This is a genomic window from Lacrimispora sp. (assembly GCF_047605665.1).
Taxonomy (GTDB): domain Bacteria; phylum Bacillota; class Clostridia; order Lachnospirales; family Lachnospiraceae; genus Lacrimispora.
The window spans coordinates 1-115343 of the sequence record NZ_JASGFH010000009.1 but is presented as its reverse complement, the minus strand read 5'-3'; the positions used below and the strand labels follow the sequence as shown (position 1 = coordinate 115343).

111 protein-coding genes, 2 other RNA genes and 2 pseudogenes (1 of these 115 running past the window's edge) are annotated in these 115343 nt (G+C 45.9%); 99 read left to right on the top strand and 16 right to left on the bottom strand.

From position 1 onward, the window contains the following. The 3 genes from QM657_RS09385 to ilvC form a co-directional block, all read left to right on the top strand. A protein-coding gene (locus tag QM657_RS09385) for a metallophosphoesterase family protein (RefSeq protein WP_415066374.1) crosses the window boundary here: on the top strand, positions 1-221 show its 3' portion. It extends 385 nt beyond the left edge of the window; the window shows 221 of its 606 coding nt (coding positions 386-606); its start codon lies off the left edge, out of view; it ends in the stop codon at positions 219-221. A gap of 118 nt (positions 222-339) precedes the next feature. After that, positions 340-840 carry an acetolactate synthase small subunit gene (gene ilvN / locus QM657_RS09380; protein ID WP_415066373.1) on the top strand — a complete coding sequence of 167 codons (501 nt, stop codon included), beginning with the start codon at positions 340-342 and terminating at the stop codon, positions 838-840. 67 nt (positions 841-907) lie between these two features. After that, a complete protein-coding gene (gene ilvC, locus QM657_RS09375; protein WP_415066372.1) occupies positions 908-1918 on the top strand; it encodes a ketol-acid reductoisomerase in 1011 nt (336 codons plus the stop codon). Positions 1919-1965: 47 nt separating this feature from the next. Here the strand turns inward: ilvC and QM657_RS09370 are convergent, their stop codons facing one another. Continuing rightward, a complete protein-coding gene (locus QM657_RS09370; protein WP_415066371.1) occupies positions 1966-2865 on the bottom strand; it encodes a LysR family transcriptional regulator in 900 nt (299 codons plus the stop codon). 252 nt (positions 2866-3117) lie between these two features. On the opposite strand from QM657_RS09370, the gene ybaK reads away from it, so the two are divergent. The 3 genes from ybaK (at position 3118) to QM657_RS09355 (ending at position 5288) form a co-directional block, all read left to right on the top strand. Then, the gene (gene ybaK, locus QM657_RS09365) at positions 3118-3585 is read left to right on the top strand and encodes a Cys-tRNA(Pro) deacylase (RefSeq protein WP_415066370.1); all 468 of its coding nucleotides are present in this window, start codon (positions 3118-3120) and stop codon (positions 3583-3585) included. A 314-nt stretch (positions 3586-3899) separates the two neighbouring features. Then, a complete protein-coding gene (locus QM657_RS09360) occupies positions 3900-4742 on the top strand; it encodes a cell wall hydrolase (protein ID WP_415066369.1) in 843 nt (280 codons plus the stop codon). 81 nt (positions 4743-4823) lie between these two features. After that, the gene (locus tag QM657_RS09355; RefSeq protein ID WP_415066368.1) at positions 4824-5288 is read left to right on the top strand and encodes a YhcH/YjgK/YiaL family protein; all 465 of its coding nucleotides are present in this window, start codon (positions 4824-4826) and stop codon (positions 5286-5288) included. Positions 5289-5333: 45 nt separating this feature from the next. Here QM657_RS09355 and QM657_RS09350 read toward each other — a convergent pair whose 3' ends face one another. After that, positions 5334-6299 carry a pectinesterase family protein gene (locus tag QM657_RS09350; RefSeq protein ID WP_415066367.1) on the bottom strand — a complete coding sequence of 322 codons (966 nt, stop codon included), beginning with the start codon at positions 6297-6299 and terminating at the stop codon, positions 5334-5336. A gap of 356 nt (positions 6300-6655) precedes the next feature. On the opposite strand from QM657_RS09350, the gene QM657_RS09345 reads away from it, so the two are divergent. From QM657_RS09345 to rnpB, 13 genes are all read left to right on the top strand, one after another. Next, the gene (locus tag QM657_RS09345) at positions 6656-9307 is read left to right on the top strand and encodes a cation-translocating P-type ATPase (protein WP_415066366.1); all 2652 of its coding nucleotides are present in this window, start codon (positions 6656-6658) and stop codon (positions 9305-9307) included. Between the two features lie 228 nt (positions 9308-9535). Next, the gene (locus QM657_RS09340) at positions 9536-11227 is read left to right on the top strand and encodes a phosphoenolpyruvate carboxykinase (ATP) (protein WP_415066365.1); all 1692 of its coding nucleotides are present in this window, start codon (positions 9536-9538) and stop codon (positions 11225-11227) included. A gap of 34 nt (positions 11228-11261) precedes the next feature. Next, positions 11262-11906: an HAD family hydrolase gene (locus QM657_RS09335; protein WP_415066364.1), complete on the top strand. Its 645-nt coding sequence runs from the start codon at positions 11262-11264 to the stop codon at positions 11904-11906. A gap of 105 nt (positions 11907-12011) precedes the next feature. Continuing rightward, positions 12012-12189: non-coding RNA, 6S RNA (ssrS, locus tag QM657_RS09330), on the top strand. Between the two features lie 71 nt (positions 12190-12260). Next, positions 12261-14537, top strand: coding sequence for a SpoIID/LytB domain-containing protein (locus QM657_RS09325; RefSeq protein WP_415066363.1), 2277 nt, complete (start codon positions 12261-12263; stop codon positions 14535-14537). A 46-nt stretch (positions 14538-14583) separates the two neighbouring features. Then, positions 14584-16287: a S8 family peptidase gene (locus QM657_RS09320; RefSeq protein ID WP_415066362.1), complete on the top strand. Its 1704-nt coding sequence runs from the start codon at positions 14584-14586 to the stop codon at positions 16285-16287. Positions 16288-16475: 188 nt separating this feature from the next. Continuing rightward, complete coding sequence (locus QM657_RS09315; RefSeq protein ID WP_415066361.1) at positions 16476-17486, top strand: deoxyguanosinetriphosphate triphosphohydrolase; 1011 nt, start codon at positions 16476-16478, stop codon at positions 17484-17486. A 36-nt stretch (positions 17487-17522) separates the two neighbouring features. Continuing rightward, the gene (gene dnaG / locus QM657_RS09310) at positions 17523-19295 is read left to right on the top strand and encodes a DNA primase (protein WP_415066360.1); all 1773 of its coding nucleotides are present in this window, start codon (positions 17523-17525) and stop codon (positions 19293-19295) included. Positions 19296-19367: 72 nt separating this feature from the next. Next, positions 19368-20537, top strand: a complete 1170-nt coding sequence (gene rpoD / locus QM657_RS09305; RefSeq protein ID WP_415066414.1) for an RNA polymerase sigma factor RpoD — start codon at positions 19368-19370, stop codon at positions 20535-20537. A gap of 21 nt (positions 20538-20558) precedes the next feature. Beyond that, the gene (locus tag QM657_RS09300) at positions 20559-21296 is read left to right on the top strand and encodes a tRNA (adenine(22)-N(1))-methyltransferase (RefSeq protein WP_415066359.1); all 738 of its coding nucleotides are present in this window, start codon (positions 20559-20561) and stop codon (positions 21294-21296) included. Further along, entirely contained in the window at positions 21247-22050 is an 804-nt protein-coding gene (locus QM657_RS09295) for a Nif3-like dinuclear metal center hexameric protein (protein ID WP_415066358.1), read from the top strand. Before QM657_RS09300 ends, QM657_RS09295 begins: the two co-directional genes overlap by 50 nt. 11 nt (positions 22051-22061) lie before the next feature. Further along, positions 22062-23723: a nucleoside kinase gene (locus tag QM657_RS09290; RefSeq protein WP_415066357.1), complete on the top strand. Its 1662-nt coding sequence runs from the start codon at positions 22062-22064 to the stop codon at positions 23721-23723. Positions 23724-23774: 51 nt separating this feature from the next. Further along, an RNA gene (gene rnpB / locus QM657_RS09285) (RNase P RNA component class A) lies at positions 23775-24120 on the top strand. Positions 24121-24328: 208 nt separating this feature from the next. Here rnpB and QM657_RS09280 read toward each other — a convergent pair. Both QM657_RS09280 and QM657_RS09275 read right to left on the bottom strand, forming a co-directional pair. Beyond that, complete coding sequence (locus tag QM657_RS09280) at positions 24329-24865, bottom strand: flavin reductase family protein (protein WP_415066356.1); 537 nt, start codon at positions 24863-24865, stop codon at positions 24329-24331. A gap of 107 nt (positions 24866-24972) precedes the next feature. Next, positions 24973-25227, bottom strand: coding sequence for a hypothetical protein (locus QM657_RS09275; RefSeq protein WP_415066355.1), 255 nt, complete (start codon positions 25225-25227; stop codon positions 24973-24975). A 240-nt stretch (positions 25228-25467) separates the two neighbouring features. Here QM657_RS09275 and QM657_RS09270 point away from each other — a divergent pair, with 240 nt between their 5' ends. The 9 genes from QM657_RS09270 to ilvA all read left to right on the top strand — a co-directional run bounded on the left by QM657_RS09270 (position 25468) and on the right by ilvA (position 36310). Next, complete coding sequence (locus QM657_RS09270; RefSeq protein WP_415066354.1) at positions 25468-25959, top strand: RNA polymerase sigma factor; 492 nt, start codon at positions 25468-25470, stop codon at positions 25957-25959. Next, a complete protein-coding gene (locus QM657_RS09265) occupies positions 25956-26843 on the top strand; it encodes an RsiV family protein (RefSeq protein WP_415066353.1) in 888 nt (295 codons plus the stop codon). Before QM657_RS09270 ends, QM657_RS09265 begins: the two co-directional genes overlap by 4 nt. A 148-nt stretch (positions 26844-26991) precedes the next feature. Continuing rightward, the gene (locus QM657_RS09260; protein ID WP_415066352.1) at positions 26992-28350 is read left to right on the top strand and encodes an MATE family efflux transporter; all 1359 of its coding nucleotides are present in this window, start codon (positions 26992-26994) and stop codon (positions 28348-28350) included. A gap of 105 nt (positions 28351-28455) precedes the next feature. After that, positions 28456-29487, top strand: a complete 1032-nt coding sequence (gene plsX, locus QM657_RS09255; protein ID WP_415066351.1) for a phosphate acyltransferase PlsX — start codon at positions 28456-28458, stop codon at positions 29485-29487. 34 nt (positions 29488-29521) lie between these two features. Further along, positions 29522-29752 carry an acyl carrier protein gene (acpP, locus tag QM657_RS09250; protein ID WP_158379215.1) on the top strand — a complete coding sequence of 77 codons (231 nt, stop codon included), beginning with the start codon at positions 29522-29524 and terminating at the stop codon, positions 29750-29752. 77 nt (positions 29753-29829) lie between these two features. Further along, positions 29830-30567, top strand: coding sequence for a ribonuclease III (rnc, locus tag QM657_RS09245; RefSeq protein ID WP_415066350.1), 738 nt, complete (start codon positions 29830-29832; stop codon positions 30565-30567). A 2-nt stretch (positions 30568-30569) separates the two neighbouring features. Then, on the top strand, positions 30570-34130 hold the full coding sequence (smc, locus tag QM657_RS09240) for a chromosome segregation protein SMC (protein ID WP_415066349.1): 3561 nt from the start codon (positions 30570-30572) through the stop codon (positions 34128-34130). Between the two features lie 11 nt (positions 34131-34141). Further along, positions 34142-35083, top strand: a complete 942-nt coding sequence (ftsY, locus tag QM657_RS09235; RefSeq protein WP_415066348.1) for a signal recognition particle-docking protein FtsY — start codon at positions 34142-34144, stop codon at positions 35081-35083. A 3-nt stretch (positions 35084-35086) separates the two neighbouring features. Next, positions 35087-36310 carry a threonine ammonia-lyase gene (ilvA, locus tag QM657_RS09230; protein ID WP_415066347.1) on the top strand — a complete coding sequence of 408 codons (1224 nt, stop codon included), beginning with the start codon at positions 35087-35089 and terminating at the stop codon, positions 36308-36310. 91 nt (positions 36311-36401) lie between these two features. Here the strand turns inward: ilvA and QM657_RS09225 are convergent, their stop codons facing one another. Beyond that, complete coding sequence (locus tag QM657_RS09225; RefSeq protein WP_415066346.1) at positions 36402-37142, bottom strand: LytR/AlgR family response regulator transcription factor; 741 nt, start codon at positions 37140-37142, stop codon at positions 36402-36404. 3 nt (positions 37143-37145) lie between these two features. Beyond that, positions 37146-37979, bottom strand: a complete 834-nt coding sequence (locus QM657_RS09220) for a sensor histidine kinase (protein ID WP_415066345.1) — start codon at positions 37977-37979, stop codon at positions 37146-37148. A gap of 666 nt (positions 37980-38645) precedes the next feature. On the opposite strand from QM657_RS09220, the gene QM657_RS09215 reads away from it, so the two are divergent. The 3 genes from QM657_RS09215 (at position 38646) to QM657_RS09205 (ending at position 39999) form a co-directional block, all read left to right on the top strand. Further along, positions 38646-39215 carry an accessory gene regulator B family protein gene (locus QM657_RS09215; RefSeq protein WP_415066344.1) on the top strand — a complete coding sequence of 190 codons (570 nt, stop codon included), beginning with the start codon at positions 38646-38648 and terminating at the stop codon, positions 39213-39215. Then, complete coding sequence (locus QM657_RS09210; RefSeq protein WP_415066343.1) at positions 39212-39358, top strand: exodeoxyribonuclease V subunit alpha; 147 nt, start codon at positions 39212-39214, stop codon at positions 39356-39358. Before QM657_RS09215 ends, QM657_RS09210 begins: the two co-directional genes overlap by 4 nt. Before the next feature lie 464 nt (positions 39359-39822). After that, on the top strand, positions 39823-39999 hold the full coding sequence (locus tag QM657_RS09205) for a hypothetical protein (RefSeq protein WP_415066342.1): 177 nt from the start codon (positions 39823-39825) through the stop codon (positions 39997-39999). A gap of 460 nt (positions 40000-40459) precedes the next feature. Here the strand turns inward: QM657_RS09205 and QM657_RS09200 are convergent, their stop codons facing one another. Further along, entirely contained in the window at positions 40460-42199 is a 1740-nt protein-coding gene (locus QM657_RS09200; RefSeq protein ID WP_415066341.1) for an Rqc2 family fibronectin-binding protein, read from the bottom strand. Positions 42200-42333: 134 nt separating this feature from the next. On the opposite strand from QM657_RS09200, the gene QM657_RS09195 reads away from it, so the two are divergent. The 10 genes from QM657_RS09195 (at position 42334) to QM657_RS09150 (ending at position 50386) form a co-directional block, all read left to right on the top strand. Next, positions 42334-43212 (top strand): YicC/YloC family endoribonuclease, encoded by an 879-nt coding sequence (locus tag QM657_RS09195; RefSeq protein ID WP_415066340.1) that lies wholly within the window; start codon positions 42334-42336, stop codon positions 43210-43212. Positions 43213-43227: 15 nt separating this feature from the next. Then, on the top strand, positions 43228-43854 hold the full coding sequence (gene gmk, locus QM657_RS09190) for a guanylate kinase (RefSeq protein ID WP_415066339.1): 627 nt from the start codon (positions 43228-43230) through the stop codon (positions 43852-43854). Positions 43855-43874: 20 nt separating this feature from the next. Beyond that, entirely contained in the window at positions 43875-44129 is a 255-nt protein-coding gene (gene rpoZ / locus QM657_RS09185) for a DNA-directed RNA polymerase subunit omega (RefSeq protein ID WP_415066337.1), read from the top strand. A 78-nt stretch (positions 44130-44207) separates the two neighbouring features. Next, the gene (gene rimO, locus QM657_RS09180) at positions 44208-45548 is read left to right on the top strand and encodes a 30S ribosomal protein S12 methylthiotransferase RimO (RefSeq protein WP_415066336.1); all 1341 of its coding nucleotides are present in this window, start codon (positions 44208-44210) and stop codon (positions 45546-45548) included. After that, positions 45532-46074 (top strand): CDP-diacylglycerol--glycerol-3-phosphate 3-phosphatidyltransferase, encoded by a 543-nt coding sequence (gene pgsA / locus QM657_RS09175; RefSeq protein ID WP_415066335.1) that lies wholly within the window; start codon positions 45532-45534, stop codon positions 46072-46074. The genes rimO and pgsA overlap by 17 nt, the downstream gene beginning before the upstream one ends. Positions 46075-46076: 2 nt before the next feature. Continuing rightward, on the top strand, positions 46077-47324 hold the full coding sequence (locus tag QM657_RS09170) for a competence/damage-inducible protein A (RefSeq protein WP_415066334.1): 1248 nt from the start codon (positions 46077-46079) through the stop codon (positions 47322-47324). Between the two features lie 36 nt (positions 47325-47360). Beyond that, the gene (locus QM657_RS09165) at positions 47361-48680 is read left to right on the top strand and encodes a hypothetical protein (RefSeq protein ID WP_415066333.1); all 1320 of its coding nucleotides are present in this window, start codon (positions 47361-47363) and stop codon (positions 48678-48680) included. After that, positions 48661-48990 carry a hypothetical protein gene (locus QM657_RS09160; RefSeq protein WP_415066332.1) on the top strand — a complete coding sequence of 110 codons (330 nt, stop codon included), beginning with the start codon at positions 48661-48663 and terminating at the stop codon, positions 48988-48990. The genes QM657_RS09165 and QM657_RS09160 overlap by 20 nt, the downstream gene beginning before the upstream one ends. 7 nt (positions 48991-48997) lie before the next feature. Then, positions 48998-49945, top strand: coding sequence for a DUF2953 domain-containing protein (locus QM657_RS09155; protein ID WP_415066331.1), 948 nt, complete (start codon positions 48998-49000; stop codon positions 49943-49945). Between the two features lie 33 nt (positions 49946-49978). Then, complete coding sequence (locus tag QM657_RS09150) at positions 49979-50386, top strand: GerW family sporulation protein (protein ID WP_415066330.1); 408 nt, start codon at positions 49979-49981, stop codon at positions 50384-50386. Between the two features lie 292 nt (positions 50387-50678). Here QM657_RS09150 and rpmB read toward each other — a convergent pair whose 3' ends face one another. Further along, complete coding sequence (rpmB, locus tag QM657_RS09145) at positions 50679-50864, bottom strand: 50S ribosomal protein L28 (protein ID WP_333652725.1); 186 nt, start codon at positions 50862-50864, stop codon at positions 50679-50681. 169 nt (positions 50865-51033) lie between these two features. Here rpmB and QM657_RS09140 point away from each other — a divergent pair, with 169 nt between their 5' ends. The 8 genes from QM657_RS09140 (at position 51034) to QM657_RS09105 (ending at position 58157) form a co-directional block, all read left to right on the top strand. Next, the gene (locus QM657_RS09140) at positions 51034-51390 is read left to right on the top strand and encodes an Asp23/Gls24 family envelope stress response protein (protein ID WP_158379236.1); all 357 of its coding nucleotides are present in this window, start codon (positions 51034-51036) and stop codon (positions 51388-51390) included. 14 nt (positions 51391-51404) lie between these two features. Then, positions 51405-53075 carry a DAK2 domain-containing protein gene (locus QM657_RS09135; RefSeq protein ID WP_415066329.1) on the top strand — a complete coding sequence of 557 codons (1671 nt, stop codon included), beginning with the start codon at positions 51405-51407 and terminating at the stop codon, positions 53073-53075. Between the two features lie 86 nt (positions 53076-53161). Next, positions 53162-55213 (top strand): ATP-dependent DNA helicase RecG, encoded by a 2052-nt coding sequence (gene recG / locus QM657_RS09130; protein ID WP_415066328.1) that lies wholly within the window; start codon positions 53162-53164, stop codon positions 55211-55213. Positions 55214-55290: 77 nt separating this feature from the next. Beyond that, entirely contained in the window at positions 55291-55986 is a 696-nt protein-coding gene (locus tag QM657_RS09125) for a DUF975 family protein (RefSeq protein ID WP_415066327.1), read from the top strand. 146 nt (positions 55987-56132) lie between these two features. Next, positions 56133-56336, top strand: a complete 204-nt coding sequence (locus QM657_RS09120) for an alpha/beta-type small acid-soluble spore protein (protein ID WP_158379240.1) — start codon at positions 56133-56135, stop codon at positions 56334-56336. Between the two features lie 158 nt (positions 56337-56494). Continuing rightward, positions 56495-57058, top strand: a complete 564-nt coding sequence (gene rsmD, locus QM657_RS09115) for a 16S rRNA (guanine(966)-N(2))-methyltransferase RsmD (protein WP_415066326.1) — start codon at positions 56495-56497, stop codon at positions 57056-57058. Then, the gene (gene coaD, locus QM657_RS09110; RefSeq protein ID WP_415066325.1) at positions 57055-57573 is read left to right on the top strand and encodes a pantetheine-phosphate adenylyltransferase; all 519 of its coding nucleotides are present in this window, start codon (positions 57055-57057) and stop codon (positions 57571-57573) included. Before rsmD ends, coaD begins: the two co-directional genes overlap by 4 nt. Before the next feature lie 2 nt (positions 57574-57575). Then, positions 57576-58157: a vacuolar family H+-ATPase subunit H gene (locus tag QM657_RS09105; RefSeq protein WP_415066324.1), complete on the top strand. Its 582-nt coding sequence runs from the start codon at positions 57576-57578 to the stop codon at positions 58155-58157. Here the strand turns inward: QM657_RS09105 and QM657_RS09100 are convergent. After that, positions 58114-59040 carry a nucleoside recognition protein gene (locus tag QM657_RS09100; RefSeq protein WP_415066323.1) on the bottom strand — a complete coding sequence of 309 codons (927 nt, stop codon included), beginning with the start codon at positions 59038-59040 and terminating at the stop codon, positions 58114-58116. The genes QM657_RS09105 and QM657_RS09100 overlap by 44 nt on opposite strands. 51 nt (positions 59041-59091) lie before the next feature. Here QM657_RS09100 and QM657_RS09095 point away from each other — a divergent pair, with 51 nt between their 5' ends. The 29 genes from QM657_RS09095 to QM657_RS08955 all read left to right on the top strand — a co-directional run bounded on the left by QM657_RS09095 (position 59092) and on the right by QM657_RS08955 (position 87675). Then, positions 59092-59901: a M23 family metallopeptidase gene (locus QM657_RS09095; protein ID WP_415066322.1), complete on the top strand. Its 810-nt coding sequence runs from the start codon at positions 59092-59094 to the stop codon at positions 59899-59901. 61 nt (positions 59902-59962) lie between these two features. After that, positions 59963-61294, top strand: coding sequence for an RsmB/NOP family class I SAM-dependent RNA methyltransferase (locus QM657_RS09090; RefSeq protein WP_415066413.1), 1332 nt, complete (start codon positions 59963-59965; stop codon positions 61292-61294). 12 nt (positions 61295-61306) lie between these two features. Beyond that, a complete protein-coding gene (locus QM657_RS09085; RefSeq protein WP_415066321.1) occupies positions 61307-62065 on the top strand; it encodes a pseudouridine synthase in 759 nt (252 codons plus the stop codon). Next, positions 62055-62720 (top strand): HAD family hydrolase, encoded by a 666-nt coding sequence (locus QM657_RS09080; protein ID WP_415066412.1) that lies wholly within the window; start codon positions 62055-62057, stop codon positions 62718-62720. Before QM657_RS09085 ends, QM657_RS09080 begins: the two co-directional genes overlap by 11 nt. Further along, entirely contained in the window at positions 62717-64657 is a 1941-nt protein-coding gene (locus QM657_RS09075) for a YgiQ family radical SAM protein (protein WP_415066320.1), read from the top strand. The genes QM657_RS09080 and QM657_RS09075 overlap by 4 nt, the downstream gene beginning before the upstream one ends. A 26-nt stretch (positions 64658-64683) precedes the next feature. Then, on the top strand, positions 64684-65454 hold the full coding sequence (locus QM657_RS09070; protein ID WP_415066319.1) for an SDR family NAD(P)-dependent oxidoreductase: 771 nt from the start codon (positions 64684-64686) through the stop codon (positions 65452-65454). A gap of 19 nt (positions 65455-65473) precedes the next feature. After that, the gene (locus tag QM657_RS09065) at positions 65474-66436 is read left to right on the top strand and encodes an RluA family pseudouridine synthase (RefSeq protein ID WP_415066318.1); all 963 of its coding nucleotides are present in this window, start codon (positions 65474-65476) and stop codon (positions 66434-66436) included. Between the two features lie 12 nt (positions 66437-66448). Continuing rightward, positions 66449-66982, top strand: a complete 534-nt coding sequence (locus QM657_RS09060; protein WP_415066317.1) for a Holliday junction resolvase RecU — start codon at positions 66449-66451, stop codon at positions 66980-66982. A gap of 125 nt (positions 66983-67107) precedes the next feature. Further along, on the top strand, positions 67108-68370 hold the full coding sequence (gene hisZ / locus QM657_RS09055; protein WP_415066316.1) for an ATP phosphoribosyltransferase regulatory subunit: 1263 nt from the start codon (positions 67108-67110) through the stop codon (positions 68368-68370). Positions 68371-68382: 12 nt separating this feature from the next. Then, positions 68383-69033 (top strand): ATP phosphoribosyltransferase, encoded by a 651-nt coding sequence (gene hisG, locus QM657_RS09050; RefSeq protein WP_415066315.1) that lies wholly within the window; start codon positions 68383-68385, stop codon positions 69031-69033. Beyond that, the gene (gene hisD / locus QM657_RS09045; RefSeq protein WP_415066314.1) at positions 69030-70322 is read left to right on the top strand and encodes a histidinol dehydrogenase; all 1293 of its coding nucleotides are present in this window, start codon (positions 69030-69032) and stop codon (positions 70320-70322) included. The genes hisG and hisD overlap by 4 nt, the downstream gene beginning before the upstream one ends. 10 nt (positions 70323-70332) lie before the next feature. Then, positions 70333-71076, top strand: a complete 744-nt coding sequence (hisA, locus tag QM657_RS09040) for a 1-(5-phosphoribosyl)-5-[(5-phosphoribosylamino)methylideneamino]imidazole-4-carboxamide isomerase (protein WP_415066313.1) — start codon at positions 70333-70335, stop codon at positions 71074-71076. Further along, on the top strand, positions 71073-72356 hold the full coding sequence (gene hisIE, locus QM657_RS09035) for a bifunctional phosphoribosyl-AMP cyclohydrolase/phosphoribosyl-ATP diphosphatase HisIE (RefSeq protein WP_415066312.1): 1284 nt from the start codon (positions 71073-71075) through the stop codon (positions 72354-72356). Before hisA ends, hisIE begins: the two co-directional genes overlap by 4 nt. 187 nt (positions 72357-72543) lie before the next feature. After that, complete coding sequence (locus QM657_RS09030; RefSeq protein WP_415066311.1) at positions 72544-73365, top strand: motility protein A; 822 nt, start codon at positions 72544-72546, stop codon at positions 73363-73365. 38 nt (positions 73366-73403) lie between these two features. Further along, entirely contained in the window at positions 73404-74102 is a 699-nt protein-coding gene (locus QM657_RS09025; RefSeq protein ID WP_415066310.1) for an OmpA family protein, read from the top strand. Positions 74103-74255: 153 nt separating this feature from the next. Then, positions 74256-75758: a hypothetical protein gene (locus QM657_RS09020; protein ID WP_415066309.1), complete on the top strand. Its 1503-nt coding sequence runs from the start codon at positions 74256-74258 to the stop codon at positions 75756-75758. A gap of 26 nt (positions 75759-75784) precedes the next feature. After that, the gene (gene pepT, locus QM657_RS09015) at positions 75785-77011 is read left to right on the top strand and encodes a peptidase T (protein ID WP_415066308.1); all 1227 of its coding nucleotides are present in this window, start codon (positions 75785-75787) and stop codon (positions 77009-77011) included. A 180-nt stretch (positions 77012-77191) separates the two neighbouring features. Then, positions 77192-77614 carry a flavodoxin gene (locus QM657_RS09010; RefSeq protein ID WP_415066307.1) on the top strand — a complete coding sequence of 141 codons (423 nt, stop codon included), beginning with the start codon at positions 77192-77194 and terminating at the stop codon, positions 77612-77614. A 37-nt stretch (positions 77615-77651) separates the two neighbouring features. Then, positions 77652-77936 (top strand): DUF2325 domain-containing protein, encoded by a 285-nt coding sequence (locus tag QM657_RS09005; protein ID WP_415066306.1) that lies wholly within the window; start codon positions 77652-77654, stop codon positions 77934-77936. Between the two features lie 231 nt (positions 77937-78167). Then, positions 78168-78785 (top strand): GntR family transcriptional regulator, encoded by a 618-nt coding sequence (locus tag QM657_RS09000; RefSeq protein ID WP_415066305.1) that lies wholly within the window; start codon positions 78168-78170, stop codon positions 78783-78785. Continuing rightward, positions 78782-79426, top strand: coding sequence for a GntR family transcriptional regulator (locus tag QM657_RS08995; RefSeq protein WP_415066304.1), 645 nt, complete (start codon positions 78782-78784; stop codon positions 79424-79426). Before QM657_RS09000 ends, QM657_RS08995 begins: the two co-directional genes overlap by 4 nt. Before the next feature lie 191 nt (positions 79427-79617). Continuing rightward, positions 79618-80988: a carboxyl transferase domain-containing protein gene (locus tag QM657_RS08990; protein ID WP_415066303.1), complete on the top strand. Its 1371-nt coding sequence runs from the start codon at positions 79618-79620 to the stop codon at positions 80986-80988. Positions 80989-81011: 23 nt separating this feature from the next. Next, positions 81012-81305 carry an OadG family protein gene (locus tag QM657_RS08985; protein ID WP_415066302.1) on the top strand — a complete coding sequence of 98 codons (294 nt, stop codon included), beginning with the start codon at positions 81012-81014 and terminating at the stop codon, positions 81303-81305. Positions 81306-81414: 109 nt separating this feature from the next. Further along, entirely contained in the window at positions 81415-81834 is a 420-nt protein-coding gene (locus tag QM657_RS08980; RefSeq protein WP_415066301.1) for a biotin/lipoyl-containing protein, read from the top strand. Positions 81835-81848: 14 nt separating this feature from the next. After that, positions 81849-83237, top strand: a complete 1389-nt coding sequence (locus QM657_RS08975) for an oxaloacetate decarboxylase subunit alpha (RefSeq protein ID WP_415066300.1) — start codon at positions 81849-81851, stop codon at positions 83235-83237. A 70-nt stretch (positions 83238-83307) separates the two neighbouring features. After that, complete coding sequence (locus QM657_RS08970; RefSeq protein ID WP_415066299.1) at positions 83308-84447, top strand: sodium ion-translocating decarboxylase subunit beta; 1140 nt, start codon at positions 83308-83310, stop codon at positions 84445-84447. A gap of 299 nt (positions 84448-84746) precedes the next feature. After that, complete coding sequence (gene ttdA / locus QM657_RS08965; RefSeq protein ID WP_415066298.1) at positions 84747-85646, top strand: L(+)-tartrate dehydratase subunit alpha; 900 nt, start codon at positions 84747-84749, stop codon at positions 85644-85646. Then, positions 85643-86257, top strand: coding sequence for a L(+)-tartrate dehydratase subunit beta (gene ttdB, locus QM657_RS08960; RefSeq protein WP_415066297.1), 615 nt, complete (start codon positions 85643-85645; stop codon positions 86255-86257). The genes ttdA and ttdB overlap by 4 nt, the downstream gene beginning before the upstream one ends. A gap of 53 nt (positions 86258-86310) precedes the next feature. After that, positions 86311-87675, top strand: a complete 1365-nt coding sequence (locus QM657_RS08955) for a CitMHS family transporter (protein WP_415066296.1) — start codon at positions 86311-86313, stop codon at positions 87673-87675. Positions 87676-87864: 189 nt separating this feature from the next. Here QM657_RS08955 and QM657_RS08950 read toward each other — a convergent pair whose 3' ends face one another. Then, complete coding sequence (locus QM657_RS08950) at positions 87865-89478, bottom strand: PucR family transcriptional regulator (RefSeq protein ID WP_415066295.1); 1614 nt, start codon at positions 89476-89478, stop codon at positions 87865-87867. 176 nt (positions 89479-89654) lie between these two features. On the opposite strand from QM657_RS08950, the gene QM657_RS08945 reads away from it, so the two are divergent. The 18 genes from QM657_RS08945 to rsfS all read left to right on the top strand — a co-directional run bounded on the left by QM657_RS08945 (position 89655) and on the right by rsfS (position 106671). Further along, positions 89655-90923: a DUF1116 domain-containing protein gene (locus tag QM657_RS08945; RefSeq protein WP_415066294.1), complete on the top strand. Its 1269-nt coding sequence runs from the start codon at positions 89655-89657 to the stop codon at positions 90921-90923. Beyond that, positions 90892-91815 carry a DUF2877 domain-containing protein gene (locus tag QM657_RS08940; protein ID WP_415066293.1) on the top strand — a complete coding sequence of 308 codons (924 nt, stop codon included), beginning with the start codon at positions 90892-90894 and terminating at the stop codon, positions 91813-91815. Before QM657_RS08945 ends, QM657_RS08940 begins: the two co-directional genes overlap by 32 nt. Before the next feature lie 20 nt (positions 91816-91835). Further along, positions 91836-93368 carry an acyl-CoA synthetase FdrA gene (gene fdrA, locus QM657_RS08935; RefSeq protein ID WP_415066292.1) on the top strand — a complete coding sequence of 511 codons (1533 nt, stop codon included), beginning with the start codon at positions 91836-91838 and terminating at the stop codon, positions 93366-93368. 26 nt (positions 93369-93394) lie between these two features. After that, positions 93395-94813: a DUF1116 domain-containing protein gene (locus QM657_RS08930; protein ID WP_415066291.1), complete on the top strand. Its 1419-nt coding sequence runs from the start codon at positions 93395-93397 to the stop codon at positions 94811-94813. 31 nt (positions 94814-94844) lie between these two features. Beyond that, positions 94845-95330, top strand: a complete 486-nt coding sequence (locus QM657_RS08925) for a DUF1097 domain-containing protein (protein WP_415066290.1) — start codon at positions 94845-94847, stop codon at positions 95328-95330. A gap of 322 nt (positions 95331-95652) precedes the next feature. Beyond that, a complete protein-coding gene (locus QM657_RS08920; protein ID WP_415066289.1) occupies positions 95653-97518 on the top strand; it encodes a TIGR03960 family B12-binding radical SAM protein in 1866 nt (621 codons plus the stop codon). Continuing rightward, on the top strand, positions 97502-98209 hold the full coding sequence (locus QM657_RS08915; protein ID WP_415066288.1) for a TIGR03936 family radical SAM-associated protein: 708 nt from the start codon (positions 97502-97504) through the stop codon (positions 98207-98209). Before QM657_RS08920 ends, QM657_RS08915 begins: the two co-directional genes overlap by 17 nt. Next, positions 98206-99390 carry an Rne/Rng family ribonuclease gene (locus tag QM657_RS08910; RefSeq protein WP_415066287.1) on the top strand — a complete coding sequence of 395 codons (1185 nt, stop codon included), beginning with the start codon at positions 98206-98208 and terminating at the stop codon, positions 99388-99390. Before QM657_RS08915 ends, QM657_RS08910 begins: the two co-directional genes overlap by 4 nt. 15 nt (positions 99391-99405) lie before the next feature. Continuing rightward, positions 99406-100761, top strand: coding sequence for a Trk system potassium transporter TrkA (gene trkA / locus QM657_RS08905; RefSeq protein WP_415066286.1), 1356 nt, complete (start codon positions 99406-99408; stop codon positions 100759-100761). A 17-nt stretch (positions 100762-100778) separates the two neighbouring features. Further along, positions 100779-102221 carry a TrkH family potassium uptake protein gene (locus QM657_RS08900; RefSeq protein ID WP_415066285.1) on the top strand — a complete coding sequence of 481 codons (1443 nt, stop codon included), beginning with the start codon at positions 100779-100781 and terminating at the stop codon, positions 102219-102221. Between the two features lie 154 nt (positions 102222-102375). Next, on the top strand, positions 102376-102684 hold the full coding sequence (gene rplU / locus QM657_RS08895) for a 50S ribosomal protein L21 (protein WP_415066284.1): 309 nt from the start codon (positions 102376-102378) through the stop codon (positions 102682-102684). Between the two features lie 2 nt (positions 102685-102686). Continuing rightward, the gene (locus tag QM657_RS08890) at positions 102687-103025 is read left to right on the top strand and encodes a ribosomal-processing cysteine protease Prp (protein ID WP_415066283.1); all 339 of its coding nucleotides are present in this window, start codon (positions 102687-102689) and stop codon (positions 103023-103025) included. 3 nt (positions 103026-103028) lie between these two features. Next, positions 103029-103319 (top strand): 50S ribosomal protein L27, encoded by a 291-nt coding sequence (gene rpmA, locus QM657_RS08885; protein WP_415066282.1) that lies wholly within the window; start codon positions 103029-103031, stop codon positions 103317-103319. A 121-nt stretch (positions 103320-103440) separates the two neighbouring features. Further along, positions 103441-104724 carry a GTPase ObgE gene (gene obgE / locus QM657_RS08880; RefSeq protein ID WP_415066281.1) on the top strand — a complete coding sequence of 428 codons (1284 nt, stop codon included), beginning with the start codon at positions 103441-103443 and terminating at the stop codon, positions 104722-104724. A 46-nt stretch (positions 104725-104770) separates the two neighbouring features. Then, positions 104771-105067: a ribosome assembly RNA-binding protein YhbY gene (yhbY, locus tag QM657_RS08875; RefSeq protein ID WP_415066279.1), complete on the top strand. Its 297-nt coding sequence runs from the start codon at positions 104771-104773 to the stop codon at positions 105065-105067. Between the two features lie 34 nt (positions 105068-105101). After that, entirely contained in the window at positions 105102-105719 is a 618-nt protein-coding gene (gene nadD / locus QM657_RS08870; protein ID WP_415066278.1) for a nicotinate-nucleotide adenylyltransferase, read from the top strand. After that, complete coding sequence (gene yqeK, locus QM657_RS08865) at positions 105716-106312, top strand: bis(5'-nucleosyl)-tetraphosphatase (symmetrical) YqeK (protein WP_415066276.1); 597 nt, start codon at positions 105716-105718, stop codon at positions 106310-106312. The genes nadD and yqeK overlap by 4 nt, the downstream gene beginning before the upstream one ends. Next, complete coding sequence (rsfS, locus tag QM657_RS08860; protein WP_415066275.1) at positions 106309-106671, top strand: ribosome silencing factor; 363 nt, start codon at positions 106309-106311, stop codon at positions 106669-106671. Before yqeK ends, rsfS begins: the two co-directional genes overlap by 4 nt. A 197-nt stretch (positions 106672-106868) precedes the next feature. Here the strand turns inward: rsfS and lexA are convergent, their stop codons facing one another. After that, entirely contained in the window at positions 106869-107489 is a 621-nt protein-coding gene (lexA, locus tag QM657_RS08855; protein WP_415066274.1) for a transcriptional repressor LexA, read from the bottom strand. A gap of 180 nt (positions 107490-107669) precedes the next feature. Between lexA and QM657_RS08850 the strand changes: the two genes are divergently transcribed. The 3 genes from QM657_RS08850 (at position 107670) to ytvI (ending at position 111337) form a co-directional block, all read left to right on the top strand. Next, complete coding sequence (locus tag QM657_RS08850) at positions 107670-107972, top strand: LysM peptidoglycan-binding domain-containing protein (RefSeq protein ID WP_415066272.1); 303 nt, start codon at positions 107670-107672, stop codon at positions 107970-107972. A 115-nt stretch (positions 107973-108087) separates the two neighbouring features. Next, positions 108088-110043 (top strand): GTP-binding protein, encoded by a 1956-nt coding sequence (locus tag QM657_RS08845; protein ID WP_415066270.1) that lies wholly within the window; start codon positions 108088-108090, stop codon positions 110041-110043. 229 nt (positions 110044-110272) lie between these two features. Then, positions 110273-111337, top strand: a complete 1065-nt coding sequence (ytvI, locus tag QM657_RS08840; protein ID WP_415066269.1) for a sporulation integral membrane protein YtvI — start codon at positions 110273-110275, stop codon at positions 111335-111337. A 195-nt stretch (positions 111338-111532) separates the two neighbouring features. On the opposite strand, the gene QM657_RS08835 is transcribed toward ytvI, so the two are convergent. The 5 genes and pseudogenes from QM657_RS08835 to QM657_RS08815 form a co-directional block, all read right to left on the bottom strand. Beyond that, the gene (locus QM657_RS08835; protein ID WP_415066267.1) at positions 111533-112588 is read right to left on the bottom strand and encodes a tyrosine-type recombinase/integrase; all 1056 of its coding nucleotides are present in this window, start codon (positions 112586-112588) and stop codon (positions 111533-111535) included. Between the two features lie 710 nt (positions 112589-113298). Then, a complete protein-coding gene (locus QM657_RS08830; protein ID WP_415066266.1) occupies positions 113299-114063 on the bottom strand; it encodes a hypothetical protein in 765 nt (254 codons plus the stop codon). Between the two features lie 254 nt (positions 114064-114317). Next, positions 114318-114656, bottom strand: a pseudogene (locus QM657_RS08825) (integrase); the annotation flags it as partial. A 107-nt stretch (positions 114657-114763) separates the two neighbouring features. Continuing rightward, entirely contained in the window at positions 114764-115123 is a 360-nt protein-coding gene (locus QM657_RS08820) for a hypothetical protein (RefSeq protein ID WP_415066265.1), read from the bottom strand. 29 nt (positions 115124-115152) lie between these two features. Beyond that, a pseudogene (locus tag QM657_RS08815) lies at positions 115153-115343 on the bottom strand (hypothetical protein); the annotation flags it as partial.

The following is a 115343-nucleotide window of genomic DNA, read 5'->3' as shown; positions in this document are numbered from 1 at the left end:
CCCATGCTCCGGCCCGCAAAGTCAATGATCTTCCGGATCTGCCTCACCAGGGTTTTTCCTGCTTCCGGGATTTGATGGACAAGTATTCCCCAAAATACTTTCTTCACGGACACATTCATTCCAATTATGGAAATGCGTTTAAAAGAGAAGACAAGTACGGCAATACGGTGGTGGTCAATGGATATGAATACTGCATCATTGACTATCCGGAAATACCGTAGAACCCTGATCGGGTTCAGGCATAACCTCAGATTATGATACACATTCCTATTATTTAGTTGACAAATATAAGTTAGGTTGCTATCATTTAAATTACTATACAAAAAGGCAGGGATATGGATGGAAAGAATCGTATTATCATTGCTGGTTGATAACACCGCCGGTGTGCTCAGCCGTGTGGCAGGGCTGTTCAGCCGCCGCGGTTATAATATCGAAAGTCTTACGGTTGGCGTGACTGCGGATGAGAGATATTCCAGAATGACAGTGGTGTCTACCGGCGAACCGGAGATTTTAGACCAGATTGAAAAGCAGCTTAGAAAACTTGAAGATGTAAGAGACATCAAGGAGTTAAAACCGGGAAGTTCGGTATACAGAGAGCTTATTCTGGTTAAGGTCCGGGCGAATGCCAGTGAACGCCAGGCGGTCAGTGCCATAGCAGACATTTTCCGGGCCACTGTTGTAGATGTAGGAAAAGATTCTTTGACAGTCATGCTGACCGGTGACCAGTCAAAGCTTGACGCACTGATCAATTTGCTTGAAGATTACGACATTTTAGAGCTTGCGAGAACAGGTGTGACCGGGCTTTCCAGAGGTGCGGATGATATCCGCCACCTTCCCTAAGCAGCGGGTGTTTATGAGCAGAAGGAATTGCCTGTACTATGAACCAATTATGAGGAGGAAATAAAAAATGGCAAAGATTTACTATCAGGAGGACTGCAACTTATCTTTATTGGAAGGTAAGACTATTGCAATCATTGGGTACGGAAGCCAGGGCCATGCCCATGCGCTGAACTTAAAAGAATCAGGATGTGACGTTATTGTAGGCCTTTATGAAGGAAGCAAATCCTGGGCAAAGGCTGAGTCACAGGGATTAACAGTTTATACAGCAGCAGAGGCAACAAAGAGAGCTGATGTCATCATGATTCTGATCAATGATGAGACTCAGGGCATCATGTACAAGGAATCCATAGAGCCAAACTTAAAGGAAGGCGCTATGCTGATGTTCGCTCACGGCTTTGCAATCCATTTCGGACAGATCGTTCCTCCGAAGAATGTAGATGTTACCATGATCGCACCAAAGGCTCCAGGCCACACTGTAAGAAACGAATATCTCTTAGGCAGAGGAACCCCATGTCTCGTAGCTGTACACCAGGATTACACTGGTAAGGCAAAGGACAAGGCACTGGCTTACGCACAGGCTTTAGGCGGCGCAAGAGCAGGTGTTTTGGAGACAACCTTCCGTGTTGAGACTGAGACAGACCTTTTCGGTGAGCAGGCAGTTCTTTGCGGCGGTGTAACTGCGCTGATGAAGGCAGGCTTTGAAACTCTGGTGGAAGCAGGATACGCTCCTGAGAATGCATACTTTGAATGTATTCATGAGATGAAGCTGATCGTAGACTTGATTTTCGAAAGCGGTTTTGCAGGCATGAGATATTCCATCTCCAACACTGCTGAATACGGCGATTACATCACAGGACCGAAGATCATCACTGATGATACCAAGAAGGCCATGAAGAAAGTTCTTTCTGATATCCAGGACGGCACCTTTGCAAAAGACTGGCTGTTAGAGAACCGGGTAGGAGGCACACACTTCCATGCCATGAGAAATCATGAAGCAGAGCATGATTTAGAGAAAGTGGGCGCTAACCTTCGTAAGCTTTATAGCTGGAATGACGGCGGCAAAATGATCGACAACTAAAAATACTAGGGCGGCTGGAATGAGACATATTCCAACCGCCTTTTACATTATTCGTCAGCAGACATGGTCTTCATGACCTCAAAAAAGCTCTCCATGGCAGTTGACACGCTGCCTGAGTTGTAGGCAAAGCCTACGGTCCTCATTTTAATGTCGTTTTCTAAAGGAATCTGGACCAAATCGCCCCGGTCCAGCTCCTCCTGGACAAACTCCTTGATGACACAGCCGATTCCCAGACCGATTTTGGCAAATTCAATGATCAGGTCCATGGTGGTGACCTCCAAAAGCTGGTTGGGCACGATGTGGTTTTCGCTCATGTATTCGTCGATATACCTTCGCGTCATGTTGTTTTTATCCAGAAGGAGGATGTTTCCGGTCTGGAATAAATCTGCCTCTGTTCCTTCTCTTAAATAGAGGTTGTCCAGATACGATTTGGTGGTCACGAATACATCCTGGATATCCATCACCGGCTGAAACAGAAGGGGTCTGCGGTTGGAAGGCTCTGCCACCAGCCCCAAATCGATCTGGTGCTGTTCCAGCATGGTGACCGTGTGGGAAGTGGACTGGCTCTCTATGGTGATCTTGATATGAGGGTATTTTTCAATGAACTTTTTTAAATAAGGAAGAAGGATGTATTTGCAGAGGGTGTTGCTGACTCCGATTTTCAAATGTCCGATGTGAAAATCCTTGACTCGCTTCAGTTCCTGCTCTCCCCGTCCCAACTCCTCAAAGGCGGCCTTGGTGTGGTGGAAGAGAAGGTGTCCTTCTTCTGTTAACTGTACGCCTCTGGAGTTTCTGGTGAACAGGGCCACATCCAGGCTGTCCTCCAGCTTGCTTATGGACTTGCTGATAGCTGGCTGGCTGATATAAAGCTCCTTTGCGGCCTTGGAAATATTTCCGGCTTTTGCCACTTCATAAAATATTTTATACTGAGAAAGATTCTGCTCCATATTGTCCCCCCATTTCTTCCATAACTACCTATTATATTAAATATTCATATTATGTATATCTATTATATCAAGAAGTGTGCTAAAATGTAAAGCAAGTTTTGACAGCAGAAGAGTTGTTTCCTTATATAAAAGAAAAAATAAATTTCCTTAAGATGAGTCCGTAAGCGCCGGAGACTGAATCCGGCATTTGCGGGCTTTTATCTCAGGGAATTACAGGCCAGGGGAAGCGGCAGAAGGGATGATGTGATTCGTATGATAAAGACAAATGCAATGCGGATGCTTGATAAAGCGAAAATTGAATATGAGGTGAGGGAGTATGCGGTGGATGAACAGGACCTCTCCGGCAGTCACGTTGCGGATGTGATGGGTGTAAATCATGACAGCGTTTTTAAAACCCTTGTATTAAAAGGGGAGAAAATGGGATATTTAGTCTGCTGCATCCCTGTGGATCAGGAACTGGATTTGAAAAAAACGGCGAAAGCTGCCGGAGATAAAAAGGTTGAGATGATTCCCATGAAGGATTTACAGGCCATTACCGGCTATATCAGAGGCGGCTGTTCCCCTGTCGGCATGAAGAAACAATTTCCGACTTTTGTGGAAGAATCGGCTGTTTTACAGGAGAAAATTGCGGTCAGCGGCGGTTTAAGGGGAGTGCAGATTCTCATTTCTCCCCAGGTCCTGATCGCTTTTACAAGGGGCAGTTTTGCGTCACTCGTGTGACATTAGTTTACATAACACAAAAAACTTTTGGACAGGCTGTTTTTTGGAGGTAGAATAATTAACAGAAATGTAACAATATCGTAAAAAGTAAATAGGCAGATAATACAAAATAAAGAGGAAAAACAAGGCAAAAATAGTATCATACATACAAAAAATGAAAAACGATAAAAAGATTAGGGTTAAAATATCACAAAAATGTTAAATAACCATTGACTTTTTTAACAACCTTCTTCTATAATTACCAGCGTCACATGGAAACGGCTGTGAAATATGCTTGCAGCCCAGAAAGTGGAATTAGAGAAAAAGGAGTATGTATGCTTAGACTACGCTCAATCCTTCAGCAGATTTGTCAGTTTTTTGCAGGTATGTACCGGTCCTTCGCCGTGTTCATGGCTGGGGCGGCTGTCATTACCATTGCCACATTTCTTTCAGCAGGCTTTGGAAGCGGCAGCAGAAATATGCTGACAGTATTTGCGGAGACACCGGCACTTGAGGAATTGACCTCTGAAGCCGCCGTGAAAAAAGAGGGAACCGTTACGCAGGCAAAAGTACAGATTAAAATATCTGAGGCCAGAATGCAGGCCCAGCAGTTGGCCGGCAATCTTCTGGAAAAAGAGGTAATACAAAAACAGGAGCTGGCGGAACAGTCCCAGGCCCATATTGAACAGGTTAACCAGCAGATCGCCATAGAGGAAGAGGCTAAACGGCAGGCTGAGGAAGCGGCCAGAATAGCGGCGGAAGAAGCCAAAAGGGCAGAAGAGGAACGGGCCAGCCGCGCCATGGCTGTATCGTCAGAGGATTATCAGGTCTTGTTAAAAATCGTACAGGCGGAAGCCGGCATCTGCGATGACAAGGGGAAAATCCTTGTGGCTAATGTGATTTTAAACCGAGTGAGAAGCGGAAAGTTTGCCAACACCGTCAAAGGGGTGGTCTATGCGCCTTCCCAGTTTTCGCCGGTATCCAACGGAAGCATTAATTCCGTAAAGGTGACCAGTGAGACGATAGCCTGTGTGGACCGGGCTTTGGCAGGAGAGGATTATTCCAACGGTGCCTTATACTTCATGTACCGGAGAGGTTCCAGAAGCAGGGCAGTCAGTTGGTTTGACTCTCACTTAACTTATTTGTTCAAGCATGAAAACCATGAATTTTTTAAATAATATATTGTGAAATGTTCTGCTTTCGTTGTATACTATAGGAGTTCTGGAAAACTATATTATACACAAAAGGAGAGTACGAATATGATATTTGACTCAGCAAAACACCTTGATTTTTACAGAAACCTTGGAGTGGAAGGAAGATATGCAAAGGCAGTCGACTTCCTTAAAAATAATGACCTGGAAAACCTGGCGCCAGGAAAATATGAAATTGACGGCAAAAATGTGTTTGCCAATGTGACCGAATATACTACAATTTTGTGGGAAGAAGCGAAATACGAAGCGCATCATGATTATACTGATATCCAGTATGTCATATCCGGTTCTGAGACCATGACTTACGCACCGATTGAAGAGTTGGCAGAAAAAGTACCTTATAACGCAGAAAAAGATGTTGTATTTTACGACAATGAGAATCCTGGCCTGAGGGTGGTTGTAAAGGCCGGAGAATATATGATCTTTAATCCATGGGATGGACATAAGCCAAAGGCTGCCGCCGGAGAACCGGCTCCCATCAAGAAAGTTATTGTTAAAATCAAAGAAAATTAAAAAAATGGATTCGGCTCTTTTTCAGTGTGCCGAATCCGTTTTCATTTACGGTCTCCAGTTATCGGTGCCGCCTAAGACGGCTTCCTTTTCATACAGGGGCAGATCGCTTTCTGTCAGGCGGCGTACCCAGTCCGGGCGCTTTTCCATGGCTGCGCCGGGGCCAAAGCTTTTGTACTCTCCGTAAAAAGCGCTGGTATGGGCGGATTCTTTTCCCCAGTCATGCCAGCCTTCTTTGCAGATGTGGCTGCCCATATAGCAGTTGATCAGCACGGTCTTTGCGTACTCCCTCCAGGGGCGGCCCAGATACGCATTTTCAGGGGGACAGTTGCTTTCAAAGCGGCAGTCCTTCATGACGTAACCGTATTCCTGGTCCTTGGGGGTGGAGGCGGCAGTCACATAGCTGCTGATTTCCCTGCCGGTGTATTTGGAAAAAAAGGTGCAGTTTTCAAAGTAAGCCGTGGCGCTTCCGAAGATGAAATCAATGTCGCCCTCTAAGTAGCAGCCCTTGTAAAAGTGGCGTCCGTTGATTCTTGGAGCGAACTGCTTTGGCCCTGTAAAACCTCCCGGCTCCACTTCCTTTGGAGGAAGAGGTCCTGTAAAAAGAGTATCCTGCCCGCCTAAGAAGCGGCAGTTTTCAAAGAGGAGCCTGTCGCCGTCGGCGTAAAGGGCAAGAGCCTGGCCTGCGTCGGTTCCCTTTCCTGCGCAGTTTTCAAAGGTGATGTTTTTTGCGGTAAAATCGTGGGTATCAACCAGACAGGTGTAGGTGCGGAAGGTGCCCCTTTTGCTGCCATCCTCCATCTTCATAGAGGCGTGAAGGCTGCCGGAAATCACGGTGTTTTCTGCATCCTCCCCTATAAAGGCCACATAGGGAACTGTTACGGAAACCCGTTCCCGGTAAATGCCTTTGCGGATATAAAAAGTCTGCTGGGCGGAACTGTCTTTTGGAAGGGAAGCCAGAGCCTCTGTGATGGTTCTGAAATCGCCCGTTCCATCCTGGGAAATATAAATCATGTCATTTCTTCTTTCTGTGTTTTGTATACATAATCGGGAACATATCCTAAATATATCTATTTTATCCGGAATTTGCAAGGGAAATTTACTGCAATTGGTTTCTGAAAAAGAAATTTTTATTGATCAGAAAAATCTGTATTGACAAATTTTTTATATGGTGGTATATTCATAACACTATATGAGGGAGTAATTAGCGCCGTAAAAAGCGTGGTAAGTCAACATCCCTGGTTGTCAATCAGCCTGGCTTATCTTAAAGTATGAGACTCATGTACAGCTAACACTGTACTTGAGTCTTTTTTTTGTTGTTAAAAAGGTCAAGTACAGACTTGACTTTTTTTATTTTAAGGAGGGTACTTATGAAGGAGTATCTACAAGCATCAGAAGAGATTCTGGAAGGTTTAAGGACAAACAAAGAAGGTCTTTCAGAAGCAGAAGCCGCCTCAAGGCTGGAGAAAAACGGCAAGAACAAGCTGAAGGAGGCGCAAAAGGACTCTTTGCTGGTCCGGTTTTTAAATCAGCTTAAGGACCCCATGGTCCTGATCCTGATTGCGGCGGCAGCCATTTCCGGCGTCACGGCTGTGTATGCCCACGAGTCTTTTGCAGACGTCATCATCATCCTGGCGGTGGTTGTGATCAACTCTCTCCTTGGAGTTTATCAGGAGAGCAAGGCGGAAAAGGCGATTGAAGCTTTGCAGGCCATTTCAGCGGCCACTTCAAAGGTGAGGCGAGGCGGAAAGATTCAGACTGTAAAAAGCGAGAATCTGGTAGTCGGTGATATCATTCTTTTGGAGGCCGGTGATTCCATTCCCGCAGATGCCCGGCTGCTGGACAGCGCAAGCCTTAAGGTGGAGGAAGCTGCTCTGACAGGAGAGAGCGTTCCGGTGGATAAGATCATCAGCGTTTTAAACCTTGGCAGCCAGAAGGATGTTCCCTTGGGAGACCGTAAAAACATGGTGTACATGGGCAGTGCGGTTGTTTACGGACGGGGAAGTGCAGTTGTTACTGCAACGGGTATGGATACGGAAATGGGCAAAATTGCCGATGCCATTACCCAGGCACAGGAAAATGCCACACCTTTGCAGATGAGGCTGAATCAGTTGAGCAAAACCTTAAGCACACTGGTTCTGGGCATCAGCGTTTTCATCTTTTTGTTTGACCTGCTTCGCCTTTATCCCAATATTACGGGAGAGGGAATTCTGGAAACCTTCATGATTGCAGTATCCCTGGCAGTAGCAGCTATTCCTGAGGGTCTGGCAGCGGTGGTCACCATCGTGCTTTCCATCGGTGTCACCAACATGTCCAAAAGAAATGCGGTAATCAGAAAGCTGACTGCAGTTGAAACCCTGGGATGTACCAATGTGATCTGTTCTGATAAGACGGGAACCCTGACTCAGAACAAGATGACTGTCGTGGACAGCTTTTGTAAGGATGAACGGCTTTTGGGCCGCACCATGACCCTTTGCAATGACGCTCATTTAAATGAGTCCAATGCAGCAGAGGGAGAGCCGACTGAGGCCGCTCTCGTCAACTATGCTTACAAAATGGGCATTGCAAAGAATGCTGCCGAAGCCCTGACTCCCCGTGTGGGAGAGGCCCCCTTTGATTCCGGAAGAAAGCTGATGAGCACCGTACACCGGATGGAGGATGGAAGCTTTGAGCAGTACACGAAGGGAGCTCCCGACGTGCTGCTTTCACGATGCAGCTTTTACTGGGATGGAACTGACCGGCAGCCTATGACAGAGGCGCTGAGGGAAGAGATCACAAAGGCCAATAAAGACCTTGCTGACCAGGCCCTGCGCGTTCTGGCGGGTGCTTGGAAGCGCCTGGAGAAGCTGCCGGAGGATATGAGTCCTGAGGCCCTGGAAAAAGACCTCTGCTTTGTGGGTCTGACCGGAATGATTGACCCTATCCGTCCGGAGGTAAAACCGGCCATTGCAGAATGCAAGTCCGCGGGTATCCGCACTGTGATGATCACCGGCGACCATAAGGATACGGCAGTTGCCATTGCAAAGCAGCTTGGAATCATTAAAGACGGGTCAGAGGCTCTGACAGGAGCGGAATTAAACGAATTAAGCGATGAGCAGTTGGATGCAGAGATTGTGAAATATTCCGTCTATGCCAGGGTGCAGCCGGAGCATAAGGTGCGCATCGTAAAGGCATGGCAGAACAAAGGCATGATCGCCGCCATGACGGGAGACGGGGTCAACGATGCTCCCTCCATCAAAACAGCCAACATCGGAATCGGTATGGGAATTACAGGAACCGACGTTACAAAGAATGTGGCTGATATGGTTCTGGCTGATGACAACTTTGCCACCATCGTCAATGCGGTGGGAGAGGGACGGAGGATTTATGACAACATACGAAAGGCCATTCAGTTTTTGCTGTCCTCCAACCTTTCTGAGGTGCTTTCCATCTTCATTTCCACTGTTTTAGGATTTACGATCTTAAAGCCGGTTCATCTGCTTTGGATCAACTTGATCACCGACACCTTCCCGGCTGTTGCCCTCGGCATGGAGCGGGAGGAGTCTGACACCATGAGCTGCCCGCCAAGAAGTTCCAAGGAAGGGATTTTCTCCAAAGGCCTGGGCTTTGACGTGATCTGGCAGGGTGTGATGATCACCGGAGTGACGGTTCTCGCTTACTTTGTGGGACACTATATCGAGTCCGGAGTGTTTGAGGTTGCGGAAAGCCCTGACGGCATGACTATGGCCTTCCTGACCCTTTCCATGGCAGAGATGTTCCATTCTCTGAACATGAGAAGCAGAAGGCATTCCATTTTCCAGGTGAAGCATCACAACAAATATTTGTATGCAGCAATGATCGCCTCCTTCCTGCTGACGACTGCGGTCATATTCATTCCCCCTATGGCGCAGGCGTTCCAGTTTGAACACATTTCCCTGACGGAATATTTCGTTTCCATGGGTCTGGGTGCCATTGTGATTCCCATTGTGGAGATCATCAAATTCTTCCAGAGGCTTTCAGACAAGAGATCACAGGCTTCCTGATTGAGAATGTTGTATTAAAAGTATCCGGCATGAGGACAGAAAACTCATGCCGGTTATTTTTTTGTGCAAAATGCGGGTGCAATGGAAGTGGGGTGATTAAAAATATGATACAAATTCAGGCATAAAAAGAGTATATTATTTGGCGGTTATGAATAAGAATTATTGACATTTGAATGACATGATGAGATAATGACTAAAAAGTCAGATGCCGCATAAGGAGGGTTTTATATGTCAACAAAAGCTTATTACCCAATTCATGAAATTGGAAAGGACAAACCGGGCTTTTCAGCAACCAGATCCATCATTGAAACGCCTTTTTACGGGAATAATGTGGTTAAAGTCAATACGCTTAGAGAGGCATATGAATTGGCCTTAAATTCACCGGGAACCATTGTCACGGACATGCCTGTTTACAGGGGCGAGGAATTCGGCCTTGACCGGGAGGCAAAGGTTCTCTTATTCAACGACGGAGCTATTTCCGGACGTTATGCTGCTGCGAGAAGGATTGCAGGAGAACCGGGAGTTGACTGCAAGGCTCTTGACAGGGTCATTATGGATGCCGTTTATGAAACACGCTGGAAGACCATGTACCATGCAGAGGTTTATGTAGGGCTCGATTCGGAATTCATGGCAAAAGCTCATTTACTCATTCCGGAAGGAGAAGAAAATATTCTCTATAACTGGATGCTGAATTTCCAGTATATGTCCGATGAATACGTCCGGATGTATCATGGCTCCAAACCAATAGGCGAAGGAAAGGAACCGGATATCTACCTGTTTTCTGATCCGCAGTGGAACGGGTCTGACCGTCCGGGTGTTGACTTATCCTGCTTAAGCGATCCAAAATGCCTGTGCTATTTCAATACCGAACAAAACTGCGCTGCAATCCTGGGCATGAGATACTTTGGAGAGCATAAAAAAGGCACTCTTACCATGGCCTGGGCTCTTGCCAACCGCAACGGCTATGCTTCCTGCCATGGAGGTCAGAAGAAATACACCTTAAATGACGGCACCAGCTATGTTGCCTCTGTGTTCGGATTGTCCGGATCGGGAAAATCCACACTCACCCATGCAAAGCACGGCGGAAAATATGGTGTTACAGTGCTTCACGACGATGCCTTTGTCATCAACACAGATACGTGTGCGTCAGTTGCCCTGGAGCCTACATATTTTGACAAGACCCAGGACTACCCCACAGGATGTGAAGATAACAAATACCTTCTGACTGTCCAAAACTGCGCCTGCACATTAGATGAACACGGAAAAATCCAGTTGGTGACAGAGGATATCAGAAACGGAAACGGACGTGCCATCAAGTCTAAGATATGGTCTCCCAACCGTGTGGATAAGATCGAAGAACCGGTCAATGCCATTTTCTGGATTATGAAGGACCCGACCCTTCCACCGGTGGTGAAATTAAAAGGGGCTTCCCTGGCTTCTGTTATGGGTGCGACCCTCGCTACCAAGAGAAGCTCTGCGGAAAGGCTTGCAGCGGGAGCGGACCCCAATGCCCTGGTGGTGGTGCCTTACGCCAATTCCTTCAGGACCTATCCTCTGGCAAATGATTATGAGAAATTTAAGAAATTAGTGGAAGAAAAGAACGTAGACTGTTATATCGTCAACACCGGCGAGTTCATGGGGAAAAAAGTTCAGCCAAAGGACACTCTGGGCATCCTGGAAGCCATTGTGGATGGGACAGGAGAGTTTAAGCAGTGGGGACCTTTCTCTGATATTGAAATTCTGGAGTGGGAAGGGTTTGTTCCCGATCTTGATGACGAATATTACAGAGAGCAGTTAAAAGCCCGCATGAAGGAGAGAGTCAGCTTTGTTGAAAAAACTGCTGTCTTAAAAGAAGGGTATGATAAGCTTCCGGAGGACGCTTTGGCAGCCATTCAGAAGGTTGTTTTCGAATTAAAATAATAAGACCTGCGAAGATGAAAGGGAATTTTTTTACATGAAAAAAGAATATCTGCTGTTTGATTTAGACGGAACTCTGACGGATTCCAAGGAGGGGATCACCAAATCGGTTCAATACGCTCTTAAGGCTTTTGGAATTGAGGAGGAGGATTTAGACCGGCTCTGCTCTTTTATCGGTCCGCCGTTAAAGGACAGCTTCATGAAGTATTACGGTTTCAGCGAGGAGGATGCGAAGAGGGCAGTGATTGTTTACCGGGAATATTTTTCAGCCAGAGGCCTGTATGAAAACAGGGTTTATGAAGGGGCGGAAAAAGTGCTGCAATCCCTTTTGGATTCCGGGAAAAAGCTGTATGTGGCTTCCTCCAAGCCGGAGTATTTTGTCCGTAAGATTTTAGAGCATTTTCACATGGACTCCTATTTCCGTTTTATGGGAGGCTCGGATATGGAGGAAGTGAGAGGGCAGAAGGCCGATGTGATCCGGTATGTGCTGGAGGAATGCGAAATCATTGACTGGGATAAGGCGGTCATGATCGGTGACAGGGAGCACGATATTCTGGGAGCAAAGGAAGTGGGAATCGATTCGGTGGGAGTGCTTTACGGCTTTGGAAGCAGACAGGAGCTGGAGGAGGCGGGAGCAGGAGCGATTGCCGAAACGATCTATGATTTAGAGCTTCTTTTCTGATACTTGTATCCTTTTGATTTCAAAAAAATAAAAACTGACAGGAAAAGGAACTTGAAAAATAGGCTGAAGTGTTGTATACTAAAAACCATAGAAACAGCGTGAAAGTAATTCCTGGAATGTGCGACACTCTTACCTTTTTGAACCTACATTATGACATCAGGGATTCCAATATTTTCAGGTGGATGCCAGGCCTCCTTAGCAGTGGAAGGCAAATACCTGAGTGAGGTTACCCACCTAGCAAAGCTAGGCGTCAATAAGTAAGAACCGGCATTTTGGGGTTACAAAAGAAAAAAGCAGCGAGAAATCGCTGCTTTAACTTTTCTGTACAAAATATAACTAAAATTAAGAGGGTTCATGAACAGAAAAAACTTTATTGGATTTGTGGCTGGAATTCCTCTTCTGGTGATCATTCTCATCATCATCATTTTGATCAGTGAACGGGAACCGGAAGGAATATCGAGAGGTGCTGCTTATAAGTCGGCTGCGCTTCTTCTTTCTGACAGGGAAAGCTGCGAAAAGCTGCTGGCTGACCAGGAACAGGAATACTTTTCGGAAAAGGAAAAGAACCACTGGTATGTAAAATATATGAATTATCTCTATGCAGGCGGTTATCTGGATATAGAGAAAACGCCGGCGGCAAAGGAGATTGCCGAAGGCTTTTTGACGTATGAGGATGCAGAAAGCCTGGCGGAAGCCCTGGTTCCCGGATCAGGAGAGGCTGTACATAAGGGCGGTAAAAAGCAAAAGGAACAGATTCCTGCCGATCAGTGGTGGGACTTATATGAGGGGCTGAGAAAAGAACTGGATGGAGACGGCAAGATCAGGGAGGTTGAGGTTCTGCTTTACGGCACTCCTGCCAACATAAAGACAGCACCGGCCTGGACGGCTTATACGAGCGGAGGAAGCTTTGGATTTGAAGGCGTCAGCCTGGATTCCTACATAGACTGGGAGGTGAAGCTTCTGGTAAAAGGGAGTGAGATCATCGCCTTAAAAGAAGGGGTGACAGATTCTGTTACATATAAAAACGTGTGGCTGACTTCGGGAGAGGGAGACACTTTCCGCATTTACGTGGGATCGGTGATGCGCAGCTTCCCCCTGGAGGCTTCTTTGGGGCAGCAGTCGGAATTTGCCAACAACATCGCTGATATCAGTTTAAAAAGAGGGCGCCTTCAGAAGGTCACCTTAAAGAAAAAGAAGGTAACCGGCAAGGTGCTGGCTGTGAAGGAGGACTCCATCGAGGTGGAGGGTTACGGCAGTTTAAAGCTGGATAAGGATTTTAAGGTTTACCGGCTGTACGGCCAGCTTGAGGAAAAGTCCATATCAGATATTCTCGTTGGATACGACATCCAGGAGTTTGTGGTGGCCCACGGCAGAATAAGCGCAGCCCTTTTGGTGAGGGAATTTGACGCAAAGAGCCTGAGGGTTCTTTTGATGAATACGAATTATCAGTCCATTTTTCATCCGGAGGTGACTTTGTCCGCTCAGAGCGGACTGTCCTTAAGTTATGGTGAGGAGAGGGTTGAGATTCCGCCCGGAGCAGAGGTGATTATCAATGCTTCTGATGAGCGGTTAAAGGATGGAAGAATCGTGGTGTCGCCTTTGGATTCAGGTGATTCCATATCCGTCAATTCCATCAAGCGGTCTTACGGCACGCCGTATTACGATGGGGCCATTGAGATCAGAAAAGAGCCTGAGGGCCTGCTTCTGATCAATGAGCTTTATCTGGAAAACTATCTGACAAAGGTGGTTCCCAGTGAAATGCCTGATAATTACGAAAAGGAAGCTCTAAAAGCCCAGGCAGTCTGTGCCAGAACGTATGCTTATCGCCAGATTCAGGGCAACACCTACAGCCAGTACGGCGCTCATGTGGATGACAGCACCAGATTCCAGGTTTACAACAATTTAAAACCGGGAGTAAAGACTGAGGATGCTGTGCGGGAGACTTACGGAAAGCTTTTGTTTTATCAGGAGACACCCATTGAAGCATTTTATTTTTCCACCTCCTGCGGACATACAACGGATGGCAGCCTGTGGGGAAGCGACCCGGCCCTGTATCCTTACCTGGATGGAAGCCTGCTTCAGGAGAGCAGGGGAGTTTTGAATCTGTCCACCAATTCGGATTTTGATGAATTTATAAAAAATAAGGATTATCCCTCCTATGATTCCTCTTTTCCCATGTACCGCTGGGAAACCACGGTTACCAACCGCCAGTTGGAGGAGGAGATTACAGAGGTGGGTTCTATCTTAAATATCACTGTGACGGAACGCGGCGTGGGAGGAATCGTCAAAAAGCTGAGAGTGGAAGGTTCTGACGGCATCATGACCATTAACGGCGAAAGCCAGGCCAGGGCAAAGCTGGGAAATAAGTACATGACCATAACGAAAAAAGACGGGGGCCTGATGAAGGATTTCGATTCTCTTCCCAGCGCCTATCTTTCCATTGAAAATGCAGGCGTGGATGACAATAATATCACCACCTTCCGCATATACGGCGGCGGATACGGCCACGGGGCCGGAATGAGCCAGAACGGGGCTCAGGCTATGGCAAAGGAAGGAAAGGGATATGAGGATATCTTAAAATTCTTCTACCACGGGTCAGAAGTCCGGGAAGCTGAAATCAGCAAGGAATGAGAATGGCTTTTTCTGCGTAAGATGGTAAAAAATGCAGGAGCAGCATATGCAGGATCAAAAGCTGGAAAATCTGCTCAATCTGGCTCTCAGCGTTTCTCCGGAGGAGAGGGAGCGGTCCCTGAACTTAAATGTGGGCTATAATCCGGAGGAAAAGTCCTGGGTTGTGATCGTAAAGCATTCCGGGGATATCGGCGGCCTTTCCCTGGTTGGAATACGGGTGGAGCCCATGGTAAATGAATACGCCATTTTAACAGTCCCGGAGTCTCTCATTGACTCTTTGAGCGAACTGCCGCAAATTGAATATGTAGAGAAACCAAAGAGGCTGTTTTTTGCTGTGAATCAGGCAAAGGCGGCCTCTTGTGTCAACCTTGTCCAGCAGGGGAGCAGCACTCTCACCGGGCGGGGGGTTTTGGTGGCTGTCATTGACTCAGGAATTGACTATTATCATGAGGATTTTCGCAATCCCGACGGGACCACCAGAATACTGTCTTTATGGGACCAGACTCTGGAACGGGTCTTTACCAAGGAAGAGATTGACGAGGCCTTAAGTACGGGAAGCAGGGCGGAGGCGAGGCGTCTCGTTCCTTCTGTGGATAACAGCGGACACGGGACCGCGGTGGCATCTATCGCTGCGGGAAACGGAAGGGAAAACAGGGGACAGTACAGAGGGGTTGCTTTTGAAAGCCCTCTTCTGGTGGTAAAGCTTGGGGTCCCCCAGGAAGCGGGCTTTCCAAGGACAACGGAGCTGATGCGGGCGGTGAATTTTGTCGTCAGGGAAGCGGTAGCCCTCCAGATGCCCATTGTCATAAACTTAAGCTTTGGGAATACTTACGGCTCCCATGACGGAACCAGCCTTCTGGAGACATTTTTAGACGATATCTCCAACTACGGAAAGACCGTGATTGTGGTTGGGACGGGAAATGAAGGCGTCAGCGGCGGCCATATATCCGGGGTCCTCACCATGGCAAGCCCTCAGGAGGTGGAGCTGAGCGTGGGCGGTTATCAGACAGGTTTCAGCGTCCAGCTTTGGAAGTCCTATGCGGATTTGTTTGACATCAGCATCATAACGCCTTCCGGTGAAGTCATAGGCCCCATAAGCAGCAGACTCGGCCCTCAGACCATTAATTACGGAAATACCCAGATACTGCTTTACTACGGTAAGCCGGGGCCTTACAGCGTGGCTCAGGAAATTTATCTGGAGTTTCTTCCGGCAGGCGCATTTATTGACAGCGGAATCTGGCGGTTTCGTCTCACACCGAGGCAGATCGTGGAAGGCAAGTATGATTTCTGGCTTCCCTCCGCAGGGGTTTTGAATCAGTCCACCAGATTTTTAAGGCCCACACCGGAAACCACTCTGACCATCCCTTCCACAGCTACCAAGGTCATATCGGTGGGAGCGTATGACGATACATATCAGTCCTATGCGGATTTTTCCGGAAGGGGATTTACAAGAAGAACCAACCAGGTAAAGCCGGATCTGGCGGCGCCGGGAGTGGGAATCATTGCAGCCAGGACGGGAGGGGGCTATGAGTCGGTGACAGGAACCTCTTTTGCAACGCCTTTTGTAACCGGAGGAGCAGCGCTTTTGATGCAGTGGGGAATTGTGGATGGAAGGGACCCCTTTCTGTTCGGGGAAAAGGTGAAAGCCTATCTGATCCGGGGCGCAAGACACCTTCCCGGCATCAATTCCTACCCCAACCCTGAAGTGGGATATGGGGCTCTCTGTGTCAGCGACAGCCTGCCGGTATAATGCCTGATGAGGTGTGTTTTATTTATCCCTGGCTTTTCCGTATTTCCGTTTTTTCTTCCGGTCCGGAAATGCGGAAAAAGCCAGGAAACAGGGCGGTGACGGAAATTGCTAATATTTCAATAGGGGCTGTTATAATTACTGAAAATATGGTATAATGTACATTAACTTTGGGCAAAGGATGTGATTGTATGAATATCAGGGAATCCACGGAACAATGGGAAGAAGAATATTTAAGCCCCTATGCCTCTTTCAGTAAGAACAGCAGGGGGAGAGAACGGGAAGAAGCTCCCTGTGATATCAGGACTGCTTATCAGCGGGATCGGGACCGGATTATCCACTGTAAGGCATTTCGGAGGCTGAAACATAAGACACAGGTTTTTCTGGCTCCTGAGGGAGATCACTACCGGACCAGACTGACACATACTCTGGAGGTATCCCAGATTGCCAGAACCATAGCCAAATCCCTGCGCATGAATGAGGATTTGACAGAAGCCATTGCATTGAGCCATGATCTGGGTCACACTCCTTTCGGCCATTCGGGAGAAGCCGTTTTAGACCGGATATGTTCTGAGGGTTTTGCCCACTATAAGCAAAGTGTCCGGGTGGTGGAGATTCTGGAAAAGGAAGGCAAGGGCTTAAATCTCACATGGGAGGTGAGAGACGGCATATTAAATCACCGCACCAGCGGCCATCCTTCCACTCTGGAGGGCAGCATCGTCCGCCTTTCGGATAAGATCGCCTATATCAACCATGACATTGACGATGCCATCAGGGCCAGGATGTTTGTGGAGGAAGACCTTCCGGAATGCTATACCGGTGTCCTTGGGCACAGCGTCCGGGAAAGGCTTAACAACATGATTCACGATATCATAAACAACAGCTACGGGAAGAAGGAAATCCTCATGTCTCCGGGCATGGAGGAGGCCATGAAGGGGCTGCGCACCTGGATGTTTGAGCATGTGTATAAAAGCGATATTCCAAAGGCAGAAGAGGGAAAGGCCCAGCACCTGATCGTTATGCTGTTTCGCTTTTACATGGAGAACCCGGACAGGCTTCCGGCGGAATACCGGCTGCTGACAGAGGGCCGTGAGGAGAGTCTGGAACGGGCGGTATGCGATTATATAGCCGGCATGAGCGACAGCTATGCCATTGATAAATTTGAAAAACTGTTCGTTCCGAAGGCGTGGAAAAGCGTTTAAGGATTTGAAAATATAAGGAAGGAGGAGTGAGGCTTCATGCGGTATTCGGAAGATGTGATTGAAGAGGTCCGCAACAGGAATGACATTGTGGACCTGGTTTCGGGATATGTAAAGCTTCAGAAAAAAGGGAGCAATTATTTCGGCCTCTGCCCTTTTCACAATGAAAAATCGCCTTCCTTTTCCGTATCCCCATCCAAGCAGATGTATTACTGCTTTGGCTGCGGAGCGGGCGGCAATGTGATCACCTTTGTCATGGAATATGAAAACTATTCCTTTTCGGAGGCTCTTAAGGTGCTGGCTGACCGGTCAGGAGTGACTCTTCCTGCGGCAGAATACAGCAAAGAGGCCAGAGAACAGGAGGACCTTAAGTCTTCTCTTTTGGAGGTCAATAAGCTGGCGGCCAGTTACTTTTACTATCAGCTTAAAAATCCCCAGGGTGAGGCCGGTTACCGGTATTTGAGGGAACGCCAGTTAAGTGATGAAACCATCACCCATTTCGGCCTTGGGTATTCCAATAAGACCAGCGATGATCTTTACCGGTACTTAAGGGGCAAGGGCTATGATGATGAGCTTTTAAAGCAGTCCGGCCTTGTGACCGTGGAGGAGCGGGGAAGCCGGGATAAATTCTGGAACCGGGTCATGTTTCCCATTATGGATGTGAACAACCGGGTCATCGGCTTCGGAGGCCGGGTCATGGGAGCGGGAGAACCGAAATACTTAAACTCCCCGGAAACAAAGCTGTTTGATAAGAGCAGGCATTTGTACGGTCTTAACTATGCCAGGCTTTCCAGGGAAAAATACATATTGATCTGTGAGGGTTATATCGATGTGATTTCCCTTCATCAGGCAGGCTTCACCAATGCGGTGGCGTCTTTGGGAACAGCCTTTACCTCCCAGCAGGGGCAGCTTTTAAAGCGTTATGCGGATAAGGTGGTGCTCACCTACGACAGTGACGGGGCAGGTGTCAAGGCGGCTCTCAGGGCCATTCCTATTTTGAAGGAAGTGGGGATGTCCATTCAGGTGCTCAACATGGAACCGTATAAAGACCCGGATGAGTTCATCAAGAATATGGGAGCAGAGGCTTTCCGCGAGAGAATTAAGGAAGCCCGTAACAGCTTTCTGTTTGAAATCGATGTGCTGAAAAAGGATTATAAGATGGATGATCCGGAACAGAAGACGGCGTTTTATAACCAGGTCGCCAGAAAGCTTCTGGAGTTTCCGGAGGCGCTGGAACGGGATAATTACCTGGAGGCAGTTTCAAGGGAATATTTTATCAGTTATGAGGATTTAAGGAATCTGGTCAACCGGCTGGGCGCTTCTTTGGGGCCGGTGAAAACCGGGGCTTCACGGGAGCAGGGGGAGTATGGAAAAGGGCAGCGGAAAAAGGAAAAAGAAGACGGCGTAAAACAGTCTCAAAGGCTGCTTCTCACCTGGCTGATTGAAAATCCCGGTTTATTTGATAAGATCAAGGGAGTGATCACTCCTGATGACTTTATAGAAGAACTGTATCACAAGGCGGCAGAAATGGTTTTTGAGGGACATGCTGCAGGAAATTTAAATCCAGCCGAGATTTTAAATCATTTTATCAATGATGAAGATCAATACCGGGCAGTCGCAGGGCTCTTCCATGCGAGCCTCAATGAGTCCCTGAACAATGAAGAACAGAAAAAAGCGTTTTCGGAAACCATTATGAAAGTGAAAAAAAACAGTCTGGATTATGCCAGCCGCCATGCGACAGGAATAGAAGAACTGCAAAAAATCATAAAGGAACAGGCTGGACTGAAGGATCTGCATATTTCGCTGGATTAGGGTATACACTATAGGCAGGCTGTGGAAGGATGGAAGAACATGGACGAGATTGTGAAGAAGACGGCAGATAAGATGACGGGGTCAAAAAAGACAGAGGTGGAGCAGGCTGAGGACTTTAGGGCAGAAGAAACAGCCGCGTTTGAGGAAAAATTAAACCAGCTTCTCCTTCTGGCAAAAAAGAAACGGAATGTGCTGGAAAATCAGGAAATCCTGGATTTCTTCGCCGGAGAGGAACTGAATTCGGATAAACTGGACCATATCTTTGATTTTCTGGAGAACAACAAGGTGGATGTGCTTCAGATTGACGGCCCGGATATGGAGCTGGATGAAGATCTTTTTATAGAAGAGGACATTGAGGAAGAGGAAGAAATCGATGTGGAAAACATTGATTTGTCCGTTCCCGAAGGCATCAGTGTGGAAGACCCTGTCCGTATGTATTTAAAAGAAATCGGAAAGGTCCCCCTTCTTTCCAGTGAAGATGAGATCGAGTTTGCCAAGAACATAGAGCTGGGAGATGAATATGCAAAACAGAGCCTGACGGAGGCCAATCTCCGCCTTGTAGTCAGCATTGCCAAGCGCTATGTGGGCCGGGGAATGCAGTTTTTAGACTTGATTCAGGAAGGAAACTTGGGCCTTATTAAGGCTGTTGAAAAGTTTGACTACAGAAAAGGGTATAAGTTCAGCACCTATGCTACCTGGTGGATCAGGCAGGCCATTACCAGAGCGATCGCCGATCAGGCCAGGACCATACGGATTCCGGTTCATATGGTGGAAACCATCAACCGCCTGGTCCGTGTATCCAGACAGCTTTTACAGGAGCTGGGACGGGAGCCGGTGCCGGAGGAAATCGCTGCAAGGGCCAATATGCCTGTGGAGCGGGTCCGGGAGATCATGAAGGTGTCTCAGGAGCCGGTATCCTTAGAAACGCCCATCGGTGAGGAAGAGGACAGCCATTTGGGAGATTTTATCCAGGATGAGCAGGTCATGGTTCCGGCTGATGCAGCCACTTTCACCATGCTTCATGAGCAGCTTATGGAGGTTTTGGATACTCTTACGGAGCGGGAGCAGAAGGTGTTGAAGCTCCGGTTCGGCCTTGATGACGGGCGTCCGAGGACTCTGGAGGAAGTGGGAAAAGAATTTAATGTTACAAGAGAACGAATCAGACAGATTGAAGCCAAGGCTCTGCGTAAACTGCGCCATCCCAGCAGAAGCAAGAAGCTGAAGGACTATCTCGATGATTGATGCTGCAAAAGGTCGTATAAAATGAAACTATCAAAACGTTTGGACACAATCGCTTCTTTCGTACCTGAGGGAAGCAGGGTTGCTGATATAGGAACAGACCACGGATATATCCCCATCCATCTGGTTCAGGAAGGGAAAGCAAAACATGCCATTGCCATGGATGTGAGGGAGGGCCCTCTTTTGCGGGCCCATGCCCATATCCGGGAGGCGGGTCTGGAGGGCAGGATTGAAGTCCGTCTCAGTGACGGGCTTTTGAAATTGGAGGAACAGGAAGCCGACTGCGTGGTCATAGCAGGTATGGGCGGAGAATTGATGATACATATTCTGGAAGAAGGAAAAAGGCTGTGGAACCGGATTCCCTTCTGGGTTCTTTCTCCTCATTCAGAAATTGACAAGGTGCGCAAATTCCTGCTGGAGCAGGAATTTTTCCCGGAACAGGAGACTATGATAGAGGAGGAAGGGAAATACTACACTGTCATGGGAGTTTCCAGAAGGGGCGCAGGTGAAGCGGTTTATGACCGGGAAATCTTTTACCGTTACGGAAAACAACTGTTGGAATCTAAATCCCCTGTTTTAATGGAATATCTGACTAAAGAAGAGGAACAGCTTCAGAAAATCCTTGACAGCCTGTCGGAAAGCAGAACCCAGGCAGGAGAAAAACGAGTCGGGGAACTGAAACAGGAACTGATCTGGAATAAGGAGGCACAAGATGAAATGCGAGGAACTGACGGTCAGGCTGGAACGGCTGGCACCCCTTAGCTGCGCCTGTGACTGGGATAATGTAGGGCTTTTGGCGGGCCGGAGTGGTAAAGAGGTGAAAAAGATTTTTATTGCCCTGGATGCCACGGATGAAGTGATAGAAGAGGCTGTTTTGTGGGAAGCGGATATGCTGATCACTCACCATCCTCTGATTTTTAAGCCGTTAAAGCAGATTAATGATAAGGATTTTATCGGGCGGAGGCTGATTAAGCTGATCCGGCATGACATTGCCTATTATGCCATGCACACCAACTTCGATGCCGCACCGGGCTGCATGGCAGATACGGCTGCCTTAAGGCTTGGACTTACGGATATGGGAATACTGGAGCAGGAAGGCCTTATGGATGGCGGAGAAACGCCTTATGGAATCGGAAAGACCGGATACTTAAAAGAGGAAATGACGGTCAGAGAGGTAGCTGGACTTGTAAAAGAGCGGTTTAAGCTGCCCTTTTTGACTTTGTACGGAGAGGAAGCCATAGACGGTCCTCTGCGGTTTATCGGGATCAGTCCCGGCTCCGGCGGAAGTATGATAAAAGCAGCTTTAAAAGCCGGAGTAAAAGTTCTGGTGACCGGGGATATCGGACACCACAATGGAATCGATGCGGCTGCAAACGGAATGGCGGTTATTGATGCAGGGCATTACGGATTGGAGTATCTGTTCCTGGATTTTGTGGAAGAGTACTTAAGAAAAGAAGCGGGAGAAGCTTTGGAAATACGCAAGGCAGAAGTGGTATTCCCCGAAACGCTGATATAAGGAGGAACAGAATGGCTTTTGTAACGATCAACGGAGAGAGAAAGGAATATCCGATAGGGACTTCCTATCAGGAAATTGCCAGAGAATACCAGGATCAGTACGAGGATGAGATTTTGCTGGTCAGCATCAACGGAAAGTTAAGAGAGCTTCATAAATCAGTCGAGTTTGACTGCACCATAGAATTTTTGACGGGAAGAGAACAGCCTGGAATTCAGACTTATCACAGAAGCGCTATCTTTCTCACGATGAAGGCTTTTTATGACGTGGTAGGGGCGGAAAAAATTGAAAAAGTGACTGTGGATTTTTCCCTGGGAAAAGGATATTATATTGAACCCCATGGAGATTTTGTCCTTACAGAGGATTTGCTCCTCCGGGTCAGGGACCGCATGCGTGAGTATGTCAGGCAGGAAATCCCTATTATGAAGCGCCATGTGAGCACAGATGAGGCCATTGAGCTGTTTCATAAGCACCGCATGTATGACAAGGAAAGGCTGTTCCGCTACCGCCGGGTTTCTCATGTGAATATTTACAGCATCGGCGGATTTGAAGATTATTACTATGGATATATGGTTCAGAATACGGGATACATCAAATATTTTGACCTGGCTTTATATGATGAGGGTTTTGTGCTCATGCTTCCCCAGAAGGAAGACCCGAAAGAAGTTCCGGTATTTGATGCTGAGAAAAAGAAAAAGCTGTTTTCTGTCTTAAAGGAAAGTGTGAGATGGGGAGAACGCCTCAATGTATCTCACGTAGGCGCCCTCAATGAGGAAATTTCCAAAGGTGATATCAACCAGCTGATCATGATTCAGGAGGCTCTTCAGGAAAAGAAGATCGCTGAAATCGCTGAGCGGATTGCCAGTGAGCGGACCAAAAAGGTCGTCATGATCGCCGGCCCTTCCTCTTCCGGAAAAACCACCTTTTCCCATCGTCTGTCCATACAGTTGAAGGCCCAGGGGATGATTCCCCATCCCATTGCAGTTGACGATTATTTCGTAAACCGGGTGGACAGTCCCAAAAATCCTGATGGAACCTATAATTACGAGTCGCTGGAGAGTCTGGATATCGAGCAGTTTAATAAGGATATGACGGCTCTTCTGGCCGGGGAGACGGTGGAAATGCCCCGGTATCAGTTTAAGACAGGGGAAAGGGAATACAGGGGAGATTATTTGAAATTGGGACCAGAGGACATCCTGGTCATTGAGGGGATTCACTGCTTAAATGACAAGCTGTCTTATTCCCTTCCCAAGGAAAGCAAGTTCCGGGTGTATGTGAGCGCTCTGACCCAGTTAAATATTGATGAGCACAACCGGATTCCCACGACAGACTGCCGTTTAATCCGCCGGATGGTCCGGGACGCCAGAACCAGAGGCGCATCAGCCCAGGATACCTTCCGCATGTGGCCGTCAGTGAGGCGGGGAGAAGAGCAGTATATCTTCCCCTTCCAGGAATCTGCGGATATGATGTTTAATTCCGCCACAGTCTATGAGCTGGCGGTGCTAAAGCAGTACGCAGAGCCTTTGCTCTTTGGCATTCCAAGAGATTCTGCGGAGTATGTGGAGGCGAAAAGGGTGCTGAAATTCCTGGATTATTTTCTGGGGGTCAACAGCGAAGACATTCCTCATAATTCCATTGTCCGGGAATTTATCGGAGGAAGCTGCTTTAAAGTCTGATGTGATGACTGCTTTACAAATGAAAGAATTTATGATAAGCTAGTAGAGTTTTGAGTAAGACAAATGGCCGCAGCTGCAAAGCCGAAAGGCTGCAGGTGAGGAAAGTCCGGGCTTCGCAGGGCAGGATGCCAGATAACGTCTGGCGGAGGCGACTCCAGGGAAAGTGCAACAGAAATATACCGCCGCGTTTGCGGTAAGGGTGGAAAGGTGGTGTAAGAGACCACCGCCCTTCTGGTAACAGGAGGGGTCCATGTAAACCCCATCCGAAGCAAGACCGAACAGGAGGCATAAGGCGGCCCGTCTGCCTCCGGGTAGGTCGCTTGAGCCTGTCGGTGACGGCAGGCCTAGATAGATGGCCATTCAATGACATAACCCGGCTTATCGTCTTACTCAAAACTTTAAAATAACCGGCCTTAAGAGAAATCAGGCTGAAAACAAAGATGCAAAGACCATGGAAGAACATTCCAGAGGTCTTTTTTTGTGAAGTTACGCGGGGGTAAGCAGTGCAGCCGGGAGCCTGGCATTGCGGTTGGAAAGAGGGTGCAATGCCAGGCTCCCAGGGCTGTATTTACTGGATAGGGCAGTGTCTTGCAGGGGCGTTCCGGTTATTCGATGATATATGCCCGGAGAATCTCTCCATAATAAGCCGTGTGGTAATCTTTGTTCGCTCCGTGAAAAGAGCTGTCCACATCCTGCGGGTAACACTTTTCCCGGTTTTCCCTTGTGATTGCATCGGGGTCCTGCTTTTGCTTGTATATGACTCTGCATTCTAGAGTCAGGGGAAGTTCTTTGATGGCCGGTACGGAGACGGTATCAGCATCTTCCAGGGTTAAGTTCAGCTCTTTGATCTTATCAACGTGATGGCCGGATTTGCTTCCGCAGAAGCCGAGAATTTTTTTGTCAAATTCTCCGTAGGGGATGTTGACCGTAAACTCAGGGTTTTTATCTAACTGGTGTTTTGTGAAACGGTTTTCTCTCACAAATGTGGTGAAAATCGGTTTTCCCCATTCAATTCCCAGGGTTCCCCAGGAAATCGTCATGGAATTTATCTTATCTCCGTCCTTTGTAGTCAGCAGAACTCCTTTTTGCAGTTCCTTCATAATGTGGTTGGTATAATCAAACAGTTCAATTTCCGTTTTCATTGGGTCAGCCTCCTGATGTTTTTATTTTTATATACTATATTAGTATCAAAAGTAATTTATTGCAAGAATGCATTTTCATCAAAATAATTCCGTGCTTAACAGGAGTTTCAGCAATAATTTCCGGTGCATAAGGTTTTCTGATTATCTCCGGAAAAATCCAGGAAGGATACGCTGTAGGAGGAATCCTCTTCTTCCGCATGGATTGCCCGGTTGTATATTCTCAGTGCGTGTTCAACGGTGATCTCAACGCCGTGATAATAATATAAAGTAGCCTGCGTATGGGAAACTACGCTTTCTATCAGCAGCCTTGCATCATGGTTTTCAAATAATACTTCATTTAGGTTGTTTCTTGTGATCATCATACGCCGGTCTCCTTTCGTTTAAGAACAAATGTTCGTCTGATGGTTAAAAATTAAAACCACGTCCAGTGGTTCTGATTGGGTATTCTATTGTTATTATAACATAGATTTTCTATAAATGCAAACATATGTTCTGATTTTGAAAAAGAATTATTTTCCTGCAACTTTTTGATTTCCCGGAGCATCTATAATAATAGAAAGGGAAAAGCATCTGTTAAAGAACGGATACAGAAAGGGTAATAAATGAGACAAGATGTTTATGATCAGATGACAAGGTATATCATTGAAAATCAAAACAGTTTTTACCGGCTGGCTTTCAGCTATGCCCGCAATAAGGAGGATGCCCTGGATATTGTTCAAAATGCGGTCTGCAAAGCCCTGGACCACTGTGAATCCTTGAGAAATGCGGATGCCGTTAAAACCTGGTTCTATAAGATTCTGGTAAATGAAAGCAATTATTTTCTCAGAAAGAGCAAAAGGGAAATTCCGGTAGAGGAAGAGGCTTATATGGATATTCCCTATTATGAACGGAAGTATGAACCTGCGGATGACCTTTATGATGAGATCGGCCATTTGGAGCCGGAGATGCAGCATGTCATCAGGCTGCGTTTTTTTGAAGAGCTTTCACTGAAGGAAATTGCAGAAGTCACGGATACCAATTTAAACACGGTAAAAGCCAGATTGTACCGGGGATTAAAATTGCTGAGGGAGAATATTGAGGAGGTAAGCCTATGAGCCGTTTAGAGGATGCGAAGAAAAAATACGATGAAATTCCGGTTCCTGAGGAGTTGGGGATTCGCATACAGGGCCTTATTGAACAGTCGAAGAAGAGAGAGGAGAAAAATATGAGAGATACGAGAGGAAAAGGAAACCACAGATTTTATAAATGGGGGCTGGGGACAGCCGCTGCGGTTTTAGTCGTATTTACGGGGGCTTTGAATGGAAGTACAGCTTTTGCAGAGGAAGCATATCAGCTTCCTGTTATAGGCCCCATTGCCCGGATTCTGACGGTAAGCTCCTATACAAAGGAGCAGGGGCAGGAAAAGATTTCTGTGGAAGTGCCGGGAATTGAATTCATTACAGAGAATAATTCCGGACTTTCCCAGCAGGTCAATGAAGAAATCCAGAGCATCTGCAATGAATATGCCCAGGAGGCGGTGAAGCGGGCTGAGGAATACAAGCAGGCATTTTTGGATACCGGCGGAACAGAGGAGGAATGGGAAAAACGGGAAATCCAGATCAAGGTCTGGTATGAAATCCTGTCCCAGAACAGCAATTACTTATCCTTTGTGGTGAAGGGCACGGAAAGCTGGACTTCGGCCTATAGTGAGGAGCGGTATTATAACATCGATTTAAATACCCGGAAGCTGCTGACTTTGAAAGATGTCCTGGGAGAGAATTATATTCAAAAGGCAAATGAAAGCATCAAAAGCCAGATGGAGGAAAAATCCCGTGAGCTGGGAATTGAGTTCTGGAGCCCCAAAGAGGGCGGCTTTGAGACCATTTCCGGTGATACGAGGTTTTATATGAAGGAAAATGGAAATCCTGTGATTGTCTTTGAAAAATATGAGATAGCTCCGGGAGCAGCCGGGGCAGTGGAATTTGAGATTACTCCGTGAGAAAAAACAGACAGGCCGGCGGGTCAATACCGGCTTGTCTGTCTTTTTTATTGTTAAAAAAGTACAGTGACAAAGGGCGGACAGCATGGTAAAATAACGTTTGTGCTTCCCAAAGGGCGGCGCAATATTTGTATAAAGGATGAAAATTATGGAAACTGATATGACAAAGGGCAGTCCGCTTCCGATTATTTTAAAGTTCATGCTTCCTCTCATGATCGGAAATATTTTCCAGCAGCTTTACAATATGGCCGATACCATTATTGTGGGACGTTTTGTGGGCCCCGATGCCCTGGCTGCAGTGGGTTCCACAGGGACCATCATGTTTCTGGTTCTCGGCTTTTCCCAGGGCATGAGCACAGGCTTTTCCGTTCTCACCAGCCAGCGCTTTGGAGCGGGAGATGAAAACGGAACGAAAAGGTCGGTAGCCAACGGAATACTTTTATCCGTATTTGTTATCGTTATTATGACTGCTTTAAGCCTTTCCGGAATGAGAGCCCTTCTCAGGCTTATGAATACTCCTGAGAACATTATGGAGGATGCCTATACGTATATTTCCATCATCTGCATGGGAATTGTGGCAAGCGTATTTTACAATCTGCTTTCCTCTTATCTGCGTTCCGTAGGAAACAGCCGGGTTCCTCTTTTTTCCCTGATTCTTTCCGCTTTCTTAAATGTGGTGCTGGATCTTTTCTTTATTATAAATTTAAATATGGGAGTTGCAGGGGCGGCGTGGGCCACCAATATTTCCCAGGCAGTATCGGCAATTCTATGTATCGTATATATTTACAAAAAAGTCCCGGTTCTGACTCCGGAAAAAAAGCACTGGAGGCTGGATCAATGGGATACAAAGCGTCAGCTTTCCATAGGGATTCCTATGGCCCTCCAGTTTGGGATTACAGCTTCGGGAACCATCGTCATGCAGTCTGCCATTAATTTATTCGGCTCTACCGCCGTTGCGGCTTATACGGCTGCCAATAAGTTCCAGAACTTAATCATGCAGGGAATGATCGCCATGGGGCAGACTATGGCAACTTATTCCGGACAGAACTTTGGAAAGGGAAATATAAAGAGAATCCGCCAGGGAGTGAGGCTTGCTTTGGTGACCACCACCGTATACAGCCTTCTTTGTTCTGTTGTGGCTGTCGTGGGACTTCCTTTTATATTAAAGCTGTTCTTTTCCGGAGAGGTGGATATCGCCGATATGCTGCCCTGGGCAAAGTCCTATATTTATCTGTGCGCAGCGTTTTATATCCCTCTTTCCACGATTTTTATATTCAGAAACACCATGCAGGGGTGCGGCTATGGATTGCTGCCTATGCTGGGAGGGGCTGCGGAGCTTTTTGCAAGGCTGGTCATGGCGGCTTTTGCCATCGGATTTTTAAACTATCCACTGGCCTGTGCCTGCGATCCGGCGGCCTGGATCAGCGCTTCTTTGTTCACCGGAATTGCATACCGTCACATTATGAAAAAGAATCTTTCTGCCTCAGAAGTTCCTTTGGAGGGCTGATTTTTTATCCTGTTTTAAATTTCTTAATTTATTATTGATTTATAGATTAATATTTAGTATATTATGTAATAGATTATCTTAGGCGGAAGCGAAAGGGGAATCAAGATGATAAAAGTAGCTGTAGATGCCATGGGCGGCGACTACGCACCTGTTGAAATGGTTGCGGGCGCTGTTGAGGCTGTAAACGCGAATAAAGAGATTCGGGTTCTCTTAGTAGGGCAGGAGCATCTAGTATCGAAAGAGCTTGAAAAGCATACTTACTCAAAGGACCAGATACAGATTGTGAATGCGTCAGAGGTAATCGAAACGGAAGAACCTCCGGTCAATGCCATACGAAAGAAGAAGGATTCTTCCATCGTTGTGGGAATGAATCTGGTAAAACAGAAGGAGGCGGATGCGTTTGTTTCAGCCGGCAGCTCAGGAGCGCTCCTGGTTGGCGGGCAGGTAATTGTCGGGAGGATCAAAGGCGTGGAACGTCCGCCGTTAGCCCCTCTTATCCCTACGGAAAACGGAGTTTCCTTATTGGTGGACTGCGGAGCCAATGTGGATGCCCGTGCCACTCATCTGGTGCAGTTTGCCAGAATGGGCTCTCTTTATATGGAGCATGTGGTGGGCATTAAGAATCCCAGGGTGGCGATTGTCAACATCGGCGCAGAAGAGGAAAAGGGCAATGCGCTTGTAAAAGAAACATTTCCGCTGTTAAAGGAATGCAAGGACATTCATTTTACCGGAAGCATTGAGGCCAGAGAGATTCCCAGGGGCGGAGCAGATGTCATTGTTTGTGAGGCATTTGTGGGCAATGTAATCCTGAAACTTTATGAAGGAGTGGGAGCAACTCTCATAAGCAAGGTAAAGAGCGGCATGATGGAAAGTTTAAGGAGCAAAATCGGAGCCCTGCTTGTAAAGCCTGCTTTAAAGAAAACTTTAAAATCCTTTGACGGTTCCCAATACGGAGGAGCGCCGCTGTTAGGGCTTAACGGCCTGGTGGTGAAGACTCATGGGAATTCAAAAAGACTAGAGGTGAAGAACTCCATACTTCAATGCGTGACCTTCAAGGAACAGGGAATTAATGACAAAATAAGAGAAAGTCTTAGAATTGAAAATGAAAGCATGTCCGAAAAGAATGGGCAAGAGTAAGGAAATCAAGAATAGGAGAGAGGAAGGAAAAGAAATGGAATTTGAGAAGTTACAGAACATTATTGCAGAGGTATTGAATATTGAGGCTGATGAGGTGACCATGAACGCAACATTTGTAGACGATCTTGGCGCAGACTCCCTTGATGTGTTCCAGATCGTTATGGGCATTGAGGAGGAATTTGACATTGAAATTCCGACTGAAGTGGCAGAAAACATCGTAAGTGTCAGTGACGCAGTAGAACAGATCAAGAATGCTTTAAATTAATAGATGTGGGTGCTGCCGGGACTTTCAGGTCTGTATGCAGCACCTTATTTTATAATGAGGGTTGAAAGGAGTATCGAATGAGCAGAAATTTAAAAGAACTGGAAGAACGCATCGGATACGTTTTTTCGGACAAGCAGTTGATGAAACGGGCCGTGACCCACAGCTCCTATGCCAATGAGCACCGTTTGAGCAAGCTGGAGTGCAATGAAAGGCTGGAATTTTTAGGGGACTCCGTGCTGGAGGTGGTTTCCAGCGACTGCCTGTACCACAAGTATCCGGAAAAGCCTGAGGGGGATTTGACCAAAATACGGGCCAGCATTGTCTGTGAGCCGACTCTTGCTTACTGTGCCGAGGATTTAAAGCTTGGGGAGTATCTGCTTCTTGGAAAAGGCGAGGAAGGCACCGGCGGACGGGGGCGGGCGTCAATCGTGTCCGATGCCATGGAAGCCCTCATCGGAGCCATTTATCTGGATGGTGGTTTTGCTAATGCAAAAGAGTTTATCCTTCGTTTCATCATGAATGATCTGGAACATAAACAGCTCTTTTATGATAGCAAGACTATCTTACAGGAGATCGTGCAGGGCAGGACAGATGAGCCTTTAAGTTATGAGCTTTTGCAGGAGAAGGGACCGGATCACAACAAGGTGTTTGAAACCCAGGTCCTCATCGGCAAAAAGGTCATCGGAAAAGGGACAGGAAGGACGAAAAAGGCGGCAGAACAGGTGGCTGCTTACCGCGGAATCCTGGAGCTTAAAAGCATGGAGGCGGTTCCTGCGTCCAAGAATAAGGACAATAGCGCGGGGAAGAAAGGGTAACTATGTATCTGAAAAGTATTGAGGTACAGGGCTTTAAATCATTTGCCAATAAGATCATCTTTGATTTTCATAACGGAATCACTGGAATTGTAGGTCCCAACGGCAGCGGCAAGAGCAATGTTGCCGATGCCGTGCGCTGGGTTTTAGGTGAGCAGAAGGTAAAGCAGCTTCGAAGCTCCAATATGCAGGACGTGATTTTTTCCGGAACGGAGATGAGAAAGCCCCAGGGCTTTGCTTATGTGGCTATTACTTTAGACAACTCAGACCATCACCTTTCCATTGATTACGACCAGGTGACGGTTTCCAGAAGGGTGTACCGCTCCGGGGAAAGCGAATACATGATCAACGGAAGCGCCTGCCGTTTGAAAGATATTTATGAGCTGTTTTACGATACGGGAATCGGAAAAGAGGGCTACTCCATCATCGGACAGGGCCAGATCGATAAAATCTTAAGCGGAAAGCCGGAAGAGCGCAGAGAGCTCTTTGACGAGGCAGCCGGAATCGTGAAGTTCAAGAGAAGAAAGGCCATTGCCCAGAAAAAGTTAGAGGATGAAAAGCAGAATCTGATTCGTGTCAGCGACATTCTCTCTGAGCTGGAAAAGCAGATCGGCCCTCTTGCCAAACAGTCTGAATCGGCAAGAGAATACCTTCGCTTAAAGGAAGAACTGAAAAAGTACGACGTCAACCAGTTTTTAATGGAGACGGAAAGCCTGCGGACCCAGATGAAGGAGAGCGGGGAAAAGGAGGCCATTGTTTCTAAGGATTTAGAGGAGACAAGGCAGATATCCGAAGGAATACGGGAAGAGTACGAGGCTCTTGATGTCTCTCTGACAGAGCTTGATGAAGCCATTGACCGGGCCAGGAATGAAAAGAATCAGTCTGACATGGCTATGGGGAATTTAGAGGGCCAGATCAACGTATTGAGGGAACAGATCAATACGGAGCAGATGAATGCGGAGCATATTGCAGGGCGCATCCGCACCATACATACCGAAATCGAGGCCAAAACCGCCCAGTCCGCCTCTTATGAGGAGGAGCGGTCCCAGATCGCCGGACAGGCAAAGGCGGCTGCAGAAAGACAGAAGGAAGCAGAAGCTACTTTAAATGCGGAGGATGAAAAAATCCGCCTTTTAGAACAGCAGATTGAAGAGGGGAAAGGCGGCATCATCGGCATCCTCAATGAAAAGGCATCTTTCAGCGCCAGACAGCAGCGGTATGAAACCATGCTGGAGCAGGTAAATGTACGGCGTTCTGAGGTCTGCCAGAAGCTGCTTAAGTATAAGAGCGATGAGTCAGAGCAGGATGAGCGGCTGGCAGACCTTGAGAGGGAGGCCGGTGAAATTGAATCAGCCATTTCCAGCCGGGATGAAGCCAGAGCCTCCAGCGAAGCCAGGACAGAGGAACTGGAACAGGAAGTCCGCAGACTCAATAAAAATTTAAACAACAAGCAGCAGGAATACCACACCAGCTATACGAAGCTGGAATCCCTCCGGAACATTGCAGAGCGGTATGAAGGCTACGGCGGCAGCATCCGCAAGGTTATGGAGGTAAAGGACAGGGTTCACGGCATTCATGGAGTTGTGGCAGATTTGATCACAGTGCCTAAAAAGTATGAGATCGCCATTGAGACCGCACTCGGCGGAAGCATTCAAAATGTGGTGACCGACTCCGAACAGACGGCCAAGCACCTGATTGAATATTTGAAGAAAAACCGGTTTGGGCGGGCTACTTTCCTTCCCCTTACCAGCATTGGAAATAAAAATGCCTTTCATCAGGAAAAAGCCCTGTCAGAGCCGGGGGTTTTAGGTCTTGCCAGCACTCTGGTAGAGGCCGATCCCCAGTATGAGGGCCTTCTCACTTACCTTTTAGGGCGGGTGGTGGTGGCAGAAACCATTGACCACGCCATTGCCCTGGCAAAAAAGTTCCAGTATTCCCTGCGGATCGTCACTCTGGAAGGAGAACTGATCAGCGCAGGCGGTTCCATGACAGGCGGTGCCTTTAAAAATACCAGCAATTTACTGGGACGGAAAAGGGAAATGGAGGAGCTGGAAGAGGCCTGTACCAAAGCTCTGACCGATGTGGAACGTCTGGAAAAGGACCTGGTGATGAACGAGGGGCTTCTGGCGGAAAGCAGGGAAGAGCTCGGAAAAATACAGACAGAAATACAGCAGCTTTATTTAAAGCAGAATACAGTTCATTTAAGCCTTCGCCGGGCGGAAGAAAAGAAGGCGGAGATAAAGGAATCCTACGGGGACTTAGATCGGGAAAACGGCCAGCTTGAAGAGCAGATTCGGGAAATCGGCGCCAGCAGGCAGGACCTTTTGGAAGCGGTGGGAAGGCTGGAAAAGCAGAATCTGGAAACCTCAGATCAGTTGGAAAGCTCTCAGCATCTTCTGGAAACGGCCAGGGCAGACCGGGAACAGCATTTTAAGAATTTATCCGCAATTCAGATGGAGGCTTCCGGGTTAAAGCAAAAGGATGATTTTGAACAGGAAAATATCCACCGTGTGAAGGAAGAAATCCGCCGCCTGGAGGAAGAGCTTTCGGGCCTTTCAAACGGCACCACAGACTCCAACCGGATTATCGAAGAAAAACAAGGTGAAATTCATGCTTTAAAGGCCCGGATTGAAGAGGCAAAGGCCCAGGCAGAGGTGCAGGAGCAGCTTGTAAGGGAAAAAGCGGCTGTCAGGGAAAATAAATCCAAAGAGCAGAAGGAGTTGTTCCGAAAGAGAGAAGAGCTGACGGAACGGATCAGCCTTTTGGATAAGGAACTGTTCCGCCTGCAAAGCCAGAAGGAAAAGCTGGAGGAGAGGCTGGAAGGCCATGTGGATTACATGTGGAGCGAATATGAGCTGACCTTTTCAACGGCAGAGGCCTTGCGCAATGAGGAGTGGACCTCCCTGCCTCAGATCAAGACCATGATCGCTTCCTTAAAGGAAGATATCAGAAAACTCGGCCATGTCAATGTCAATGCCATCGAGGATTATAAGGAAATATCCGGACGCTATGAATTTATGAAGACCCAGCACGATGATCTGGTGGCCGCAGAAGGCACCCTTTTAAAGATCATCGAAGAGCTGGATACGGGAATGAGGCGGCAGTTTGAGGAGAAATTCCGGGAGATTCGCCAGGAATTTGACAAGGTATTTAAGGAATTGTTCGGAGGCGGACGGGGAACCTTAGAACTGGTGGAAGAGGAGGATATTCTGGAGGCAGGAATCCAGATCATATCCCAGCCTCCGGGAAAGAAGCTTCAGAACATGATGCAGCTTTCCGGCGGGGAAAAGGCTCTGACTGCCATCGCTCTTTTGTTTGCGATTCAGAACTTAAAGCCATCTCCTTTCTGTCTGCTGGATGAGATCGAGGCGGCTCTTGACGATTCCAACGTGGACCGTTTTGCGAAATATCTGCACAAGCTGACAAAATATACGCAGTTCATTGTCATTACCCACAGGCGCGGTACCATGGTGGCTGCGGACCGCCTGTATGGAATCACCATGCAGGAAAAGGGCGTTTCAACGCTAGTATCTGTTAATCTGATTGAAGAAGATTTAGAAAGTTAAGGAGACCGACTATGGGTGAAAAAAAGGGGTTCTTTGGAAAGCTGGTAGCTGGACTGCAAAAGACAAGGGATAATATCATCGCAGGAGTGGATTCCATTTTCAGCGGCTTTTCCGCCATTGACGATGAGTTTTATGAGGAAATAGAAGAAATCCTGATCATGGGGGATTTGGGAATCCAGACTACCACATCAATTGTAGAGGATTTGAGAAGGAAAGTTAAAGAGAAAAACATCAAGGACCCGGCAGAGTGCAAGCAGCTCCTTATGGACAGCATTATGGAACAGATGGACCTGGGGGAAAATGCCTATGAATTTGAAAACCGGAAATCCATTCTTTTGATCATCGGCGTGAACGGGGTGGGAAAGACCACTTCCGTGGGCAAGCTGGCAGGGCAGATGAAGGATGAGGGAAAAAAGGTGATCGTTGCGGCAGCCGATACCTTCCGTGCGGCGGCCATTGACCAGTTGACGGAATGGGCCAGGAGGGCAGGGGTGGATATCATTGCCCAGCAGGAAGGCTCTGACCCGGCAGCCGTTGTCTTTGACGCTGTGGCTGCGGCCAAGTCAAGGCAGGCTGACATTTTAATCTGTGATACGGCAGGCCGTCTGCACAATAAAAAGAATCTGATGGAAGAGCTTAAGAAGATCAACCGGATCATCGACAAGGAGTATCCGGAGGCCTACCGGGAAACTCTGGTGGTGTTAGACGGAACCACGGGGCAGAACGCTCTTGTGCAGGCAAAGCAGTTTATGGAAGCGGCGGATATTACCGGTATTATCCTGACGAAACTGGACGGAACAGCCAAGGGAGGCATTGCAGTTGCCATCCAGTCTGAGCTGGGAATCCCTGTAAAATACATTGGAGTCGGAGAAAAGATTGATGACCTGCAAAAGTTCAACGCAAAGGAATTCGTAAATGCATTGTTCCACGTAGAGGAGAAAGAAGAGGCGTAGCGTATGTTGACATTGGAAAAGTTTGAAGAAGCATCAGAGGTTGTCAGTAAAATCACTCTGGAAACAAAGCTCATATACAGTGAGTATTTTTCCGCCCAGACCGGGAACAAGGTGTTTTTCAAGCCGGAAAACCTTCAGTATACCGGTGCTTATAAGGTGAGAGGCGCCTATTATAAAATCAGCACCCTGACGGAGGAAGAAAAGGCAAAGGGACTGATTACGGCTTCCGCAGGCAATCACGCCCAGGGCGTTGCCTACGCAGCCAAGCTGGCAGGCATTTCTGCAACCATCGTCATGCCCACCACAACTCCTTTGATGAAAGTGAACCGGACAAAGAGCTACGGTGCAGAGGTGGTTTTAGAAGGTGATGTATTTGATGAAGCCTGTGACCATGCTTACAAGATGGCGGAGGAGCTGGGGCTTACCTTTGTTCATCCCTTTAATGACCTGGATGTGGCTGCCGGACAGGGAAGTATTGCCATGGAGATCGTGAAGGAGCTTCCCACTGTCGACTACATTCTGGTTCCCATCGGCGGCGGCGGCCTGTGCACCGGAGTTTCTGTTCTGGCAAAGATGTTAAATCCCAAGATCAAGGTCATCGGCGTGGAGCCGGCGGGCGCCAACTGTATGCAGGAATCCCTGCGCCAGGGAAAGGTGGTTGATCTGCCGGGAGTCAATACCATTGCTGACGGTACGGCAGTGAAATGTCCGGGAGACAAACTTTTTCCCTATATTCAGGAGAATGTGGATGAGGTCATCACCATTGAAGACACGGAGCTGATTGTGGCATTTCTCGATATGGTGGAAAATCACAAGATGATCGTGGAAAATTCCGGCCTTTTGACCGTTGCCGCTTTAAAGCATATGAAGGTGGATAATAAAAAGATAGTTTCCATCTTAAGCGGCGGAAATATGGACGTGATCACCATGGCTTCTGTTGTTCAGCATGGACTGATTCAGAGAGACCGTATCTTTACCGTATCCATCCTGCTTCCTGATAAGCCGGGCGAGCTGGCTAAGGTTTCCACTCTTCTTGCAAAGGAACAGGGCAATGTAATCCGCTTGGAGCACAACCAGTTCATCAGCATAAACAGAAACTCTGCCGTGGAACTTCGGATCACTCTGGAGGCATTTGGAACAGAGCATAAGAATTCCATTATGGCGGCCCTTATGGCTGACGGCTACAGGCCAAAGCTGGTGAAATCCAAGGGGACTTATCTGGAATAAGCCTGATTTAATGATAAAAGACAGAAGTAAAAGGATGCCGTTTGGCCGGTTCTTTTGCTTCTGTCTTTTTATGTTTTGAAGAATTTTAAACTTATAACTGATCTACGGCCTTTTGCACCTTTTTCATCATGCGCACGGAAACAGTGTAGGTTTCTTTGTTGTTCATGGTAATGAGGGCATCTTCCCTGGAAAATGACGTCATGTGTTTGAGGTTGATGATGGCGGACCGGCTGCACTGGCAAAAGGATGGGCTTAAGGCCGCTTTTAATTCTTTTAAGGAACCCGGCACCTGACGGAGTCCTGTTTTGGTGTGAATGGTGATTTTGTGGTAATCGTCTCCGGTGGTAATGGCTACAATGTCATTCTGGTCCAGAACGAGAGAGGTTTTATCAATTTTTATGGATAAGAGCCTGTCGGAGGATTCCAGTTGCACTTTGTTATTTCTTTCTGCATTTTGTATACAATCACAAATCTGTTCGGCCAGCTTCTTGGGATCATCCTTTGCAATGAAGTCCATGGCCTCTACTTTGTAGCGGAATGTGAGAACCGCCATTTCGCTGTGAGTGGTAACAAAGACAATGTATCCTCGCGGATCGTATTTGCGTATTTCCTGGGCCAGTTCAAGTCCGTTTTTCTCCGCCCTTAAATCGATGTCCAGAAAATAAAGCCCTGTAATAGCAGAATGTCTTCTCATGGAAAGCAGTTCTTCCGGGCTTGAAGTGGAGCAGTAGAGCTGGGATTCTGTTAAGTTCATCAGTAGATATTTCTTTATGATGCTTTCCCAGTTCCTCAATTGTCTCTTATCGTCTTCACAAAGGTATATTTGGATCATTTTTTACTCCTGAGCAATCGTCTGCTTTAAGATCAGTTCCTGTGTGAAATAAGGTTCTTCATAGTTCGTGTTCCAAAGGACGTTCTTATAATTTGTTAATACCATATCTACATTAAAAAGTCCGATTCCCCTGTTTTCTCCTTTTGTTGAAAATTCATGGCTGCGGAGATTGGCTATGGCGTAGGGAAGGGGAAGAGCGGTGTTTTGGATGACGAGATAGAGGTCATCATCTTTATAAAACATGCAAAAGCACACTTCTTTTTCCTCTGTTTCCATAGCAGCCTCCATGGCATTATCCAGGAATATGCCGATCACCCGGCACAAATCCAGACAGTCCAGGGGCAGTTCATCAATGGTTTCCTGCAGTTCGATTTCTAATTTGATGCCTGTTTCTATCATGTAAATGAATTTGGAAGAGAGAAGGCTTTTTAAGGCAGTATCTTTTATGCAGGAAAGGAGGCCAAGCTTGGTGTCTGACTCTGTAAAGGAGTGGCTGATGGGAAGAATACTTTTTTCGTAATATTCCCTCAGTCCTTCCATGTCATTTTCGTTTATAAATTCTGACATAGTGCTGAGTATATTTATGTAGTCATGCTTGAACTTGCGCATGGCTCCGTAAGAGCTTTCCACACGTTCGGTGTAAACACGGAGATTCTCAAACTGCGCCATGCGGTGCTTGTATGTCTGCTCTTTTATGGCGACTTTGTAAACGGAATACATGAGAAATACTGTGATTATGAACAGCAGCAGGAAAATGATTCCGTTTAGTGCAATGACACCGTAGTTGTAGCCGAGGCGTTCTCCGTAGGAGAAGTTGAAAATATAAAGTAATACCAAAAGAAAGAGATCGATAAAAATAGCTTTCAATAGGTAATGATCGTTTAAATACTTTTTGATGTTCAAATTTTTATGCAAGTGATTTCCGATTAATTTTGTTGTGATTCCACAAAATATACAATATACACAAGAAAAAATAATAAGTAATATATGGTCTTTCACCAGTTCTTCCATGTCCATCTTAAGGATAAAGCCAGTTACCCACATAAATATATAATTAAATGTGATTGTATAAAAATAGCCAAATAAATAACAGGACAAATTAAAAAAGTGATTTTCAGCAAATAAATAAATTAAAAGCATAAGTCCTAAAAATGTGATGAACGTACTGGCTTGCCCATAAATTTGATTAAGAAAGAAAATGGAGCCAAAGGCATATAAAAATATAATCAATCGTTTAAGGATCGTCAATCTATTAGGGAGCAAATGTACACAGAAAAAGTAATTACATAATGCTCCTGTAAATGTATAAATAAAATAAGTCATGGGAGATCTCCTTAACGGTAGATGTTTACATATATTTTACAATGTTATAATTGGAAAGTAAAGGAAATTGTATTAAAATCAAAATCATTTTACGCTTAGGAAGAAAAACCATACAGAAATTGCAAAAATATTTTGTTGGATTAAAAATGTGATAATATGTTATCAAAAGGTGGTGACATAATGAGCATTTCTCAAATTGCTGTCGGTTTTTGTGATTGGCTGAATAAACTGAGTCCTAAAAGTCCAGAAGAAAATGAAGCGATTCAGTATGGCATGGAATTATTTCTGGATAATGTTATTAAAATGATTGTTATTTTAGCTATCGGAATTGCATTAGGAAAAGGATTCGAGACAATTGTGGTTTTGTCAGCATTTTGTGGATTGAGATTACAGGCTGGCGGTATTCATGCCAAAACAGGATGGGGATGTGGATTCGGCGTATTTCTGGTCTGGGCTGTATCGATTTTAGGTGATATGTTTTTTAATATAGAAATATCATTTTTGCCATACATTTATGTTCTTTCAGTGTTTGTTATTGCTTACTGTGTCCCAAGAACAATAAATATTGAACATTTTACTTCGCAGGATAAATTCAGAAAAAAAGTACATTCTATTGTTGTTTTAACTTTACTGATGGCAATTGCTTTTTTCAGTCCGGCTCTTAGGGGGCTGATTATCTATCCAGTTATTTTGGAAGTCCTAACATTACTTCCTAAAAATAAAATAAAAGTCAAAGGAGAAGACGAATGATGAAAAAACAGGTGGCAGAAAAGTTACAAAAAGTGTTAGTGAAAGTATCCATTAATTCCATAGGAAGAAGCATCCCGGCTACAATTTATGAAAGAAAAATTCCGGATGCAGTATTAAAGATGCGTAACGAAAATTCGAAATAAGGAATTTTACTGCTGCTGACGTATAACGGTAAATCAATGGTAAAATATATCCTATTTAAAATGGGCATTTATAGAACATCCGATTTATAGAGGATTTGGGAGTGAAATCAAGTTGTACAAAAGCAGCGAGGAACCAGTTGAGCCTGGATTTCTGATACATATAGAATTTTATGAAAATATCACCATATATTTCAGGTAATTCAGGCTTAAACTGGTTCAGGGGAGGAAAAATTGAGGATTTATAATAATTTTTGCTGAAGCTGATTGGGAATCAGGAAAGTGAAAAGATTCAAATTGCGCTGTGAGCAACTTTGAAAACATTGTATGAAAAGCTCTTTAAAATATTGGCTTAACCTTTATTTTAAAGAGCAATTTATACAAAAGGGGAAATGGGAATAGAAAATAGCTTGGCAAGTGATTTCAATGGAATGATATAGATTCAGCTAATACGGGAGAATATGTGGATGGAGTTAAATATAGTTCAAAAAATTGCAAAACTGGAAAAGAAAGTAAACACTGCTCTTATCCGAAGAAGAATTCTGGCAAGGCGTAGAGGGAGAAAACTTATTCCGGATGACTATTTCATTGAGGTTATATCTACCACTATACCGGAGAGAAAAGAAGGGCAGATGTTCTTTTAGAAAATATTTGCAGAAAAAGGGCGCAAAAAGATTACCTGGATTAAAGGTGGTTTTTCTGCGCCTGTTTTCTGGGGAATGGCTAAAGCCGGATTAAACTGAGTCTTGAATTAATTTTCCAGATATGCTATATTAAAATTACAAGAAGAGTAACCGCCACACAAGGTGGAAGCCCTCTAAAGAATGGTAAAATGTCCTAACGGACACCGCCTATCCTGTTGGCGCAGGGTAGGCTATTTTTTTGGCTTATCTATGTAAGCCAGCAATGCCAGAATAAATGTCGCAAATAGGATTATATCACTAAATGAAAACATATCCGGCATCACCTCCCCTCTTGCTATGACATGAAGACATAAAAGACGGAAGGCCCACCCTGTATTCGGTTACTCCTGAAAATATATTACCATATATTGCCTTATTTCACAATATTTATTGCCCAGGCCTTCACAGCCTGGGCAAGTCACTAGCATTGTTCTAAAAGTATTTTAGGCTCCGCCACCATGGAATAATTGGTGTGGTAGATCACAAAGCCGGGAGCCGATCCGGCCACTTTCTTGATGTGTTTTTTCTGAATATAATCGATTTCCACCTTATCATTTTCCCGCCCTTTGGAATAGAAAGCGGCTAAGGCTGCGGCTTCTTCAAATGCGCGGTCAGGCAGTTCTTTTCCTTCTGTTTTTACGATCACATGGGAACCGGGAATTCCCTTGGCGTGGAACCACCAGTCATTGCCGGTTGCCACTTTAAAGGTCAGTTCTTCATTCTGGTAATTATTTTTCCCCACATAGATATGAAAGCCGTCAGAAGAGAGGTAGTGGAATGGCCTGCTTGTGATCTTAGGCTTTTTATCCCCTGCACGGCGGTGCTTGATGTAGCCGTATTCCATCAATTCTTCTTTGATCTGTACCAGGTCTTCTTCTATTAAAGCGATATCCAGGGCAGTGCTGACAGACTCCAGGTGATCGATTTCCTGTCTGGTTTCTGCGATCTGGTCTGTTACGGCCTCAAAGGTCCGTTTCAGCTTGTTGTATTTATCAAAATACTTCTGGGCATTTTCTTTGGATGAGAGCTGCTCATCCAGGGGAATCGTAATATCCTCATTGGTATAGTAGTTGAGACAGGTGAGTTTCTTTTCCCCGCCTTTCAGCTCATATCCATAGGTGTTTAAAAGCTCTCCGTAAATCTTGTATTTGTCCTTTTTTTCCGTATCCTTTAACTGCTTTTCCTGCAAATCGTATTTCTTGTAATTCCGCTCCAAAGCTGTCTGAACGATTCTCCGTAAGTCTGCGGATTTTTGCCGGATGCGGGTTATGGTATTTTTCGACGCATAGTAGGTTTCCAAAAGACTGCTGACCGAGTCAAAGGCTTCCGAGCGGTAACCATTCCCCTGATAACACGTTAAGGGGAGGGAGGAAAATTCCACCGGCTCCTCCTGGCGGTATACGATGTTAGGAGAAAACTGTCCCTGTCTCACATCCTCCATCATTAAGGAAAACATCCTATATAAGTGGATCAGTTCCAGCTCCGTCATTTCATTAGCAGAATGGTCTCCGTCAATGGAAGCCAGATGGCAGAGCTCGTGGCTCATGATGGGGCTTATTCCGGTCAGATTCATATACAGGGCCTTTTGGATAGGAGAGGCCGTATGACCGATCACATCGATAAATTCCTCCTGGGTAATGGTGAGAGGGTCTTTTTTATCCATGGTCTGAGGGATAAAATAGGTTCTTCCGGGAAGAACCTCACGGACAGAGCTGACCTGGGCGGAAATGTGCTTGATGCTGTCCAGTATCATGTCTTCTTCATTGCAGAAGATGATATTGCTGTGCTTGCCCATGATTTCCACAATCAGCTTTTTTGTCCGCCTGTCACCCAGCTCGTCCAAGTGTTCCACTTCCATGCAGAGGATTCTCTCCAGGCCGGGCTGGCTCACCCGTATGATGCGTCCGTTTCCGATATGCTTTCTCAAAAGCATACAGAAATTAGGGGCAGTCATGGGGCTTGGCTTGTTGGCTTCCGTGAAATAAATCAGGGGAAGGCTGGCGCTGGCTGAAATTAAGAGCCTCCAGGTGTTTTTTTGATTTTTAATTGTAAACAGCAGTTCATCCTTTTCCGGCTGGGCGATTTTTGCGATTTTTCCGCCTTCCAGCCGTTCTTTCATTTCTGCTGTCAGATTTGCCATAACGATTCCGTCTAATGCCATTGTCTGTTTCCTCCGGTAAATAGTAGGGATAGTATACCATAGAATCTGTGTTCTGTAAAATTTAAAACTATTTGACTTGTTTTTTATTATGACTTATAATGAAATGTATCTATGGCGAAAGAGAGGCATATGCAATGATTAAGAGCATGACCGGTTTCGGAAGATGCGAAACCGTCACGGATGAATATAAAATTTCCGTCGAAATGAAGGCTGTAAATCACAGATATTTGGATTTGAGCATAAAGATGCCGAAAAAGTTTAATTTTTTTGAAGCAGGAATCAGGAATTTATTAAAGAATTATATCCAGCGCGGCAAGGTTGATGTGTACATCAGCTACGAGGATTATACAGAAAATAAACTGTGTTTAAAGTACAACAGTGCGCTGGCTGCTGAATACATGGATTATTTCGCAAAGATGGAGGAACAGTTCGGCATCCAAAACGATATCAAGGTATCGGCTTTATCGAGATGTCCGGAGGTTTTGACCATGGAGGAAGTGGCTGAGGATGAGCAGCAGATGTGGAAACTGCTTTCTGATACCATTGAAGAAGCTGCAAAACGGTTTGTGGACAGCAGGGTGATCGAGGGTGAGAATTTAAAAACTGACCTTTTGGGAAAGCTTGCGTTTATGACCGGACTTGTGGAGTTTATTGAAGAACGTTCTCCGAAGATTCTTTCCGAATACCGGGCAAAGCTGGAGAACAAGGTTGCTGAATTATTGGCAGGAACCACGATTGATGAAAACAGAATCGCCACAGAAGTCACTATTTTTGCCGATAAAATCTGCGTGGATGAAGAGACTGTAAGGTTGAGAAACCATATGGAAAATACCCGTGCAGAGCTGGAGGCAGGAGGAAGTATTGGAAGAAAGCTGGATTTCATCGCTCAGGAGATGAACCGGGAAGCCAATACCATTCTCTCCAAGGCCAATGATCTGGAAGTTTCCGACAGGGCCATTGCGTTAAAGACAGAAATCGAAAAAGTCAGGGAACAGATCCAGAATATTGAGTAGGAGAATATCAAAGACATGAATAACCATGGCATGTTGATCGTTGTATCCGGTTTTTCAGGAGCCGGAAAGGGAACCTTGATGAAGGAACTCTTAAATCGTTATGATAATTATGCACTTTCTATTTCCGCCACAACCAGAGCACCCAGAGGGGGCGAGGCAGACGGCAGGGAGTATTTCTTTGTAACAGAAGAACATTTTAAAGAAATGATAGAAACGGACGCATTAATCGAATATGCCCGTTACGTCAACCATTATTACGGAACACCTAAGGAGTATGTCTCCAACCAGATGAAGATGGGAAAAGACGTGATTCTGGAAATTGAAATCCAGGGAGCCCTTAAGGTGAAGGAGAGTTTCCCGGAGGCTATTTTGATCTTTGTCATGCCTCCCAATGCAGAGGAGCTGAAACGCCGCCTCATTGGGCGGGGGACTGAAAGCATGGAGGTTATCAATGCCAGGCTTTCCAGAGCAGCAGAGGAAGCAGAGGGTATGGAAAGATATGATTATATCCTCATTAATAACCAGGTCTGTACCTGCGTGGAGGAAATGCACACCATGATCCAGGTCCAGCACAACCGGGCTTCCAATAATACAGAGTTTTTGTCCCATATCCGGGAAGAATTGAAGAATATAAAGAGTTGATTGAGAAAGGGGAATGAAAGATGTTACATCCATCCTATTCAGATTTGATTAATGTAGTAAACAGTGAGGTAGAACCTGGAGACACTCCTATTATAAACAGCCGTTATTCCATCGTGATCGCAGCAGCTAAAAGAGCCAGACAGATCATCGGAGGAGCAGAGCCGGAGCTGATTGAGCCGGGGAAAAAACCGCTTTCCATGGCTGTAGAGGAATTGTATCAGGGTGAAGTGAAGATTTTAAGCGAAGCAGAAGGAACAGAAGAAGAGGATAATTAGGAGGAAGGCTGTCTCCCCTTTTGGAGAGATAGCCTTTTTAATCGTTCCTTTTAGTGAAAGAAAGACAGGAGTTAAAGAATGAAATTATTATGTATTTCACTGGGCTGTGACAAAAATCTGGTTGATACGGAGATGATGCTGGGCCTTTTGAATAAAGACGGATACACTTTTACAGATGATGAGTACGAAGCGGATGTGATTGTGATCAATACGTGCTGCTTCATCAATGATGCCAAGGAAGAGAGCATCAACACCATTTTGGAAATGGCTCAAAGGAAAGTGGATGGCAAGTGCAAGGCCCTTATTGTGACCGGATGTCTGGCCCAGAGGTATAAGCAGGAGATCATTGATGAGATCCCGGAGGTAGACGGAATTTTAGGAACTTCTACGTATGATGAGATTGCCAGGGTTTTAAGCGATGCTTTAGGAGGCAAGGAACACGTTCAATGCTTCCATGAGCTGAGCGGATTTCCGGAGCAGGAGGCGGAGCGTGTGCTCACCACCGGCGGCCACTATGCATTTTTAAAGATTGCGGAAGGGTGTGATAAGCACTGTACTTACTGCATCATCCCAAGCCTGAGAGGAAGCTACCGCAGTGTTCCCATGGAGAGGCTGATCAAGGAGGCGGAAAGTCTGGCTCAAAAGGGAGTGAGGGAGCTGATTTTAGTGGCTCAGGAAACCACCCTTTACGGAATGGATTTATACGGAAAGAAATCTCTGCCGGAGCTTTTAAAAAAGCTGTGCCTCATACCGGGAATCCAGTGGATTCGCGTTCAGTACTGTTATCCGGAGGAAATTACGGATGAGCTGATCCAGACCATTAAGGAAGAGGACAAGATATGTTCTTATCTGGACTTGCCCATTCAGCATGCCAGTGACCGGATTTTAAAGCTGATGGGACGAAGAACCACACAGGCCCAGCTTCGGGAGATTGTGGAAAAACTTCGCAGAGAAATTCCGGATATCGCCCTTCGGACTACCCTCATTTCCGGATTCCCCGGAGAAACCCAGGAGGATCACGACGAGCTGATGGAATTTGTGGATGAGATGGAGTTTGAGCGTCTGGGCGTATTCGCTTATTCCGCAGAAGAGGACACTCCTGCCGCAGAGTTTGCGGATCAGATTCCCCAGGAGGTGAAGGAGGAGCGCCGTGATGAAATCATGGAGCTTCAGCAGGAAATTTCCCTGGCCCTTTCTGAGGATATGATCGGAAGAACCTTAGAGGTTATGATAGAGGGAAAAGTGGCCGATGAGAATGCATATGTAGGGCGTACGTATATGGATGGCCCTGGAGTGGATGGAATGATTTTTGTCCAGACCGGGGTGGAACTGATGTCAGGTGATTTTGCCAGGGTCCGTGTGACCGGAGCTATGGAATATGATTTGATAGGAGAATTGGAAGATGAATTTACCGAATAAGCTTACGATTTTAAGGGTTATCATGATTCCGTTTTTTGTGCTGTTTATGCTGTTGGAGGGCGGTGCCAATCCGCTGTACCGCTATATCGCTGCCGTCATCTTTATTGTGGCCAGCTTTACGGACTGGCTGGATGGAAACATCGCCAGAAAGTATGGCTTGGTGACTAATTTTGGAAAGTTTATGGACCCTCTGGCCGATAAGCTGCTGGTCTGTTCCGGACTCATCTGCTTTACGGGTCTGGGCCAGCTTTCTGCATGGATTGTCATACTGATCATAAGCCGGGAATTCATTATCAGCGGCTTTCGTCTGGTGGCTTCCGACAATGGAGTGGTTATTGCGGCCAGTTACTGGGGAAAGCTTAAGACAGTGTCCCAGATGATTTTGTCCGTGCTTCTGATCCTGAACATTCCGGCCCTTTCCTTTATTACATTCCTCTTTATCTGGATTGCGACGGCCCTTACTCTGATCTCTTTAGTGGATTATATTGTAAAAAATCATAAGGTTCTTACGGAAGGGAGCATGTAATCATGGTTGTGGAACTGATTTCAGTTGGAACAGAGCTTTTGCTGGGCAACATCGTAAATACCAACACCCAGTATCTGGCGGAAAAATGTGCTCTTTTAGGCCTTTCCATGTATCATCAGGTGACTGTGGGGGATAACCGGGAACGGCTTTTTGCGGTGTTTTCCGAAGCCTTAAACCGTTCTGATGTGGTCATTTTAACCGGGGGCTTAGGACCTACGGAGGATGATTTAACAAAGGAAGTCTGCGCAGAGGTTCTCGGTCTTCCTCTGGAAGAAGATGCCCATACAAGGGAGAGAATCCAGGAATATTTCAGGAAAAGCCTTTATAAAAAGATTCCGGACAACAACTGGAAACAGGCCCTTGTTCCTCATGGAGCAAAGGTTCTCGACAACAGCAACGGCACGGCTCCGGGGCTGATTCTGGAAAAGGATGGAAAGAGAGCAGTTTTGCTTCCGGGGCCTCCCGGTGAACTCATCCCCTTATTTCAGGAGCAGGTATCCCCGTATCTTCAAAAGCTGCAGCCTGGGGTGATCCGTTCCCAGATGGTCAAGATATGCGGCCAGGGAGAAAGCCAGGTGGAGGATCAGATTCTGGACTTAATTGACAGCCAGTCCAATCCTACGATTGCCACTTATGCGAAAACAGCGGAAGTGCATCTGCGGATCACGGCCAGGGCCTCCAGCGAGGAGGAAGCGAAAAAGCTGTTAAAGCCTGTGGTAAAGGAAATTAAAAACCGTTTTGGCAAGGATGTGTATACAACCAGGGAAGAGGAAACGCTTGAAATGGCGGTGGTTTCCCTTTTGAAAAAGCATGAATTGACGGTGACTACGGCGGAGTCCTGCACCGGAGGCTTAATTGCCGGACGGCTGGTCAATGTGCCCGGCGCTTCGGAAGTATTTAACCAGGGCTTTATCACCTATTCCAACAAATCCAAGAGAAAGGTTCTGGGCGTCAGCAAAGGAACTTTGAAGAAATACGGTGCTGTCAGCGAGCAGACCGCCAAGGAAATGGCGGCGGGAGGTGTGCTGGCTGCTGATGCCGATGCCTGTGTCGCTGTCAGCGGAATTGCAGGGCCTGGAGCAGACGGCGAAAAGCCGGTGGGACTGGTCTATATTGCCTGTTTTATAAAAGATAAAGTGACGGTGGAGGAGTTCCATTTCAGGGGAAACCGGGAAAAGATCAGGGAACAGTCTGTGATAAAGGCGCTGGACATGCTGCGCCGTTTAATCCTTTCCACCTGTCAATCATAATACGCAAACGGAGGTGATCGATTGGAAACCCGTTTCATGAAAAAACAGATGTCAGCGGCCTATCAGTATTCCTGGGTCAGGCTGGTTTTAAATTACTATACGTTGTTTGAAACCGTTGCTGAGAAAACAGAGATTTCAGAGGAGGTCATGGGCTGCTGTCAAAGGCTCAACTCCCTGATGGAAGACCAGCTTTCTAAAAAGGATATCCAGCCCTGTCTGATGGAACTGAGGGGGGATATCACCCGCAGGGTTGAGACTCTCACATCCTATACGGACTGCTTTCAAATTTACGCCTACGTTTTAAACCGTCTGGAACGGAAATTTGAAACTGTGCCGGAAACAGGGCTTGATGATGATGAGCTGGTTTTGCGGCTGATGGAATTTATAGAAGCTGCCGGGGAAGCGCCCATCAGAAATGAAAGAATCAGAAATATCATGGAGCAGCTTCCGGTCCGCCTGACTAAGCAGAAGTTTTTCAGCTTTATTACAGAGGGGCTTTCCGTTTATCTGGGGGCTTCCAGAAAGAGCCTGGAGGATATGATGTATGTTCTTCGGACAGAGTCCATGGTAAGTCTGGGACCGGATATGGAGGGGTATCACTCCCTTTATAAGACTCTGGAAAGGCTTCGGGCAGCGGACTACCGGGCCATGACAGCGGAAAGCTATAAAGAGGTGTCTTCCCTGTACAAGCTCGCCTGTGACAGCCTGACAGAGGAAGCGGGAATGTATATGATGCTTCAGGAGCTTGTCAACGATATGTGTGTGCTGGCTCTTTCCCGCCAGGAAGCCCTTGTGGATGAAAAGGAAGAGGCTTTTTACCAGTCCCTCGTCTCAGAGATTTTGGAAAAGTTTCTCAAAGAGGATTATTCGCCGGGAGATGAAGCCTTTTTTGATAAGCTGACCCGTCTGGAAGGGAAGCAGGAAGCTTATTATGAACGTTACTTAAGGACAGAACTTCCGCGGGAAAGTGAAGAGGGTCAGCTTGATCCTGATTTTATCAATGCGTTGAATGTTGACCGGCTTTTATCGGGAAGCTGTTTTGCAGAGCTTAAGACTCCGGAGGAAAATGCAGGACAGGAGCCGGAAGAAGAAAAAGAGGTTGACCGCCCCTGGCTGGAACGGGTGGCGGGAGAGTATTTCAAGGAACTGGAAACGGTGTTTTCCGGGACCTCCAAACCAGTGGTCCGGGCCATTATGGCTAAGATTTTATCCGATCTTCCCGTTTATTTCCGTTCCATGAGCGAGATCGAGGATTACATCAGGGGAAGCCTGGAAAGCTGTCTGGATGAAGAGGAAAAGGAAACCTGCAAGGAGTTATTGGAAGAGCTGATGGATTATGAAAATATTCTGGTCTGACCATTTGTATGTGGGCGAAAAAGCGAGAAGAAAACGTTACCGGATCATACGGGGAATCCGCAAATCAAGGCCTGTACGCGGAAGTTATGTGATTACACCTGCTTCCGATGGGAATAATATACTTGATATCTGCCCGGCATCTTTGCTGGTATCCCCTTTTTACCCGGAAAAGGAGCTTCTCGTGATCGGTATTGCGGCAAGCTACTGGGAAGCCTTAGAGGTGGCCCGATGCATTGTGGATGAGATGTACGGTCAAACAGGCGGTTTTGACCTGCTTTCTTTCATAGGGGGAGAGGCCCGTAAGGTGTGAGGTGTCCATGGTTCATATTATTTTACTTATATTAAAAATCTTAGGACTGCTGCTTCTTGTGGTGCTTGGCCTGATTTTATCGCTGCTTTTGCTGGTCCTTTTGGTTCCGGTCCGGTATCGGGCAGAGGGCTCATATGATGAAAAGGTGAAGGGGAAAGTCAGGGTTACCTGGCTGCTGCACCTGATTTCCGTGACCCTTTCTTATGAAGAGGACTTCATTATGACGGTCCGGCTGTTCGGGTTTCGGATTTTGAAGCCGAAAAAGATGGATCATGAGCTCCGGGAGGCCGGAGAAATCATGGTTCAGGCCATGGAAGTGAAGCCGAAAGAAGCAGTAGACGATATAAAAGAAGAGATACAGAAAAAACCGGAGAAAAAGAGCAGGATCAAGGATTTTGAAGAGGATATCCAAAGCGGGACCCAGTCCCGTAAGGAGGATTCTGCCTGGAGCGGAAGCCAGTCTTTTAAAGAGCAGGAATCTCCGGAAAGTGACGGGAAGACTCCCTGGTTTTTAAAGCTGAAAGAGAAAATCCGGAAGCAATTGTTAAAACTTAAGTTTTTTTTCCATCGGATTTGTGATACACTGAAAGCAGTAAAAGATAAGAAAGAAAAACTGCAGGCCTGGGTTTCTGATAAGGAAAACCAGAAGACAGTGAAGCTGCTTTTGAGACAGCTTAAAAAGCTGCTCCGCCATATCCTTCCCCGCAGGGGAAAAGGAAACGTCACCTTTGGTTTTGACGACCCTTACGTGACAGGACAGGTGCTGACCTATGCGAGCGTGGTTTATCCGTTTTGCTATAAGCATCTGAACTTATATCCGGTTTTTGACCGGGTCGTATTGAAGGCGGATGGAAATTTCAGGGGCAGAATACGGATTGGAACGATCCTTGCCATCGCAGGCCGGATGCTGCTTCATAAGAATTTCAGGGTTCAGTTGAAGAAATGGCTTCGATAGAGGATTGAATTGATAAAGGAGGAATTGCTTAAAGTGGCAGATAATTATTTTACGTCTACGGTAGAAGCGCTGTTTAAGGGCATGGATACATTTGTAGCTACAAAGACAGTGGTAGGAGATGCAGTAAAGGTGGATGACACCATCATTTTGCCTTTGGTGGATGTGACCTGCGGCATGGCAGCCGGTTCTTTTGCAGAGGATTCCAAGCAAAAGGGTGCGGGCGGAATGCATGCAAAGATGAGCCCCAGCGCGATTTTGATCATCCAGAACGGAGTGACAAAGCTGGTCAATATCAAACAGCAGGATGCTGTGACAAAAATTCTGGACATGGTTCCCGATTTTGTCAATAAATTTTCCTCTAACAAGGAAATCTCTCCGGAAGCCTTAAGAGCAGCCGAAGAAATCGCTTCTGCTGGTGAGAAGAAAAAAGGGGAAGAATAAGAAAGGGATAAGCCGCATAGGATATCATATAGCCTGAATGGACTGAGGGATGATATGAGAAGAGTATGCGGACTTATGCTGTTCTGTTTCGGAGCAGGTATGGCAATCCTGCTTTTTATCCCGGCAACTATTTTTACGGTTTTGTTTATTATTGGATGTCTCGTATTGGGATACAATCTGTTTTGTTGCTAGGAGGATTTTGCTGTATAAAATAAAAGGCCCGCCCTTTGGGGGCAGGTTCGTAGAGGATAAAAAATACTCCTGACTGATATCAGCCAGGAGTTTCCTTTGATTAAGCTCTTTCAATTAATCCGGATCTTAAGCAGGAAGTACATACGTACATCTTCTTAGCGCCGCCGTTAACTTTTACTTTAACAGACTTGACATTTGCTTTCCACATTTTGTTAGATCTTCTATGGGAATGGCTCACTGCGTTTCCAAAGTGAGCAGCTTTTTCACAAATTGCACATTTAGCCATGATTGCACCTCCTTAAAAGCAACTTGGATTTTTTTATGATTGAAAAATCCACAACAAATGTATGATAACAGAAAATCCTATTATTTGCAAGTGAAAAATAAAAATTTGTTTCTTTTTTTGGAAAAATCATGTATAATCAAATAAGACAGAAAGAACGGAGGTAAACAATATGAAGGGTTACATTAATAATAAACTGGGCGAAATCCAGGTAAGCCCTGATGTTATCGCCATGTATGCCGGAACCACGGCAGTGGAATGCTTTGGCATCGTAGGCATGGCAGCTGTCAGTATGAAGGACGGACTCGTTAAGCTTTTAAAGAGAGAAGGTCTGACTCACGGAATCAATGTGAATATACAGGACAACCACATTACCATTGATTTTCATGTTATTGTGGCGTATGGAATCAGCATTTCTGCAGTAGCCGATAACCTGATTGAAAATGTCAAATATAAAGTAGAAGAATTCACCGGCATGACGGTAGATAAAATCAACATCTTCGTAGAAGGTGTGAGAGTGATTGATTAAGGAGGAAACTACCTGTGGGTATGCAGTATATAGACGCTGAAATGCTCAGAAAGGCATTTCTGGCAGGTGCTAAGGGACTGGAAGCAAAAAAAGAATGGATTAATGAACTGAATGTGTTTCCCGTACCCGATGGAGACACCGGAACTAATATGACCATGACCATCATGGCGGCGGCAAAGGAAGTGGCTGCCATTGAACATCCTACCATGGAGGCCGTGGCAAAGGCGATTTCCTCCGGTTCTTTAAGAGGCGCCAGAGGAAATTCCGGCGTTATTTTATCCCAGTTGTTCAGGGGATTTACTAAGGAAATCGCAGCAGTGGACCAGGTTACTGTCACCATCCTGGCCCATGCTTTTGTAAGAGCTTCGGAAACCGCATATAAGGCGGTTATGAAGCCTAAAGAAGGAACTATACTTACCGTAGCCAGAGGGATGTCGGAAAAGGCAACAGAACTGGCCCTTGAAACCGATGATGTGCTGGAGTTTGCCCGTAAAGTGATTGAACACGGCGACTACGTGCTGAGCCAGACGCCTGAGATGCTTCCTGTATTAAAGCAGGCCGGAGTAGTGGATTCCGGCGGCCAGGGACTGATGCAGGTGTTAAAAGGAGCATATGACGGCCTTTCCGGCAAGGAAGTGGACTTATCTGTTCCGATGGAAGGAAGTGCTCACACTCATTCATCCATGGAAGGTGCAAGGCTGGAAGAGGTTGATATTAAATTCGGTTATTGCACGGAATTCATCATCAATCTGGAAAAGCCTTATGACCATAAAGAGGAGAACCAGTTCAAAGCGTATTTAGAATCCATTGGAGATTCCCTTGTGGTGGTTTCTGATGACGATATCGTAAAGGTTCATGTTCATACCAATGATCCGGGCCTTGCCATTCAGAAGGCTTTGACCTACGGTTCTTTATCCCGGATGAAGATTGACAACATGCGGGAGGAGCATCATGAACGGTTGATTCAGGATGCAGAAAAGATGGCAGCCCAGCAAAAGGCTCCGGAGAAGAAAGAGGAGCCCCGTAAGCTGTACGGATTTATTTCTGTTTCAGCGGGAGAAGGGCTTGATGAAATCTTCCGCGGCATTGGAGCTGATTATCTGATCCAGGGCGGACAGACCATGAATCCAAGCACTGAGGATATGTTAAATGCCATTGACCATGTCAATGCCGACACCATTTACATCCTTCCAAACAATAAAAACATCATTCTGGCAGCCCAGCAGGCCAAGAGTCTGGTGGAGGACAAAAAGGTGATTGTAATCCCTTCCAAGACCATTCCTCAGGGAATCACTGCCATCATCAATTTTGCGCCGGATTTATCTCCTGAGGACAATGAAACCATCATGACAAAGGAGATGGGCCGTGTGAAAACCGGTCAGGTGACTTATGCAGTCCGCAACACCACCATCGATGATATTGAGATCAGGGAAGGCGATATTATGGCCCTGGGAGATGAGGGAATCTTAACCGTTGGAAAGGATATCGGCGAAACTGTTTTAAAGGCTCTGGAATCCATGGTAGAGGAAGAGTCAGAGCTGGTGACCATTTATTACGGAAAAGAAGTCAGTGAAGAAGATGCAGAAGAGATCAGGGAAAAAGCAGAAGAGATGTTCTCCGGGTGTGAAGTGGAGCTTCACTCAGGCGGACAGCCCATTTATTATTACCTGGTTTCTGTGGAATAAAAGAAACAGACTGCCTGTTTCGGGCAGACGGAAAAAACCGTCTGCCCTTTTTGATATGAATAAGACGAGAAAGGAGGGGTGGACCTATGAACCGGGAACCTGTTGATGCTTTAAAAGGAATCGGAGAAAAGACCGGGAAATTATTTCAGAAACTCGGAGTATTTACCATAGGGGACCTTCTGGAATATTATCCGAGGGAATACGACACCTATGAGGAGCCTTCTCCCATCGGGGAATTAAAACCGGACCGGATCATGACTGTGGCGGGAATGCTTCATAAGACTCCGGATGTGAAGCGTTACAGCCACATCCAGGTTATAACAGCCACGTTAAAGGATGGAAGCGGAAGCCTTCAGCTCACCTGGTATAATATGCCTTATCTTCATTCCACCTTAAAGGCTGGAATGAGGGCTGTATTCCGGGGACGGGTGGTGAAAAAGAGCGGGCGCCTCGTTATGGAACAGCCGGAGGTATTTACGGCAGAAGCGTATGGAGAGGTGATCCACTCCATGCAGCCGATTTACGGACAAACCAAGGGCCTTAGCAATAAGACCATTGTCAGGGCTCAGAAGCAGGCACTTGACCTTCGTCGGATGGTCAGGGATTACATGCCGGGGGAACTGCGCAAAAAGCATGAGCTGGCGGAATATAATTTTGCCATAGAGCATATTCATTTTCCAACGGACCGCAAGGAGCTTTTATTTGCCAGGAAGAGGCTGGTATTTGAGGAATTCTTCTTCTTTCTCATGGCAGTGCGGCGGTTAAAGGAAGGGCGCAATGAAAAACGAAGCGCCTATTCCTTGAAGCTCTCTCCTGAGGTGGAGGTGTTAAAGAACAGCCTTCCGTATTCCCTTACAAAGGCCCAGAATAAGGTCCTTCTTGAGATTCAGGAGGATTTGACGGCAGGGCGGGTCATGAACCGCTTGATTCAGGGAGATGTGGGCTCCGGTAAGACCATCATTGCCATTTTAGCCCTTTTGGAAACGGCTTATAACGGATATCAGGGCGCTCTCATGGTGCCTACGGAGGTGCTTGCAAGGCAGCATTTTGAGTCCATGAAGGAGCTGTTTGAACGATATCAGATAGACAAAAAGCCGATTCTGGTCACAGGCTCCATGACGGCAAAGGAAAAGAGAGAGGCCTATCAAAAAATCGCTTCCCATGAGGCGGATATCATTGTGGGCACCCATGCTCTCATTCAGGAAAAGGTGGTATACGACAATCTGGCTCTGGTGATCACCGATGAACAGCACCGGTTTGGGGTCAGCCAGAGGGAACTGCTTGGAAAAAAGGGAGAAGAGCCTCACGTTCTGGTTATGAGTGCAACGCCCATTCCCAGGACCCTGGCTATCATTATTTACGGGGATTTGGACATTTCCGTTATTGATGAGCTTCCGGCTGACCGCCTTCCCATTAAAAACTGTGTTGTGGATACGGGATATAGAAGCAAGGCCTATGATTTTATCAAAAGAGAGGTGGCTGCCGGACGCCAGGCTTATGTGATCTGTCCTATGGTAGAGGCCAGTGAGATGATGGAAGGGGAAAATGTGGTGGATTATACAAAGGCCCTCCAGAGTGCCCTTCCTGGGATTTCAGTGGAGTTTCTTCACGGGAAGATGAAACCAAAGGAAAAGAACAGCATCATGGAGCGGTTTGCCTGCGGCGAAATCAAGGTTCTGGTTTCCACCACGGTCATTGAGGTTGGCGTAAATGTGCCTAACGCCACGGTTATGATGATTGAAAATGCAGAGCGCTTCGGCCTGGCCCAGCTTCACCAGTTAAGGGGCCGGGTGGGACGGGGAAAGCATCAGTCCTACTGCATCCTGGTCAATGGTTCGGAGCAGGATGAAACCAAGGAGCGTCTGGAGATTTTAAATAAGTCCAACGACGGATTTTTTATTGCGTCAGAGGATTTAAAGCTGAGAGGGCCGGGCGATATTTTCGGAATCCGCCAGAGCGGGGATTTGGAATTTAAGCTGGGGGATATTTTTACGGATGCCAATATTTTAAAGACGGTGTCTGATGAAGTGAATCTGCTGTTTCAAAAGGACCCGGAGCTGGAAATGGAAGAGCACCGGGAACTGCGCGGCAAATTAGAGGAATATCTGGAAAAGAGCTATGGAAAATTGAATCTTTAGAAGAAGATTGATATTGTGTTCACAAAGTGGTAAAATTTTATTGAGAGGAAATGCTGAAAAAGAAAAGGAGGAGTGATATGAGCAGAGGCGAATTAAAGGCAGATGCAAAGCGGGCCATGAAGGAAGCGGCAGTGAGTCCTTATGTGGTCACTGTAATTATGGGAGTTATTTTACTGATATTAGGTTCTGTTCAGTTTTTTCTGGATTTGTGGGAAGAGTTTATGGCAGAAGGAATTATTGAGAGCAGCGCCAATGTGGTTCTGGCTTTTGGAATCAGCAGTGCCGTATTCTATTTTGTCAATTTGATTTTGAGCACCATTCTTCAGTTTGGATACCAGTCCTACTGTTTAAAGGTCGCCGCCAGGAACCAGAATATGTCTTACGGAGATTTGTTTTCAGCCGTAAAATATTTATTAAAGGCAATCGGGCTGGTTTTGATGGTATCTATATTTACACTTTTGTGGTCCCTTCTTTTCATAATTCCGGGAATCATAGCAGCATGCCGCTATTCCCAGGCCGTCTTTATTATGGCTGAGAATCCGAATAAGGGCATCATGGAGTGCATACGTGAAAGCAAGGAAATGATGGCAGGCCATAAATGGGAGTGGTTTGTGCTGGGACTTTCCTTTATCTTATGGGACATTTTAGGTGTATTCACATGTTTTCTGGCTTTTATCTACGTGACTCCATATACAACGGTCACTTTGGCTAATTATTATTACGCATTAAAAGGCAATTCCGCGGACTTTACCGCATGGGAGCAAGCCTATTAAATTGAATGTTAAAAAATGGCATTTTACGAAAAACCTTCTAGTTTATTTCATTCTGATTCAGCCATAATAGGAGTGTAACACAAAACACACCATGAATTACAAAAACAAAAAAACATGGTGAATAGATGAAAAGGAGGCATATCATTATGTCAGGAAAATCTAATTCTATGAATGTACCAGAAGCAAAGGAAGCAATGGACCGTTTCAAAATGGAAGTAGCCAGTGAAATCGGTGTTCCGTTAACCAACGGTTATAACGGAAATTTAACCTCCGCTCAGAATGGTTCTGTAGGCGGCTATATGGTTAAGAAAATGATCGAAGCTCAGGAAAGACAGATGGCAGGTAAATAATCTGCAAAAGTAAAGCAGAAAAAAGAGGCCGCAGTATCCCAACGATTCAGTTAGGAGCTGCGGCTCCTTTTTTATATATTTTTTATTGTATATCTGTCGACTTATGGTAAAATAAAAGCTGAGATGCAATACTCCAGAAAGATAAAGCGAGGATTGAAATGAGAGTTATAGCAGGAAAAGCACGAAGACTTGTATTAAACACAATAGAGGGACAAGACACCAGACCTACCACCGACAGAATTAAGGAAACCTTATTCAATATGATTCAGCCGGATATGGCTGACTGCAAATTTTTAGACCTTTTTTCCGGAAGCGGAGCCATTGCCATCGAGGCATTGAGCCGGGGGGCCGCTCTGGCCGTTTTGATCGAACAAAATCCCAAGGCAGCCGCCTGTATCCGGGAGAACTTAAAGACCACCAGACTGGAGGAAGGCGCCATTGTGATGAACTGCGATGTCATAACAGGGCTTGAACGGCTGGAAGACAAAGGCCATGTTTTTGACTATATCTTTATGGACCCGCCTTATAATATGGAATGGGAAAAACGGATTTTAGAATACTTATCCGCCTCCAATCTATTGAGCCAGGATACCGTCATCATCACGGAAGCTTCTTTGGAAACTTCTTTTGACTATCTGGCTTCCATGGGATATGAACTGATAAAAGAGAAAAAATACAAGACAAACCAGCATGTATTCATAAAGAAAGAAGAATCCCTATGAAAAGAGCAGTATATCCCGGCAGCTTTGATCCGGTGACTTATGGACATTTGGACATCATTGAACGGGCAGCCGCCATGGCAGACCATCTGATCATCGGAGTTTTAAATAATTATTCAAAAACTCCGTTGTTTTCTGCAGAAGAACGTGTTAATATGATAAAGAGTCTTACCAAAGATAAGCCAAATGTGGAAGTAAAAGCCTTTGGAGGTCTTTTGGTGGATTTTGTACGAGCCAATCAGGCGGATGCGGTGATTCGCGGGCTTCGGGCTGTAACGGATTTTGAATATGAATTGCAGATCGCACAGACTAACCGGGTCATTGCACCGGAGGTGGATACTGTGTTTTTGGCGACTAATTTAAAGTATTCTTACTTAAGTTCCAGCATTGTGAAGGAGATCGCTGCCTACGGCGGAGAGATAAGCGCATTTGTGCCCACAGAAATCAGGGAACATGTGAACCGAAAGATGGAAGACAGAGCGAAGATAGAACGAAATAAGGGTGAGGAGTGTTCTTAATTATGATGAGCAGAATCGAACAGTTAATCGGCGAAATTGAAGAATATATTGACAGCTGCAAGTACCAGCCGCTTTCCAACAGCAAGATCGTGGTGAACAGGGAGGAACTGGAGGAGCTTTTGGTAGAGCTTCGCCTTCGTATTCCCGATGAAATCAAACAGTATCAGAAGATCATCAGCAACCGGGATGCCATTATGAATGAGGCCCGCCAGCAGGCGGATTCCATTTTGTCCCAGGCCAATGCCCAGACCAACGAGCTGGTCAATGAGCATGAGATCATGCAAAAGGCGTATGCCCAGGCTGACGAGATCATACAGCAGGCCAACAGCCAGGCCCAGCAGATCGTGGAACAGGCGGTGGCAGACGCCAATGGAATACGCCAGAGCGCCGTTCAATATACCGATGACATGTTAAAGAGCCTTCAAACGATTATCAGTCACTCCATGGAAGGGGCACAGGGCCGCTTTGATGCATTTATGACCTCCATGCAGACAAGCTTTGATATCGTTTCCTCCAACCGTCAGGAGCTGACCGGCGCGGTTATCCAGACGGCAGGAGCGGAAGAAAACGGGATAGAAGAATAAAAAAGATGATGGTAAGAAGGCTGTGAAAGACCTTCCAGACTACATAGTGCCGGATGGATAATCCGGCATTTTTTATGACGCTCTTTGTCTGAAAGATGCCGGAAAGGCCCCCGAAAGCTGTGACAGCTCCGATCCAGAGCCCGCAGGAAAGGCCGGAAAAGGTTTCCGATATGGCCTTGATTCCGGTGGTGATTTCGATGATTCCAAGAAGAACTGCTGTCTGTCCGGGATTGTGGAGGGGGAGCTTTGCTATGTAAAGGGCCAGGATGGAGAAAATCATGATATAGCCTCCTATTTTTATCATGACCTCACAGGAATCCATCAGGCTTTCGTCAAAGGAGTGGGAGGAGCGCCCTTTTTCAGAGACAGAGGGCTCCGGTTCCCGGATGCCGTAATAAGCTCTGGCTGCCCAGGAAACAAAAAATATGGGCAGATATATGGAGATGAGAAGGAGCCAGACCGGAACGGAATTTGGCAGTCCGGAAGCAGCATAGCCTAAGAGGAACATGGGGCTGGGATGGTTGCAGATGGCCAGCAGATATTTTCCTTCTCTGGATGTCATCCTGTTTTTGTCCATAAATTCGCTGCAGGTTCTGGCCCCCATGGGGTATCCGCAGAGAAGGCCGGAGATAAAGGTGTAGCTTCCCGCATCGGAAAGGCAGAAAAACCGGTGCAAAAGCCGCCTGACAGGGAAAATGAGGATGTGGATGGCGTTTAAGGCCACAATGACATTGGAGCAGATCATAAAAGGGAGCAGGGAAGGCACCACTACAGAGCCCCAGAGAACCAGTCCGTTTCTGGCGCCCTCAAAGGCCAGGGAGGGGCGAAGGAGCAAAAGGAGAAGGGCGGCCACGGAAAGCAGACGGAAAAAGGATTTTTTCATAATCACCTGAATAGATTGTTTTATACAATTATATGAAAAGGCATAAGTGATATGATGGTGATTCTTTTTTTCATTTTGATTCTTTCTGTATTTAACGTGACCATGATTGACTATCTCTATAACAATCCCACCTTTTACCAGTTAGACGCCTATACCTGGGAAAGCGATGATTTCAGAAGCCTGCAACTAGGGGAAATGGTGGCTGACTGGAGTAAAATAGATTACGATGCCCTCACCTCCCTCATGATAGAAAACCAGTACGACTTAACAAAGGCTGCGGAAGAAGATTACCACGCAGACCGGATCATGAAGGTAAAGCCTGAGGAATACAGAAAGCTTAAACAGGCTTATGAAATGATATTTAAAGATTTAAAGTTTTTCCCGGTTCCTTTAAATACCAACCCCGATTCTCCTGATATAAAATACGAAAACGGCTGGATGGATACCCGCACCTACGGAGGAGAGCGGGGACATGAAGGCTGTGATATCATGGGAACAGAAAAGCCCAGAGGCTATTACCCCGTTGTGAGCATCAGCGACGGAACGGTGGAAAAGGTGGGCTGGCTGGAAAAGGGAGGCTGGCGCCTGGGCATCAGGAGTCCGGGCGGCGTGTACTTATATTATGCCCACCTCTACGGCTACAGCAGGCAGTGGAAGGAAGGGGACCGTGTAAAGGCCGGAGAACTGTTGGGCTTTATGGGGGATACGGGCTACAGCAAGGTGGAAGGGACTACGGGAAATTTCGATGTCCACCTGCATATGGGCATTTACTTAAAAACCGATAACAAGGAAGAAATGAGCGTAAATCCTTACTGGGTTTTGCGGTATCTGGAGAAATACCGGTTAAAATATTCCTATTAAAGATAGAAGCAGGAGTAAACGCGTGAAAGAAATAAAGGTTTCAGAAGAATTTTTAAACAGAATGAAGGATTTGCTGGGAGAAGAAGAATACGAAGCTTATTTAAAAAGCTTTGAAGAGGAGCGGCTTTACGGACTGAGGACCAATGATTTAAAGATCACTCCTGAGGAATTTGCGCAAAAAGCCATATTCCCCTTAAAGCCTGTCCCGTGGGTCAAAAACGGGTTTTATTATGAAGGAGAAGACCGTCCGGCCAAGGATTCCTATTATTACGCCGGACTTTACTATCTCCAGGAACCGAGCGCCATGACCCCGGCCAGCTTACTTCCTGTGGTTCCGGGAGATAAGGTCCTGGACTTGTGTGCGGCCCCCGGAGGAAAGAGCACAGAGCTTGGAGCCAGGTTAAAGGGAAAAGGGATTCTGGTGTCCAATGACATCAGCAATTCCAGGGCAAAGGCTTTGTTAAAGAATTTAGAGCTGTGGGGAATTGAAAATATCTGTGTCACCAGCGAGGAGCCGGGAAAATTAAAAAATATTTTCGGTGAGTTTTTTAACAAAATTCTGGTGGATGCGCCCTGTTCCGGAGAAGGGATGTTCCGAAAGGATGCCGACATGGTAAAAAGCTATGAGGAACACGGTCCGGAGTACTATGCAGTGATACAGAAGGAGATTTTAAAGCAGGCTGCGGACATGCTGGTTCCCGGCGGATTTCTCTTATATTCCACCTGCACGTTCTCTGTCCGTGAAAATGAGGACGTTATTGACTGGATTTTGAAAGAGGATGAACAGATGGAGCTGGTTTCTCTTCCCCTTTTTGAGGGAGCCAGCGGCGGGATAGGGCTTTTTGGCTGTTTAAGGCTGTTTCCCCACAAGATTAAGGGGGAAGGGCATTTCATGGCTCTGTTAAAAAAGAAGGAATCCCAGGAAGAAGGCGGGAAGGTTTCTCCAAAGGAAAACTCCAAGGCCGCCCCCATTCCCGGCGACCTCTCTTCTTTTCTTTCCCTGGTATCAAAGCCTTTGGACTGTTCCCGCATCAGGATTAAGGAGTCCGCTGTTTATTATCTGCCGGAATACTTTCCGGAAAAGGCAAAGGGTCTGAGGTATTTGAGGACAGGGCTTTTGCTGGGAGAGATGAAAAAGGACCGTTTTGAACCGTCCCAGGCATTTGCGATGGCTTTGAAGCGGGAGGAATTTAAACAGACCTTTTCCTGGAAAAGACAGGATGAGAGGGTTCTTCGGTATTTAAAGGGAGAAACCATCTTTTTAAATGAGGAGGAAGGACAGGTCAAGGGCTGGTGCCTGATCTGTGTGGATGGCTTCCCTCTGGGATTTGCCAAGGGAACAGGAGCTTCTTTAAAAAATAAATACTATCCCGGATGGCGTTGGCAGGGGTGAAGGAAATAAATTATGGCAAAAGAAATCAGATTGGATAAATACCTGGGAGAAATGGGTCAGGGAACCAGAAGCCAGATCAAGGAAATGGCGAGAAAGGGCAGAATCTATGTGGACGGGCAGCCGGAGAAAAAGCCGGAGAGAAAAATTGACCCTGCCCATAACCAGGTTGAATTAGACGGGCGTATCATCGCCTATGCAGAGTATGAATACTATATTCTGAATAAACCGCAGGGCGTGGTATCTGCAACAGAGGATTCCCGCTATGAAACCGTGGTGGGCTTAATCCTGGACCGGAAACGGGACGATTTATTTCCCGTGGGGCGTCTGGACATTGATACGGAAGGGCTGCTTCTCATCACCAATGACGGAGATTTGGCCCATCAGCTTCTGTCACCGAAAAAGCATGTGGACAAGGTTTACTTTGCCAGGGTGGAGGGAGAGCTTCCTTCTGACGCAAAAGAACGGATGAAGGAGGGGCTGGAGCTTTCCGATGGAACCATCACCCTTCCGGCAGATTTGGAAATCTTAAATCAGGGACAAAATGGAGCGCTGTCAGAAATCCGCCTCACCATACGGGAAGGAAAATTCCACCAGGTAAAACGGATGTTTGAAGTTCTGGGGTGCTCTGTGGTATACTTAAAGCGGCTGTCCATGGGCAGCCTTACATTAGATGAGACTTTAAAGCCGGGACAGTACCGTCCTCTTACAGAGGAGGAAATACTGAGGCTGAAAAGCCATGGAAAGGAACGGAAAGCAGAAGATGTTGGATGAGAAAAAAGCTGTGATTTTTGATCTGGATGGGACCCTGGTGGATTCCATGTGGATGTGGAAATCCATTGACATAGAATTTTTAGGGGACAGGGGATTTGAGTGCCCTGAGGACCTGGATAAAGAAATCGAAGGTATGAGTTTTTCAGAAACAGCCAATTACTTTAAAAAGAGATTTCAGTTGAGGGAATCTCTTGAAGAGATCAAAAACGTGTGGACGGAAATGTCTATTGACAAATACCGGCATGAGGTTCCCTTAAAGCCGGGAGCAGGAGAATTTTTAGAGCACCTCGCTTCTAAGGGAATCAAGGCGGGGATTGCCACCAGCAACGGAAGACAGATGGTGGATGCAGTTTTGGCTTCCTTAAAGATAGACCGGTACTTTGATGTGGTGGCTACCGCTTGTGAGGTGACTGCCGGAAAGCCGGCTCCGGACATTTACTTAAAAGTGGCGGGGACACTTGATTTACACCCTTCCAATTGCCTTGTTTTCGAGGACATCCCTGCGGGGATTCTGGCAGGAAAGAGGGCAGGGATGACGGTCTGCGCGATCGATGATGAGTTTTCCAGAAGCATGGAAGAGGAAAAAAGGAAGCTGGCCGATTACTTTATTTATGATTATTATCAGTTGTTGAACAGAAATGGAGCAAAAGCATGATTCACGATTACCTTCCGATCAGCAGGTCGGATATGAATATCAGAGGCTGGAAACAGTGTGACTTCGTCTATGTGAGCGGTGACGCCTATGTGGATCACCCGTCTTTCGGCCACGCCATCATCAGCCGTCTTTTGGAATCCCATGGGTATAAGGTGGGAATCATAGCCCAGCCGGACTGGAAAGACCCAAAAAGCATTCAGGTGCTGGGGGAGCCCCGCCTGGGATTTTTAGTCAGCAGCGGAAACATGGATTCCATGGTAAACCATTATTCGGTTTCGAAAAAGCGCAGGCAGCAGGACTCCTATACCCCCGGAGGTGTTATGGGAAAACGTCCGGACTACGCAGCCACGGTTTACTGCAATTTAATCCGGTCTGTATATAAGAAAGCACCCATTATCATAGGCGGCATTGAAGCCAGCTTAAGGCGTCTGGCCCATTACGATTACTGGTCAGACCGGTTAAAGCGCTCCATCCTTTTAGATTCCCAGGCAGATTTAATATCCTACGGAATGGGGGAAAAGTCCATTGTGGAGATCGCCGATGCCTTAAACAGCGGTATCGATATCAAGGACATCACCTTTATTGAGGGAACCGTTTATAAAACAAAGAGCCTGGAGTCCGTATATGACGCATTGACCCTTCCTTCTTTTGAAAGCCTGAAAGAGGATAAGCTGGAGTACGCCAAAAGCTATTATATCCAGTATGGAAACACGGACCCATTTATTGGAAAGCGTCTGGTGGAGCCTTACGGGGACAATTTGTTTGTGGTTCAGAATCCGCCCGGAAAGCCCCTTTCCACCGGGGAAATGGATGAGGTTTATAACCTGCCCTATATGAGAAATTACCACCCCTCTTACGAAGATCTTGGCGGCGTTCCGGCTATCCGGGAGATCAAGTTCAGCCTGATCAGCAACAGGGGCTGTTTTGGAGCCTGCAGTTTTTGTGCCCTCACCTTCCATCAGGGCAGAATCATCCAGTCCAGAAGCCACAATTCCCTTTTGGATGAGGCAAAGCTTTTGATCGAAGAGCCTGACTTTAAGGGCTATATTCACGACGTAGGAGGTCCTACCGCTGATTTTCGAAATCCCGCCTGTGAAAAGCAAACGACAAAGGGAGCATGTCCAAACAGACAGTGCTTATTCCCGGAGCCCTGCAAGAATTTAAATGCGGACCATGGGGATTATATTGACTTGCTTAGAAAGCTGCGGACCCTTCCAAAGGTGAAAAAGGTCTTTATCCGTTCCGGAATCCGCTTTGACTATGTGCTGGCTGATCCGGGCAAGAAGTTTTTAAAGGAGCTTTGCCAGCACCATGTCAGCGGCCAGTTAAAGGTGGCCCCGGAGCACGTGTCCGACAAGGTGCTCTCCAGGATGGGAAAGCCGGATAATAAAATTTACCGCCAGTTTGTAAAGGAATACAACGAAATGAACGGCAAACTGGGCATCAAACAGTATCTCGTTCCCTATCTGATGTCCTCCCATCCGGGTTCCGGGCTTACGGAGGCCGTGGAGCTTGCGGAGTATTTGCGTGACTTGGGTTATATGCCGGAGCAGGTTCAGGACTTTTATCCTACCCCCTCCACCATTTCCACCTGTATGTATTACACCGGATACGATCCCCGGACCATGGAAAAGGTTTACGTTCCGGTCAATCCTCACGAAAAGGCCATGCAGAGGGCGCTGATCCAGTACCGGAATCCCAAGAACCGGGATTTGGTTATAGAAGCCTTAAAGCTGGCAGGACGGACTGATTTGATCGGATATGATAAGAAATGCCTGATCCGCCCGGCAGCAGGAGCGCCGGTTGGAGGAATGGGCGGCAAAAAAACCGGCAAGAATTATGGAAGTACAAACAGAACCGGAGCGCCTTCCCTTGAAAAACAGGGAGAGCGCAGGAAAAAGACAATCCGGAACGTCCACAAAAAAGCAGGAAAATAAAATGAGATTTCATGGAGGGAATCCATATGAAAATTGCGATTGTAACAGGCGCTTCTTCCGGTATGGGAAGAGAATTTATCATGCAGATTGCCGACCGTTTTAGCGGAATCGGGGAAATATGGGCCATTGCCAGGAGAAAGGAACGTCTGGAGGAGCTGTCTCTTCTCGTTCCGGTAAAGCTCCGGTGCTTTGATATAGATTTAACAAGAGCGGAAGAGCTGAAAGAACTGGAAGAGGCCCTTTCAGAAGAAAAGCCTGATGTGAAGTGGCTGGTCAATGGAGCCGGATACGGAAAGATCGGCCCTGTGGGCTTTATCAGCGTGGAAGAGGAAGGCGGCATGATCGATTTGAACTGCCGGGCTCTCTGTGCGGTGACCCACATGGTGCTTCCCTATATGTCAAAAAACAGCCGCATCATCCAGTTTTCTTCTTCGGCAGGCTTTCTCCCCCAGCCTCAGTTTGCCATTTATGCGGCCACAAAAGCATTTATCTTAAGCTACAGCAGAGCTCTTAATGAGGAAGTAAAGCCCAGGGGAATCTATGTTACCGCGGTCTGCCCCGGACCTGTAAAGACCGAGTTCTTTGATATCGCCGGAACAACTGGAGAGATTCCTCTTTATAAAAAGCTGGTCATGGCTGATCCCCGCAAGGTGGTGTCTCTGGCTTTGAGAGACAGCATGATGGGCCGTTCTGTTTCCGTTTATGGACTTACCATGAAATCCTTCCGTATGCTGTGCAAACTATTTCCCCACGGCATGATCCTGAGTCTTATCCGAAAATCCATGAAAGCAGAGTAACAGACAGAAAGGACCAGTCATGCAGTCTTTGATTGTATCGAAAAATGAAGCAGGCCAGCGTCTCGATAAGCTGCTGGCGAAATATTTGAATCTGGCAGGAAAAAGCTTTCTCTATAAGATGATGAGAAAGAAAAACATCACGTTAAACGGGAAGAAATGCGACGGTTCGGAAAAGCTGGGAGAGGGAGATGAAATCAAGCTCTTCCTTTCTGATGAAACCATTGAAAAGTTTTCCGAAGTGAAAATTCCCCAGGTTAAAAAGGTTGCTTTAAATGTCATATATGAGGATGACCACATCTTCTTAGTCAATAAGCCCGCAGGGATGCTCTCCCAAAAGGCAAAGGAGTCTGATGAATCCCTGGTGGAGTATCTCATCGATTACCTGTTATCAAAGGGCAGCCTGACGGCGGAGCAGTTGAGGAGCTTTCGCCCTTCCATATGCAACCGCCTGGACCGCAATACCAGCGGCCTGGTGGTCTGCGGAAAGTCTCTGGCAGGGCTGCAGCTCATGTCCGCGGTCTTTAAGGACAGGAGCATCCACAAGTATTATCAATGTGTGGTAAAGGGCAGGCTCTCTAAAAAACAGGTGATTCAAGGCTTTCTCATAAAGGATGAGGCCTCCAATCAGGTGACAATCCATAAGGAGCAGGTTCCAGACAGCCTTCCCATTGTGACGGAGTATGAGCCGATGGCCTTTTCTGAGGACTACACGTTGTTAAAGGTCACTCTGGTCACTGGAAGAACCCATCAGATCAGGGCTCATTTATCCTCCATCGGCTATCCCATTATCGGGGATTATAAATACGGCAATAAAAAGGCCAACGAAGAAGCCAGAAAGCTATTTTCTGTCCAGTCCCAGCTTCTTCATTCCTTTCAGGTCACATTTCCGGTGCTGCCGGAGCCTCTTTCTTATTTATCGGGAAAGACTTTTTTTGCACCTTTGCCGGAAATTTTTTCAAAAATATGCAGGGACTGGAAATAAGAGGAGGGAAACATGGGAACCTGGAATACGAGAGGCTTAAGAGGCTCCACTTTGGAGGAGCTGATTAACCGCAGCAATGAAAGCTACCGGGAAAAGGGGCTGGCTTTGATTCAGAAAATCCCCACCCCCATCACCCCCATCTCCATTGACAAGGAAAACCGCCACATCACCCTGGCTTACTTTGAGCAGAAAAGTACGGTGGACTACATCGGCGCCGTCCAGGGAATACCGATCTGCTTTGATGCAAAGGAGTGCAGCGCCTCCACCTTTCCCCTTCAGAACATCCACCCTCATCAGGTCGACTTCATGGAAGAATTTGAACGGCAGGGAGGCATTTCCTTCATCATCGTATCCTATACCCAGAAAAATGAGGTTTATTATCTGCCCTTTGACCGTTTAAAGAAATTCTGGAAGCGGATGGAGGAGGGAGGACGGAAAAGCTTCACTTATGAGGAAGTGGATAAAGACTGGGAAATACGCAGCCACAGGGATATTTTCATCCATTATCTGGAAATGATTCAAAAAGATTTGGACAGAAGAGATTGACAATCAGGGTTTTCTCCCCTATAATAAACTACACGTTACCGAATTATCACTTTACTATAAGAAAGTAAAAGAAAACGAGATACTGTGAAAACAATTTTCCTGGTTATTGCAGGATGGAGGACATCATGGCAAATAAGCTGTTACATACACCGGACGGAGTCCGGGATATCTATGGAGTGGAGTGCACAAAAAAAGCCGTTGTGCAGGAAAAAATTTTGAACGTGTTTCATCTGTTCGGATATCAGGACATTGAAACTCCCACCTTTGAATTTTTTGATATTTTCAATGAATCCCGCGGAAGCGTCAAGGCAAAGGAAATGTTTAAATTTTTTGACCGGGATAATCACACCCTGGTTCTGAGGCCTGACGAAACCCCTGCCATTGCCAGGTGTGCGGTGAAGTATTTTATGGATGAGTATATGCCCATCCGTCTCTGTTACCTGGAGAGAACCTTTATCAACAATTCCAGCTATCAGGGAAGGCTTAAGGAAGCCACCCAGACCGGCGTGGAGCTGCTGGGGGATGATTCCGCTGACGCTGACGGGGAAATCCTGGTCATGGTGATCCGGGCTTTGCTGGCGGCAGGGCTTACGGAATTTCAGGTGGAGTTAGGAGAAGTGGACTTTTTTAAGGGCCTGCTTGAAGAAGCCGGTATGGATGAGGAGATGGAAGAGGCTTTAAGAGAGCTGATTGAAAATAAAAACTATTTCGGTGTGGAAGAACTGGTGATGGCCCAGCCCATTTCCAAAGAGCTGAAGCAGGTGTTTTTAAAGCTTCCGGAGCTTTTCGGTTCCCTGGAGCAGATTCAGGCGGCCAGAGAGCTGACAGCCAATCCAAGGGCCTTAAAGGCCATTGAGCGCCTGGAGGAGGTAAACCGGATTCTGGCCCATTACGGCCTTACGGATTACGTTTCCTATGACCTTGGCATGCTGAGCCAGTACCAGTATTATACCGGAATCATTTTTAAGGCTTATACGTACGGCACCGGAGATTACATTGTCAACGGAGGCCGGTATGACAAGCTCTTAGAACAGTTTGGAAAAGATTCTCCTGCCGTAGGCTTTGGAATTTCCGTGGATGAGCTTTTGCTGGCCTTATCGAGACAGAAGATCGAGACAAAGGTCACGGTTGCCAACACCATGATTCTTTATGAAAAGGAATCGAGGGAGGGCGGCATTCATCTGGCAGACCATTTCCGCAATGCGGGCATGGCAGTCCAGCTTCAGCTTAAGGACCCGGACCGTTCTCTTGAAACGTATTTTGACTATGCTCTGCGCAGGGATTTGCACAATCTTCTGTACCTGGACACCATGGGATTTTCCGTAAAGGTCACGAACCTGCTTTTAAACCGAACAGAAGAGATACCTCTGTCGGAATATTTACAGTAACCGGAGGTACTTATGAGATATCTGACATTTGCCCTGGCAAAGGGGCGTCTGGCAAAGGATTCCCTTGCCATGTTTGAGAAAATCGGAATCACCTGTGAGGAAATGAAGGACAAGGGCTCCAGAAAGCTGATCTTCACCAATGAAGAGCTGGGAATGCGGTTTTTCCTGGCAAAGGCCAGCGATGTGCCCACCTATGTGGAATACGGGGCGGCTGATATCGGCATCGTGGGCAAGGACACTCTTTTGGAAGAGGGGAGAAAGCTTTACGAGGTCATGAATTTAGGCATGGGAAACTGCCGCATGTGCGTCTGCGGCCCCAAGTCGGCCCAGGAACTGTTACAGCACCATGAAATGATCCGGGTAGCCACCAAGTATCCGGCCATTGCCAAGGATTATTTTTATAATAAAAAACATCAGACTGTGGAAATCATCAAGCTGAACGGCTCCATTGAGCTGGCCCCCATTGTAGGGCTTTCCGAGGTGATCGTGGACATTGTGGAGACAGGAGCTACCCTGAGGGAGAACGGACTTGACGTATTGGAGGAAATCTGCCCTCTTTCCGCCCGTATGGTGGTCAATCAGGTGAGCATGAAGCGGGAAAATGACAGGATCACAAAGCTGATCCATGATCTTCGCACCTTGCTGCAGGAGGAAAACCAATGAGAATTATAAAATTAGATGAAAGCTCCAAACAGAATATTCTGGCGGACTTATTAAAAAGAGATCCCAATAATTACAGCACCTATGCCGATGCGGTCCAGAAAATTGTGGAAACCGTGAAGACGGATAAGGACAAGGCTCTTTTTTCCTATACAAAGGAATTTGACAAAGCAGATATCAATGCTTCAAATATCCGGGTGACGGAAGAGGAAATCAAAGAGGCCATGAAAGAGGTGGACCCTGGGCTTTTGGAGGTCATGAAAAAGTCCATGAAAAACATCCGCCAGTTCCATGAAAAGCAGAAGCAGTACAGCTGGTTTGACAGCAAGCCGGATGGAACCATCTTAGGACAAAAAATCACTGCCCTTGGAAGCGTAGGTGTTTACGTTCCGGGCGGAAAGGCGGCTTATCCGTCTTCTGTTTTGATGAACATCATTCCAGCTGAGGTGGCAGGAGTGGAGCGGATTGCCATGGTAACCCCTCCGGGACCGGATGGAAAGGTGAATCCGGTCACTCTGACTGCCGCTTACTTAGCCGGCGCTACGGAGGTTTACAAGGTGGGCGGAGCGCAGGCAGTGGCTGCCCTGGCCTTTGGAACGGAATCCATTCCAAAGGTGGATAAGATTGTGGGCCCCGGAAACATCTTTGTGGCACTGGCCAAAAAGGCGGTTTACGGCCACGTGAGCATAGACAGCATTGCAGGCCCCAGCGAGATTTTAGTGCTCGCGGATGAGAGCGCCAATCCCCGTTTTGTGGCAGCGGATTTGTTATCCCAGGCAGAGCATGATGAGCTGGCTTCTTCCATTCTGGTGACCACCAGCATGGAGCTGGCTGAGAAGGTATCAGAGGAAGCGGAAAACTTTGCAAATGTGCTGTCCCGGTCTGAGATCATCAAGAAGTCTCTCGACAATTACGGATATATTCTGGTGGCGGATACCATGAAGGAGGCCATTGCAGTCGTCAATGAGATCGCTCCGGAGCATTTGGAAATCATCACCAGAAACCCGTTTGAGGATATGACCAGGATTCACAATGCAGGGGCCATATTCCTGGGAGAATACAGCTCTGAGCCTCTGGGAGATTATTTTGCAGGGCCCAACCATGTGCTTCCCACCAACGGAACAGCCAAATTCTTCTCTCCCTTAAACGTGGATGATTATGTGAAGAAATCCAGTATTATTTATTATTCCAAAGAGGCTTTGGAGCAGGTCCATAAGGATATTGAAGCCTTTGCCGAAGCAGAGCACCTGACCGCTCACGCCAATTCCGTAAAGGTGAGGTTTGAAGAATAGGAGAATTCGTATGCAGCTTTATCCAGCAATTGATTTAAAAAACGGGCAGTGCGTCCGTTTAAAGCAGGGAGAATTTAAAGAAATTACCGTTTATTCCGATGCGCCGGAGGAGGTAGCCGCTCTTTGGCAGTCCCAAGGGGCCACTTTTTTGCACCTGGTGGACTTAGATGGGGCTTTGGCCGGTTATTCCGTGAATAAAGATGTGATAAAAAAGATCGCAGATACCGTTTCCATCCCCATTGAAATCGGAGGCGGCATCCGCAGCGAAGAAGCTATAGAGGCCATGCTTTCCCTGGGCGTTTCCAGGGTGATCATCGGAACCAGAGCCGTGGAAAATCCTGAATTCCTGGGAGAAATGGTGAAAAAATTCGGTTCTGAGCGGATTGTGGCCGGTGTGGATGCAAAAGATGGTATGGTGGCCGTAGAGGGCTGGGAAAAAATCAGCACCATGTCGGCGTCAGACTTATGCGGACGCATGAAAGAATACGGTATTCAGCACATTGTATACACCGATATAGCCAGAGACGGAATGCTGTCCGGCCCTAATGTGGCTTATACGAAAAAGCTGACCGATGACACGGGACTGGACATCATCGCTTCCGGGGGGATGTCTTCCATGGAGGATTTGCGCCAGCTTTATGAGGCCGGTGTCAAAGGGGCCATCATCGGAAAGGCTCTGTATGAAAAACGGATTGATTTAAAAGAAGCCATCGATGCGTTTGAAAAGAAGGCGCCTCAGGGGAGGATTGTATGATGGAGTGTAAGAAAATAATTGCAGGCTTTGGAATCCGGGAAGGAAAGGCTGTCAGGCTCGATGACAGGGCAGCGTATTATGAAAAAGGCCTTCTGGAGCTGGCCCGCTTTTACGGAGACAGCGGAGCCGATGAGCTGTTTCTTCTGGACTTATCGGAATCTGAGGAAGATCACGAAAAGACCATAGGCATGATGAAAGAGATTGCAAGGCTTTCCGATATACCGGTCATTGCCGGGGGAAGAGTGAAGCGTTTAGAGGATGTGAAGAAATATCTCTACGCAGGGGCAAAGGCCTCTTTTCTCGATGGCAGTTCAGAGGAAAATGTGGACTTGATGAAGGAGGCCTCAGACCGGTTCGGGGATGATAAGGTATACGCTTACTTACCGGACTGCTCCTATTTAGAGAGTGCCAAGGAATATGCCCAGCTTGGGGCCTCTGTCATGATTTTAGGCGATCTGGATATGACAGAAGAAAAGCTTTTAAAGGTGTCTGAATGCAAAGAAGTTTTTCTGCTCACAGGTTCTGGCGGAGAGTTTTTGCCTGCTGTGCTTAAGACAGAGAATGTAAACGGCTTTATCGGAATTCTTGACGGGGAAGCCGGATGCATGGATTTAAAACAGGATTTAAAGGCCAGGGGAATTGATGTGGATACCTTTGAGAGCCCTGTCAGCTTCAGCGGATTTAAGCTGAATTCGGACGGTCTCATTCCGGTCATCACCCAGGATTACCGGACCGGCCAGGTGCTGATGCTGGCTTATATGAATGAAGAGGCGTTTCAGAAGACCTTAGAGACAGGCCGCATGACTTATTACAGCAGAAGCCGGGGTGAACTCTGGCTTAAGGGGGAAACCTCCGGCCATTACCAGTATGTGAAGTCTCTTTCCATAGACTGTGACAGCGATACCCTGCTTGCAAAGGTGAATCAGATCGGCGCAGCCTGCCATACCGGGGAAAAAACGTGTTTTTACACAGATCTTGTAAAAAAGGAATATCAGGAGACCAATCCCCTTAAGGTATTTGAAGATGTGTTTCAGGTGATCATGGACAGGAAGGAAAATCCCAAGGAAGGTTCTTATACCAATTACCTGTTCGATAAGGGAATCGATAAAATATTAAAGAAGCTGGGAGAGGAAGCTGCGGAAATCATCATAGCCGCAAAAAATCCCAATTCCGAGGAAGTGAAATATGAAATTTCGGACTTTCTTTACCACATGATGGTATTGATGGCCCAAAAAGGAGTGACCTGGGAGGACATTACCAGGGAACTGGCAAACCGCTGACACTTATTGCCCCGGCATGGAGATGAATTCATCATTTCTATGCCGGGATTTTTTGTTTTATGAATTAAGAAGATGTTAAGATTCTCCAATTGTCATTAACTAAGTGCAGAAGAGAGCCGACAAAAAAAGAGTAAGTCATGACATCTAGGTTTTGATTTGAAATATGCATACTCAGGAGGTTTTCACATTGTCTCGATTCATAAATACTTCACTTATAGGACTTTTTCTCGGCGCTTTCTTTATTATCAGCGCCATGTTCACATCAGGACATCTTAATTTGTTTTATAATGTCCCATCTGCTCTTATGATTTTCGGAGGTACTGCGGCATCTGTTATTATGGCCTTTCCTCCCAAGACGCTAAAGACCTTCGGACACGTTTTTTTAAAGAGTTTTAGAAAAGAGAATTATGATTTAAAGGACGACATCGTAAGCCTGATCCGGTGTGCTGAAATATCCAGAAAAAACGGCTTGCTGGCACTGGAAAACCATATTGACGATCTTACAAATGATGAATATTTGAAAATGGGAATACGCTATATCATCGACGGAACCGATGAAGAGCAGTTGAGAAATATTATGGAGGGGGCAACCCATTTCATGAAGCTGCGTCACGCAAAGAGTGCGGCTATGCTGAACATGATCGGAGCAACTGCTCCGGCTTTGGGACTTCTCGGTACATACGTAGGTCTGATCCCCATGCTGAACAGCTTGGATGACCCCTCTGCCCTGGGACCCATGATGGCCATAGAGCTTGTGTCCTCCTTTTACGGTGCTTTCGTTGCCAATATCATATTTTCTCCTTTAGGACGTAAACTGGTAGCTATGGACAAGGAGGAAGCCTTCAGAAGGGAACTGCTGTTAGAGGGACTTGTGGGCATTCAGCAGGGAAAGAACCCCAGAATGATAAAGGAAGAGTTATCGGCATTTGCGAATATCAACCTGGATGACGAAGAAAATCCGAAAAAAAAGGGAAAAAAGGTAAAAGAACCAAAAAAGCCAAAGAAATGATGAATACATACCAGAGGTGAAAGGAGTGACAAATAATCATGCGCTCAAAATTCGAAGATGAAGATGAAGATGACGATGAGGGCGAAAACTGGCTGGCGAGTTATAGCGATTTGATGACTGATTTGCTGGCGGTTTTCGTAATTTTGTTCGCATTTGCCATGATGAGCCAGGCGGTTGTTATTCAGTCAGAAAGAAAAGCGGCTGAACAGAACCAGGATATTTCTCAATCCACCACAGGTGGCGGGGGCAATTTTGATTTAGAGGAATTCAACAGCCTTTATGAGCACATGAAAACTTATGTGATGGAAGCCGGACTGTCGGAACAGCTCAATGTTGAAAAGCTGGGAGACGAAGAGATATTGCTGCGGATTTCAGCGTCCATTCTCTTTGATTCGGGAAAGGCTGATATTGATCCGGCTGCACTTCCCATGCTTCAAAATATCTCGGATATTCTGGTTTATTACCAGGAAGCCATCCAGATGATACGTATTGAGGGGCACACGGATAACCGCCCTATAAAGACTTCTTCTTTTGACAGCAACTGGGAATTGTCCACCAGCCGCGCGGTCAATGTTTTAAAGCATCTGCTGGAAACCTCAGGAATTGAGGCAAAGAAGTTTTCTGCAATCGGATACAGCGAATTTTATCCGGTGGCCGATAATTCCACCGATGAGGGAAAAGGCAAGAACCGGCGTGTGGATTTCTACATAAAATCAATGGGAAATGATTCTGAATAAAACCGTTTCATGGCAGTCATATGAGAAAAAACAGTTTTTGTGAGCATTGGCAAACAGGCTTTTAAAGCTTTTGCCAGTGCTTTTTACATGCATGGACAGGTTTTCTTCCTTGTGCTATAATGGTAAAATAATGAAAGATAAGGGGGTAGAAGTATGAACAATCAGATGTCCGGTAAAATGAAACGGATGATCCGGCTTTACCGGTGGGCGATACCGGTTGCGCTGGTGTATTGCATGGCTTTTTCCTTCCTGTTTGCAGGTGCGGCTTTCAAACTTTTGGGAGGCGGAGTCCCCCAGACTGATCCAGAAAAGTTCAACGTATATGGCGGAGCAGATATTTACAGCAGTCTGGAAGGCCGGATGATGACCTTTGAATTTGCTTCAGATTTTAAGGAGACGAACCATTATTATTTTGTTTATGATGAAGAGTCTCTGCCTTACATAATCCAGGTCCATGGAAATCTCTCAAAAGAAGCTTTAAAAATCCAGTCTTACTTATATGAGGATTCAAAGGAGGAGCCGGAGCCGGTTTCGTTTTACGGAATAGCAGCTCCCATTGAGGAGAATATCAGGAAGTATGCCATAGAAAGCTATAATGAGATGTGGGAGGAAGATCTTGTGACAGAAGATAATTTTTCCGACTATTTTGGTGAATACTACCTGGATACAACCAGAAAACCGGAATCTCCTGTTTCAAAAAACGTTTCTCTGCTCTTTTTGTGGTCTGCCATGCTGGCTTTGGCTGCAACCGCATATCTGGCGGCAAAATTAACGGATCCAAGGCTGAAAAAGAGCCGTGCCACATTAAAGGCATGGACAGAGGAAAAGCTTCTTTTCGTGGACAGGCAGCTCGCTCAGCCGGGCACCTCAGCCTATGAGAAAGAAAAGCTTTATCTGACCCAGGATTACATCGTCACCAATGCGGAAGGTTTTGAAATCCTCCCTTACCAAAGTATAGAACGGATTTTTCATACGGTTGCCGGGCCCAATATGCGGCTTATGGCAGAAAGCTCCGGTCAGAAGTATCATACCCTCATCCTCACTAAGGGAACCGGTTCTAAAAAGAAAGAAGCATTTCAGGAACTGGCAGACCGGATTAAACGCAAGATCGAGGACAGGAAAGAGGAGCAGTTAAGGGATACCCTCACTTCAGAAATACTTACAGACTTTAAAACAGAGGACTGGAGGGCAGAGGCAGCCGCTTCTTTGGAGGAGAAAGGCACCAGACTGATTCCGGGAATTGTGGGTGCTTTGATAGGAGCCCTCATAGGAGCAGCCTTATGGGTCCTCATCGGCCAGATTGGATTTATAGCCGGAATCGCCGGATTTGTCATGCTCAAGCTTTCCCTGGGAGGTTTTGAGAAGCTGGGCAGAAGACTGGATAAAAGAGGAGCAATTATCTGCCTCTTCATCACAGCCGGGATGATATTTGGGGCCAATTTGCTGGATTACGGGGTTTCCATGACACGGGCTTACTTTGAATTTGAAGCCAGCTTTGAGACCATGGCTTACGTTTTCTCCAATTTTGGAAAGCTGATGTCTGAGATGGATATGTGGAAAGGCTTTTTCGTTGATCTGGCCATAGGTTACGGCCTGTCGGTCTGGTCCAGCCTTGGGGCAATCCGGGCCATTATGAGTATGCAGGTTTCAGAATAAAATATATAAAGAAAGGTAGTTATGTGATGTCAGAAGTATTAAATCATTTTTTAAAGTATATATCCTTTGACACCCAGTCCAAGGAGAATGCGGAGGAATTTCCAAGTACTGAGAAACAGAGGGTGCTGGCAAAAGAGCTGGCGTCTGAGCTTCAGGCCATGAAGGCAGAGGATGTGACTGTGGATGAATGCGGTTACGTCTATGCCACCATACCGGCTACCATGGAAAAACAGGTTCCGGTTCTTGGCTTTATCGCCCATATGGATACGGCCCCGGCCTATTCAGGAACCGGAATAAAGCCCAGGATCGTAAAAAACTATGACGGCGGCGATATTGTTTTGAATGAAGAGACCGGAGTGACCATGAGGGTCAGTGATTTTCCGGATTTGCTGGATTATAAGGGACAGGATATTGTTACCACCGACGGAACCACGCTTTTGGGTGCAGATGACAAGGCCGGAGTGGCAGAAATTATGACTATGGCAGAATATCTGCTGTCCCATCCTGAGATTCCACACGGAAAGCTGCGCATCGGCTTTACACCCGATGAAGAGGTGGGCCGGGGAGCTGACTTTTTTGATGTGAAAGGCTTTGGAGCTGAGGTGGCCTATACTGTGGATGGAGGAGCCTTGGGAGAGCTGGAATACGAGAATTTCAATGCAGCTTCCGCCAGGGTGATCATTCACGGCTCCAACATTCATCCGGGGTCATCCAAGGGTAAGATGAGAAATTCCCTTTTGATGGCGATGGAATTTCACGGCATGCTTCCGGTTCATGAAAATCCCATGTATACAGAAGGATATGAAGGCTTTTACCACTTAGATTCCATGAGTGGAACTGTGGAGGAAGCCCGTCTGGAATACATCATCCGGGACCACAGCAAAGAAAAGTTTGAAGCAAAAAAGGAATTCATAAAGCAGGCCGCAGATTATCTGAATAAACGCTATCCTGCAGGAACTGTGGAACTCATATTAAAAGACAGCTACTACAACATGAAAGAAATGGTGGAGCCTCACATGTATCTCATTGATATTGCAAGGACCGCCATGGAGGAAACAGGAATTAAGCCTTTAGTCCGTCCCATCCGGGGCGGCACAGACGGTGCCCGTCTATCCTATATGGGGCTTCCCTGTCCCAACCTTTGTACGGGAGGCCATAACTTCCATGGAAAATTTGAATTCATACCGGTTCAGTCCATGGAAAAGGTTGTGGAGCTGCTTCTTAAAATCGTAGAAAAGTTTACAGAAAAATAAATGGAAATGCCCGCCTTTTGGCGGGCGTTTTTGTATATTACAGGAGAAAATGAGAAAGATTCGCCTTTAACACTACTTGTATTTCCAGGGTCAAAATGGTATACTGTCAAAAAGTTAGTTATAACTAACAAAAGAAAAGAACAGCGATTCAAATAAAAATAAAAAGCGAGGTAAGGTATTATGAGCAAAGCAGCAGTGGTTTATTGGAGCGGAACAGGCAATACAGAGACAATGGCAGCAAAGGTTGCAGAAGGAGCCAAAGAAGCAGGTGCAGAAGTAACCTTATTTACAGCATCAGAATTCAGCGCCGACAAAGTGGACCAGTTTGATGCAATCGCATTCGGATGCCCCTCCATGGGCGGCGAGCAGTTGGAGGAAGATGAATTTGAACCCATGTTTTCAAGCTGTGAACCAAAGCTTCAGGGCAAGAAGATCGCTTTATTCGGCTCTTACGGCTGGGGAGACGGTGAGTGGATGAGAGACTGGGAAGAGACCTGTAAAAAAGACGGCGCCGTATTTGCCTGTGATTATGTGATCTGCAACGAAGCCCCTGATGATGATGCCCAGGCTCAGTGCGTGGAACTGGGAAAAGCCCTGGCTTAATACTTACAGAAACCGGAACAAGAGGGAGGAACATGAAATGAGTGTAGTAATCGTTGGCGGCCATGACCGTATGGTCGGGCAGTATAAAAAGATATGCAAGGATTTTAAATGCAAAGCAAAGGTTTTCACACAAATGAGTGCCGATATGGACAAAAAAATAGGATGCCCTGATTTGCTTGTTTTATTTACCAATACTGTTTCCCATAAGATGGCAAAATGCGCTTTGGATGGCGTCAACGGAGATGTTACCCGTGTGGTCCGCTGTCATACCAGCAGCGGCTCAGCCCTCCTGGGAATACTGGAAGAAAGCTGTACCTGCTAAAAATCTGATCCCTTCAGGAAAATTTTCTCCTGGAGGGATTTTGTTTTGTCAAATCCCTTGCTTAATCCCATAAATTGGCCTATAATTATTCCATGTAATAATATACAGGGGTATGATTTACTGGCAGATATCCATACTTCCCATAAAAGCTTCCCGCTGTTTTTATGGGAAAAGAATATATTGATTTTTATGCAGTAAATGGATACGATATAGTCAGTGAGAAAGGTGAATATGGAAGTAATTAACAAGATGCAGGCAAATGAATATACAACTGACGTGCTGAGGAAGGAGATTCTTTTTAACCGGTTTAAAGACGGTGATGAACTGGTTCAGGAGATTGTCTCAAAACAACTGGGAGTTTCCAGAATGCCTGTGAGAGAAGCTTTTAAGGTTCTGGAGCTGGAGGGTTTTCTCATCCGGCTGCCTAACCGTCATGTGATTGTAAAGGGAATGACAGAAAAGAGTATACACGAAATTTTTTTGTTTATATATTCCATACAAACCGGTTTTATAAACCGGTTGATTTCTGAAAAAAAAGAGTGGTATGAGGATTTTCAAGGGCTTTATTCAAAATTTAAAAACCATGAGATTGCTGAAGTGAAACTTCACAGTTTTTTCAGCCAGGATTTGGATAATTTATACATTCACCGGCTTCATAATAATCTGCTGGAGATTTACGCAGCATTTGTCCTTGACGATCTGGGGGCCTCCGGTGCGGAGGAATTAAACATATGGGACAAGGTTGAGAAAGCTTTATACCAAAAGGACAGGGAACAAATCAATGAATTGTTCCAAACATATTTTTTATATTTAGGGAAAGTGATGACAGAAAAGGTGCTGACAAAATGAATCTTAATAAAATAAAATTATTGCCTGCCAGAGAGCAGGCAGCTTCCAATTTAAGAAAGGCAATCCTGGCGAGAGAACTGGAGACAGGAGCAGCTATTACGCTGGAAGAAATCTCGAAACAGCTTGGAATATCCATTACTCCGGTAAGGGAAGCTTTTCAGATCCTTGCGGGTGAGGGACTGATTAAGTTAAGACCAAATAAAGGCGCTATTATATTGGGAATTAATGAGAAGGCGATCAGGGACCATTATGAAACCAGATGTATACTGGAAAGCGAAGTTGCATATAAGGTTTGTAAGAATAATGCGGATATATCCAAGGTTCTCGAAACGTTTTATCATGCGGAGGAAGCAGCAAAGCTAAATGATTACAGCGAATATTCAAAATACAACCAGTCTTTTCACTATGAATTGTGGACGGCAGGAGATAATGATAAGATAAGAGCCTTACTCTCATCCATGTGGAACGGGCTGTCCACGGGAAACAATGTAGGGGAGGAAGAATACGCCCAAATTTCCATGGGAGAGCATGCCCAAATCGTAAAAGCCTTAAAGGACAGAGATGCAGAACTTTCAAAAAGACTTATGTGTGAACATATTATGAGAAGCATGGAGAATATGCTGACTCATTATAATATATAAAGCTAACTAAGAGAAGGATACCCTAGAATGCGGAGGGGTATCCTTTTTTTTGTGCATATTATATAAAAAATAAAATAATTATCATGGAAAACAACGAACTTTTATAAACTGATTGACATTCAAAAAAAGAGAGATTATCATACTAAATGGATACATTATCAAATATTAAATATAAAATAAAGGAGCGGGCTATGGTAAAACAAAAGAACAGGGCTATGGAACGAATCAATGCTTTGCTGGATACGGATAGTTTTGTTGAAACCGGCCGCCACATCAGGGGAAAGAGAACGGAATACAACAAAGACCCGGCTGAGGCGGAAGGTGATGGCGTAATTACCGGATACGGATTGGTTAACGGAAGGCTGGTCTATATTTACAGCCAGGATTGCAGTGTTTTGAACGGAACTCTTGGCATCATGCATGCAAAGAAAATCATCAAGCTGTATGAATTGGCTTTGAAATCCAAGTCACCTGTAATCGGATTTCTGGATTGCGCCGGGATACGTTTAAGTGAAGGCCTGGATGCAATGGAGGGGCTGGGAGGCATTTTCAAAAAGCAGACAGCGGCTTCCGGAATCATTCCCCAAATTGTGGGAATATTTGGAAACTGCGGAGGCGGACTGGCTTTTATGAATGCTTTTGCAGACTTCACCTTTCTGGAGAATGGCAATGGGAAACTGTTTGTGAATTCTCCGGCTGTTCTGGAAGGAAATAAAGAATTAAATCATTATCCGATGCATGAAGAAGCGGACAGCATTGGAACCGCTCATGAAATTATCGGTAAGATCAGGGATTTAATCCGTATTCTTCCTGCCAGCAACAGGGAAGATGCGGAACTTTTCAAAACCAATGATGATTTAAACCGGATGGTGCCGGATATAGAAAATTACCGGTCAGACGGAAGAGGGCTGCTCACTTCAATCAGCGATGATGGTTTTTTCCTGGAGGCAAAGGAATTAAAACATCCTGAGACAGTGACAGGATTTATAAAATTAAACGGAAGAACCGTAGGAGCCATTGCAGCCTGTAATCAGAAGCTGGCGTCAGAAGGATGTACAAAGGCCAGGGAGTTTGTCAGCTTTTTGGATGCCTTTGATATTCCTCTCATCACATTTGTAAACCTGAAGGAAATCGGCAGCAGCAATGAAGAAGAGAAGCGAATAGGAAAAGCGGCTGGAATGCTGGCAAAGGTTCTGATTCACAGCAGCATCCCCAAAATAAATTTAATTATAGAAAAAGGAATCGGCAGCAGTTATCTGGTCATGAACAGCATACATATTGGTGCAGATGTCTCCCTCGCCTGGGAAGGAAGCAGTGTTGGAGCCATATCCTCAGAAAATGCAGCAAGAGTATTTTGCAAAGAGGAAAAGGAACTCAGCCTCATTAAGCAGGAAGAAGCAAAGTATGAAATGCTCCAGAACAATCCGGCATATGCTGCCGGAGAAGGTTACCTGGATGCGATCATAGCACCGGAAGAGACAAGGCAGAGGGTTATAGCTTCTCTGGAAATGATTTCTTTTAAGGGAGAGGAAAAACCGTCAAAAAAGCACATTGTTCAGTAATGTGAGAACAGGAGCAGAAGCTTATGGATCAAATATTAGATATTACTTTCCGCTTAAGGGATTTAATTGTTCCCTGCGTGATTATTATAGCAGTCTTTGTATTTCTGATAGGAAAGCTGATGGCAAAAAAACAGGAAAATGAAAAAGACTTTGCAGCAGAATCCATGCCTGCCGTAACTGCAACAGAACCTTCCTGCAGCAGTATAGACAGGGAAGTGGTTGCAGTCATAACAGCCGCAATTTATGAAGTCATGGGCAAGGAAAACAGAGGGCTTACAGTACGGGGAATCAGAAGGATTCCGAAGGCAGGGAAATAAAGCAGCTGAAAGAAAATAGAACCTGGAAAGGATGCCACATTAAGGTTCTTTCAGCTTTGCGTAAGTGGCAATGCCGCTGATTTGTGAACGGCATGGAAAGAGAATGGATATGAAAAATTTCAGAGTCACAGTGAACGGGAATGTTTATGAGGTTCTCGTAGAAGAAACAGCAGGCGGGGCAGCTCCGGCAGCAACAGCCCCCATAGCAACAGCCCCGGCAGTGTCAGCTCCGGTGACAGCTCCGTCTCCCGCGGCACAAAACACTCCCGCAGAAAAAGCGCCGGCGGCAGTTAGTACAGGAGCACAGGGAGACATTATAATGAGCGCTCCTATGCCCGGCAAGATTATAGCAGTAAAGGCCGGAGCAGGAACCTATGTAAAAAAAGGAGAGGTAGTTCTCATTCTGGAAGCCATGAAAATGGAGAATGAAATTGTGGCCCAGGAAGAAGGAACCATCGCAAGCGTTCATGTAACTGCCGGAAGCAATGTGGAATCCGGGGAAACCCTTGTAACAATCAATAAGGCTTAGGAGGTATCGCAGGTATGGCAGTAAAAATTACGGAAACCGCATTGCGCGACGGACATCAGTCCCTGATGGCCACCCGGTTGTCCACTGAAGAAATGATGCCCATAATTGAAAAGATGGATCTGGCCGGCTACCATTCAGTGGAATGCTGGGGAGGGGCCACCTTTGATGCTGCTGTCCGGTTTTTAAAAGAAGATCCCTGGGACAGGCTCCGGAAATTAAAAAAAGGGTTTAAAAACACAAAGCTTCAGATGCTGCTTCGCGGGCAGAACCTTTTGGGATACCGTCCTTATGCAGATGATGTGGTTGAGTATTTTATAAAAAAGGCAGTGGAAGACGGGATTGATATTGTCAGGGTTTTCGATGCTTTAAATGATTTTCGCAATCTTGAAACTTCGGTGAAAGCGATCAGAAAAGAAGGCGCTCATGCGCAGGTGGCAATTTCCTATACCTTGGGGGATACCTATACCTTGGAATACTATGTAAAGAAGGCCAAAGCTGCTGAAACAATGGGAGCAGATTCCATCTGCATCAAGGACATGGCAGGTTTATTGCTGCCCTATGAGGCTTCCAGGCTTATAGAGGCAATTAAGGAAGAGACTTCCCTTCCTGTCCAGCTGCATACCCACTATACCAGCGGTGTCGCCTCCATGACCTATTTAAAAGCAGTGGAAGCCGGTGCTGATATCATAGACTGTGCCATAAGCCCATTTTCAATGGGAACCAGCCAGCCGGCCACAGAAGTGATGGCAGAAACCCTGAAAGGAACGGAATATGATACAGGCCTTGACCAGCCTCTTCTGCAAGAGATAGCGGAATATTTTCAACCCGTGAGAGATGAAGCTTTAAAAAGCGGACTTATCAATCAGAAAATTCTCGGCGTGGATGTTATGACGCTTTCATACCAGGTGCCAGGGGGAATGCTGTCGAATCTGATCTCCCAGTTAAAGGAACAAAAAGCAGAGGACAAATTTTACGATGTGCTGAAAGAGATTCCTCTGGTGAGGCAGGACTTTGGTGATCCGCCTCTGGTCACGCCATCCAGCCAGATCGTAGGAACTCAGGCAGTGCTGAATGTACTGGCAGGAGAACGGTATAAAATGGTCACCAGAGAAAGCAAAGCCCTGCTGCGGGGAGAATACGGGGAAACAGCCAAACCGGTCAATGCCAGTGTGCGTGAAAAGGCACTGAATGGAGAAGCTGTCATCACTTGCAGACCAGCAGACCTTTTAAAGCCTGAACTGCCAGATGCGGAAAATGAAATTGAGAAGTGGAAGAAGCAGGAAGAAGATGTTCTGACGTATGTTCTGTTTCCTCAGCCGGCTATGGAATTTTTTCAGTACAGACAGGCTCAGGAAGACGGGCTGGATATTGGGCTGGCACAGGATGGGGCTTATCCCGTCTGATATTCTCAGGAATTAAATATTAAAAGTCGGAGGCAATTATATTGCCAATTATTTCGGGAAAGGAAATTATATGGATTTTTTGATTTCAGGTATTCTTTCAATAACAATGGAACAGATCGTTATGTATGGCGTTGGCATTCTGTTGATGTATCTGGCCATCTGCAAGGATTTTGAACCGTCCCTTCTGCTTCCCATGGGATTTGGAGCAATTCTTGTAAATCTGCCCTTAAGCGGTGTTTTAAACCAGGATTTACCGGGAATAGGAGAAATAACAGGTATCATAGAATGGATGTTCCATGTGGGAATTGAGGCTTCGGAGGCCCTTCCCCTCCTTTTATTCATCGGAATCGGGGCTATGATCGATTTTGGTCCCTTATTAGCAACTCCCAAAATGCTTCTTTTCGGTGCGGCGGCCCAGTTTGGTATTTTCTTTGCCATATCAGTCGCATCATTGCTGGGATTTGATTTAAGGGATGCTGCCTCCATCGGAGTGATCGGTGCTGCAGATGGACCGACAGCCATTCTTGTGTCCCAGGTATTAAAGTCTAAGTATGTGGGAGCAATCGCAGTGGCAGCTTACTCATATATGGCTCTTGTTCCCATTGTTCAGCCATTTGCCATCCGGCTGGTCACAACGAAAAAGGAACGATTGATCCGTATGGAATATAATCCGGGCAATGTGCCTAAAAAAGCAAGAATATTTTTCCCTGTGATCGTAACGGTGCTTGCAGGATTGGTTGCCCCTGCCTCTGTGTCACTGGTCGGATTTCTGATGTTTGGCAATCTTCTGCGGGAATGCGGTGTATTAAACAATCTCTCAAAGACAGCAAGCGATATGCTGGCCAGTCTGGTGACATTGCTTTTGGGAATTACCATATCTTTCAGCATGAGAGCTGATGATTTTGTTAATTTAAATACTCTGTTTATCATGGGAATCGGTCTTTTGGCTTTTGTTTTCGATACCATTGGAGGAGTTCTGTTTGCCAAATTATTGAATCTTTTTTCTGACAAGAAAATCAATCCCATGGTTGGTGCAGCAGGAATTTCTGCTTTTCCCATGTCAGCCAGGGTGGTGCAGAAGATGGGACTGAAGGAAGATTCTACCAATCACTTATTAATGTATGCGATCGGAGCCAATGTTTCAGGGCAGATCGGGTCTGTAGTAGCAGGCGGTGTAATTCTGAATCTGATGACACAGTATTTAAAATAGGAGAAAGTTTATGATGGAAAATTTTATTATTACCCTTGAAATAATGTGGAAAGGTATGGCCGCCATATTTGTGGTACTTGGCCTTTTGGCTATGATAACAGCATTTATGCAGAAGATATTAAAATGATTTGTGATTATACACAAAAATAAAAGAGTAAATTTGTACATTTATTCTATTGTGCATAATGAGGATTCATTATATGATAACATCAATAAATGGATACATTATAAAATATTAAATATCATACAAGCAAACTATTTTATATGGTCCATTGATAAATAAAAAGGAGGATAAAGCAATGGCAAAACAGGAATCTCTGGAACTGCTGAAAAACCAGATTGCAAACTTTGTGGATCTGGTCGGGAAAAAACTTCCCGAAGATGTAACAACAAAGCTGAAGGAACTCAGTGAGGAAGAAGAAATGCCCATGGCTAAGATGATTTATGAGGCTATGGAGAAGAATCAGAGAGAGGCAATGGAATTAAACCGTCCCTCCTGTCAGGATACGGGATTGATCCAGATGTTTGTAAGAGTGGGAACAAAATTTCCTTATGCTGATGATTTAAAGACCATTTTAAAGGCATCAGTTGCACAGGCAACACAGCAGGCACCTTTGCGTCACAACACGGTAGAAACTTTTGATGAAGTAAATACAGGAACCAATGTGGGAACTGATTCTCCCTGGGTGTACTGGGATATTATTCCTGAGAGCGACAAACTGGAGCTGGATGTCTACATGGCCGGAGGCGGATGTTCACTTCCGGGACAGGGCAAGACCTTAATGCCGGGCGAGGGCTATGAAGGAGTAGTTAAATTTGTTCTTGATGTTATGACATCTTACGGCCTCAATGCCTGCCCTCCTCTTTTGGTAGGAATCGGCATCGGCACTTCCATTGACTCTGCAGCTTTTATGGCAAAGAAGGCTCTGATGCGCCCTGTAGGAAGCCACAATGAGAATCCGAAGGCAGCTCAGTTGGAAGATGAAATTGTAAAGGCTATTGATTCCATCGGCCTTGGACCTCAGGGACTCACTGGAAGCAAGTCTGTTATGGGTGTGAATATCGTAAATTCGGCCCGCCATCCATCGGTAATTTCCTGCGCCGTAAATGTAGGCTGCTGGGCACACCGCCGGGGAACCATTGTTTTCAACAGCGATTTAAGCTATGACTCTATTACACATAAGGGGGTACAATTATGAAAAAAATATTAACAACACCCATCTCCGATGAAGATTTGAAGGATATAAAAATTGGCGACGTAATTTACTTAAACGGTCATATCGTAACCTGCAGGGACGTAGCCCACAGAAGACTGATTGAGCTTGGAAGAGAACTGCCAGTGGATATTAAGGGCGGAGCCATTTTCCATGCAGGCCCCATTGTCCGCAGGATAGAAGGGGAAGACAATAAATTCGAGATGGTTTCCATCGGACCGACCACCAGCATGAGAATGGAGAAGTTTGAAAAGGAATTCATCGAGCAGACAGGTGTGAAGCTGATCGTGGGCAAGGGCGGAATGGGCCCTAACACAGAAGCCGGCTGTAAGGAGCACAAAGCTCTGCACTGTGTATTCCCAGCAGGCTGCGCGGTTATTGCAGCAACCTGTGTAGAGGAAATCGAAGAGTACCACTGGGAAGATCTGGGAATGCCTGAGACTCTCTGGGTATGCCGGGTAAAAGAATTCGGACCTCTTATTGTATCCATTGATGCAGAAGGCAACAATATCTTTGAGCAGAATAAGGTGGAGTTCAACAAGCGCAAGGATGCGGCTCTGGAGGATCTGTATACAAAGGTACATTACATCAAATAAACACGGTACTGTAAAAAGTTAATAATAAAAGGTAGATACATTGGAGGAGGATTATGCTTACTTTTCTTGCTTTAGCAATGATTGTTACGTTTATCGCATTGCTCTCTAATAAAAAATTGTCCGTATTTACTGCCCTTACACTTGTTCCTATTGCTTTTGGAATGATCGCAGTATTAGTAAACGGAGACAATTTTCTGGATTTATTCAACTGGATCAAAGAAGGGATTTTCTTTAAACAGAATCCTGAAACCGGTAAAGTATCCTGGGGAGTTATATCACCCGGTATTACCATACTTTTTTCCATTCTGTTTTTTGACTTGATGCTGAATGTGGGATTATTTGATCCTGTTGCAGAATTCTTCATCAAAAAGGCAAAAGGCGATCCTTTAAAAGTTCTTTTGTCAACCGTAATGGTAGCCAGTGTTGTGGCTTTAAACGGAGACACAACCACAACCATTATCATCTGTCTTGCAGCCTTCAGAAGTCTTTATAAGCAGTTAAATTTAAAGTTAAGCTACCTTGCAATCATTATTGTGGCTCCTATTGGAATCTGGAACCAGCTTCCCTGGGGAGGTCCTACCATTGCTGCGGCAACTGCCATTGGTGTGGAATTAAACGAACTGTTTGCCAATCTGCTTCCAGGTCTTCTGGCAGCTCAGGTGGTCGTTATTCTGATTGCCGGTTATCTTGGACTGAAGGAAAGAAAAAGGCTAAATTATGCGGCGGCAGGGGGAGGAGATGTATCCCAGGAAAGTCTGGAAAAAATGCTCTCAGCGATCCGCGACAAGGACCCTGAACTGAAACGTCCAAGCTTATACTGGTTTAACCTTCTGATTACAGGTATTGCTATTTTTGTACTGATCAAAGGATATGTCCATGGTTCTGTTGTATTTATGATTGCCTTCTCAATTGGCCTTGTAGTTAACTTCCGCAATGTAAAGGATTGCAATGAGCGGATTGAAGAACTTGCAGCCGATGCCCTTCCAACTACTCTGGCAACTCTTGGAGCAGGTATTTTCTCAGGAGTGCTTTCCGGAAGCGGTATGGCAACTTCTTTGGCTAATTCGGTTGCAGCCATTGTGCCTACAGCATTTGGTTCTCACATGGCTCCGATTTATGCAGTTATTTCTGCACCGGCCATTTGTTTCCTGCCTCAGGATGCGTTCTACTTCGGCATTGCCTCTGTTATGAGCAATGTTATGGGGCAGTTTGGAATCAGCCCCATGCAGGCAGCAGTTGCCTCTATGGTAGGACAGGCATTCCGTCTGATCAGCCCTGTCATCCCGGCCCTTTATCTGTTGTGCGGAGAGACGGACCAGAACTTTGTAGATTTCCAGAAGAACTATGTGAAATATTTCTTCCTGGTATTCATTACTTATCTGGTGGTGTTTGGTATAACGGGAGTACTTCCGTATTGACAAATCCTGTATAGGAAATTATTTATCAGTTTCAAGCGAAAAGGGAAGGCAAAATTGCCTTCCCTTTTTGATGCCCGGATTTTGATAAAAGGTTACCCTCTGCCGGAGCTGTCCCCTGACGATAAAAGTGAATCATATCTGATTTTATATCTAAAATAGAAAAACAACCGTATTAACTCCACTTCACCGTTAATATCCATACCCGTTGGGAGAAAACATCTCATGAATGCGCACCGCAATGTAAACATCCTGATAGGACGATAATCGGGCCAGTTTCCGCCCCAGCAGGCTTTCAATCTTTTGAACCCGGTTGCGCATGGTATTGTAGTGAATGTACATTTTCTGCGCAGCGGCTTTGAGATTTCCATCCTCCTCCAAAAGTACCTTTAAAGTGGCGTATAAGTCAGTTTCATGGTCATGGTCGTAGGCGAACAGTGAGCCTAAGGTATCCATGCAGTAGCGGTAGATTTCCGCCCGGTTTTCCGTGCTGTGAATCAACCGGTAGATGCCCAGCTTTTCATAAAATACGGCTGACTGGGTCTGTAAATCACGGGCCACCCGAAGGGAAAGCTTGGCTTCTCCGCAGGCCTTTGCAGCCTCGTTCATCTCGTCAAAGGTCAGGGACACACCTATATAATACTGCTGAAAATGATTGTCCCGCAGCACCGCCTCCAAAAATGCGATGAGTTCCTCCAGATGAGAAGTATGAGGATTTGAAACCAGAACCAGAACATTATCCTCATAGGTGGCCATCAGCAGCACATCATGGGAAGCTCCGTAACGGATGCGCAGCCCCTCCTGCCGGGCCTTCACCCCTTCCAGAAACCGGCGCCGGTCCGCACCCGGCAGGGAGACGCCGATCATCACCGCCGGAAAGGCCAGACGCCAGTTTAACCGTTTTGCTCTCGCGGCCGCATCGGATTCGGAAGGGATTTTTCCTCCTATTAAATCGAAGAGAAACTCGTCGTGATACCGTTTTTCCATTTCGTTAAGGGCATTTTGCCGGTGGTAGATGATCACGAATACGGTTGCAAACTGTTCGACAGCCATCCGTTCAAAAGCAGAAAGTGACAGCTCTTTGTCAGATTCCAGTGAAATATATCCGATAGTTTCCCAATGATTGCGCACTATATAGATACAAAGATAATGATCTTCAACCTGAAAAAACCGGAACGGATCACCTGTGCTGTGGGAAAGATTTTTGCGGTCCCATTCTGAAAGACCGTTCGGAGAGGGAGAGCTTTCGCCCTCTGGGGCAGTGTCAGGAAGAGGAGAAAACCTTGCGTCCAGCAAAGCGATCCGGTAGCCGGTCACCTCCGCCAGGGTGTCCCGCAGAATATCATACTCCTGCCGCTTGAGCATGATATCCAGCAGCAGGTTGTGGATGCGGTCCCGCTCGTGCAGCTCCTTTAGATTGCTTTCCAGTTGATATTTCAAAATTTCGTTGTTTTGCAGCGAAAAGTTTCCGCCGCTGGGCAGCAGGAGGATGGGAAGGGCGAGCTCATCGGCCTGCTGTAAAATCGTATCAGGCACCCGCTCACCCTGGCGGTTCAGTTTAAGAGCCAATGCTTTCACGCCCATATCGTAGAGACGCTGTATGATATTAGTCACCTGTGCTTCATTATTGAGCACCGGGTATAAGGTGGAGAATACCAGGGTTTCGGGAGCGATGTCTGTGAGGATATCAGTGATTTCCAGGGTGTGCAGATTGCTGATAGAATGGTGCAGGCCGGAGGCACCTGCGATCACCCGGCTGCCTTGAAAACTGTCCAGTTGAAGCACCTCGTCAATTCGTATTGCCAAACGTTTCTCCTCCTTTTGGATATTTTGTATATGAAAATATAATATATTTTTATTATATATGTAATCAGGAAACAATACAAGTGTATATTAATGTCATTGGGTGACATATCTTTTGCGGATTCAGTATGTTATAATAAATAAAAAGCAACGGAACATAAGAAAGGAGGTGTATGGATATGTATCGACTGCAGCATAACGAAACCATCAGAGAAGCCAACCGGCATGTCGTAGAACTGCTCAGCCGTTCTGAACCCTGCTGGGTGGGAGTGGATACTGCATTGCAGGTGATTCCCGGCATGACCGAATGCACCATTCTCCATGCAGGCCCTCCCATTGCCTTTGAGGCGATGTGCGGGGCGATGAAGGGAGCGGTGGCCGGTGCGTTGATTTTTGAGGGACTGGCTGCAAGTTATGAAGAGGCATTGGCGGTTGCCCGGTCGGGAAGAATTGCCTTTGCGCCGTGTAACGATCATGATGCAGTCGCTCCTATGGCCGGTATTATTTCGGCATCCATGCCGGTGATTATTGTAGAGGACAAGACTTACCGCACCCGTGCTTTTGCTCCCTTTAACGAGGGCAACGGCAAGGTACTGCAGCAGGGGGCCAACGATCCCGGCACCATCCTTCGTCAACGGTATATGCGGGATGAGCTGGCACCGCTTCTGGAGCGGATTGTCAGCAGGATGGGCGGACTTGATATCAAAGAAATCATTGCCCAGTCCCTGCACATGGGAGACGAATGCCACAACCGCACGAAAGCAGCCACCGCCTTGTTTCTCATGAAGCTGCTGCCTTATCTTCTGGAAGAGGAGAGGGAGCAGGCTGCCAGGGCCGCCGATTTAATCCGCGGCACAGATTCGTTTTTCCTCAATTTTTCCATGGCGGCGTGTAAGGCTGGACTGGACGCGGCTCACGGGATCGCCCACTCCACCATCGTCACAACCATGTCCCGCAACGGTGTGGAATTTGGCATCAAGCTCAGCGGCCTGCCAAAAGACGCCTGGTTCACAGGCCCTGCCCAGCAGGTGATCGGCATCTACTTTGAAGGTTACGCCCCAGGAGATGGAAACCGGGATATGGGTGACAGTGCCATCGTTGAGACCATGGGGCTTGGAGGGTTTGCCATGTCGGCTGCGCCTGCCATTGCCCAGTATATCGGAGGCACTGCCGAAGATGCCATTAACTGCAGCCTGCGCATGTATGAGATCACGGCCAGCGAGAATTCCAACTATACGGTGCCTGCCGACAATTTCCGGGGGCTTCCTCTGGGAATAGACGCTTTGCAGGTGGTGGGAAAGCGGGTGCTGCCGATTATCAGCACTGCCATTGCCCACAAGGACCCGGATATCGGTCAGGTTGGAGCGGGAATTTCCACACCGCCCCAGGAATGTTTTGAAAAGGCGGTGAATGAATTTGCAAAATATTACGGCTATCCATCGGAGTGAGTGGGCCCAAAGCGGCATAACGGCAGACGTTACGCTGGAGGAAGGGCTTAAGCAAACTCTTGCAAAAGGTGAAATGGCTGGAATCATTCACAGTGTTTTCTGTAATGTGATCAACTGGCGGGAAGAAAAAACCGGCTGCTTGTACTGTCTGACCTCATCTAAAATTGACGCTGCCCATGAGACAGCCGTTACCTCGCTTTTGACACTGGAATATTTAAATGCAGCCCCCGGCATGTCCGTCCGGTTCGGCCTGTGGGGAATCTCTTTTGACGGAGAATTGAAAGTGACCTTCCGGTCGGTGCGCACCGTAACTCTGGCGCTGCCTCAATGGCCGTCCCATACCGGCCCCCTTGCAGCAGCTCTGCCAAACTGTGAACGGCGTTTAAAGGAACAGGGCTCACCGGGCGGGATGCTGCCCCATTGCCAGGCAAAAGGCTTTGGGAAAGCTCTGGCACAATCCCTGCAAAACGGCAGGGCCGCCGCAGAAGAGGCGGTGCGGAACAAAAATGTCCAGGCATTTCTGGAGGCAGCGGAGGCACTGCTGGGACTTGGCTATGGGCTGACCCCTTCCGGCGATGATTATTTAAGCGGATTGCTGCTGACTCTTCATATACCCGGAGGACCGTTAGAGGACTGGGCCAAGATTGGCAGGACGGTGGCCAATGTTGCAGAGGTAAGCACAACTGATATCGGCGCCTGGGAATTAAACCATGCGGCGAGAGGACTGCCGCGGCAGGATATGGCTGGTTTTCTGGAGAGCCTGTTTGCCGGAGACGGCGCATATGTTACGTATTTAGACAAAATTATATCCGTCGGATCGCTTTCAGGTACGGATATTGCCACAGGGATTTTGGCAGGACTTAGGCTGGCCCTGGAAGCGACACAAAACTAAGTAAAAAGGAGTACATTCGTATGTATGTAAAAACAGTAATAAAAAAAGGGCTTTATTTTGATTCTCTCAAACTTATGGGAATCTCCTCCAGCATCAGTGATTTAGAAGGAGTGGAACAGGGAGTTGTTGCAATGGCTACCTTAAAGAATAAGGAAATGCTGCGCAACTTCGGCTTACTTAACAGCGAGGTGGAAGCGCTGTCCAACGGCGATCTGATGATCGTTGTAAATGCCGACACAGAGGAGCACTGCCAGGAAGCCATTGAAACAGCGGAAAAGATGATCTCCGGCAATCTCAAACAGTCCCAGGGCAAGCCCTCACAGCCTGCCAGCTTAAGCAGTACGGTCAAGCATGTGCCTGACGCCAATCTGGTTGTCATTTCAGTGCCCGGCGCCTATGCCGCGGCTGAGGCAAGAAAAGCGCTGCAGCAGGGTCTTCATGTCATGATGTTCAGCGACAATGTGAGCATCGAGGACGAGGTAGCTCTTAAGAAATATGCCCATGAAGAAGGTCTCTTAATGATGGGCCCGGATTGCGGCACAGCCATCATCGGAGGCGTAGCTCTCTGCTTTGCCAATGTGGTGCGCCCCGGAAACATCGGTCTGGTGGGAGCATCAGGTACCGGCGGGCAGGAAGTCACATCATTGATCCACAATCTTGGCGGCGGCATTACCCATTACATAGGCACCGGCGGACGGGATCTTTCGGCTCAGGTTGGAGGGCTCATGATGCTGGATGCGCTGGAGGCGTTGTCCGAAGATGATGACAGCGAGGTGCTGGTCATGATTTCCAAGCCTCCTGTCAAAGAAGTAGAAGAACTGGTATTGGCACAGGCGGCCCGCTGCAAAAAGCCGGTAGTCGTTTGCTTCCTCAACAGCAAAAGATCAGGCAGCGACGGAAACCTGCATTTCGTAGGCACACTGGAAGAAGCGGCGCTCAAAGCGCTGGAGCTGGCCGGCATTCATACAGAAGGCATCAGGGATTTAGATTCTGAGGCGGTAACCATAGCGCGGCAGGCACTGAACACAGAGCAGAAATATGTTCGCGGCCTTTTCTGCGGAGGTACTCTTTGCGCCGAAGCCATGAACATTGTGGAAGCCTCTGCCGGAACCGTCAACGGAAATTTATGCAAACAGCCGGAACGCCACATCGGCGCAGGAGAAGCCAGCTTTGGACATACCTTCCTGGACTTTGGTGAGGACGAGTATACTGACGGCAGGCCCCACCCAATGATCGAACCTTCCCAGCGCAGCGGGCGCATTGCCGAGGAGGCAAAGGACCCGGAGACGGCAGTGATTCTCATGGACTTTGTCATTGGCTACGGCTCCCATGCCGACCCGGCAGGAGCAGCGCTTCCGTGGATTGCCAAGGCAAAGGAAACAGCCTCAGAGAACGGCCGGTCAATCGCATTCATCGCTTATGTTTGCGGCACCGACGAAGATTTCCAGGGATATGAGGAGCAGCGTTCCAAGCTGCGTGACGCAGGAGTTATTGTGGCGGACAGCAATGCGCAGGCGGCAAGGCTTGCAGCCGCCATTGTAAAGCAATCATAAATCACAAACAATAGGAGGTCAGTGTTATGAGTAAAATTAACAATCTGCTGAAGAACAAGCCAAAATCAATCAACATGGGTCTGGAAGGTTTTCAGGAAGACCTGGAAAAGCAGAACCAGGAAGCTGTACAAATGAATTGGAAACCTCCCGTGGAGCTTTCCCCGGAGGTGGCCGAGGCCCTTTCCAAGCTGATGAACCGTCCCGACATTGATGAGGCCAACCAAAAAGCGGCCCAGATCATCATCGACGCCCATCCGGTACTGATCGGATACGATACCGCAATTAACGTAGTACCTGGCATGACAAAGGATACCATCCTCCATGCAGGTCCGCCCATTACCTGGGACCGCATGAACGGAGCCATGCGCGGCGCCATTGCAGGCGGCATCATCTTCGAGGGTTTTGCCAAAGATTATGAAGAGGCCTGCGAGGTAGCGGCGTCCGGTAAAGTTAAGTTTTCCCCATGCCATGAACACGGCTGTGTCGGTTCCATGGCAGGCGTTACCACTGCATCCATGCCCGTACATATTATTAAAAATAAAACCCACGGCAATCTGGCCTTTACCAACTTAAGCGAGCAGATGCCAAAAGTTCTGCGCATGGGTGCAAATGACCAAAGCGTTATGGACCGTCTGCAATGGATGAAGGATGTGCTGGGAGAAGTGCTTAAGGAAGCCATGAAACTGGCTGGAGAGATCGACTTACGCGCCATGCTGGCAGGCGCCCTGCATATGGGTGACGAGTGCCACAACCGCAACACGGCTGCTACCAGCCTATTTATTCAGACCATTGCTCCCTATATCGTAGAGACAAGCTTTTCAGACAAGGTGAAAAAGGAAGTTTTCGATTTCATGAACCTTGGAGATTATTTCACAGGACCTACCTGGATGGGTTACTGCAAGTGTGCTTTGGATGCTGCCCACAACATTGAAAACAGCACCGTTGTCACCACCATGTGCCGCAACGGCACAGATTTCGGTATCCGTGTCAGCGGTATCGGCGGAAACATCTGGTTTACCGGTCCTGCCCAGAGAGTCGTTGGCATCATGTTCCCAGGATATAAGCACGAGGATGCCGGAAATGACATCGGCGACAGCGCGATCACTGAGACCTATGGCATCGGAGCATTTGCAATGGCGGCTGCACCTGCTATCGTACAGATTACCGGCGGCACAGTGAGCTCTGCTATTGATTATACCGTACAGATGACAGAGATCACCACAGCCGAGAACCATCATCTGACCATCCCAAATCTGGATTTCCGCGGCACAGCCACAGCCATCGACGTGCGCAAGGTGCTGGAAACCGGCATTCTGCCCATTATCAATACCGCCATGGCCCATAAAGAGCCGGGCATTGGTATGATCGGCGCAGGCCTGACTCATCCTCCTATGGACTGCTTTGAGAAAGCAGCAGCAGCTCTTGCCGAAAAGCTGGAAAAATAGGATCACATAAGAAAGGAATAGGTGAAGCGACATGAGTAAATTAACCGCAACAGGGCTGTGCGTAGGTATCCTCGCTGGGTTCTGGTTCTGGCTGAGCGCTTCGGTTCCGCTGTTTGTCACAGTATGCGGCTTTTTCGCTTACGCCAGCTTTTACGCTGCGGGAGGCGGTAAAAAGGGCTTTTACAGCAGTGTGGCTGCTAATCTTTCCGGTATTGTATGGGCGATCCTGTCCGTAATGCTGGGGGGAATGCTAAACGGTGTACTGGGAGCGGCACTTATGGGGTCCGTATTAGCTACTGTTCTGTGTTCAAGCTGTGTTGTATGGCAGGCACGGTTTAAGTTTCTGGGCTTTGTGCCCGGAGGTTTCTTTGGAATGACGTCCTATTTCGCCTCCGGAAATGATTGGAAGGGCACAGCCATCAGCATGGTGCTGGGCGCAGCCATCGGCTTTTTATCCGAGGCAGGCGGAAATCTGCTGAGCGACCTGACTACAAAAAAACAATCGGGGCAGGCATAATATCAGAAATTGAATACGTGATGCTGTAAAGAAAAGACCTCCAGCCGTGGTATGAAGCTACGGCTGGAGGTCTTACTATGTAAAGATACCTTTGTCTACCGGGATAACGGAATTAAATTGTCAGGGAAACGGGCTGGTTTCCTGTTCTTGCTTTAAATACAGTTGCTTAATGCCCCAAAATATTCTATAATTATATATAATGTTGAAGATGCTTGTTTTATATGCGGAAAAAATGTTGCAGCCGGTTGTATTTTGGCAGTCTTCTCGCTAAAAACGGCTTCAGCATTTTTGTTCAATTCAAACAAATATAAGGAAGAGAAATATGAGAAAACTAGCTTTAAGCGATGAGATTTTATTGAAAATCCAACAGCCTGCCCGCTACATCGGCGGTGAGGTTAACATGGCGGTGAAGGACACGAAGAAGGTGGACATTCGCTTTGCCATGTGTTTCCCCGACGTCTATGAGATCGGAATGTCCCACTTGGGGATGCAGATTTTATATGATATGTTTAACCGCAGAGAGGATATTTACTGTGAACGCATTTTTTCACCCTGGACAGACTTGGACCAGATTATGCGGGAAGAACATATTCCTCTGTTTGCTCTGGAGTCCCAGGACCCAATTAAAGAGTTTGACTTTATCGGAATCACCCTTCAATATGAAATGTGCTATACCAATATCTTACAGGTTTTGGATTTAGGACAGATTCCTCTCCATCAGAAGGACAGGACAGAAGAAGACCCCATCATTATCGGCGGCGGCCCCTGTGCTTACAATCCGGAGCCTCTGGCGGAATTTTTTGATATGTTCTATATCGGAGAGGGAGAGACCGTTTATTTCCAGCTCATGGACATCTGGAAAGAAAATAAGAAAAACGGCGGAACCCGCAAAAGCTTTCTGGAAAAGGCCGCAGAAATTGACGGAATCTATGTTCCCTCTTTTTACGATGTGACTTACAGGGAAGACGGCACCGTAAAAGCCATGAAGCCCAATAATCCCCATGCAAAGGAAACCGTGGTAAAGCAGATGGTTGCCGAAATGGATGACGTTTACTACATCGAAAATCCGATAGTTCCTTTTATTAAAGTGACTCAGGACAGAGTGGTTTTAGAGGTCATGAGAGGCTGCATCCGCGGCTGCCGTTTCTGTCAGGCAGGTAATGTTTACCGGCCATTGAGAGAACACAGCCTGGAATATTTAAAGGCTTATGCTTCTAAACTGTTAAAGAGTACAGGCCATGAAGAAATTTCCTTGAGCTCCTTAAGCTCCAGTGATTACAGCCATTTAGAGGGAATTGTAAATTTCCTGATTGATGAATTCAAAGGCAAAGGGGTCAATATTTCCCTGCCTTCTTTAAGAATTGATGCCTTTTCCCTGGATGTCATGAGCAAAGTTCAGGATATCCGCAAAAGCAGTCTGACCTTTGCCCCGGAAGCCGGTTCCCAGAGACTTCGTGACGTCATTAACAAGGGCCTGTCAGAAGAGATCATTTTAAAAGGGGCAAGCGAAGCCTTCCGTGGCGGCTGGAACCGGGTCAAGCTTTATTTTATGCTGGGCCTGCCTACAGAAACAGTAGAAGATATGGAAGGTATTGCAGAGCTGTCGGAAAAGGTGGCTGAGGCTTATTACGAGATTCCCAAGGATCAGAGAAACGGAAAGGTGCAGGTAGTGGCAAGCTCCTCCTTCTTTGTTCCAAAGCCATTTACCCCCTTTCAGTGGGCAAAGATGTGCACAAATGAAGAATTTTTGCAGAGAGCCCACTTAGTTAAGGACAAGTTCCGCAAGATGCTGAACCAGAAAAGCTTAAAATACAACTACCATGAAGCTGACTTAACCATTCTGGAAGGCGTTTTAGCCAGGGGCGACAGGAAAACTTCCGCTTTGGTTGAAGAAGCTTATAAAAATGGAGCCATTTATGATTCCTGGTCTGAGCATTTTAAAAATTATATCTGGATGAAAGCCTTTGAGACCTGCGGCCTGGATGCGGATTTTTACACCATCAGGGAGCGGGATTTGGATGAAGTATTTCCATGGGACTTCATTGACTCCGGTGTGTCAAAGGAATTTTTAAAGAGAGAGTGGCAGAATGCCATAAACGAAAGTGTCACTCCAAACTGCCGTCAGCATTGTACGGGGTGCGGAGCCATGAAGTTCAAAGGAGGCGTCTGCTATGAAGCTAAGAATTAAATTCTCCAAACAGGGCCCGGTGAAATTCGTGGGTCATCTGGATATTATGCGTTATTTCCAGAAAGCCATGAGAAGGGCTGATATTGACATCAAATACAGCGAGGGCTTCAGCCCTCATCAGGTCATGTCCTTTGCAGCGCCCTTGGGCGTGGGACTTACAAGCAATGGGGAGTATATGGACATTGAAGTGAATTCCATGACAGACTGCCGGACTTTGATGGATCAGTTAAATGGAACTATGGCAGAGGGAATCCAGGTCACAGACTGCCGCATCCTGGATGACAAGGCGAAAAATGCCATGTCTTTGGTTGCTGCCGCAGATTATACCCTGACTTTCCGGGAAGGGAAAGAGCCTGATGATGTGGAAGGATTTTTTAAGGGTCTATTGGAATTTATCTCCCAGGATCAAATCCTCACCATCAAAAAGACGAAAAAGGGCGAAAGAGAGGTTGACTTAAAAACCTCTATCCATGAGCTTTCCGTAGAGGATGGAACTATTTTCATGAAGGTATCTGCCGGAAGTGCGGATAATTTAAAACCTGAGCTGGTAATGGAAACGTATTACCAGTGGCGGGGACAGGAATGTCCGGAGTTCGCTTTTCACATTCAAAGGGAAGAGGTCTACGGAAACACCGCAGATGAGGCAAATCCGGTTTTGGTGCCTTTAGGCCTTATAGGAGAACTCCAGTGAATAAGCTGATCATAACCAGGTGGAAGGATGCCATCCTCACCATGCTTCAGTCTGAAAGGGAAGCCCTTCAGATTGACGTGGAGCCGGATGGGGACCGTTCCATCCTGGGAAATATCTATATAGGAAAAGTGAGCAACATCGTTAAAAATATCAATTCAGCCTTTGTGGATATGGGCGGCGGCAGAACCGGGTATTTAAGCCTGGCGGATGATTTTCTCCACTATGCCGGAAACCGCGCTTCTGACGGGAAGCTGCGCCAGGGTGATGAAATCGTGGTTCAGGTGGAGCGGGACGCCGTAAAGACAAAGGCTCCGGTTCTGACGGGAAATTTGAATTTCACAGGCCGATATTTCGTCTTAACCTCCGGAAAAAAGCAGATCGGATTTTCTTCCAAGATCACAGATTCCGGCTGGAAGCAGGACATCAAGCCTTATCTGGAAGCGTTAAAGGATGAAGATTTTGGAATTATTGTCAGGACCAACGCTCCCGGCGCATCAAAAAAAGACCTGGAACTGGAGCTTGCACAGCTTAGGGAAACCTTCCGGAAGGTGATGGATAACGCCAAAAACAGGACGTGCTACAGCCTTCTCTACCGCTCTGATCCTTCCTATCTGACCGGACTGAGGGACAGCCTGAAAGCCTCTCTGGAAGAGATTATCACCGATGAACCGGATATTTACGAAACAGTAAAGTCCTATCTGGCCTGCTATCAGCCTGAGGATTTAAAGCGCCTCACCCTGTATGAAGACAGTCTGCTTCCTTTGGAAAAACTGTACAGGATCGAAAAGACCATGGAAGAAGCTTTGGGAAAACGGGTCTGGTTAAAGTCCGGAGGATATCTGGTCATCGAGCCCACGGAGGCACTGTCCGTAATCGATGTAAATACGGGAAAGTATTCCGGGAAAAAGACCCTGCGTGATACCATTATGAAAATAAATCTGGAAGCTGCCCAGGAGATCGGACACCAGCTTCGGCTGAGAAATATATCCGGCATCATTATTATCGATTTTATAGATATGGAAGCAGAAGAGGATAAAAAGGCCTTAATGGAACGCCTGAAAGAAATCTTTTCCAAGGACCCGGTCAAAACAACGGTCGTTGAAATGACGAAATTAAATCTGGTGGAAGTGACCAGGAAAAAAATACGCAAACCCCTTTATGAACAGGTATCGCAGATATAAGGAGAGGGTTTTATTATGAAAATTATTATTGTAGGCTGCGGAAAAGTGGGGACTACCCTGGCTGAACAGTTAAACCGCGAAAATCATGATATTGTGATCATCGATAAAAACGCCCGCGTGATCAATACCATTACGGAAAGAATCGACGTCATGGGAGTTGTCGGAAATGGTGCGGTTTACAAAGTGCAGATCGAGGCAGGGATTCAGGAAACAGACCTTTTGATCGCCACGACCAACTCAGATGAGCTTAACATGCTCTGCTGCCTGATTGCCAAAAAAGCAGGAAACTGCCGTACCATTGCACGAATCCGCAACCCGGAATACGGTGCTGAAATCAATTACATCAGAGATGAGCTCGGTCTGTCCATGGCTATTAATCCGGAAATGGCCGCTGCATTGGAGATATCAAGGCTCCTTCGCTTCCCCTCGGCAATTAAAATCGATACCTTTGAAAAGGGGAGAATTGAAGTACTGAAATTTCTTGTTCCCAATAACTCTGTCCTCCATAATATGAGTGTGAAAGAGGTGCTCACAAAGCTTAACTGCAATGTTTTAATCTGCGCCATTGAACATGGACATGATGTCATCATCCCTGACGGAAATTCCGTCATGTCGGCAGGGGACAAAATCTCTTTTATGGCCTCCCATGCCGATGCCAGCGCGTTCTTTAAGCAGGTCGGAATCGACAACACCACAGTAAAAACAGCCATGCTGGTGGGCGGGGGAAAAATCACGTATTACCTGGCAAAGATTCTGGAGCACACGAAGATAAAAATAAAGATTCTGGAACAGGATATAGAGCGCTGCCATGAACTGAGTGAAATTCTCCCCAAGGCAATGATCATCCATGGGGATGCCTCTCATCAGGACCTGCTGATACAGGAGGGCATCAGGGATACGGCTGCCTTTGCCGCCCTGACCGGTTTTGACGAAGAGAATATCATGCTTTCCCTCTATGCGGCAAGCCAGTCAAAGGCAAAGCTCATCACAAAGGTGAACCGGATTGCTTTTGAAGACGTCATCAATTCCATGAACTTAGGCAGTGTTATTTATCCTAAGCTGATTACGGCTGAGATCATTCTCCAATACGTCCGGGCCATGCAAAATTCCATGGGAAGCAATGTGGAACGGCTTTATAAAATTGTGGCAGACAAGGCGGAAGCTCTGGAATTCAGGGTTGCCAATGAGCCCTCCATTGTGGGAATCCCTTTGGAAAAGCTGGAGCTTAAAAGAAACCTTTTGGTGGCATACATCATCCGCAAGGGCCAGTTCATCAGCCCCAGAGGAAAAGACACCATAGAGGAAGATGACCGTGTGATTGTAGTCACCACTGTGACAGGGCTGAATGATTTAAAAGATATACTAAAGTAGGAAAAAGCGGGAGAGTTATGAACAAAAAAATTATTATTTACCTTATGGGCTGGATTCTGATTATGGAAGCCGCCTTTATGCTGCTTCCTCTGGCGATTGCCTTGATTTACAGGGAAATCAGCGGTCTGTGGTTTTTAGCTGTTCTCATTACCTGCGGGGCTGTCGGGCGCCTTTGCACCTATAAAAAACCTGAAAATATGGTGTTTTTTGCAAAAGAAGGGTTTGTTTCCGTCGCTTTAAGCTGGATTGCCTTAAGTTTTTTTGGTGCACTTCCTCTCTACTTAAGCGGCGAAATTCCCCGTTTTGAAAATGCCTTATTTGAAGTCGTATCCGGTTTCACCACCACCGGAGCCAGCATACTGTCTGATGTGGAATCCCTTCCCAGATGCATGATCATGTGGAGAAGTTTCACTCATTGGATCGGCGGAATGGGAGTTCTGGTATTCATTCTTTCCATCCTCCCACTTGCAGGCGGCTACAATATGTATATTATGAAAGCGGAGAGTCCGGGACCTTCCGTAGGAAAGCTGGTGCCAAAGGTAAAATCAACTGCCAAGATTCTCTATAAGATATATCTGGTCATGACAGTGCTGCAGTTTTTTTTGCTTTTCGCCGGAGGTATGACTGCCTTCGATTCTCTGGCAATCAGCTTCAGTACGGCGGGCACCGGAGGATTCGGCATTAAAAACAACAGCATGGCATTTTATGACAGCTATTATCTTCAGGGTGTTGTCACCGTATTTATGATCATGTTTGGGGTAAACTTTCATTCATATTATCTGCTCTTAAGCCGCAATCCCATGGCCGGGTTAAAAAGCGAGGAAGTCAGGACTTATTTGGGTGTGATCGGAGTTTCGATCCTGTTCATCACTCTGGATTTAAGAAATGATTTTGAAAATATTTTTATCGCATTTCACCACGCCGCATTCCAGGTGGGTTCCATCATCACCTCTACCGGATACTTTACCGTGGACTTTAATTTGTGGCCGGAATTTTCAAAAGCAATCCTTGTAGTGCTCATGTTTACCGGGGCCTGTGCAGGCAGCACGGGAGGCGGTATCAAAATATCCAGGGTTCTTATCCTCTTAAAAGCGGTCAGAAAAGAGCTGCAGTCCATGATTCATCCAAGAAGCATCAAAGTGCTGAAGCTGGATGGAAAACCTGTTGAGCACAATGTACTCCGGTCCATCAATACGTTTATGGGCGCGTACGTTGTAATTTTCACCCTCACCTTTTTGGTAGTTAGCCTGGATAATTTTGATTTTATGACAAATTTTACGGTAGCTGCAGCCTCCCTTAACAACATAGGTCCAGGGCTTGGTGAAGCCGGTCCCGTACAGAACTTTTCCGGCTTTTCTCCCTTGTCCAAATATGCCATGATGTTTGCCATGCTGGCAGGGCGTCTGGAAATATTCCCCATGCTATTGCTCTTTTCTCCTTCAACCTGGAAGAACGGCTGAGACAGCAGGTGAAATTTTCCTTATTTTATTAAAAAAATATTGACACGACTCTTGAGGAGTGCTATATTAATACAGTATGCCGCACAATGAGGTCTGAAAGCCTCCTTTTTAAGGAGCACCGAAGTTGGCGAGTAATGATAATAGGAGGTGCCATATGTACGCGATTATTGCAACAGGTGGTAAGCAGTACAAAGTAGCGGAAGGCGATATCATTAAAGTAGAGAAGCTTGGCGTTGACGCTGGTGAAGCTGTCACATTTGACCAGGTACTTGTTGTAAACAATGGAGAGTTATCCGTTGGCTGCCCAACCGTAGCAGGTGCTACCGTAACAGGTACAGTTGTGAAAGAAGGCAAGGCTAAAAAAGTTATTGTTTACAAGTATAAGAGAAAAAGTGGATACCATAAGAAAAATGGTCACAGACAGTCTTATACACAGGTTAAGATCGAAAAGATCAACGCTTAATTATGATAAGAGTAACCGTATTTGCTGATTCCAGACAGCATTACACAGGAATCCGGATGCTGGGACATGCAGGCCTGGCAGATGATCCGCAGGATGGACAGGAACTGGTTTGTGCCGCAGTGTCGGCTCTTACCTTTAACATGGCTAACAGTGTGGAGCATTTTACAGAAGATTCCTTTGAAGTGGAGGAAGAGGAAACATCAGGTTCCTTTCTATTCCGTTTTACTTCAGATGCCGGTTCAGAATCACAGCTCCTTATGAATTCTCTCGTATTCGGATTGCAGAATATAGAGGAAGAATATGGAGAACCATATATTAAAATCCTATTTGAGGAGGTGTAAGCAATGTTAAAGATGAACCTTCAATTTTTCGCTCATAAAAAGGGTGTTGGTTCTACAAAGAACGGTAGAGATTCCGAGTCCAAGAGATTAGGCGCCAAGAGAGCTGACGGTCAGTTTGTATTAGCTGGCAATATCCTCTACAGACAGCGCGGAACTCACATTCACCCAGGCGTTAACGTAGGCCGCGGAGGCGATGACACTTTATTCGCATTAGTGGATGGCGTTGTAAGATTTGAGAGAAAAGGCAGAGACAAAAAGCAGGTTTCTGTTTATCCAAAAGTAATCAACGAATAATTGGACCGGCTTCATACCTTGACGTATGGAGCCGTTTTTTGCGATAAAAGGAGCACCCTGCGGGTATACCATTATGCCCAGAATGCATGGGCAATGATAAAGAAAGGAAATAGGTGAATGAATGTTTGCCGATAGAGCAAAAATATTTATCAGGTCCGGAAAGGGCGGCGATGGCCATGTCAGTTTCCGGAAGGAACTGTATGTTCCCTGCGGCGGTCCTGACGGCGGTGACGGAGGAAGAGGCGGTGACCTTATATTTGAGGTGGATGAAGGCTTAAACACCTTAAGTGATTTCCGCCATATCCACAAGTATGCTGCAAAAGATGGAGAGCCAGGCGGAAAGCGCCGCTGTCATGGAAAAGACGGAGAAAGCCTGATCGTCAAGGTTCCGGAAGGAACTGTAATTAAGGACTTTGAATCAGGAAAAGTCATTGCCGACATGTCCGGAGAAAACCGCAGAGAAGTGATCTTAAAAGGCGGAAGAGGCGGTCAGGGTAATATGAACTTCGCTACACCTACTATGCAGGCGCCTAAGTATGCCCAGCCAGGGCAGCAGGCCCAGGAACTCTGGGTTCAACTGGAACTGAAGGTCATTGCGGATGTGGGACTGGTTGGATTTCCGAATGTGGGAAAGTCCACCCTTCTTTCCAGAGTCAGCAATGCAAAGCCTAAGATAGCCAACTATCACTTTACTACTCTAAATCCCCACTTAGGTGTGGTGGACTTAGACGGCGGAAAGGGTTTCGTCATGGCCGACATTCCAGGACTGATTGAAGGCGCTTCAGAAGGTGTGGGGCTGGGACATGATTTCCTTCGCCACATTGAGCGTACCAGAGTCCTGGTACATGTAGTAGATGCCGCTTCTACAGAAGGCAGAGATCCCATTGCGGATATCCATGCTATCAACAAGGAACTTGGGTCCTATAATCCGGAGCTGTTACAGCGTCCCCAGATCATTGCAGCCAATAAGATGGATGCTGTCTATGGAGAGGATGAAAACCCGATTGAAAAGCTTAAAGCAGAATTCGAGCCTCAGGGAATCAAGGTTTTCCCCATATCGGCAGTCAGCGGACAAGGAGTCAGGGAACTTCTCTACGCTGTTTCTGAGCTGCTTCAGACCGTAAATTTAAGCCCTGTTATTTTTGAAAAAGAGTTTGATTTGCGCGGTCTGGTTGAAAAACAGCTTCCCTATACAGTTGAAGTGACAGATGACGGAGTATATGTTGTGGAAGGTCCCCGTATTGATAAGATGCTGGGCTATACCAATATTGAATCTGAAAAAGGCTTCCGTTTCTTCCAGAATTTTTTAAAGGACAACGGAATTTTAGAAGAGCTGGAGCAGGCGGGAATCCAGGAAGGTGACACGGTCCGCATGTACGGTCTTGAATTCGATTATTATAAATAGAAAGGAAGTCCGATTTTCTTAGGGAAATCATGTCAGGGAGAATATTATGACAAGTAAGCAGAGATCCTATTTAAAAGGATTGGCGATGAATATAGATCCGGTCTTTCAGATCGGAAAATCCAGCCTGACTCCGGAAATAACCACTGCCATTGCAGAGGCGCTGGAGGCCAGGGAATTAATAAAAATTACGGTACTGAAAAATTGTCTGGATGATGGAAGCAGCATAGCTGCCGTACTGTCTGAGCGCACTCATTCTGAGGTTGTTCAGGTAATCGGAAGGCGGATCGTCCTTTATAAGCAGGCAAAAGAGGAAAGCAAGAGAAAGATTGTACTTCCCAAATAATCCTGCTTCCCTTTGAGTCAGGGAGTGGAATATTATGAGTAAAATAGGTATTATGGGAGGCACTTTTGACCCAATACACAACGGGCACCTGATGCTGGGAGATCAGGCATACAGGGAATATGGACTGAATCAGGTCTGGTATATGCCCTCCGGCACGCCTCCCCACAAGCGAAACCACCATGTGACAGAAGGCGCCATGCGTCTGGCCATGACAGAGCTTGCGGTAAAGGAGCATGAAGGGTTTCTCTGTTCTGATTTTGAAATAAGCCGCAACGGGAACACCTATACGGCTCAGACTCTCGGCTTGCTGAGAGAAGAATATCCGGAACACACCTTTTATTTTATCATTGGGGCTGATTCCCTGTATGAAATAGAAAGCTGGTATGAACCGGCCAGGGTACTGGCACAGGCAGTCATACTGGTGGCGGGCCGGGAATATGACAAAGCAAACCGTTCCATGGACAGCCAGATTGCCCATCTTTCCTCCCTATACGATTCTGATATCCGTATCCTGCATTGTGAGGAAATGGATATTTCATCTGCTCAATTGCGTCAGATGATTGCCAATGGACAGTCCATTGAAGCGTTTGTGCCTCAGAAAGTTGCGGATTATATTCAGGCACATGGCCTGTATCAGGAGGCGGAAGCATGAAAGAGAATATTTTAAATCTGCGGAATGAATTGAGAGGGAAATTAAATCCATTCCGCTATGAGCATACAATCAGCGTATCTTTTACTTCAGCAGCTTTGGCAATGTGTTATGGCGTTGATTTGGATAAGGCGGAATTAGCCGGTTTACTCCACGACTGCGCCAAGCATTACAGAGATGAAGAAATAATAAAAAAGTGCGCCAGAGAATCTATTTCCCTGACCGATGATGAACGGAAAGCACCGGCAGTGCTTCATGCCAAATATGGAGCGTGGCTGGCAGAGCATAAATATAAAATAAAAGACGAAGACGTAATAAACGCCATCCGCTGGCATACCACCGGAAGGCCGAAGATGTCCCTGCTGGAAAAGATTGTCTTTACAGCCGATTATATTGAACCCAGAAGAGACAGGGCAGAGGACTTATCCTTTGTACGTCCCATGGCATTTAAAGACCTGGATGAATGTGTTTATCGGATTTTGAAAGGGACTCTGGAATATCTGGAAGGGAAAGGAAGCTTTGTGGACTCTATGTCACAACAGGCATATGCTTATTATAAGCAGGTTCACGATGAAAAGAAGGGAGAGCAAGAATGAATGAGTCAATTGAAATGGTGAAAGTCGCCTATGAGGCTTTATCAGATAAAAAGGGTGAGGATATCAGCGTAATCGATATCCGCAAGGTATCTGTCATGGCAGATTACTTTATTATTGCCAGCGGCATGAATGTCAATCAGGTTCAGGCCATGGTTGACAATGTGGAAGAGGAGCTGGGAAAAAGAGGCTATATCTGTAAGCAAATGGAAGGCTATCAGACTGCAAACTGGATCCTCATGGATTACGGTGATATCATTGTCCACGTTTTTGATCGGGAAAACCGCTTATTCTACGATCTGGAAAGAATCTGGAGAGACGGAAAGACGATTGCAGTTGAGGAACTGGAAGGGTTGAAGTAAAACGATAAAATTTGAAGTTTTTGAAGTGAAGAATCAGACGGTAAGACAGCATATGGCTGTATGATTTTAACTTTTGGAGCAGAAAACGGTTTATTTGATTAAACCGTTTTTTATTTTATCTGGCATTGGTTTACATAAATATTTTATGTAAACCAATGCCTTTTTCTATTTGATATTGCCACTATATGTATGGCACATCAATGAATTCCCAGACGAAACAAACCGATTACTTTTCCTAATATCTGAATCTGATCTACAATAATCGGTTCCATGGTATCATTCTCCGGCTGCAGGCGGTAGCGGCCGTTCTCCTTAAAGAATCTTTTTACAGTGGCTGAGTCATCCACCAATGCAACAACAATATCTCCGTTATGAGCGGTAGGAGACTGCTCCACGATGATCTGATCCCCTTCCAGAATACCGGCATTGATCATACTGTTTCCTTTTATCCGCAGCATAAAGGTTTCCGCGTTGGGAAGCAGTTCCGCTGGAATGGGATAGTAATTTTCAATGTTTTCTTCTGCATAAAGAGGCTGTCCGGCTGCTACAGTTCCAAGAACCGGCACGTTCACAACTTCGCGCCTGGTCAGATTAAAGCAGTCATCAATGATCTCGATGGTCCGGGGCTTTGTAGGGTCTCTTCTTATATATCCCTTATCCTCCAGGGTTTCTAAATGGGAATGAACGGAAGATGTTGACTTCAAATGAACCGCTTCACAGATCTCCCTTACTGCCGGTGGATATCCCTTCTTTAATATCGTCTCTTTTATATATTCTAAAATTTCCTGCTGTTTAGGTGTAATTTTGTCCTGAGCCATAACACCGCCTCCTCGTTCCTTTGTCATTAAAACTATAGTAACATATGTTTGGAGAAAAAGCAAACCTTTGTTCGAAAAAAGCGAAAAAACATTTGACAAACATACGTTCGCAATGATATGATATGAACATAGCAAAGGAACATACGTTCTTGGTCGGATAGTCATACAGGAGGTATATGCATGATGAAGCAGTTAATTACATTATCAATTATTGTTTTGCTGGGGGCAGGTTTTTTAGGAAATTCCATTATGAATACCATGGCAGGGGAGATGGAAAGAGAAGCAGCGGAGAAGTATTATACCAGTATTGAGATACAAAGAGGCGAAAGCCTGTGGAGTATTTCAGAAAGGTACAGGGAAAACAGCGGCCTGACTACAGCCCAGTATATGAAAGAATTAAAAAATATGAACGGATTAAAAGAAGACATTATTCACAGCGGCCAGTACCTGACAGTCATGTACTTTATAACAGACTCTGACTGATTATTTCAAAAACGTTGATTTTATATAGATAATAACTTAGAATAGTGGTAGTGTTAAGCCGTGAGAAGAGGGAACAGGCTTTCCATTATTTTAAAGTTAAAGGATCAGATATAATATGAAGGTGACTTTTGGAATTCTGGCACATGTGGATGCCGGAAAAACTACGTTTTCAGAACAGATCTTATATAAAGAACATATCATCCGAACTCTGGGAAGGGTGGATGCAAAAAATTCCTGTATGGATCATGACGACATAGAGAAAGCCAGAGGAATTACTATTTTCTCGGATATGGCCTCCTTTTCTCATGGTGATCATACCTATTATCTGATTGATACTCCGGGACATACCGATTTTTCTGCTGAAATGGAGCGGGTTTTAGAGGTGATGGATTACGCAGTCCTGGTCATTAACGGAACCGATGGAATCCAAGGCCATACAGAAACTATCTGGAATTTGATGGAACATTATAAAATACCTGTCTTTTTATTTATCAATAAACTGGATATTCTGTCTGCCTCTTATGAAAGGACTTTAACAGAGGTTCAGGAGCGTTTTTCTGAAGATATTCTGGATTTTAACAGCATTTGCCTTGAGAACGGAAAGGAAAGCACCTTCACGGAGGATATTATTAATAACGCTTCTGAATGGGACGAGAACTTGCTTGAACAGTGGCTGGAAGGCACTTTGACCTTTGATTCTTTTAAACCGGCTTTGATCTCTCAGATCAAAAACCGCCGTATGTTTCCCTGCTTTGGAGGCAGTGCTTTGTCAGGGGATGGAATCGATCAGTTTTTGCATGCTTTTTACTGCCTGACAGAGACACTTTATCAGGAACAGGAGGATGCTCTTTTTAAGGGAAAGGCGTTTAAGATTCGTTATGATGATCAAAGAGAGCGAATGACCTATATAAAAGTCTTAAGCGGAAAGCTGAAAGTCCGGGAACCCTTGTTAGAAGGTGAGAAGGTTCATCAGATAAGGGTATTTCAGGGAGAACGCTTTTATACCGTTTCTGAGGCCTCTGCAGGGGATGTAGTGGCTGTTACAGGGCTTAGGAGCAGCAAAGCGGGCCAGGGGCTTGGAGAGTGCCAAGACAGAGCTGTACCCACCCTTCAGCCAGCGCTTCAAGCCAGAGTCATATATCCGCCCGATATTCCCGACAGAACGGCACTGCAGGCTTTTTCTGTTTTAGAGGAAGAAGACCCTGCCCTCGGTGTAGTATGGGAAGAAGCTTTAAGGCAGTTAAAAGTGAATATTATGGGTAAAATCCAGCTTGAAGTATTAGAGCAGACTGTTTTAAGGCGGTTTAATATCCCCGTATCCTTTGACCGACCTGAGGTTGTATATAAAGAAACAGTGGCAGAGCCAGTAATGGGATATGGACACTTCGAACCTCTCCGCCACTATGCTGAAGCAGCGTTGAGGATAGAGCCTGGAGCAAGGGGAGAAGGTATTTCCTTTGACAGCCGATGTCATGTGGACAGGCTGGGAATTAATTATCAGAATCTGGTGCGGACTCATGTTTTTGAAACCATTCATAAGGGAGTATTAACAGGTTCAGAGTTGACGGATGTGAAAATCATTCTGATTGATGGGATTTCCCATATTAAACATACTGAGGGCGGAGACTTCCGCCAGGCAGTTTACCGGGCGATTCGCCAGGGGCTTATGAAGGCCAAGAACCTTCTTCTGGAGCCGTATTACAGATTCTCCATATCTGTCCCCGATTCCCTGGCCGGAAGGGTTCTAAATGACATTGCGAAGTATTACGGCCGTGCTGAGACTCCGATTCAGCCGGGAAATGGAAGAACTGTTATAACCGGACTGGCTCCTGTGGCTTCCTTCATGAATTACGGAGAAGAGCTGATGACTTTGTCAGGGGGAAGAGGGAACATTTCCTTGTCATTTTCCCATTATGATGCGTGTCACAATGAGGAAGAGGTAATAGCCCGGTGCCAGTATGATCCCGACGGAGATACGGCAAATCCTTCTTGTTCTGTTTTTTGTCAGAAAGGGACATCTTTTGTCGTTAACTGGAATGAGGCGGAAGAATATATGCATACCCTTTCATAAGATCATAAAAATGAAGGCATTTTGCATAAAAAAAGAGAGAAGAGAACGGTACTGCTTGACATAAGCCAGATTAGCGATATAATACAACCATGGATTGTGTCGAAATATGGTTTCAGTCCCTGCCCGCTAATCAAATTAACGGCGGTCTTATATCCATGAATCGGATATTAAAATGAGTTTCTCTTGCAGATTCCTGCAAATTTCAGAACCGGAAAGGTATTCTTAGTTTATGAGTTTAGAAAAACAAAAAGCGTTCATAATCCATTGTGTGTTTGGGGCTATTTTACTGATCATTGTGTATGCCGGAATTAAATATGTTTTTCCATTACTGATGCCATTTGTGATCGGACTGGTGATTGCCATGTCTTTTCGCAATGTCATTGATTCATTGAAGGAAAAAACAAGGATAAACAGGACTATTTTATGTATTTTTGTCCTCCTCATATTCTACAGCCTGGTAACTCTTGTAATCACTTTGATCGGAGCCAGATTCTTCGGTTTTATCAGCACGCTATTTAACGGCCTTCCGGCTCTTTATAAAGGAACCCTTTTGCCGGCTCTTCAAGCGGTAACGGATAATCTGACTGAACGTTTTCCGAGCCTCAGAATTGATCTGGATGTCTTTATCAATCAAATCGGGCAGTCTGTTTTTTCCTATATTTCCAATATCTCTGCTAAGGCAGTTGGTATGGTGACCGGACTGGCCAGCCAAGTTCCCACTCTGTTGATAAAAGTTATTTTTACTATTGTTTCATCCTTTTTCTTCACAATAGATTATTATAAGATCGGTAATTTCCTTATAAGCCAGTTCAATGAAGACCGGAGGGACATTATAATCAATCTGAAGGATAATGTGATCGGATCATTGGGTAAGTTTGTGAGAGCTTATGCTTTGATTATTTCTATCACCTTTGTTGAATTATCTCTTGGATTCAAGCTTCTGGGTGTTCCCACACCGTTTCTGCTGGGTGGAATCGTAGCTTTGATTGATATTATGCCGATTCTCGGCACCGGAGCTATTCTTTTGCCATGGTCCATCATTGCATTTTCCATGGGCGATACAAAAACCGGCTTGGGAATGCTGTTTCTCTATGTCTTTATAACTGTAGTCAGACAGATATTAGAACCTAAGATTATTGGCCAGCAAATAGGTCTGCATCCCATTGTGACCCTTATTCTTATGTTTGTGGGAGCGCAGATGATGGGAGTCTTAGGACTGTTGATATTGCCTGTTATAGCTACAATTCTTGTTAAGCTTAATAAAGAGGGCAGTATTCATATACTCAGGATTTGATGTTGATAAAGAAAGCGACCTTTATATACTTAGGACTTGATGTTGATAAAGAAAGCAGCATTCATATGTCCAGGATTTAATGTTGATAAAGAAAACAGTATTCATATATTCAGAACTTAATGTAGAATATGAAATGAAATTAAGGTTATAAGAATAAGGTTAAAGGAAAAGCGGACCCGTATGTGGTATCCGCTTTTAAATTTCTCTTAACTTCACTTTATTTCTGGCACTTCTGCGGCGTTCATCCTCCAGTGCAGCATAATGCTTCTTTGTCGTATTTACATCAGAATGGCCTAAAACATCTGCAACCAGATAGATATCCCCTGTCTCCTGATAAAGGTTGGTTCCATAGGTGCTGCGCAGCTTATGGGGGGTGATCTTTTTTAGAGGAGTCACTAATCGGGAGTATTTTTTAACCAGGTTTTCAACGCTCCGTACAGCGATACGCCTGTTCTGCATGGAAAGGAAGAGGGCGCTTTCGTGGCCTTCCTGCGGTATGATGCGGTCCCGTTCTTCCAGATAATCAAGAAGCGCATCTTCAACCTCAGAGCCAAAGTATACGGTAACTTCTTTTCCACCTTTTCTATGTATGCGAATCCCACCATTTTTAAAATCAATGTCATTGATATCTAAGCCCACACACTCTGATACGCGGATACCCGTACCCAGCATCAATGTCAACAGAGCCAGATCACGGACCTTTGTCTTGGCATGGTAGGATTTCTGCTTTTCAGTCAAAGCTTCTCCGCTTTCCACTTCATCCAGCAGAAACGCCACTTCATCGACATCCAGACGGATAATTTCCTTTTCGTGAAGTTTTGGAAGCTGAACTAAGGAAGCCGGATTGTTTTTAAGTCTTTCATTCCGGTAATAATAATTATAAAAGCTCTTTAAAGAGGATATTTTCCTCATGATTCCCCGTTCTTTGTTAGTGACTTCCTGATTTCTGTCATTAAAACGGTATTTTAAATATTCCATATATTCTTCAATATCTACGACACGGAGCTCATCTAAATAATCCAGGGAAATATCCTGAATTGTAAGCTTACTTATCACAGGGTTTTCCTTCAACAGAAAATCAAAGAATACTTTTAAATCGTATGCATAAGCGATTCTGGTACGTGAAGATGTACGAGGCTCAATTCCTCGAAAAAAATCTCCGCAGAAACGAGGAAGTTCTTTTACTAACTGACGCAGGTGCTTTACATTTTCGATGTCTTTTTGCTGATGGTAGGAGAGAGAAGAACTCATAATCTGGCCTCATTTCTAGTAAATTTTAATGTCTGATTTTGATTTATGATTTTAATGATGTTAATTAAATTGTTTGCTTAATTTAAAATGTAGAGCGCTGTAAAAAAAGTTATATCTGTATGAAGCATTTAAGTTTCGATTGTTAAAGACAGATAAGAATGGTTAGTATTTGTTTAGATATAAGAATAGATGATATCTAAATGTAGGAAAGGATAGGTCAGGAAGAGATAATGATAATTGTTTTTCAGCAATAGTTATTTGATAAATAAACAGTAAAACATATATAGAAAATGTACATGGAAAGTGATTTCTTGCTCCAACTATTCGTTAAAGTGTTGTTTCGCGAATAGTTGGAAGTCTCTACCACTTTATCTTAGCATTTCTATGCTTTTATGTCAATTCAGTCTTCCCTGTAGTTTGGGGGCCTTTTATGAAATTAAAACGTCTGTTTTTATCCTTACTGCTTTCTTTTTGTCTTGTATTATCTGCTCCTGTATTGGTGTTGGCTGATTTGGTTACGGATAGTCAGATAAAATATAAGAGTTATTCATTCCCAGTGATGACTTTTTTCAGATCTATATTGATGATTTATATTCCTGGTTTAATGAACGTTTGGGGTTCCTCTCCTTTCCTATTGGTCTCCTGGTGCAACTGGTGGATATGTTTCTGGGCTCCTCTTCCACTAATTATGGAGCCATACAAAATGAAATTTACTCAAAATGAAATGGAAATGGCTTTTCTTTTAACTCTTGAGGGAATATAGCGGATTCCCTACGTATGATCTCATTTTGTGTGAATTTTATACACTCATTCCATATTAAAATAAGCATAATAACAACATAGATAATAAGCATAACTCCTAAAGCAATTATAAAATTTAGACTTGTCCAGAAAGTATCCTTATCAGCAATATACAAATTATAAAGTGTTCGGAATGCAATTGGTGTGCTAAGAACCACTGGAGCAATAGAGCTAATAAAAGTCAGCAACTGTGACGTCTTTAGTTTTTTGCTGGATATTACTTTCATGGAAGCTATATATTTCTCTATGTAACCGGAATTCCATAAAGCAAACTTTTCTTTACACAACAAGTTAATCTGGTGTTCTAAATATGAAGAATATCCCCTAGCTGAGGCGAGCATTTTATGCTCCTGATGACCTCTTTGTACTCCTGTCAAAGCAATGATTGGAATAATAAGTGCCAATAAAATTGTTATCATGTTAATATCTAGTATGTTTTGCAGGGACTGAATACCCAATGCGGCAATTAGCATGGTATAAGCGGGATACACCGCATCATCTCCTCGCTTTTGTCGAAAGCGTATTTCCTCTTGAATTTGCCCATATAGAGTAATTAGAGCGTTTAATTTTTCACCTAAGCTATTGTGAAAGTTATTATCTTCCACAAGAAAATCTGAGGCTGGAATAGCTTGTACTTTCATTTGTTTTTTCTGTAGTTTGTTCTTTTTGCTCATTGAAATTTTCCTTTCAGTTATACTTAAAGAATCATTTGGGGTTCTAGGATTTCCTTTATAGATTATACCATATAATTTATAAATAAATCTTCTGATTTCATAAAGAAGTAAATATTCCAAGGTGGCAGAGTTACTCATTAACTTGTATTTTAGGACCTGTTCCTGAGGACGACAGTTGCACATACTGTAAAAGATAGCGTCGTAAAAAACATCATTTTATGTAATGGAAAAGGAGTGACCTGTGTTAGACCACTCCTTTTCATTATTCCTCGTTCTTTATTGGAAATCTCTTGACTTTTGTCATTAAAACGGTATTTTAAATATTCCATATATTCTAAAACGCATAACTCATCTAAATAGTCCAGGGTAATATCCTGAACAGTGAGCTTGCTTATTATAGGGTTTTCTTTCAGTAAAAAATCAAAAAATACTTTTAGATCGTATGCATAAGCAATTCTAGTCCGTGAGGAAGTTCGAGGCTCAAGTTCGTGAAAAAAATCTCCACAAAAATGGGGCAACTCCTTTATTAACTGACGTAAGCGCTTTACATTTTCATTGTCCTTTTGTTGATGGCAGGAAAGAGAAGAACTCATAATACAGCCTCATTTCTAATGAATTTTTATGTACTATAAATAAAATTTTATTGAGATATTGTTGGCTGATTTGGCTACTCAATTGATCTTCTTTATCTAAGTGGTTTTCACTTATATAAGCTAATAAGATCGTTCACAAATATTTCTTCATTTGTAAATTGAATTTTACTATTACTTAAAAATCCATCCAATGATTGGATCGTTTTTTCGATAATAGAAATTTTCCATCTTTTGCTTAAATCTTTTTTAAAACTAATATAAATTTCATTTTTTAATGGTTCATATACTATTGAACACAGAGTATTCTTCTGACTAGTTTTACTTAAAACTTCAAAGGCTTCATTTATTCCAAAGCTATGAATATTATTATGAATATATTCATGAGCACAAATATATCTATCAGCACCTATACCATATACTTTATTATAATTTGCTTCCTTAAAATCCCCATTTGGAAAATTAGTCATAATAATAAAATCATTATGAATAGGACTTACTATATTTGTATCATTTCCTTCTTCCAGAATAAATGCATCACCAGTTTATCAGCGATAATAGTATGTAGCCCTAAATCTGGGAATAATGGATTTCTAGGATACGAAATTACTCTTCTATTAAGAATTTCAAAAAATTCAGATGTTTTTCTTGTTTTCTTTAGCGCCTCATCAAAAATATCAAAAGCAAACC

Excerpts from the sequence above, each read along its gene's own strand:
- QM657_RS09080 (WP_415066412.1), top strand. The coding sequence starts at position 62,055 with ATGTTGGATGAGAAAAAAGCTGTGATTTTTGATCTGGATGGGACCCTG.
- QM657_RS09090 (WP_415066413.1), top strand. The coding sequence starts at position 59,963 with ATGAAGGATTTGCTGGGAGAAGAAGAATACGAAGCTTATTTAAAAAGC.
- QM657_RS09370 (WP_415066371.1), bottom strand. The coding sequence starts at position 2,865 with ATGGAGCAGAATCTTTCTCAGTATAAAATATTTTATGAAGTGGCAAAA.
- QM657_RS09010 (WP_415066307.1), top strand. The coding sequence starts at position 77,192 with ATGAGCAAAGCAGCAGTGGTTTATTGGAGCGGAACAGGCAATACAGAG.
- ilvC (WP_415066372.1), top strand. The coding sequence starts at position 908 with ATGGCAAAGATTTACTATCAGGAGGACTGCAACTTATCTTTATTGGAA.
- QM657_RS09325 (WP_415066363.1), top strand. The coding sequence starts at position 12,261 with ATGAACAGAAAAAACTTTATTGGATTTGTGGCTGGAATTCCTCTTCTG.
- QM657_RS09140 (WP_158379236.1), top strand. The coding sequence starts at position 51,034 with ATGAAGGGTTACATTAATAATAAACTGGGCGAAATCCAGGTAAGCCCT.
- pepT (WP_415066308.1), top strand. The coding sequence starts at position 75,785 with ATGTCAGAAGTATTAAATCATTTTTTAAAGTATATATCCTTTGACACC.
- QM657_RS09155 (WP_415066331.1), top strand. The coding sequence starts at position 48,998 with ATGGTTCATATTATTTTACTTATATTAAAAATCTTAGGACTGCTGCTT.
- rimO (WP_415066336.1), top strand. The coding sequence starts at position 44,208 with ATGAAATTATTATGTATTTCACTGGGCTGTGACAAAAATCTGGTTGAT.
- rplU (WP_415066284.1), top strand. The coding sequence starts at position 102,376 with ATGTACGCGATTATTGCAACAGGTGGTAAGCAGTACAAAGTAGCGGAA.
- coaD (WP_415066325.1), top strand. The coding sequence starts at position 57,055 with ATGAAAAGAGCAGTATATCCCGGCAGCTTTGATCCGGTGACTTATGGA.
- QM657_RS09275 (WP_415066355.1), bottom strand. The coding sequence starts at position 25,227 with ATGATGATCACAAGAAACAACCTAAATGAAGTATTATTTGAAAACCAT.
- plsX (WP_415066351.1), top strand. The coding sequence starts at position 28,456 with ATGATAAAAGTAGCTGTAGATGCCATGGGCGGCGACTACGCACCTGTT.
- QM657_RS09060 (WP_415066317.1), top strand. The coding sequence starts at position 66,449 with ATGGGAACCTGGAATACGAGAGGCTTAAGAGGCTCCACTTTGGAGGAG.
- hisZ (WP_415066316.1), top strand. The coding sequence starts at position 67,108 with ATGGCAAATAAGCTGTTACATACACCGGACGGAGTCCGGGATATCTAT.
- trkA (WP_415066286.1), top strand. The coding sequence starts at position 99,406 with ATGAAAATTATTATTGTAGGCTGCGGAAAAGTGGGGACTACCCTGGCT.
- QM657_RS08945 (WP_415066294.1), top strand. The coding sequence starts at position 89,655 with ATGTATCGACTGCAGCATAACGAAACCATCAGAGAAGCCAACCGGCAT.
- dnaG (WP_415066360.1), top strand. The coding sequence starts at position 17,523 with ATGCGGTATTCGGAAGATGTGATTGAAGAGGTCCGCAACAGGAATGAC.
- QM657_RS08955 (WP_415066296.1), top strand. The coding sequence starts at position 86,311 with ATGCTTACTTTTCTTGCTTTAGCAATGATTGTTACGTTTATCGCATTG.
- QM657_RS09000 (WP_415066305.1), top strand. The coding sequence starts at position 78,168 with ATGGAAGTAATTAACAAGATGCAGGCAAATGAATATACAACTGACGTG.
- QM657_RS09340 (WP_415066365.1), top strand. The coding sequence starts at position 9,536 with ATGTCAACAAAAGCTTATTACCCAATTCATGAAATTGGAAAGGACAAA.
- nadD (WP_415066278.1), top strand. The coding sequence starts at position 105,102 with ATGAGTAAAATAGGTATTATGGGAGGCACTTTTGACCCAATACACAAC.
- ilvN (WP_415066373.1), top strand. The coding sequence starts at position 340 with ATGGAAAGAATCGTATTATCATTGCTGGTTGATAACACCGCCGGTGTG.
- QM657_RS09225 (WP_415066346.1), bottom strand. The coding sequence starts at position 37,142 with ATGATCCAAATATACCTTTGTGAAGACGATAAGAGACAATTGAGGAAC.
- pgsA (WP_415066335.1), top strand. The coding sequence starts at position 45,532 with ATGAATTTACCGAATAAGCTTACGATTTTAAGGGTTATCATGATTCCG.
- obgE (WP_415066281.1), top strand. The coding sequence starts at position 103,441 with ATGTTTGCCGATAGAGCAAAAATATTTATCAGGTCCGGAAAGGGCGGC.
- QM657_RS09105 (WP_415066324.1), top strand. The coding sequence starts at position 57,576 with ATGATGAGCAGAATCGAACAGTTAATCGGCGAAATTGAAGAATATATT.
- QM657_RS08980 (WP_415066301.1), top strand. The coding sequence starts at position 81,415 with ATGAAAAATTTCAGAGTCACAGTGAACGGGAATGTTTATGAGGTTCTC.
- QM657_RS09290 (WP_415066357.1), top strand. The coding sequence starts at position 22,062 with ATGGCTTTTGTAACGATCAACGGAGAGAGAAAGGAATATCCGATAGGG.
- fdrA (WP_415066292.1), top strand. The coding sequence starts at position 91,836 with ATGTATGTAAAAACAGTAATAAAAAAAGGGCTTTATTTTGATTCTCTC.
- smc (WP_415066349.1), top strand. The coding sequence starts at position 30,570 with ATGTATCTGAAAAGTATTGAGGTACAGGGCTTTAAATCATTTGCCAAT.
- QM657_RS08990 (WP_415066303.1), top strand. The coding sequence starts at position 79,618 with ATGGTAAAACAAAAGAACAGGGCTATGGAACGAATCAATGCTTTGCTG.
- ilvA (WP_415066347.1), top strand. The coding sequence starts at position 35,087 with ATGTTGACATTGGAAAAGTTTGAAGAAGCATCAGAGGTTGTCAGTAAA.
- hisA (WP_415066313.1), top strand. The coding sequence starts at position 70,333 with ATGCAGCTTTATCCAGCAATTGATTTAAAAAACGGGCAGTGCGTCCGT.
- QM657_RS09360 (WP_415066369.1), top strand. The coding sequence starts at position 3,900 with ATGCTTAGACTACGCTCAATCCTTCAGCAGATTTGTCAGTTTTTTGCA.
- QM657_RS09170 (WP_415066334.1), top strand. The coding sequence starts at position 46,077 with ATGGTTGTGGAACTGATTTCAGTTGGAACAGAGCTTTTGCTGGGCAAC.
- rpmB (WP_333652725.1), bottom strand. The coding sequence starts at position 50,864 with ATGGCTAAATGTGCAATTTGTGAAAAAGCTGCTCACTTTGGAAACGCA.
- QM657_RS08845 (WP_415066270.1), top strand. The coding sequence starts at position 108,088 with ATGAAGGTGACTTTTGGAATTCTGGCACATGTGGATGCCGGAAAAACT.
- QM657_RS09125 (WP_415066327.1), top strand. The coding sequence starts at position 55,291 with ATGAGCAGAGGCGAATTAAAGGCAGATGCAAAGCGGGCCATGAAGGAA.
- ybaK (WP_415066370.1), top strand. The coding sequence starts at position 3,118 with ATGATAAAGACAAATGCAATGCGGATGCTTGATAAAGCGAAAATTGAA.
- QM657_RS08890 (WP_415066283.1), top strand. The coding sequence starts at position 102,687 with ATGATAAGAGTAACCGTATTTGCTGATTCCAGACAGCATTACACAGGA.
- QM657_RS08835 (WP_415066267.1), bottom strand. The coding sequence starts at position 112,588 with ATGAGTTCTTCTCTCTCCTACCATCAGCAAAAAGACATCGAAAATGTA.
- rpmA (WP_415066282.1), top strand. The coding sequence starts at position 103,029 with ATGTTAAAGATGAACCTTCAATTTTTCGCTCATAAAAAGGGTGTTGGT.
- QM657_RS09120 (WP_158379240.1), top strand. The coding sequence starts at position 56,133 with ATGTCAGGAAAATCTAATTCTATGAATGTACCAGAAGCAAAGGAAGCA.
- QM657_RS09070 (WP_415066319.1), top strand. The coding sequence starts at position 64,684 with ATGAAAATTGCGATTGTAACAGGCGCTTCTTCCGGTATGGGAAGAGAA.
- QM657_RS09160 (WP_415066332.1), top strand. The coding sequence starts at position 48,661 with ATGAAAATATTCTGGTCTGACCATTTGTATGTGGGCGAAAAAGCGAGA.
- QM657_RS09215 (WP_415066344.1), top strand. The coding sequence starts at position 38,646 with ATGAGCATTTCTCAAATTGCTGTCGGTTTTTGTGATTGGCTGAATAAA.
- rpoZ (WP_415066337.1), top strand. The coding sequence starts at position 43,875 with ATGTTACATCCATCCTATTCAGATTTGATTAATGTAGTAAACAGTGAG.
- QM657_RS09025 (WP_415066310.1), top strand. The coding sequence starts at position 73,404 with ATGCGCTCAAAATTCGAAGATGAAGATGAAGATGACGATGAGGGCGAA.
- QM657_RS08930 (WP_415066291.1), top strand. The coding sequence starts at position 93,395 with ATGAGTAAAATTAACAATCTGCTGAAGAACAAGCCAAAATCAATCAAC.
- QM657_RS09345 (WP_415066366.1), top strand. The coding sequence starts at position 6,656 with ATGAAGGAGTATCTACAAGCATCAGAAGAGATTCTGGAAGGTTTAAGG.
- recG (WP_415066328.1), top strand. The coding sequence starts at position 53,162 with ATGAACCGGGAACCTGTTGATGCTTTAAAAGGAATCGGAGAAAAGACC.
- QM657_RS09095 (WP_415066322.1), top strand. The coding sequence starts at position 59,092 with ATGATGGTGATTCTTTTTTTCATTTTGATTCTTTCTGTATTTAACGTG.
- QM657_RS09265 (WP_415066353.1), top strand. The coding sequence starts at position 25,956 with ATGAGCCGTTTAGAGGATGCGAAGAAAAAATACGATGAAATTCCGGTT.
- rsfS (WP_415066275.1), top strand. The coding sequence starts at position 106,309 with ATGAATGAGTCAATTGAAATGGTGAAAGTCGCCTATGAGGCTTTATCA.
- QM657_RS08985 (WP_415066302.1), top strand. The coding sequence starts at position 81,012 with ATGGATCAAATATTAGATATTACTTTCCGCTTAAGGGATTTAATTGTT.
- QM657_RS09280 (WP_415066356.1), bottom strand. The coding sequence starts at position 24,865 with ATGAAAACGGAAATTGAACTGTTTGATTATACCAACCACATTATGAAG.
- QM657_RS08830 (WP_415066266.1), bottom strand. The coding sequence starts at position 114,063 with ATGAGCAAAAAGAACAAACTACAGAAAAAACAAATGAAAGTACAAGCT.
- QM657_RS09020 (WP_415066309.1), top strand. The coding sequence starts at position 74,256 with ATGAACAATCAGATGTCCGGTAAAATGAAACGGATGATCCGGCTTTAC.
- QM657_RS09320 (WP_415066362.1), top strand. The coding sequence starts at position 14,584 with ATGCAGGATCAAAAGCTGGAAAATCTGCTCAATCTGGCTCTCAGCGTT.
- QM657_RS09295 (WP_415066358.1), top strand. The coding sequence starts at position 21,247 with ATGAAATGCGAGGAACTGACGGTCAGGCTGGAACGGCTGGCACCCCTT.
- rnc (WP_415066350.1), top strand. The coding sequence starts at position 29,830 with ATGAGCAGAAATTTAAAAGAACTGGAAGAACGCATCGGATACGTTTTT.
- hisIE (WP_415066312.1), top strand. The coding sequence starts at position 71,073 with ATGATGGAGTGTAAGAAAATAATTGCAGGCTTTGGAATCCGGGAAGGA.
- QM657_RS09335 (WP_415066364.1), top strand. The coding sequence starts at position 11,262 with ATGAAAAAAGAATATCTGCTGTTTGATTTAGACGGAACTCTGACGGAT.
- rpoD (WP_415066414.1), top strand. The coding sequence starts at position 19,368 with ATGACGGGGTCAAAAAAGACAGAGGTGGAGCAGGCTGAGGACTTTAGG.
- QM657_RS09210 (WP_415066343.1), top strand. The coding sequence starts at position 39,212 with ATGATGAAAAAACAGGTGGCAGAAAAGTTACAAAAAGTGTTAGTGAAA.
- ttdB (WP_415066297.1), top strand. The coding sequence starts at position 85,643 with ATGAAAAAAATATTAACAACACCCATCTCCGATGAAGATTTGAAGGAT.
- QM657_RS09195 (WP_415066340.1), top strand. The coding sequence starts at position 42,334 with ATGATTAAGAGCATGACCGGTTTCGGAAGATGCGAAACCGTCACGGAT.
- QM657_RS09350 (WP_415066367.1), bottom strand. The coding sequence starts at position 6,299 with ATGATTTATATTTCCCAGGATGGAACGGGCGATTTCAGAACCATCACA.
- QM657_RS09260 (WP_415066352.1), top strand. The coding sequence starts at position 26,992 with ATGGAAACTGATATGACAAAGGGCAGTCCGCTTCCGATTATTTTAAAG.
- QM657_RS08915 (WP_415066288.1), top strand. The coding sequence starts at position 97,502 with ATGAAGCTAAGAATTAAATTCTCCAAACAGGGCCCGGTGAAATTCGTG.
- QM657_RS09085 (WP_415066321.1), top strand. The coding sequence starts at position 61,307 with ATGGCAAAAGAAATCAGATTGGATAAATACCTGGGAGAAATGGGTCAG.
- ytvI (WP_415066269.1), top strand. The coding sequence starts at position 110,273 with ATGAGTTTAGAAAAACAAAAAGCGTTCATAATCCATTGTGTGTTTGGG.
- hisG (WP_415066315.1), top strand. The coding sequence starts at position 68,383 with ATGAGATATCTGACATTTGCCCTGGCAAAGGGGCGTCTGGCAAAGGAT.
- rsmD (WP_415066326.1), top strand. The coding sequence starts at position 56,495 with ATGAGAGTTATAGCAGGAAAAGCACGAAGACTTGTATTAAACACAATA.
- QM657_RS08970 (WP_415066299.1), top strand. The coding sequence starts at position 83,308 with ATGGATTTTTTGATTTCAGGTATTCTTTCAATAACAATGGAACAGATC.
- gmk (WP_415066339.1), top strand. The coding sequence starts at position 43,228 with ATGAATAACCATGGCATGTTGATCGTTGTATCCGGTTTTTCAGGAGCC.
- QM657_RS09300 (WP_415066359.1), top strand. The coding sequence starts at position 20,559 with ATGAAACTATCAAAACGTTTGGACACAATCGCTTCTTTCGTACCTGAG.
- QM657_RS08900 (WP_415066285.1), top strand. The coding sequence starts at position 100,779 with ATGAACAAAAAAATTATTATTTACCTTATGGGCTGGATTCTGATTATG.
- ftsY (WP_415066348.1), top strand. The coding sequence starts at position 34,142 with ATGGGTGAAAAAAAGGGGTTCTTTGGAAAGCTGGTAGCTGGACTGCAA.
- QM657_RS09205 (WP_415066342.1), top strand. The coding sequence starts at position 39,823 with ATGGAGTTAAATATAGTTCAAAAAATTGCAAAACTGGAAAAGAAAGTA.
- QM657_RS08920 (WP_415066289.1), top strand. The coding sequence starts at position 95,653 with ATGAGAAAACTAGCTTTAAGCGATGAGATTTTATTGAAAATCCAACAG.
- QM657_RS09355 (WP_415066368.1), top strand. The coding sequence starts at position 4,824 with ATGATATTTGACTCAGCAAAACACCTTGATTTTTACAGAAACCTTGGA.
- QM657_RS09270 (WP_415066354.1), top strand. The coding sequence starts at position 25,468 with ATGAGACAAGATGTTTATGATCAGATGACAAGGTATATCATTGAAAAT.
- QM657_RS08925 (WP_415066290.1), top strand. The coding sequence starts at position 94,845 with ATGAGTAAATTAACCGCAACAGGGCTGTGCGTAGGTATCCTCGCTGGG.
- lexA (WP_415066274.1), bottom strand. The coding sequence starts at position 107,489 with ATGGCTCAGGACAAAATTACACCTAAACAGCAGGAAATTTTAGAATAT.
- QM657_RS09075 (WP_415066320.1), top strand. The coding sequence starts at position 62,717 with ATGATTCACGATTACCTTCCGATCAGCAGGTCGGATATGAATATCAGA.
- QM657_RS08975 (WP_415066300.1), top strand. The coding sequence starts at position 81,849 with ATGGCAGTAAAAATTACGGAAACCGCATTGCGCGACGGACATCAGTCC.
- hisD (WP_415066314.1), top strand. The coding sequence starts at position 69,030 with ATGAGAATTATAAAATTAGATGAAAGCTCCAAACAGAATATTCTGGCG.
- ttdA (WP_415066298.1), top strand. The coding sequence starts at position 84,747 with ATGGCAAAACAGGAATCTCTGGAACTGCTGAAAAACCAGATTGCAAAC.
- QM657_RS09165 (WP_415066333.1), top strand. The coding sequence starts at position 47,361 with ATGAAAAAACAGATGTCAGCGGCCTATCAGTATTCCTGGGTCAGGCTG.
- QM657_RS09005 (WP_415066306.1), top strand. The coding sequence starts at position 77,652 with ATGAGTGTAGTAATCGTTGGCGGCCATGACCGTATGGTCGGGCAGTAT.
- yqeK (WP_415066276.1), top strand. The coding sequence starts at position 105,716 with ATGAAAGAGAATATTTTAAATCTGCGGAATGAATTGAGAGGGAAATTA.
- QM657_RS09065 (WP_415066318.1), top strand. The coding sequence starts at position 65,474 with ATGCAGTCTTTGATTGTATCGAAAAATGAAGCAGGCCAGCGTCTCGAT.
- QM657_RS08820 (WP_415066265.1), bottom strand. The coding sequence starts at position 115,123 with ATGACTAATTTTCCAAATGGGGATTTTAAGGAAGCAAATTATAATAAA.
- QM657_RS09100 (WP_415066323.1), bottom strand. The coding sequence starts at position 59,040 with ATGAAAAAATCCTTTTTCCGTCTGCTTTCCGTGGCCGCCCTTCTCCTT.
- QM657_RS08850 (WP_415066272.1), top strand. The coding sequence starts at position 107,670 with ATGATGAAGCAGTTAATTACATTATCAATTATTGTTTTGCTGGGGGCA.
- acpP (WP_158379215.1), top strand. The coding sequence starts at position 29,522 with ATGGAATTTGAGAAGTTACAGAACATTATTGCAGAGGTATTGAATATT.
- QM657_RS09200 (WP_415066341.1), bottom strand. The coding sequence starts at position 42,199 with ATGGCATTAGACGGAATCGTTATGGCAAATCTGACAGCAGAAATGAAA.
- QM657_RS08995 (WP_415066304.1), top strand. The coding sequence starts at position 78,782 with ATGAATCTTAATAAAATAAAATTATTGCCTGCCAGAGAGCAGGCAGCT.
- QM657_RS09315 (WP_415066361.1), top strand. The coding sequence starts at position 16,476 with ATGAATATCAGGGAATCCACGGAACAATGGGAAGAAGAATATTTAAGC.
- yhbY (WP_415066279.1), top strand. The coding sequence starts at position 104,771 with ATGACAAGTAAGCAGAGATCCTATTTAAAAGGATTGGCGATGAATATA.